The sequence below is a fragment of the Methylobacterium sp. 174MFSha1.1 genome, assembly GCF_900116815.1.
Taxonomy (GTDB): Bacteria; Pseudomonadota; Alphaproteobacteria; order Rhizobiales; family Beijerinckiaceae; genus Methylobacterium.
In genome coordinates, this window is sequence record NZ_FPCB01000023.1 from 1 (window position 1) to 114,503 (window position 114,503).

General features: G+C 71.0%; 103 protein-coding genes and 2 tRNA genes (1 of these 105 running past the window's edge). 53 read left to right on the forward strand and 52 right to left on the reverse strand.

Annotated features, from left to right (window positions below; genetic code table 11):
• The coding region (locus BM430_RS20185; protein WP_143132065.1) for an IS66 family transposase at positions 1–299 on the forward strand (299 nt) is incomplete at its 5' end.
• Positions 300–364: 65 nt separating this feature from the next.
• Here the strand turns inward: BM430_RS20185 and mmsB are convergent.
• Positions 365–1,252: a 3-hydroxyisobutyrate dehydrogenase gene (gene mmsB / locus BM430_RS20190; protein WP_093569052.1), complete on the reverse strand. Its 888-nt coding sequence runs from the start codon at positions 1,250–1,252 to the stop codon at positions 365–367.
• 59 nt (positions 1,253–1,311) lie between these two features.
• On the opposite strand from mmsB, the gene BM430_RS20195 reads away from it, so the two are divergent.
• Both BM430_RS20195 and BM430_RS20200 read left to right on the forward strand, forming a co-directional pair.
• Positions 1,312–1,596, forward strand: coding sequence for a BrnT family toxin (locus tag BM430_RS20195; protein WP_093569053.1), 285 nt, complete (start codon positions 1,312–1,314; stop codon positions 1,594–1,596).
• A complete protein-coding gene (locus BM430_RS20200; RefSeq protein ID WP_348273085.1) occupies positions 1,559–1,951 on the forward strand; it encodes a helix-turn-helix domain-containing protein in 393 nt (130 codons plus the stop codon). The genes BM430_RS20195 and BM430_RS20200 overlap by 38 nt, the downstream gene beginning before the upstream one ends.
• 12 nt (positions 1,952–1,963) lie before the next feature.
• On the opposite strand, the gene BM430_RS20205 is transcribed toward BM430_RS20200, so the two are convergent.
• Positions 1,964–3,106: an acyl-CoA dehydrogenase family protein gene (locus BM430_RS20205; protein WP_093569055.1), complete on the reverse strand. Its 1,143-nt coding sequence runs from the start codon at positions 3,104–3,106 to the stop codon at positions 1,964–1,966.
• 265 nt (positions 3,107–3,371) lie between these two features.
• Positions 3,372–4,868, reverse strand: coding sequence for a CoA-acylating methylmalonate-semialdehyde dehydrogenase (locus BM430_RS20210; protein WP_093569154.1), 1,497 nt, complete (start codon positions 4,866–4,868; stop codon positions 3,372–3,374).
• Positions 4,869–4,967: 99 nt separating this feature from the next.
• On the opposite strand from BM430_RS20210, the gene BM430_RS20215 reads away from it, so the two are divergent.
• A complete protein-coding gene (locus tag BM430_RS20215; protein WP_093569056.1) occupies positions 4,968–5,918 on the forward strand; it encodes a LysR family transcriptional regulator in 951 nt (316 codons plus the stop codon).
• Positions 5,919–6,123: 205 nt separating this feature from the next.
• Here BM430_RS20215 and BM430_RS20220 read toward each other — a convergent pair whose 3' ends face one another.
• The 6 genes from BM430_RS20220 to BM430_RS20245 form a co-directional block, all read right to left on the reverse strand.
• The gene (locus tag BM430_RS20220) at positions 6,124–7,266 is read right to left on the reverse strand and encodes an amidohydrolase/deacetylase family metallohydrolase (RefSeq protein WP_093569057.1); all 1,143 of its coding nucleotides are present in this window, start codon (positions 7,264–7,266) and stop codon (positions 6,124–6,126) included.
• A gap of 35 nt (positions 7,267–7,301) precedes the next feature.
• Complete coding sequence (locus BM430_RS20225; RefSeq protein WP_093569058.1) at positions 7,302–8,300, reverse strand: ABC transporter ATP-binding protein; 999 nt, start codon at positions 8,298–8,300, stop codon at positions 7,302–7,304.
• Positions 8,297–9,289 (reverse strand): ABC transporter ATP-binding protein, encoded by a 993-nt coding sequence (locus BM430_RS20230; RefSeq protein ID WP_093569059.1) that lies wholly within the window; start codon positions 9,287–9,289, stop codon positions 8,297–8,299. Before BM430_RS20230 ends, BM430_RS20225 begins: the two co-directional genes overlap by 4 nt.
• Positions 9,290–9,538: 249 nt before the next feature.
• Positions 9,539–10,477, reverse strand: coding sequence for an ABC transporter permease (locus BM430_RS20235; protein WP_093569060.1), 939 nt, complete (start codon positions 10,475–10,477; stop codon positions 9,539–9,541).
• Positions 10,474–11,415: an ABC transporter permease gene (locus tag BM430_RS20240; RefSeq protein WP_093569061.1), complete on the reverse strand. Its 942-nt coding sequence runs from the start codon at positions 11,413–11,415 to the stop codon at positions 10,474–10,476. The genes BM430_RS20235 and BM430_RS20240 overlap by 4 nt, the downstream gene beginning before the upstream one ends.
• A gap of 12 nt (positions 11,416–11,427) precedes the next feature.
• Positions 11,428–13,035, reverse strand: coding sequence for an ABC transporter substrate-binding protein (locus BM430_RS20245; RefSeq protein WP_093569062.1), 1,608 nt, complete (start codon positions 13,033–13,035; stop codon positions 11,428–11,430).
• A 338-nt stretch (positions 13,036–13,373) separates the two neighbouring features.
• On the opposite strand from BM430_RS20245, the gene BM430_RS20250 reads away from it, so the two are divergent.
• Positions 13,374–13,595, forward strand: a complete 222-nt coding sequence (locus BM430_RS20250) for a hypothetical protein (protein WP_093569063.1) — start codon at positions 13,374–13,376, stop codon at positions 13,593–13,595.
• Positions 13,596–13,923: 328 nt separating this feature from the next.
• Here BM430_RS20250 and BM430_RS34810 read toward each other — a convergent pair whose 3' ends face one another.
• From BM430_RS34810 to BM430_RS20260, 3 genes are all read right to left on the reverse strand, one after another.
• Positions 13,924–14,097, reverse strand: coding sequence for a hypothetical protein (locus BM430_RS34810; RefSeq protein ID WP_177303112.1), 174 nt, complete (start codon positions 14,095–14,097; stop codon positions 13,924–13,926).
• 74 nt (positions 14,098–14,171) lie between these two features.
• On the reverse strand, positions 14,172–15,320 hold the full coding sequence (locus BM430_RS35695) for a L,D-transpeptidase (RefSeq protein ID WP_348273086.1): 1,149 nt from the start codon (positions 15,318–15,320) through the stop codon (positions 14,172–14,174).
• 50 nt (positions 15,321–15,370) lie between these two features.
• On the reverse strand, positions 15,371–16,495 hold the full coding sequence (locus BM430_RS20260) for a polysaccharide deacetylase family protein (RefSeq protein ID WP_177303113.1): 1,125 nt from the start codon (positions 16,493–16,495) through the stop codon (positions 15,371–15,373).
• Between the two features lie 380 nt (positions 16,496–16,875).
• Here BM430_RS20260 and BM430_RS20265 point away from each other — a divergent pair, with 380 nt between their 5' ends.
• From BM430_RS20265 to BM430_RS20285, 5 genes are all read left to right on the forward strand, one after another.
• On the forward strand, positions 16,876–17,763 hold the full coding sequence (locus BM430_RS20265; RefSeq protein ID WP_244539576.1) for a thiamine pyrophosphate-dependent enzyme: 888 nt from the start codon (positions 16,876–16,878) through the stop codon (positions 17,761–17,763).
• Complete coding sequence (locus BM430_RS20270; protein WP_093569065.1) at positions 17,763–18,662, forward strand: transketolase family protein; 900 nt, start codon at positions 17,763–17,765, stop codon at positions 18,660–18,662. The genes BM430_RS20265 and BM430_RS20270 overlap by 1 nt, the downstream gene beginning before the upstream one ends.
• Positions 18,659–20,626: an NAD-dependent epimerase/dehydratase family protein gene (locus BM430_RS20275; RefSeq protein WP_093569066.1), complete on the forward strand. Its 1,968-nt coding sequence runs from the start codon at positions 18,659–18,661 to the stop codon at positions 20,624–20,626. Before BM430_RS20270 ends, BM430_RS20275 begins: the two co-directional genes overlap by 4 nt.
• Entirely contained in the window at positions 20,623–22,239 is a 1,617-nt protein-coding gene (locus BM430_RS20280; RefSeq protein ID WP_093569067.1) for a hypothetical protein, read from the forward strand. Before BM430_RS20275 ends, BM430_RS20280 begins: the two co-directional genes overlap by 4 nt.
• Positions 22,240–22,358: 119 nt before the next feature.
• On the forward strand, positions 22,359–23,369 hold the full coding sequence (locus BM430_RS20285; RefSeq protein ID WP_244539577.1) for a class I SAM-dependent methyltransferase: 1,011 nt from the start codon (positions 22,359–22,361) through the stop codon (positions 23,367–23,369).
• A 353-nt stretch (positions 23,370–23,722) separates the two neighbouring features.
• Here BM430_RS20285 and BM430_RS20290 read toward each other — a convergent pair.
• From BM430_RS20290 to BM430_RS20310, 5 genes are all read right to left on the reverse strand, one after another.
• Positions 23,723–23,799, reverse strand: a tRNA-Arg gene (locus tag BM430_RS20290).
• An 81-nt stretch (positions 23,800–23,880) separates the two neighbouring features.
• Positions 23,881–23,957: transfer RNA gene (locus BM430_RS20295), tRNA-Arg, on the reverse strand.
• 162 nt (positions 23,958–24,119) lie between these two features.
• On the reverse strand, positions 24,120–25,553 hold the full coding sequence (locus BM430_RS20300; protein ID WP_093569068.1) for an NAD-dependent succinate-semialdehyde dehydrogenase: 1,434 nt from the start codon (positions 25,551–25,553) through the stop codon (positions 24,120–24,122).
• A 178-nt stretch (positions 25,554–25,731) separates the two neighbouring features.
• Positions 25,732–26,070 carry a hypothetical protein gene (locus BM430_RS20305; protein ID WP_093569069.1) on the reverse strand — a complete coding sequence of 113 codons (339 nt, stop codon included), beginning with the start codon at positions 26,068–26,070 and terminating at the stop codon, positions 25,732–25,734.
• 255 nt (positions 26,071–26,325) lie between these two features.
• Complete coding sequence (locus BM430_RS20310) at positions 26,326–26,916, reverse strand: PilZ domain-containing protein (protein WP_244539578.1); 591 nt, start codon at positions 26,914–26,916, stop codon at positions 26,326–26,328.
• Positions 26,917–27,231: 315 nt separating this feature from the next.
• On the opposite strand from BM430_RS20310, the gene BM430_RS20315 reads away from it, so the two are divergent.
• The gene (locus BM430_RS20315; RefSeq protein ID WP_093569070.1) at positions 27,232–27,624 is read left to right on the forward strand and encodes a DoxX family protein; all 393 of its coding nucleotides are present in this window, start codon (positions 27,232–27,234) and stop codon (positions 27,622–27,624) included.
• A gap of 3 nt (positions 27,625–27,627) precedes the next feature.
• Here the strand turns inward: BM430_RS20315 and BM430_RS20320 are convergent, their stop codons facing one another.
• A complete protein-coding gene (locus BM430_RS20320) occupies positions 27,628–29,133 on the reverse strand; it encodes an ATP-binding protein (RefSeq protein WP_093569071.1) in 1,506 nt (501 codons plus the stop codon).
• A gap of 174 nt (positions 29,134–29,307) precedes the next feature.
• On the reverse strand, positions 29,308–29,997 hold the full coding sequence (locus BM430_RS20325) for a glutathione S-transferase family protein (protein WP_093569072.1): 690 nt from the start codon (positions 29,995–29,997) through the stop codon (positions 29,308–29,310).
• Positions 29,998–30,255: 258 nt separating this feature from the next.
• On the opposite strand from BM430_RS20325, the gene BM430_RS20330 reads away from it, so the two are divergent.
• The 6 genes from BM430_RS20330 to BM430_RS20355 all read left to right on the forward strand — a co-directional run bounded on the left by BM430_RS20330 (position 30,256) and on the right by BM430_RS20355 (position 36,293).
• On the forward strand, positions 30,256–31,086 hold the full coding sequence (locus tag BM430_RS20330; RefSeq protein WP_093569073.1) for a transporter substrate-binding domain-containing protein: 831 nt from the start codon (positions 30,256–30,258) through the stop codon (positions 31,084–31,086).
• Positions 31,087–31,331: 245 nt separating this feature from the next.
• Complete coding sequence (locus BM430_RS20335; protein WP_093569074.1) at positions 31,332–32,072, forward strand: amino acid ABC transporter permease; 741 nt, start codon at positions 31,332–31,334, stop codon at positions 32,070–32,072.
• 29 nt (positions 32,073–32,101) lie between these two features.
• On the forward strand, positions 32,102–32,839 hold the full coding sequence (locus tag BM430_RS20340) for an amino acid ABC transporter permease (protein WP_244539587.1): 738 nt from the start codon (positions 32,102–32,104) through the stop codon (positions 32,837–32,839).
• An 11-nt stretch (positions 32,840–32,850) separates the two neighbouring features.
• Entirely contained in the window at positions 32,851–33,633 is a 783-nt protein-coding gene (locus BM430_RS20345; RefSeq protein WP_093569076.1) for an amino acid ABC transporter ATP-binding protein, read from the forward strand.
• Between the two features lie 4 nt (positions 33,634–33,637).
• A complete protein-coding gene (locus tag BM430_RS20350; protein WP_093569077.1) occupies positions 33,638–34,969 on the forward strand; it encodes an MmgE/PrpD family protein in 1,332 nt (443 codons plus the stop codon).
• A 19-nt stretch (positions 34,970–34,988) separates the two neighbouring features.
• A complete protein-coding gene (locus BM430_RS20355; protein ID WP_093569078.1) occupies positions 34,989–36,293 on the forward strand; it encodes an LLM class flavin-dependent oxidoreductase in 1,305 nt (434 codons plus the stop codon).
• A 480-nt stretch (positions 36,294–36,773) separates the two neighbouring features.
• On the opposite strand, the gene BM430_RS20360 is transcribed toward BM430_RS20355, so the two are convergent.
• Together BM430_RS20360 and BM430_RS20365 are read right to left on the reverse strand one after the other, a co-directional pair.
• Entirely contained in the window at positions 36,774–37,238 is a 465-nt protein-coding gene (locus BM430_RS20360; protein ID WP_244539579.1) for a GtrA family protein, read from the reverse strand.
• Positions 37,239–37,335: 97 nt separating this feature from the next.
• On the reverse strand, positions 37,336–38,121 hold the full coding sequence (locus tag BM430_RS20365) for an SDR family NAD(P)-dependent oxidoreductase (protein WP_244539580.1): 786 nt from the start codon (positions 38,119–38,121) through the stop codon (positions 37,336–37,338).
• 155 nt (positions 38,122–38,276) lie between these two features.
• On the opposite strand from BM430_RS20365, the gene carB reads away from it, so the two are divergent.
• The 6 genes from carB to BM430_RS20395 all read left to right on the forward strand — a co-directional run bounded on the left by carB (position 38,277) and on the right by BM430_RS20395 (position 44,743).
• Complete coding sequence (gene carB, locus BM430_RS20370; protein WP_093569079.1) at positions 38,277–41,750, forward strand: carbamoyl-phosphate synthase large subunit; 3,474 nt, start codon at positions 38,277–38,279, stop codon at positions 41,748–41,750.
• Between the two features lie 124 nt (positions 41,751–41,874).
• Positions 41,875–42,351, forward strand: coding sequence for a transcription elongation factor GreA (gene greA / locus BM430_RS20375; RefSeq protein WP_093569080.1), 477 nt, complete (start codon positions 41,875–41,877; stop codon positions 42,349–42,351).
• Positions 42,352–42,387: 36 nt separating this feature from the next.
• Positions 42,388–42,960: a hypothetical protein gene (locus BM430_RS20380; RefSeq protein ID WP_348273087.1), complete on the forward strand. Its 573-nt coding sequence runs from the start codon at positions 42,388–42,390 to the stop codon at positions 42,958–42,960.
• A gap of 566 nt (positions 42,961–43,526) precedes the next feature.
• The gene (locus BM430_RS20385; protein WP_093569082.1) at positions 43,527–43,769 is read left to right on the forward strand and encodes a type II toxin-antitoxin system RelE family toxin; all 243 of its coding nucleotides are present in this window, start codon (positions 43,527–43,529) and stop codon (positions 43,767–43,769) included.
• A 13-nt stretch (positions 43,770–43,782) separates the two neighbouring features.
• Complete coding sequence (locus tag BM430_RS20390) at positions 43,783–44,151, forward strand: helix-turn-helix domain-containing protein (RefSeq protein WP_093569083.1); 369 nt, start codon at positions 43,783–43,785, stop codon at positions 44,149–44,151.
• 112 nt (positions 44,152–44,263) lie between these two features.
• Positions 44,264–44,743 carry a P-loop nucleotide/nucleoside kinase family protein gene (locus BM430_RS20395; protein ID WP_093569084.1) on the forward strand — a complete coding sequence of 160 codons (480 nt, stop codon included), beginning with the start codon at positions 44,264–44,266 and terminating at the stop codon, positions 44,741–44,743.
• A gap of 74 nt (positions 44,744–44,817) precedes the next feature.
• On the opposite strand, the gene BM430_RS20400 is transcribed toward BM430_RS20395, so the two are convergent.
• From BM430_RS20400 to BM430_RS20410, 3 genes are all read right to left on the reverse strand, one after another.
• Complete coding sequence (locus tag BM430_RS20400) at positions 44,818–45,684, reverse strand: peptidoglycan-binding domain-containing protein (protein ID WP_093569085.1); 867 nt, start codon at positions 45,682–45,684, stop codon at positions 44,818–44,820.
• A gap of 121 nt (positions 45,685–45,805) precedes the next feature.
• Positions 45,806–47,647, reverse strand: coding sequence for a sensor histidine kinase (locus BM430_RS20405; protein ID WP_093569086.1), 1,842 nt, complete (start codon positions 47,645–47,647; stop codon positions 45,806–45,808).
• A 177-nt stretch (positions 47,648–47,824) separates the two neighbouring features.
• Complete coding sequence (locus tag BM430_RS20410) at positions 47,825–48,055, reverse strand: heavy-metal-associated domain-containing protein (protein ID WP_244539581.1); 231 nt, start codon at positions 48,053–48,055, stop codon at positions 47,825–47,827.
• A gap of 199 nt (positions 48,056–48,254) precedes the next feature.
• On the opposite strand from BM430_RS20410, the gene BM430_RS20415 reads away from it, so the two are divergent.
• From BM430_RS20415 to BM430_RS20425, 3 genes are all read left to right on the forward strand, one after another.
• On the forward strand, positions 48,255–49,847 hold the full coding sequence (locus tag BM430_RS20415; RefSeq protein ID WP_093569087.1) for an EAL domain-containing protein: 1,593 nt from the start codon (positions 48,255–48,257) through the stop codon (positions 49,845–49,847).
• A 73-nt stretch (positions 49,848–49,920) separates the two neighbouring features.
• Entirely contained in the window at positions 49,921–51,597 is a 1,677-nt protein-coding gene (gene ade / locus BM430_RS20420) for an adenine deaminase (protein ID WP_093569088.1), read from the forward strand.
• A gap of 132 nt (positions 51,598–51,729) precedes the next feature.
• Positions 51,730–52,626 carry a TIGR01459 family HAD-type hydrolase gene (locus tag BM430_RS20425; RefSeq protein ID WP_093569089.1) on the forward strand — a complete coding sequence of 299 codons (897 nt, stop codon included), beginning with the start codon at positions 51,730–51,732 and terminating at the stop codon, positions 52,624–52,626.
• A 60-nt stretch (positions 52,627–52,686) separates the two neighbouring features.
• Here BM430_RS20425 and BM430_RS20430 read toward each other — a convergent pair whose 3' ends face one another.
• The gene (locus BM430_RS20430) at positions 52,687–53,286 is read right to left on the reverse strand and encodes a protein phosphatase CheZ (RefSeq protein ID WP_244539582.1); all 600 of its coding nucleotides are present in this window, start codon (positions 53,284–53,286) and stop codon (positions 52,687–52,689) included.
• Between the two features lie 210 nt (positions 53,287–53,496).
• Complete coding sequence (locus BM430_RS20435) at positions 53,497–53,880, reverse strand: response regulator (protein WP_048452414.1); 384 nt, start codon at positions 53,878–53,880, stop codon at positions 53,497–53,499.
• A 266-nt stretch (positions 53,881–54,146) separates the two neighbouring features.
• On the opposite strand from BM430_RS20435, the gene BM430_RS20440 reads away from it, so the two are divergent.
• Positions 54,147–55,142 (forward strand): bifunctional riboflavin kinase/FAD synthetase, encoded by a 996-nt coding sequence (locus tag BM430_RS20440; protein WP_093569091.1) that lies wholly within the window; start codon positions 54,147–54,149, stop codon positions 55,140–55,142.
• Positions 55,143–55,190: 48 nt separating this feature from the next.
• Here BM430_RS20440 and BM430_RS20445 read toward each other — a convergent pair whose 3' ends face one another.
• Positions 55,191–55,430 carry a hypothetical protein gene (locus BM430_RS20445; protein WP_093569092.1) on the reverse strand — a complete coding sequence of 80 codons (240 nt, stop codon included), beginning with the start codon at positions 55,428–55,430 and terminating at the stop codon, positions 55,191–55,193.
• Positions 55,431–55,494: 64 nt separating this feature from the next.
• Between BM430_RS20445 and BM430_RS20450 the strand changes: the two genes are divergently transcribed.
• Positions 55,495–56,109, forward strand: a complete 615-nt coding sequence (locus tag BM430_RS20450; protein ID WP_093569093.1) for a cadmium resistance transporter — start codon at positions 55,495–55,497, stop codon at positions 56,107–56,109.
• On the opposite strand, the gene BM430_RS20455 is transcribed toward BM430_RS20450, so the two are convergent.
• The gene (locus tag BM430_RS20455) at positions 56,084–56,566 is read right to left on the reverse strand and encodes a GNAT family N-acetyltransferase (protein ID WP_177303114.1); all 483 of its coding nucleotides are present in this window, start codon (positions 56,564–56,566) and stop codon (positions 56,084–56,086) included. The genes BM430_RS20450 and BM430_RS20455 overlap by 26 nt on opposite strands.
• Positions 56,566–56,808 carry a type II toxin-antitoxin system Phd/YefM family antitoxin gene (locus tag BM430_RS20460; protein ID WP_348273088.1) on the reverse strand — a complete coding sequence of 81 codons (243 nt, stop codon included), beginning with the start codon at positions 56,806–56,808 and terminating at the stop codon, positions 56,566–56,568. The genes BM430_RS20455 and BM430_RS20460 overlap by 1 nt, the downstream gene beginning before the upstream one ends.
• 560 nt (positions 56,809–57,368) lie before the next feature.
• On the opposite strand from BM430_RS20460, the gene BM430_RS20470 reads away from it, so the two are divergent.
• From BM430_RS20470 to BM430_RS20495, 6 genes are all read left to right on the forward strand, one after another.
• Complete coding sequence (locus BM430_RS20470; protein ID WP_093569096.1) at positions 57,369–57,890, forward strand: helix-turn-helix transcriptional regulator; 522 nt, start codon at positions 57,369–57,371, stop codon at positions 57,888–57,890.
• Between the two features lie 287 nt (positions 57,891–58,177).
• Positions 58,178–61,162 carry an isoleucine--tRNA ligase gene (ileS, locus tag BM430_RS20475; protein ID WP_093569097.1) on the forward strand — a complete coding sequence of 995 codons (2,985 nt, stop codon included), beginning with the start codon at positions 58,178–58,180 and terminating at the stop codon, positions 61,160–61,162.
• A gap of 7 nt (positions 61,163–61,169) precedes the next feature.
• Complete coding sequence (gene lspA, locus BM430_RS20480) at positions 61,170–61,667, forward strand: signal peptidase II (protein ID WP_093569098.1); 498 nt, start codon at positions 61,170–61,172, stop codon at positions 61,665–61,667.
• A 132-nt stretch (positions 61,668–61,799) separates the two neighbouring features.
• A complete protein-coding gene (locus BM430_RS20485) occupies positions 61,800–62,459 on the forward strand; it encodes a hypothetical protein (RefSeq protein ID WP_093569099.1) in 660 nt (219 codons plus the stop codon).
• Positions 62,460–62,881: 422 nt separating this feature from the next.
• The gene (locus BM430_RS20490) at positions 62,882–64,258 is read left to right on the forward strand and encodes a M16 family metallopeptidase (RefSeq protein ID WP_177303115.1); all 1,377 of its coding nucleotides are present in this window, start codon (positions 62,882–62,884) and stop codon (positions 64,256–64,258) included.
• A gap of 97 nt (positions 64,259–64,355) precedes the next feature.
• Positions 64,356–65,657, forward strand: coding sequence for a M16 family metallopeptidase (locus BM430_RS20495; RefSeq protein WP_093569101.1), 1,302 nt, complete (start codon positions 64,356–64,358; stop codon positions 65,655–65,657).
• A gap of 477 nt (positions 65,658–66,134) precedes the next feature.
• Here the strand turns inward: BM430_RS20495 and BM430_RS20500 are convergent, their stop codons facing one another.
• From BM430_RS20500 to lepA, 13 genes are all read right to left on the reverse strand, one after another.
• Positions 66,135–66,398 carry a BQ00720 family protein gene (locus tag BM430_RS20500; protein ID WP_093569102.1) on the reverse strand — a complete coding sequence of 88 codons (264 nt, stop codon included), beginning with the start codon at positions 66,396–66,398 and terminating at the stop codon, positions 66,135–66,137.
• A gap of 90 nt (positions 66,399–66,488) precedes the next feature.
• Positions 66,489–66,923 carry an Hsp20 family protein gene (locus tag BM430_RS20505; protein WP_093569103.1) on the reverse strand — a complete coding sequence of 145 codons (435 nt, stop codon included), beginning with the start codon at positions 66,921–66,923 and terminating at the stop codon, positions 66,489–66,491.
• A 152-nt stretch (positions 66,924–67,075) separates the two neighbouring features.
• The gene (locus BM430_RS20510; RefSeq protein WP_093569104.1) at positions 67,076–67,732 is read right to left on the reverse strand and encodes a DUF2939 domain-containing protein; all 657 of its coding nucleotides are present in this window, start codon (positions 67,730–67,732) and stop codon (positions 67,076–67,078) included.
• Positions 67,733–67,766: 34 nt separating this feature from the next.
• Positions 67,767–68,300, reverse strand: a complete 534-nt coding sequence (locus BM430_RS20515) for an RNA pyrophosphohydrolase (RefSeq protein ID WP_093569105.1) — start codon at positions 68,298–68,300, stop codon at positions 67,767–67,769.
• Positions 68,301–68,381: 81 nt separating this feature from the next.
• Positions 68,382–69,572, reverse strand: coding sequence for a divergent polysaccharide deacetylase family protein (locus tag BM430_RS20520; RefSeq protein WP_093569106.1), 1,191 nt, complete (start codon positions 69,570–69,572; stop codon positions 68,382–68,384).
• Positions 69,573–69,706: 134 nt separating this feature from the next.
• Positions 69,707–71,035, reverse strand: a complete 1,329-nt coding sequence (locus BM430_RS20525; RefSeq protein WP_093569107.1) for a S41 family peptidase — start codon at positions 71,033–71,035, stop codon at positions 69,707–69,709.
• A complete protein-coding gene (locus BM430_RS20530; protein WP_244539588.1) occupies positions 71,035–72,315 on the reverse strand; it encodes a murein hydrolase activator EnvC family protein in 1,281 nt (426 codons plus the stop codon). Before BM430_RS20530 ends, BM430_RS20525 begins: the two co-directional genes overlap by 1 nt.
• Before the next feature lie 44 nt (positions 72,316–72,359).
• Entirely contained in the window at positions 72,360–72,848 is a 489-nt protein-coding gene (gene rlmH / locus BM430_RS20535; RefSeq protein WP_093569109.1) for a 23S rRNA (pseudouridine(1915)-N(3))-methyltransferase RlmH, read from the reverse strand.
• A gap of 132 nt (positions 72,849–72,980) precedes the next feature.
• On the reverse strand, positions 72,981–73,313 hold the full coding sequence (gene rsfS / locus BM430_RS20540; RefSeq protein ID WP_093569110.1) for a ribosome silencing factor: 333 nt from the start codon (positions 73,311–73,313) through the stop codon (positions 72,981–72,983).
• 249 nt (positions 73,314–73,562) lie between these two features.
• Positions 73,563–74,198, reverse strand: coding sequence for a nicotinate-nucleotide adenylyltransferase (locus BM430_RS20545; protein WP_093569111.1), 636 nt, complete (start codon positions 74,196–74,198; stop codon positions 73,563–73,565).
• Between the two features lie 32 nt (positions 74,199–74,230).
• Entirely contained in the window at positions 74,231–75,520 is a 1,290-nt protein-coding gene (locus BM430_RS20550; RefSeq protein WP_093569163.1) for a glutamate-5-semialdehyde dehydrogenase, read from the reverse strand.
• 143 nt (positions 75,521–75,663) lie between these two features.
• Positions 75,664–77,061, reverse strand: a complete 1,398-nt coding sequence (locus BM430_RS20555) for a TadE/TadG family type IV pilus assembly protein (protein WP_244539583.1) — start codon at positions 77,059–77,061, stop codon at positions 75,664–75,666.
• A 513-nt stretch (positions 77,062–77,574) separates the two neighbouring features.
• Positions 77,575–79,380, reverse strand: a complete 1,806-nt coding sequence (gene lepA / locus BM430_RS20560; protein WP_093569113.1) for a translation elongation factor 4 — start codon at positions 79,378–79,380, stop codon at positions 77,575–77,577.
• A 403-nt stretch (positions 79,381–79,783) separates the two neighbouring features.
• Between lepA and BM430_RS20565 the strand changes: the two genes are divergently transcribed.
• Positions 79,784–80,596 carry an FTR1 family iron permease gene (locus BM430_RS20565; RefSeq protein ID WP_093569114.1) on the forward strand — a complete coding sequence of 271 codons (813 nt, stop codon included), beginning with the start codon at positions 79,784–79,786 and terminating at the stop codon, positions 80,594–80,596.
• 119 nt (positions 80,597–80,715) lie between these two features.
• Positions 80,716–81,363, forward strand: a complete 648-nt coding sequence (locus tag BM430_RS20570) for a glutathione S-transferase family protein (RefSeq protein ID WP_093569115.1) — start codon at positions 80,716–80,718, stop codon at positions 81,361–81,363.
• A 241-nt stretch (positions 81,364–81,604) separates the two neighbouring features.
• Here the strand turns inward: BM430_RS20570 and BM430_RS20575 are convergent, their stop codons facing one another.
• Positions 81,605–82,153: a DUF924 family protein gene (locus tag BM430_RS20575; RefSeq protein ID WP_093569116.1), complete on the reverse strand. Its 549-nt coding sequence runs from the start codon at positions 82,151–82,153 to the stop codon at positions 81,605–81,607.
• A 182-nt stretch (positions 82,154–82,335) separates the two neighbouring features.
• Here BM430_RS20575 and ilvC point away from each other — a divergent pair, with 182 nt between their 5' ends.
• The 6 genes from ilvC (at position 82,336) to BM430_RS34815 (ending at position 89,060) form a co-directional block, all read left to right on the forward strand.
• A complete protein-coding gene (gene ilvC / locus BM430_RS20580) occupies positions 82,336–83,355 on the forward strand; it encodes a ketol-acid reductoisomerase (protein WP_093569117.1) in 1,020 nt (339 codons plus the stop codon).
• 531 nt (positions 83,356–83,886) lie between these two features.
• Entirely contained in the window at positions 83,887–85,290 is a 1,404-nt protein-coding gene (locus tag BM430_RS20585; protein ID WP_093569118.1) for an alpha/beta hydrolase, read from the forward strand.
• Positions 85,287–86,840: a GMC family oxidoreductase gene (locus BM430_RS20590; RefSeq protein WP_093569119.1), complete on the forward strand. Its 1,554-nt coding sequence runs from the start codon at positions 85,287–85,289 to the stop codon at positions 86,838–86,840. The genes BM430_RS20585 and BM430_RS20590 overlap by 4 nt, the downstream gene beginning before the upstream one ends.
• Positions 86,837–87,715, forward strand: coding sequence for an SDR family oxidoreductase (locus BM430_RS20595; protein ID WP_093569120.1), 879 nt, complete (start codon positions 86,837–86,839; stop codon positions 87,713–87,715). The genes BM430_RS20590 and BM430_RS20595 overlap by 4 nt, the downstream gene beginning before the upstream one ends.
• A gap of 186 nt (positions 87,716–87,901) precedes the next feature.
• Positions 87,902–88,456, forward strand: coding sequence for a DNA starvation/stationary phase protection protein Dps (gene dps, locus BM430_RS20600; RefSeq protein ID WP_093569121.1), 555 nt, complete (start codon positions 87,902–87,904; stop codon positions 88,454–88,456).
• Positions 88,457–88,916: 460 nt separating this feature from the next.
• On the forward strand, positions 88,917–89,060 hold the full coding sequence (locus tag BM430_RS34815; RefSeq protein WP_177303116.1) for a hypothetical protein: 144 nt from the start codon (positions 88,917–88,919) through the stop codon (positions 89,058–89,060).
• A gap of 9 nt (positions 89,061–89,069) precedes the next feature.
• On the opposite strand, the gene ilvN is transcribed toward BM430_RS34815, so the two are convergent.
• The 5 genes from ilvN to BM430_RS20630 form a co-directional block, all read right to left on the reverse strand.
• Positions 89,070–89,612: an acetolactate synthase small subunit gene (gene ilvN / locus BM430_RS20610; protein ID WP_093569123.1), complete on the reverse strand. Its 543-nt coding sequence runs from the start codon at positions 89,610–89,612 to the stop codon at positions 89,070–89,072.
• 20 nt (positions 89,613–89,632) lie between these two features.
• Positions 89,633–91,411 carry an acetolactate synthase 3 large subunit gene (locus tag BM430_RS20615; RefSeq protein ID WP_093569124.1) on the reverse strand — a complete coding sequence of 593 codons (1,779 nt, stop codon included), beginning with the start codon at positions 91,409–91,411 and terminating at the stop codon, positions 89,633–89,635.
• Between the two features lie 253 nt (positions 91,412–91,664).
• A complete protein-coding gene (locus BM430_RS20620; RefSeq protein WP_093569125.1) occupies positions 91,665–92,210 on the reverse strand; it encodes a biotin transporter BioY in 546 nt (181 codons plus the stop codon).
• 275 nt (positions 92,211–92,485) lie between these two features.
• Positions 92,486–93,094 carry an energy-coupling factor transporter transmembrane component T family protein gene (locus tag BM430_RS20625; protein WP_244539584.1) on the reverse strand — a complete coding sequence of 203 codons (609 nt, stop codon included), beginning with the start codon at positions 93,092–93,094 and terminating at the stop codon, positions 92,486–92,488.
• Positions 93,091–93,765 (reverse strand): energy-coupling factor ABC transporter ATP-binding protein, encoded by a 675-nt coding sequence (locus BM430_RS20630; protein ID WP_093569126.1) that lies wholly within the window; start codon positions 93,763–93,765, stop codon positions 93,091–93,093. The genes BM430_RS20625 and BM430_RS20630 overlap by 4 nt, the downstream gene beginning before the upstream one ends.
• Before the next feature lie 131 nt (positions 93,766–93,896).
• Between BM430_RS20630 and BM430_RS20635 the strand changes: the two genes are divergently transcribed.
• The 11 genes from BM430_RS20635 (at position 93,897) to BM430_RS20685 (ending at position 111,232) form a co-directional block, all read left to right on the forward strand.
• Complete coding sequence (locus BM430_RS20635) at positions 93,897–94,403, forward strand: chemotaxis protein CheW (RefSeq protein ID WP_093569127.1); 507 nt, start codon at positions 93,897–93,899, stop codon at positions 94,401–94,403.
• Positions 94,404–94,410: 7 nt separating this feature from the next.
• Complete coding sequence (locus BM430_RS20640) at positions 94,411–95,868, forward strand: CheR family methyltransferase (protein ID WP_093569128.1); 1,458 nt, start codon at positions 94,411–94,413, stop codon at positions 95,866–95,868.
• On the forward strand, positions 95,868–96,482 hold the full coding sequence (locus BM430_RS20645) for a chemotaxis protein CheW (RefSeq protein ID WP_093569129.1): 615 nt from the start codon (positions 95,868–95,870) through the stop codon (positions 96,480–96,482). The genes BM430_RS20640 and BM430_RS20645 overlap by 1 nt, the downstream gene beginning before the upstream one ends.
• 133 nt (positions 96,483–96,615) lie before the next feature.
• Positions 96,616–98,292, forward strand: a complete 1,677-nt coding sequence (locus tag BM430_RS20650; RefSeq protein ID WP_093569130.1) for a methyl-accepting chemotaxis protein — start codon at positions 96,616–96,618, stop codon at positions 98,290–98,292.
• 27 nt (positions 98,293–98,319) lie between these two features.
• Positions 98,320–100,611 carry a hybrid sensor histidine kinase/response regulator gene (locus BM430_RS20655; RefSeq protein ID WP_093569131.1) on the forward strand — a complete coding sequence of 764 codons (2,292 nt, stop codon included), beginning with the start codon at positions 98,320–98,322 and terminating at the stop codon, positions 100,609–100,611.
• Between the two features lie 17 nt (positions 100,612–100,628).
• Positions 100,629–101,681: a chemotaxis-specific protein-glutamate methyltransferase CheB gene (gene cheB / locus BM430_RS20660; protein ID WP_177303119.1), complete on the forward strand. Its 1,053-nt coding sequence runs from the start codon at positions 100,629–100,631 to the stop codon at positions 101,679–101,681.
• On the forward strand, positions 101,678–103,396 hold the full coding sequence (locus BM430_RS20665; protein WP_093569133.1) for a response regulator: 1,719 nt from the start codon (positions 101,678–101,680) through the stop codon (positions 103,394–103,396). The genes cheB and BM430_RS20665 overlap by 4 nt, the downstream gene beginning before the upstream one ends.
• 23 nt (positions 103,397–103,419) lie before the next feature.
• Entirely contained in the window at positions 103,420–105,297 is a 1,878-nt protein-coding gene (locus BM430_RS20670; RefSeq protein ID WP_244539585.1) for a response regulator, read from the forward strand.
• Positions 105,298–105,738: 441 nt separating this feature from the next.
• The gene (locus BM430_RS20675; protein WP_093569135.1) at positions 105,739–106,965 is read left to right on the forward strand and encodes an efflux RND transporter periplasmic adaptor subunit; all 1,227 of its coding nucleotides are present in this window, start codon (positions 105,739–105,741) and stop codon (positions 106,963–106,965) included.
• 60 nt (positions 106,966–107,025) lie between these two features.
• Positions 107,026–110,199, forward strand: a complete 3,174-nt coding sequence (locus BM430_RS20680) for an efflux RND transporter permease subunit (protein WP_093569136.1) — start codon at positions 107,026–107,028, stop codon at positions 110,197–110,199.
• A gap of 97 nt (positions 110,200–110,296) precedes the next feature.
• Entirely contained in the window at positions 110,297–111,232 is a 936-nt protein-coding gene (locus BM430_RS20685) for a helix-turn-helix domain-containing protein (protein WP_093569137.1), read from the forward strand.
• Between the two features lie 172 nt (positions 111,233–111,404).
• On the opposite strand, the gene BM430_RS20690 is transcribed toward BM430_RS20685, so the two are convergent.
• The 4 genes from BM430_RS20690 to BM430_RS20705 all read right to left on the reverse strand — a co-directional run.
• Positions 111,405–112,676: an aspartate aminotransferase type Ic gene (locus BM430_RS20690; protein ID WP_093569138.1), complete on the reverse strand. Its 1,272-nt coding sequence runs from the start codon at positions 112,674–112,676 to the stop codon at positions 111,405–111,407.
• 79 nt (positions 112,677–112,755) lie between these two features.
• Positions 112,756–113,016, reverse strand: a complete 261-nt coding sequence (locus BM430_RS20695) for a PepSY domain-containing protein (RefSeq protein WP_093569139.1) — start codon at positions 113,014–113,016, stop codon at positions 112,756–112,758.
• Between the two features lie 129 nt (positions 113,017–113,145).
• Positions 113,146–113,568 (reverse strand): 50S ribosomal protein L17, encoded by a 423-nt coding sequence (gene rplQ, locus BM430_RS20700; RefSeq protein WP_093569140.1) that lies wholly within the window; start codon positions 113,566–113,568, stop codon positions 113,146–113,148.
• Positions 113,569–113,714: 146 nt separating this feature from the next.
• Positions 113,715–114,503, reverse strand: partial view of a DNA-directed RNA polymerase subunit alpha gene (locus BM430_RS20705; RefSeq protein WP_093569141.1) — the 3' portion only. The gene runs 231 nt beyond the window's last position; the window shows 789 of its 1,020 coding nt (coding positions 232–1,020); its start codon lies off the right edge, out of view; the stop codon is at positions 113,715–113,717.

Sequence of the window (114,503 nt, forward strand, 5' to 3'; positions counted from 1 at the left end):
CGCGGCTGCGCCGCAACAAGGCAGAGCTTCTGCGGGTGCTGGACCGGCCGGACATCCCGCTGCACACCAATGGATCGGAGAACGACATCCGGGCCTGCGTGACCAAGCGGCGGATCTCGGGCGGCACGATGAGTGTGGCTGGGCGGGCCGCCCGCGATGCGCTGCTGGGTCTCATGAAGACCTGCACCAAGCTCGGAATCTCGTTCTTCCGCTACCTCGGCGACCGCCTCGGCATCCCCGATCACGGGCCACCCATCCCACCTCTCGCAGACTTGGTCAGGCAGACCTCACCAGCCTGACCGCCCGCGATTTTGCCCCGGTTACGCTTCGCGATTGCAACGCAATCGTGAAGCGCTCTAGCGGCTCACTCCCGCCCCGCCTCCCGCAGGTGGCGGATGATGCCGGAGAAGTCGGTGCCGCCCTGCCCCGCCGCCTCGAAGGCCGCGTAGATCGCCTCGGCATGCGCGCCGAGCGGCGTCGCGGCCCCGGCGCCCGTGGCGGCCTCCTGGGCGAGGCGCAGGTCCTTCAGCATCAGGGCGGCGGCGAAACCCGGCTTGTAGTCGTTGTTGGCGGGCGAGGCCGGGACCGGGCCGGGGACCGGGCAGTAGGTGGTGAGCGACCAGCACTGGCCCGAGGAGGTCGAGGCGACGTCGAACAGGGCCTGGTGCGACAGGCCGAGCTTTTCCGCCAGCACGAAGGCCTCGGCGACGCCGATCATCGAGATGCCGAGGATCATGTTGTTGCAGATCTTGGCCGCCTGGCCGGCACCGGCCTCGCCGCAATGAACCACCTTGCGGCCCATCTTCGCGAGGACCGGCTCAGCCCGGGCGAAGGCGTCCGGCGTGCCGCCCGCCATGAAGGTCAGGGTCGCGGCCTTGGCGCCGCCGACGCCGCCGGAGACGGGCGCGTCGAGGCTGGCAAGGCCGCGTCCTTGCGCCTTCTCGTGCGCCGCCCGGGCGCTGGCGACGTCGATGGTCGAGCAGTCGATCAGCAGAGCGCCGTGTGCCACGTGCGGCAGCACCGCGTCGTAGACCGCCAGCACGTGACGCCCGGCCGGCAGCATGGTGACGACGATCTCGGCCCCCACCACCGCGGCTTCGGCGCTCTCGGCGACCGACACGCCGGCGGCGCGGGCGGCGTCGAGCGCCTCCGGCATCAGGTCGAAGCCCGTCACCGCATGCCCCGCCGCCACGAGGTTGGCGGCCATCGGGCCGCCCATGTTGCCGAGGCCCAGGAAGGCGATCTGCGTCATCGTTGTGTTCCCTCTTGCCCTATGGTTGGTTGAACCGCCTTCGGAGAATCCGTACATCCATGGCAGAGCGCTTCAGCTGGGATGCGCGGAAAGCGGCGTCGAATCTGCGCCGTCACGGCATCACTTTCGAAACCGCCCTGAAAGTGTTTCGTGACCCCTTCGCCGTCGAGCAGATCGACGAGAGGGAAGCGTACGGAGAGGAGCGCATCAACATGCTCGGCATGTGCGACGGCGTCATCCTGTTCGTGACCTATACTGAGCGAGGTGAGGAGATCCGCCTGATCTCCGCGCGACGGGCAGAGCGACATGAGCGAGACCGTTATTTCCGCGAGAATTCACCCTGACGGCACCGTCGTACAGTGCCATCCGGATGGAAGCGAGACGCCGTTCGCGACGATACCACCACGGCCCATGACCGACGCGGAGGTCGCAAAGGCGGCGGCAGCCGACCCGGATGCGCAGCCGACCACCCCGGACGACTTGGCCGGTGCCCGACGCCTGCCCCGCGTCCGGACATTGCGGCGGGCGCTCGCCCTGACCCAGGACGAGTTCGCCGCGCGCTACCACATCCCGCTCGACATTCTGCAGGACTGGGAGCTGGGCCGCACCGTTCCCGACCAACCCGCCGAGGCTTATCTCACGGTCATCGCGCATGATCCCGAGGGGGTTCGCCGGGCTCTCGCGACGCGTCCGGCGTGACGCAGCCACCTTTCAATTTCCAACCAGTCCCCGCGCCACGATCACCCGCATGATCTCGTTGGTACCCTCGAGGATCTGGTGCACCCGCAGGTCGCGGACGATCTTCTCCACCCCGTATTCCGAGAGGTAGCCGTAGCCGCCGTGGAGCTGCAGCGCCTCGTTGGCGACCCGGAAGCCGGTATCCGTGGCGAAGCGCTTGGCCATCGCCGAGCGCTGGGTGGCGTCCGGGTCCTTGCGGTCGAGGGCGGCGGCCGCGCCGTAGAGCAGCGCCCGGGCGGCCTCGAGTTCGGTCGCCATGTCGGCGAGGCGGAATTGCAGCGCCTGGAACGCGTCAAGGCGCTGCCCGAAGGCCTTGCGCTCGGCCATGTAGGCGAGGCTCTTCTCGAGCGCGGCCTGCGCGCCGCCCAGCGAGCAGGCGCCGATGTTGAGCCGGCCGCCGTCGAGCCCCGCCATGGCGATGCGAAAGCCGATCCCCTCGTCGCCGAGGCGGTTCTCGACCGGGACCCGGCATTCCTCGAAGATCACCGCGCGGGTCGGCTGGGCGTTCCAGCCCATCTTGCGCTCGTTCGGCCCGAAGGACAGGCCGGGCGCGTCGGAGGGCACCACCAGGGTCGAGATGCCTTTCGGGCCAGCCTCGCCGGTGCGCACCATGGTGACGTAGACGTCGGCGGCGCCGGCGCCTGAGATGAACTGCTTGGCGCCGTTGAGGACGTAATGGTCGCCCTCCCGCCGGGCGGTGGTGCGGAGCGCGGCGGCGTCCGACCCCGAGCCCGGCTCGGTCAGGCAATAGGCGGCGACATTGTCCATCCGGCAGAGCGCGGGCAGGAAGCGCTCGCGCTGGGCCGCGGAGCCGAACCTGTCGATCATCCAGGCGGCCATGTTGTGGATCGACAGGAAGGCCGCGACGGTCGGGCAGCCGAGGCTCAGCGCCTCGAAGATCAGGGCGGCATCGAGCCGGGTCAGCCCCGATCCGCCATGCTCCTCCGCGATATAGATCCCGCCCATGCCGAGGCTTGCTGCCTCGCGCAGCACGTCGAGGGGGAAATGCTTGCGCTCATCCCAGTCGAGGGCGTGCGGCGCGATCCGCTCGGCCGCGAAGCTGCGCGCCATGTCGCGGATGGCGATCTGGTCCTCGGGCAGGGTGAACAGGGTCATGGCGGAGGTTCCTCCTGTTCTGTATTGATTGTCATCTCTGCCCGGCGCCGAAAAAGGCACCGATTTCCCCTCCCCCCTCTGCGGGGGAGGGTGGCGAGCAGAGCGAGCCGGGAGAGGGGACGCCGCTTCCGAATATGGCGGCGCCGTCGTGAAGGGCGCCGACTGGAACAGCGTCGCGCTGCCCCTCTCGGCGGGACTGCGTCCCGCGGCCCCGGCTCCGCCGGGCACCCTCCCCCGCAGAGGGGGGAGGGGGAGACCCGCGTACTTACTGCATCACCGGCATCGAGAACTGCGCGCCTTCCTTCACCCCCGACGGCCAGCGCTGGGTGACCGTCTTGGTCTTGGTGTAGAAGCGCACGGCGTCCGGCCCGTGCTGGTTGAGGTCGCCGAAGCCCGAGCGCTTCCAGCCGCCGAAGGTGTAATAGGCCAGCGGCACCGGGATCGGCACGTTGATGCCGACCATGCCGACCTGCACCTTGGCGGCGAAGTCGCGGGCCGCGTCGCCGTCGCGGGTGAAGATCGCGACGCCGTTGCCGTATTCGTGCTCGTTGGGCAGCCGCAGCGCCTCGGCGTAGTCCTTGGCCCGCACCACCGACAGCACGGGGCCAAAAATCTCTTCCTTGTAGATCCGCATCTCCGGCGTCACATGGTCGAACAGGCAGCCGCCCATGTAGAAGCCGTTCTCGTAGCCCTGCATCTTGAAGGGCCGGCCGTCGACCGCGAGCTTGGCACCCTCCTTGAGGCCGATCTCGACGTAGTTGCGCACCCGCTCCAGGGCGGCCTTCGTCACCAGCGGACCGTAATCGGCGCTCGGATCGGTCGAGGGACCGATCTTCAGGCTCTCGACCCGCGGGATCAGCTTGCTCATCAGGGCGTCGGCGGTCTTCTCGCCGACCGGCACCGCCACCGAGACCGCCATGCAGCGCTCGCCGGCCGAACCGAAGCCGGCGCCCATCAGGGCGTCGACGGCCTGGTCCATGTCGGCGTCGGGCATGATGATCATGTGGTTCTTGGCGCCGCCGAAGCACTGGGCGCGCTTCCCCGTGGCGGTCGCCCTTGCATAGACGTACTGGGCGATGTCGGAGGAGCCGACGAAGCCGACCGCCTGGATCAGGTCGTCGTCGAGGATCGCGTCGACCGCCTCCTTGTCGCCGTTGACGACGTTGAGGATGCCGGCCGGGAGCCCGGCCTCGATCATCAGCTCGGCAAGCCGCATCGGCACGCCCGGATCGCGCTCCGAGGGCTTGAGGATGAAGGCGTTGCCGCAGGCGATGGCCGGGGCGAACTTCCACATCGGGATCATCGCCGGGAAGTTGAACGGCGTGATGCCGGCGACGACGCCGAGGGGCTGGCGCATCGAGTAGATGTCGATGCCGGGGCCGGCGCCTTCGGTGTACTCGCCCTTCTGCAGGTGCGGGATGCCGCAGGCGAACTCCACCACCTCGACGCCGCGCTGGATGTCGCCCTTGGCGTCGGGGATGGTCTTGCCGTGCTCGCGGGCGAGCAGGTCGGCGAGGCTGTCCATCTCGCGCGCGACGAGGTCGAGGAAGCGCATCATCACCCGCGCGCGGCGCTGCGGGTTGGTGGCGGCCCAGGCCACTTGCGCCTTGGCGGCGTTCTCGATCGCGGCGCGCATCTCGGCCTGGCTCGCCAGCGCCAGGCGCCCGACCACCTCGCCGGTCATCGGCTGGTAGATGTCAGAATACCGGCCCGACCGGCCGGGAACATGCTCGCCGCCGATGAAGTGCCCGACTTCGCGCACCATGAGGGATCCTCCCTGGATCGACTATGTTGTGGGGGCCACCTTGCCCTGGCGATCCCCATAGCGGAAGGGGCGTGAGAGCGGAACGGGTGTGCGCGGATGCGGGAACCGGATGGCCCCAAGGGAGACGTGTGGGACGATTACCGCTTCGTGCTCGCGGTGCACCGGGCCGGCACGGTCTCGGCGGCGGCCCGCCGGCTCGGAGTCGATCACGCCACGGTGATCCGGCGGATCGACCGGCTGGAGCGGCGCCTCTCCGAAAAACTCTTCCACCGCCGCGCCTCCGGCTACACCGCCACGCAGGCGGGTCTCGCGCTGGTCGCGACCGCCGACGCGATCGAATCGGCGATCATCCACGGCGAGGCGGCGATCGGCCGCGCCGGCTCGCAGCTCGTCGGCACGGTGCGGATCGGCGCGCCGGACGGCTTCGGCAGCGCCTTCCTGGCCGCCCGCCTCACCGCGCTGATCGAGCGCCATCCCGAGCTCGACATCGAGCTCGTCGCCACCGCCCGGCTGTTCAGCCTGTCGAAGCGCGAGGCCGACATCGCCATCGGGTTGAGCCTGCCGCCGGAGGGCCGCATCGTCGGGCGCAAGCTCACCGACTACACGCTCAAGCTCTACGCCGCCCCGGCCTATCTCGACCGCCACCCGCCGATCGCCGAGCGTCGCGACCTCGAAGGGCACCGCTTCATCGGCTACATCGACGAATTGCTCTACTCGCCGGAGCTCGACTACCTGCACCAGGTCGCGCCGGGGGCCGGCGCGCGGCTGCGCAGCGCCAACCTGAACGCCCAGCTGCAGGCGGCGGTGGCGGGATTGGGGCTCGCGGTCCTGCCCTGCTTCATGGCCTCCGGGCGCCCGGATCTGGCCTGCGTGCTGCCGGACGCGGTGTCGCTCACCCGCAGCTTCTGGCTGATGATGCACGCCGACAGCCGCGACCTCGCCCGCATCCGGGCGGTCGCGGAGCATATTTATGCGGTGGTGGAGGCGGAGCGGGAGGTGTTCTTGTCTGGGAAACAATTCGATTCCCGTCTGAACCTGTTTGAATAAGAACAAAGCACGTCTCCCCTCTCCCGTGTGGGAGAGGGGCCGGGGGTGAGGGTGACACGCTTCCGTGTAAAGCACGAACCATTGTGCTGGCAGCTAAACGGTCGAGTTCTATTTTGAAACCGAGCCACCCTCACCCCTACCCCTCTCCCACACGGGAGAGGGGATCCCGCGCTTTACTGGTTCCAGGACAGATCAATCCGAGATCTTATTCGACCGGATGCCACCACCGCCCGCGCAGCACGACGCCCTCCGACGTGATCCGCCGGTCCCCCGTCATGTGCTCGCCCAGCACGTCGACGTAGTCGAACGCACCCTCCCGCACGGCCAGCACCGTCGCGTCGCCGAGCGATCCGACCCTCAGGCTGCCGTATTCCATGCGCTGGAGCGCGACCGCGGCATTCACCGTCGAGGCGGCGATCACCTCGGTGAGGCTCATGCCGAGGCAGAGCATCTTCGACATCGTGGTGACCTGGTCGAAGGCCGGGCCGTCGATGCAGAGCGCGTGGACGTCGGACGAGATCGTGTCGGGCAGGAAGCCGCCGGCGAGCATGGCGCGGGCGGTCTTGAAGGCGAAGGAGCCCTTGCCGTGGCCGATATCGAACAGGATGCCGCGCGCCCGCGCCTCGCGCACCGCCAGCTTGACCGCTCCTTGAGCCGTCACCGGCGAGTTCGGGAACGGCCGGAAGGCGTGGGTGAGCACGTCGCCGGGGCGCAGCATCGCCAGCACCGCCTCGTAGCTCGGCGGCGGCTCGTCGATATGGGCCATCAGCGGCAGGCCGGTCTCCTCGGCGACTTGAAGGGCGATCTCGAGGGGCGCCGTGCCTTGCGTGCCCGAGGCGTGGGCGCCGACCCGGACCTTGATGCCGATGATCACGTCGCGGTTGGCCTCGGCCACCGCGACCGCCTCGCGGGGGGCCATCAGGCGCATGTCCTGGCTCTCGCCGACCATCACGGTCTTGGAGAAGCCGTAGATGCCGGCGAACGAGACGTGCAGGTAGGCGAGGATGCGGGCCTCGGCGCGCTCGATCACGTGCTTGCGGAAGCCCGGGAAGTTGCCGGGCCCGGCGCTGCCGGTATCGACCGAGGTGGTGACGCCGGACAGCCGGCAGAACTCGTCGGCGTCGATGCCGAGCGAGGTGCCGCCCCAGTAGACGTGGGTGTGCAGGTCGATGAGGCCCGGGGTGACGATCGCCCCGTTCATCTCCCGCACCTCCGTCCCCTCCCCCGCCGGCAGGTTCCGGCCGAAGCCCGAGACGAGGCCATTGCTGAAGGCGACGTCGGCGAGGCCGTCGTGGTTCTGCGACGGATCGATGATGCGGGCGCCCCGCAGGATCAGCTCGTGCTGCACGGTTCTTCCCCTGATGATGTGACAGGACGGGGCGGTCACGCGGCCCGCGCCGGCAGGGCGGCGCCGTCGAGGTGGCAGGCGGCGAAATGATGGTCGGCGCCGACCGGATCGAGCCGCGGCTCCTCGGTGCGGCAGCGCTCGAAGGCGTGCGGGCAGCGGGTGTGGAAGCGGCAGCCGCTCGGCGGGTCGATCGGGCTCGGCACGTCGCCGCGCAGGACGATGCGGGTGCGCCCGGCATCGGGCTCCGGCACCGGCACGGCGGAGAGCAGCGCCTGGGTGTAGGGGTGTTTCGGTGCCAGGAAGATCTCCCGGCGCGGGCCGATCTCGACGATTTTGCCGAGATACATCACCGCGACGCGATGCGTCATGTGCTCGACGATGGCGAGATCGTGCGAGATGAACAGGAGCGCCAGGTCCAGCTCCTTCTGCAGGTCCTGGAGCAGGTTGACGATCTGCGCCTTGACCGAGACGTCGAGCGCCGAGACCGCCTCGTCGCAGATGATGAGGTCCGGCTCCGCGGCGAGCGCCCGGGCGATGCCGATGCGCTGGCGCTGGCCGCCGGAGAATTCGTGTGGGAACCGCGACAGGGCCTCACGCGGCAGGCCGACCCGCTCCATCAGGGCGGACAGGCGCCCGTCGAGATCGGCGCGGGACTTGGCGAGGCCGAAATTGCGGATCGGCTCGGCCAGGATGTCGCGCACCCGCATCCGCGGGTTGAGCGAGGAGAACGGGTCCTGGAACACCATCTGGATCCGCCGGCGCAGGGGGCGCAGGGCGCCTGCCGAGAGATCGTCGATGCGCGTGCCGCCGAGCACCACCTGGCCGGAGGTCGGCGGAAACAGCCGCATCAGGCTGCGGGCGACCGTCGACTTGCCGCAGCCGGATTCACCGACGAGGGAGAGGGTCTCGCCCTTCTCCAGGGTGAACGAGACGCCGTCCACCGCCTTGAGGCTGCGAGCATGGCGGCCGAGCAGGCCGCCGCCGAGGGTGAAGTGCTTGCGCAGGTCGTTGACCGCGAGAAGAGGCTGGCTCACGCGGCGAGCGCGTCCTTCGGCGCGTAGTGGCAGGCGGCGAGGTGACCCGGTGCCTTCGGCTCCAGGGCCGGGGCGTGGGTCCGGCAGAGGTCGGTCACGGAGGGGCAGCGGCCGGCGAAGACGCAGCCGTCGATGCGGGTCTTCAGGCTCGGCACCATGCCGGGGATCTCGGCGAGGCGCTGGGCGGCGCCCGGCAGCTCGGCGGCGCCGAGGCGCGGCACCGCGCCCATCAGGCCGCGCGTGTAGGGGTGGCGCGGGCTGCGGAAGAGGTCGCGCACCGCCGCCTCCTCGACCTTGCGGCCGGCATACATGACGACCACCCGGTCGGCGACCTCCGCCACGACGCCGAGATCGTGGGTGATCAGCATGATCGCGGCACCGACCCGGCGCTTCAGGTCGCGCATCAGGTCGAGGATCTGGGCCTGGATCGTCACGTCGAGGGCCGTCGTCGGCTCGTCGGCGATGAGGAGCTTCGGCGAGCAGGCGAGTGCGATGGCGATCATCACCCGCTGGCGCATGCCGCCGGAGAGCTGGTGCGGATACTCCCGCACCCGGCGCCGCGGTTCCGGAATGCCGACGAGGGCCAGCATCTCGACCGCCCGCTCCTCGGCCTCCTTGCGCGACAGGCCCTGGTGCAGCCGCAGGGTCTCGCCGATCTGGCGGCCGACGCTGAGCACGGGGTTCAGCGAGGTCATCGGCTCCTGGAAGATCACGCTGATGGCGTTGCCGCGGATGCGGCGCATCTCGCGCTCGGGGAGTTCGAGGAGGTCGCGCCCCTCGAACCGGATCGCGCCGGCGAGCCGCGCCGGCGGCTCGGGCAGGAGCCGCAGGATCGACATCGAGGTCACCGACTTGCCGCAGCCGGATTCGCCGACGACCGCCAGGGTCTCGCCGGACTGGATCGCGAAGGAGACGCCGTCGACCGCGCGGTTGACCCCGTCGGGGGTGCGGAAATGGACCTGGAGGTTCTCGACGGAGAGGAGCGTCATGGGCGTCGTCTCCGGGGGAGTTTCTCGGACAGGAACAAGATCTGGCAATCCCCAGACCTGCCACCCTCCGCGTCATCCCGGGGCTCGGCGCAGCCGAGAACCCGGGATCCATGACCGCTGACGGCGCAGGATGAGGTGGGCCGCGTCCCGATCTCTTCGGGGACCTCGGCGGTTATGGATCCCGGGTTCCGCTGCGCGGCCCCGGGACGACGTCGGAGGGGAGGAGAGCCGTCGGAGACAGGCTGGCTCTCACGCATCCTTCGCCATCCGCGGGTCGAGGGCATCGCGTAACCCGTCGCCGACGAGGTTCACGGCGAGCACGGTGAGCGACAAAAAAATCGCCGGGAAGAGGATGATATAGAACTTCACCTGCCAGAGCGCCCGGCCCTCGGCCATGATGTTGCCCCAGGACGGGGTCGCGGGCGGCACGCCGGCGCCGATGAAGGACAGGATCGACTCGGCGATCATCGCGGAAGCGCAGATATAGGTCGCCTGCACGGTCATCGGCGCGAGCGTGTTCGGCAGGATGTGGCGCCAGATGATCATCGGCATGCGGGTGCCGGTGGTCACCGCCGCCTCGACATAGGGCTGCTCGCGCAGGGACAGCACCACGCCGCGCACGAGCCGCGCGACGCGGGGGATCTCCGCCACCGTGATCGCCAGGATTACGTTCTCGACCGAGCCGCGGGTCAGCGCCATCAGCGCGATGGCGAGCAGGATCGGCGGGATCGACATCAGCCCGTCGACGATCCGCATGATGATCCCGTCGGCCCAGCGCACCATGCCGGAGATGAGACCGATCGCCAGGCCGGCGAGCGAGGCGAGCAAAGCCACCGCGAAGCCGACGAGGAGCGAGACCCGGGCGCCGTAGACGACGCGAGAATAGATGTCGCGCCCGAGCATGTCGGTGCCGAACCAGTAGAGCGCCGACGGCACCCGGGTGCGGCGCGACGGGCTGATCGCCGTCGGGTCGACGGTCCAGAGAAAGGGCGCGAGGATCGCCATCAGGGCGACGAGCAGCAGGATCGCGCCGCCGATTACGATGGTCGGGTGGCGCTTCCAGGTCCGGCGGACCGGCCCGAGGGCCTTGCGCGGCGGGTAGAGGTCGGGCAGCGGCGGGGCGACCGCGAGGCCGGGGGGCGCCTCGGGTGCCGGCGGCGCGGCAGCCAGCGGGTGGGCGGCGCTCAATAGCGGATCCTCGGGTCGATGAGGGTGTAGAGGAGGTCGATCGCCAGGTTGATCAGCACGTAGGTGAAGCTGAACAGCAGCACGACGCCCTGGATCACCGGATAGTCGCGCCGCAGGATCGCATCGACGGTGAGCCGGCCGAGGCCCGGAATCGCGAACACCGTCTCGGTGACGACGGCGCCGCCGATGAGGAGCGCGATGCCGATGCCGATCACCGTGACGATCGGCACCGCGGCGTTCTTCAGCGCGTGGACGAAGAGCACGCCGCCCTGCGCCACGCCCTTCGCCCGCGCCGTGCGGACGTAGTCCTGCTGCAGCACGTCGAGCATCGTCGCTCGCGTCACCCGGGCGATGAGCGCGATGTAGACGAGGCCGAGCGTCAGCGCCGGCAGGACGAGGTTGGCGAGCCACGGCCCCACCCCCTGCTCGATCGGCGTATAGCCTTGCGCCGGCAGCCAGCCGAGCTCGAGGGCGAAGACGTAGGCCAAAAGGTAGCCGACGACGAAGACCGGCACCGAGAAGCCGAGCACCGCCGCCCCCATCACCAGCCGGTCGACGAGGCGCCCCGCCTTCCAGGCCGCGACGACGCCGAGCGGCACCGCGACGAGGACGGCGAAGACCAGCGTGACCAGCATCAACGACACGGTCGGCTGCACCCGCTGGCCGATCATGGTGGTGACCGGCAGGTTGGTGAAGATCGAGGTGCCGAGATCCCCGTGCAGGATGCGCCAGGCCCACTCGCCGAAGCGGACCAGGAAGGGCCGGTCGAGGCCGAGCGAGGCGCGGATGCGCTCGATATCGGCCGGCGAGGCCTGGTCGCCGGCGATCAAGGCCGCCGGATCGCCCGGCGCCAGCGACAGCAGGCTGAACACGAACAATCCGACCACCGCCATCACCGGGATGACGGCGAGGACGCGCCTGACGAGGAAGCCGAACACGGGATGCGTTCCTCAGGCCTTGGACACGCCCCAGGTGAAGGGCAACGGGCCCTTGCCCACGCCGGTGACATTCTTGCGCCACGCCTGGTAGCCGAGGAAGTAGCCGGTCGGCACGTAGACGCCCCCGCTCACCGCCGCCGCGTTCACCTTGTCGATCGCCGCCTTCTCGGCCGCCGGGTCGGCGGCGTCGAACCACTCGGTGATGCCGGCCTCGACCGGCGGCAGGTCGGGCCAGCCGAACCAGGCCTTGTCGCCGTTGGCGCGGATCGCCGGGTAGACCGCCGGGTTGATGCAGTCGGCGCCGGCGTGCCAGGTGTGGAACATGTTCCAGCCGCCCTGCGACGGCGGCGTCTTCGAGGCGCGGCGGGTGCCGACGGTGCCCCAGTCGGTCGCGACGAAATCGACCTTCATGCCCATCTGCTTGAGCAGGTCGGCGGTGACGTCGCCCATGTTCTTGGTGATCGGCTGGTCCTGCGCCACCACGCAGACCACCGGCTCGCCCTTGTAGCCGGCCTCCGCCAGCAGCTTCTTCGCCGCCGCGATGTCGCCCTTGCCGATCTTGGCGCCACCGGCCTCGCTGTAGAGCGGGGTGCCCGGCGTGAAGAAGCCGGGCAGCGGCTTCCACAGCTTGTCGTCGTCGCCGATCAGCGCCCGCATGTAATCCTCCTGGTTCATGCCCATGAGGACGGCCTGGCGCACCTTCGGGTTGTCGAAGGGCGGGTGCAGGTGGTTCATCCGGAACGCGCCGATATTGCCGAGCGGATCGGCGATGTCGACGTTGATGTTGGCATTCTTGCGCAGGAGCGGGACGAGGTCGGGAATGGGATTCTCCCACCAGTCGACCTCGCCGTTCTGGAGCGCCGCCGAGGCGGTAGCGGGATCGGGCATGATCACCCACTCGACCCGGTCGAGCAGCATGCGCTTGCCGCCGGCGAGCCACGAGGACGGCTCGTCGCGCGGCTTGTAGTCCGAGAATTTCTCGAAGACCGCGCGGGCGCCCGGCACCCATTCGGAGCGGGCGAACTTCATCGGGCCGGAGCCGACATACTCGGTGATCTGGGTGAACGGGTCGGTCTTGGCGATCCGCTCCGGCATGATGAAGGCGCAAGGGGCGTTGTTCTTGCCAAGCGCCAGCAGGAGTTTGGGGAACGGCTTCTTGAGCTGCCAGCGGAAGGTGCGGTCGTCGATTGGCACCAGTTCGGCCTGGATCGCCCGGATCATGATGCCCATCGGGTCGCGGGCCATCCAGCGGGTCAGGCTCGCCACCACGTCCTTCGACAGCACCGGCTCGCCGTCGTGGAACTTGAGGCCGGGCCGCAGGCGGAAGGTCCAGGTCAGGCCGTCGACCGAGACCTCTTCGGATTCCACCATCTGGCGCTGGGGCTTCAGCTGCGCGTCGACGCCGTAGAGCATATCCCAGACGAGGGCGGCGGCGTTGCGGACGACGTATTGCGTCCCCCAGATCGGGTCGAAGTTGGCGAGGTTGGCTTGCGGCACGAAGCGCAGCACCTTGGCCGGCTGGGCGAGCGCCGGGGCGGCAAGCTGGGGCGCCATGCCGGCAACGCCAAGGGTCGCCGAGCCGAGGGCGGCCGAGCCTTTCAGAAACGTCCTGCGGTCCATGGCGTGTCCTGCCTGCGGGGCCTGTGGTCGTGAGCCGTGCCCGAGCCCCGAGAGGGCCGGCCCTCCCGCGAGGTTCGCCCCGGTCCGATCCCTCGGTCAAGGCGGTACGCGGAGTTACAAACGGTCACGCTCGGCCGGAGAGCAAGCTTCGCGCCACAGGCGGCGCGGGAGGTCCACGGGGGGCGACCGGGCCGGAGCCATGCGCCCTAATCCCTCGTGCCTATCGCCTTCGGTCGATTGCAGGCGAGAACAATCGATCATGTTGAGCGATAATCGCTCTTGCTGCCAATATCCGGAACCTGATTATGAACGTGTCTTCGGCATCGGGGGACGAGCCGATGGGATCCACCGGTGAGATCATCTTCGACGCGCCGTCGCCGGCCGTCGATTGTCGCGTCTCGAACCTGACGGTCTTCGCCGCGACACTGACGGTTCCGGCCGGGCTCGCGGTGCCGGACGGGTTCACCCTGGCGATCGCCGGCGAGTTCGTGATGCGCCGCTGCCGCGTGGTGTGGCGCCGGCGCGGCCGCGTCGGCGTGGCGTTCGAGCTGCCGGTGTGATGGGGCGGCGGTCGGAGTGGGGATGCGCGCCGCGGCGTTGCCATCGTGACGAAGAGAGATGCAGGCCCCGAATGAGGGTGGGACACGCCAGAGCCTGCTCTTCTTGCGCAACGCTATGAAAACCCTCCGCGTCATCCCGGGGCCGCGCAGCGGAACCCGGGATCCATAACCGCAGACGGTTCAGGAAGAAGCAGAACGCGTGCAGATCGGTCTTGCACCCTCGGCGGTTATGGATCCCGGGTTCTCGCCTGCGGCGAGCCCCGGGATGACGAAGCGAGTTGTTTGATGTGTATACCGGATCAACCGGCGCAACAGATCAAGCAGAATCTCAGATCGACCGGATCTTCTCCTCGATACGCTTCGCCTCGTCCTCGTCGACCGCGACCGGGGGGCTGCTGTCGTCGGGCAGGCCGGGGCCGGTCTGGGCGATCGTCTCGTCCTTGGGACGGGCGTTGGGGCCGTTCGAGATCGGCGCCGGCCGCTCGTCGTCATCCTGGACCATCGATGCCTCCTCGTCGGCGCCTGTGCCGTCACAGGAGGCAATCGGGCCGACGAGCCATCGTTCCGGCGAGGCGGTCAGATCACCTCGACCTTGGTGCCGACCGGTACGAAGCGGTAGAGCTCGATCACGTCCTCGTTCAGCATCCGGAAGCAGCCGGCCGAGGCGGCGCGGCCGATCGAGCCTGGATCGGTGGTGCCGTGGATGCGGTAGAGCGTCGAGCCCAGATAGAGCGCCCGGGCCCCGAGCGGGTTGCGCGGGCCGCCGGCGACTTTGCGCGGCAGGCCGGGCCGGCTGCGCCGCATCTCCGGCGTCGGCGTCCATTGCGGCCATTCCTGCTTGGCGGTGACCGTCTGCACGCCCTTCCAGGTCGTGCCGGGTCGCCCGACCGCCACCCGGTAGCGCACGGCCGTGCCGTCGCCGCGCACGAGGTAGAGCAGGCGCGCCGCCGTATCGACCACGATGGTACCGGGTCCTTGCGCGCCGAGGTAGCCGACTACCTTGCCGCGCCGCAGGGCCGGCAGGGCGACGGGCGGCGCGGGCGTGAGGCGCGGCGCCGGGGGCGCCGGCAGCGGCTCGATGGGCAGGGCGGCCAGGCGCGCGGGCGCGTCCGGTGCCGGAGCGGGCGTAGCGAGGGGCGCGACGGCGGGGACCGGCGGAGCGGGAAGCGGCGCGGCGGCGGGACCTGTCGCGGATAGCGGTGCGGCGCCAAGGGGATGGAATGGCGCCGGCTCGGGAGCGAGCGCGGAGAGGCGCATGGGGGCGTCCGGCAGCGGCAGGCTCGGCACGGTGGCCGGCCCCTCCCCCGCCGCGACGGGGCTGCGCGTGGCCTCGTTCGCGGCGGCCGGGCGGGAGCGGCAGCGATAGACGCGCTGCCCGTCCGCCCGCATCGTCACCGGGCCGATCGCGTCGACGACGATCTGCCGGGGCTCGGCCCTCGCCTCCGCCCGCAGGTCCTCGGCCGAGCGGAAGCAGCGCATGTGGAGGCGGTAGCCGATCGCCGTGTCGGAGACCTTGTCGATCCGGCAGCGCAGGTCGTGCGCGTCGAGCCGCGCCTCGGCGGCGGGCTTGAGCCGGATCTCGAACGCCCGCGGGCTCGCTGGGTCGGCGCAGTCGCGCAGGGTCGGCGCCCACCAGCCCGCCGGCGACTCGTCGGCGCCCATCGCCTGGGCGGCGCCGGCGCTGCAGAGAAGGAGGGCGGGCAGGAGCCGGCCGAGACGTCGCATCGTGGTGGCTTTCGGAAGAGGGACTCGGCGGGCGGGGGACGGGCGGGAGCTCAGCGGGCGGGCGGCTGTCCGGCCTCGGCGACGGCGCGGAAGCCCGCGGCGTGCGGGGCGGTGCCGATCACCACGAAGCCGCTCCAGCCGTCCTGGGGCGCGGGCCCGGCGGCCGGGCCGCCATCGGCGACGAGGGCGACGCGGACCTCCTCGCCGGACCGGCTCTGGTCGCGGGGCGCCGGCGGGACGTCGGCCTCCTCGAACAGGCCCGCCCGCAGCAGCGGCGGCGCCTCCTCGGCGACCTGTCTCGGGGGGCCCTCCGCCGGACGGGCGGCCACGCGCAAAGACGCCATGCGGGCGCCGAGCCGGTCGAGGGCGAGGCGGATCGGCCGGCCCTGCGGGGCATCGAGGGCTGCGAGCGCCGCCTTCGTGTCGTCGCGCGCCGGCACGACGTGGACGACGCGGTAGCGGCGCGCCTTCAGCTCGCGCAGGAGCGCGGGGAGGATCGCGACGGTGCGGGGCTGGATGTCGTGGAGCAGGATGATCCCCCGCCCCGCCGCGTCGAGGCGCCGGAGCACCCGGTCCATCACCGCCTGCGGCGAGATCTTCTTCCAGTCGTCGCCGTCGACGTCGATGCTGAACGGCACCAGCTTCTGCCCGGTGGCGTAGCGGTCGAGGGCGGGGCTGTGCCCGAGGCCGGGGAAGCGGAAGAACGGCGACAGGGCCGGCGCGTCGTCGGTGAGCACGGTGCGGACGGCCTCCAGGCCGCCGTTGATCTGGTCGCGCCGCACTTCGGGGCTGCGCACCCGGTCGAGGTAGCGGTGCGACCAGGTGTGGCTCGCGATGGTGTGGCCCGCGGCGGCGGTCCGGCGCAGGGTGTCGGGGAACTGCGCCACCATGCTGCCGACGACGAAGAACGTCGCCTTCACGCATTCCGCCTTCAGCGCGTCGAGCACGGCCTGCGTGCGCCGGGGCAGCGGGCCGTCATCGAAGGTCAGCACCACCTCGCCGCGCTCGAGCGGCAGGGTGCGGCCGTAGCTCGCCTTGCCGACCGGCCCTTGCGTGAACGGCACTTCGAGGGTGCGCGCCGTGCCGAGCGCCTCCGGTCCGCATTCCGCGGCCGCGGCCAGGGCCGGCGGCAGGCACAAGACGGCGGACAGCAGCAGGAGCTTGAAGCAACGCACGAACAAACCCCGCCACGCCAACGACCTTGCCGCCAATTTCACACGCAAACCTGAGTCGCAGGTAAACGCGCCACGGTCTCGCCGCAGTTGCTCGAGGCTCGCGTGCAGGACTATCCACTCACACGATGCCGCGCTGCCGCATGATCAACGTGGTTAATCGTGATTAATGCAGCGATGGTTGCCCTGCGTCAGCGAGCAAGACCTGCAACGCCCTAGCAAAGCCGGATCGTCCGGCGGCCTCGCGCCGACCCCTCCCGCCCGCGACCGCGCCAGTCGAGGGAGCCGGAAGGACGGCGGTGCCGCGGGCCGTCCGCACCCCTTAACCGGGCGCTAACCATGGCCGTCGTTCCGTGGCCGGAGGGCAGCGGAATCTCGGGCGGATGGCACGGCGCGGACACACCCTTCGGGCGGAGACCCCGCCGCACGGCGCCCTCCCGGCGGGGCCGGCTTCCCTCGCGCCCGGCCTGCTGACGCTCGCGCGCTGGCGGCTGCTGGCCATGCACCGGAGGGCGGGCGTCGGCCATGTCGGCGGCAACCTCTCGGCGCTGGACGCGATGATGCTGGTGCATCACGAGATGCTGTCCGAGGCGGACCGCTTCGTGCTCTCGAAGGGCCACGCGGCGGGCGCGCTCTACGTCACCCTGTGGAGCCGGGGCCTCCTCACCGAGGCCGAGCTCGACACGTTCCACGCCGACGGCACCCGGCTGCCGGGTCATCCGCCGGCCGGGCATCCGCCCGGACGCGGCCTTCCCGGAATCCGCTTCGGCACCGGCAGCCTCGGGCACGGCCTCTCGCTCGCCGCCGGGCTCGCCCTCGCGGCCCGGCTGCAGGGCCGGCCGGGCCGGGTGTTCTGCCTGACCTCGGACGGCGAGTGGCAGGAGGGCTCGACCCTCGAGGCGCTGATCTTCTGCGCCCACCGGCGCCTGTCCAACCTGACGATCCTGATCGACCACAACCGTCTCCAGGGCTTCGGCACGACCGGCGAGGTCGCCTCCCTGGATCCGATCGGGCGGGCGCTGAGCGGCTTTTCCGTCGAGACCCGCGAGGCGGACGGGCACGACCTCGCGCAGATGCGCCGCGCGCTCACGCCCGGCACCGACCGGCCGGTGGTCGTCGTCCTGCACACCGTGAAGGGCCATGGCGTGCCGGCCATCGCCGGCCGCCTCGACAGCCACTACCTGCCGCTCACCGAGGAGCAGGTGCAGGAAGCGATCCTCGGCGGGGCGATCCCCGGCGACGCGATCCCCGGCCATGGGGAGACGGCCTGATGCGGCGCGAATTGTGCGAGGCGCTGGTCGCCCGGGCGGCGCGCCCCGGCCTCGTCTTCCTCACCGGCGATCTCGGCTTCGGCGCCCTCGAGCCCCTGCGCGACGCGCTGGGCGAGCGCTTCCTCAATGCCGGCATCGCCGAGCAGAACATGATCGGGGTGGCCGCCGCGCTCGCCAGCGAGGGGCTGGAGCCCTGGACCTACACCATCGCGCCGTTCTGCTACGCCCGCGCCTTCGAGCAGATCCGCAACGACGTCTGCCTCCACCGCCTGCCGGTGCGGATGCTCGCCAATGGCGGCGGCTACGCCTACGGGGTGATGGGCCCGACCCATCACGCGCTGGAGGATTACGGGGTCCTCTCGACCCTGCCGGGCTTGCGCATCTTCGTGCCTGCCTTCGACAGCGACGTCGCCGCTGTGGTCGAGGCGGCCGGGGGCGATCCAGGCCCCACTTACGTCCGGCTCGGGCGCGGCGAGGTGCCGGCGGGCCGCACCGCGCCGGCCTACGCGCCCTGGCGCCGCCTGCGCGCCGGGCGCGGGGCGGTGGTGGTCGCGGTCGGGCCGGTGGCCGGCCTCGCCTGGTCGGCCTTCGCGGAGGACGGCGAGGACGGGCCGGAGGTCTGGGCGGTGAGCGAGCTGCCCTTGAGCGTGAGCCCGCCGCCGCCGGCCCTCGTCGAGGCGTTGCCCGGCCGCGTCCTCTGCGTCGTCGAGGAGCACGTCGCGCAAGGGGGGCTCGGCCAGGGCCTCGCCGCCTGGTGCCTGGAGCGCGGCATCGCGATCGCGGGCTTCCGCCCGGTCGCGGCGGCCGGCTACCCGTCGGGCACCTACGGCTCGCAGGGCTTCCACCGGCGCGAGAGCGGCCTCGATCCGGATTCGCTCCGCGCGAGGCTTCGCGCATGAACGGCTCGCCGGCCGACTGGATCGACACCCTCAAGGGCCCCATCGCCGTGCTCGGCGCGGGCGGCTTCGTCGGGTGCAACCTGTTTCGCCACATCCTGGCGCGGCGCCGCGACGTCACCGCCGTCGCCCGCACCCTGCCCGCACCGCGCCTGCGCGACGTCGATCCCCAGCACCTCGTCGCGGTCGACTTCACCGACAAGGCGGCGACCGCGAGCTTCGTCGAGGCGATTCGCCCGGCGACGGTGTTCGACTGCATCGCCTACGGCGCCTACTCGTTCGAGACCGACGCCGACCTGATCTACGCCACCAACTTCACCGCCCTCGTCTCCCGCGTCGAGCGCCTGGCCGGGAGCGGCGCGCTCGCGGCCTACATCCATGCCGGCTCCTCGTCCGAGTACGGCCTGAACTCCGCCGCGCCGGCTGAGGACGCGGCCCTCGTGCCCAACAGCGCCTACGCGGTCTCGAAGGCGGCGGCCGCCCAGTTCCTCGCCTATGCGGGCAAGACCCGGCGCTGGCCGGTGGTGAACCTGCGGCTCTACTCGGTCTACGGTCCCTACGAGGACGCGAACCGCCTGATCCCGGCCGTGGTGTCCCGCGGGCTGGCGGGCGGCTATCCCGATCTCGTCGATCCGACGATCGCGCGCGACTTCGTCTATGTCGAGGACGCCTGCGAGGCCTTCGTGCGGGCCGCCGCCAAGATGTCGCTCGACCTCTACGGCGAGTCGCTCAACATCGGCACGGGACAGCAGACCACCATCGGCGACCTGGCGCTGACGGCGAAGGACGTGTTCGGCCTCGCCGAGGCGCCGCGTTTCGGCGCGATGGCGCCCCGCGCCTGGGACCTCGCGCGCTGGCAGGCGAATCCCGACAAGGCCGCGCGCCTGCTCGGCTGGGAGGCGAAGACCCCGCTTAACCAGGGGCTTGAGCGCACCGCCGCCTGGACGCGCGAGGCCGGGGCCGAATTGTCCGGCCTCACCAAGGCCGGCGCGACCCGGCGCCGGAGCATCGCGGCGATCATCGCCTGCTACAAGGACGAGGAGGCGGTGCCGATCATGCATGCCCGCCTGACCGCGGTGTTCCGCAAGATCGACGTCGATTACGAGATCATCTTCGTCAACGATGCGAGCCCGGACGGGTGCGGCGAGCGGATCCGAGAGTTGTCGGTGTCCGATCCGCACGTGCTCGGCATCACGCATTCGCGCAATTTCGGTTCGCAGATGGCCTTCCGCAGCGGCATGGAGCTGGCGACCGCCCAGGCCGTCGTGCTCCTCGACGGCGACCTGCAGGACCCGCCCGAGCTGATCGAGCCGTTCTACGCGCAATGGATCGCCGGCCACGACGTGGTCTACGGCCGGCGCGTCGAGCGCGAGATGCCGTTCGTCTGGGGCCTGCTCTACAAGGCGTTCTACCGCGTCTTCGCCGCCTTCAGCTACGTGCGCATCCCGCACGATGCCGGCGACTTCTCGCTGATGGACCGGCGCGTCGTCGGCTGGCTCCTGAACTGCCCGGAGCGCGACCTCTTCATGCGGGGCCTGCGCGCCTATGTCGGCTTCCGCCAGACCGGCGTCGATTACGTGCGCCCGAAGCGGATGTTCGGCACGAGCACGAACAACCTGTTGTCCAACCTCGAATGGGCCAAGCGCGGCATCTTCTCGTTCAGCAACACGCCGCTGAAGATGCTCACCGCCGCCGGCATCGGGTTGCTCGGCCTCTCGGGCCTGATCGGCCTCGCGATGATCGTGCTTCGCCTCGCCGTCCCCGACATCGCCCCGCGCGGCGCGGTCTCGACCCAGCTGGCGATCCTGTTCTTCGGCGCCCTCAACCTGTTCGCGATCGGGCTCATCGGCGAGTACGTCGCGAAGATCATGGAGGAGGTGAAGGGGCGCCCGCGCCTCATCCGGGCGGCCCTGATCCGCGGCGGCGTCGCCACCGACCTGCCGCCCGAGGGAAGGACCCGCCCGTGACCGGCACGCTCGCGCAGCAAGGCATCGTGGCGCGCCGGGACCGCGCGGGTCCGGACGCCTCCCCGCGCGCCGCCGGCTCCGACCGAAGCGCCACGCGCGTCGCGGGCGAGGGCCATGGCCACCTGCCCTTCACGATCGTGGTGGTGCTGGCGGCCGCCCCCAACCTGATCTTCCTCGCCACCCATCTCCGGAGCGCGGCTCTGGCCGCTTCCTGCCTCGCCCTCCTGTCGGCGGCGCTCGCCCTGGTCCTGCGGGATCTCGGTCGGACTCGCGCGCCGATCGACGCGCCGCTCCTCACCGCCGCCCTCGCGGCCGGGATCGGGCTCTGCCTGCTCGGCGGCGAGGGGCACCTGTTCTTCGCCAACGACGACTGGCTGCTGCGCGACGCCGTCCTGCGCGACCTCGTCGCCGAGCCCTGGCCGGTCGGGTACCTCTATGCCGGCGACCCGACGATGCTGCGCGCGCCGCTCGGGATGTACCTGCTGCCGGCGGCAGTGGGTAAGGGTCTCGGCCTGTCCGGCGCGCACGGCGCATTGCTCGCCCAGAACGCGCTCCTGTTCGGCTGCCTGTTCTACGGCTTCGCCCGCCTCGCCCCCACGCACCGGCAGGGCCTCGCCCTGATGGCGATCTTCGTCGCGTTCAGCGGCTGGGACGTCGTCGGCGCCTGGACGCTCGGCCGCCCGCTCACGCCGGGCATCCATCTCGAGCAGTGGCTCGGCAACCTGCAATTCTCCTCCCACGTGACCCAGCTGTTCTGGGTGCCGAACCACGCGGCCTCGGGCTGGATCTTCGTCGGAGCCTATTGCCTGTGGCGCGCCGCCGCCCTGCGGGCCTCCTCGCTGGCGGTGGTGTTCGGGCTCTGCGTGTTCTGGTCGCCGCTCAGCACGATCGGCGCCCTGCCCTTCCTGCTCCTGGCCCTCGCCGGCGACGCGCGCGCGGGCCGGCTCACGCCCGGCGCCGTCGCGACCGTCGCCCTCGCGGGGCTCGGCCTCGTGCCGGTCGCGCTCTATCTCGGCGCCGATGCCGGCCGCGTCCCGCACGGGCTGCAGGACCTGACCGGCGAGTTCTTCGCCCGCTCCGTCCTCCTGCTGACCGTCGAGATCGTCCCGATCCTGGTCGTCCTCGGCCTCGGGCCGGGATCGCTCCTCGGCAGCGAGCGCCGGACGCGGCGGGAGACCGGGCTCGTCCTCGTCCTGCTGCTGCTCGCGCCGCTCTACCGGCTCGGAGGGGCGGATTTCGTGATGCGCGCCTCGATCCCGGCCCTCGCCCTGCTGGCCCTGCGGCTCGGCGCGGTCGTCCCGGCGCTGGGCGGGCGGCGGGCCGCGATCGCCCTGGCGATCCTCGCCGTCGGCGCGGTCACGCCGCTCTACGAGGTGATCCGCGCCGTGGTCCTCCCGTCCTTCTCGATCAGCGCCTGCAACGTCCTGGCCGCAGCCCGGACCCCGCCGAACAACGGGCCGCTCTTCCACTACGTCGCCCGGATCGACGCGCTTCCGGGGCATCTCGCCGACAGCGTCCTCGCCAAGCCCGACAGGCTGGTGCGGCTCGTGCCGCAGGGCCAGTGCTGGCCCGATCACCCGGCGCATCAGGAGCATGCCGGGGAAGTGTTCTAGGACCACCTGGGGAACCGGAGGCGATGTGGGCCCACTCGAGCCCTTAAGCCTCCGCTAACCAAGAATGCCGTTCCATCCCGTCGCCATGCGGGCGAGAGGCACGGAATCCGAGGGTACAGGTGGCCGGCCGCCGCGTCCCGGCCCGAAGCCGCGCCACGATCGTCGAGGACGCCCCCGTGACCCCGGACAGCCCAACCATCTCCGCCCCGGCCGCGATCCTGGACGGGCTCCAGGGCCGCGACTGCCCGGTCTGCGGCGCGCCCGAGCGCGGGGCGCGGCCGTTCCTGTCGGCCTCGGTCGATCCCGAGCGGATCGGCGCCCTCAGCTTCGCCTCCCGCAAGCCGCCCGAATACATGTCGTTCCGCCTGGTCCGCTGCGAGACCTGCGAGACGGTCTTCGCCGCCGAGGCGCCGGGCGCCGAGGCCCTGGCCCGCGCCTACCGCGATGCGGGCTACGACAGCGCGGAGGAGGCGCTCTACGCGGCGCGCACCTACGCGCAGGCCCTCGCCCCCCGCCTCGGCCCGGAGCATCGCCGGGGCACCGCCCTCGAGATCGGCGCGGGCAGCGGCGTCTTCCTGCAGGAATTGCTGGATCTCGGATTCGCCGAGGTGGTGGGGGTCGAGCCCTCGCACGAGGCCGTCGCGGCGGCCCCGGCGGCCTTGCGCCCGCACCTGCGGATCGGCGTGTTCGAGCCCGGCGCGCACCGGCCCGGCAGCCTCTCGCTCGTGTGCTGCTTCATGACCCTGGAGCACGTCCGCGATCCGCGTCCGCTGACGCGGGCCGCCTACGACCTGCTCGAACCCGGCGGGCTGCTCGCCTTCGTCACGCACGATTACCGGGCGCCGATCAACCGGCTGCTGGGCCGCCGCTCGCCGATCATCGACATCGAGCACATGCAGCTGTTCTGCCCGGCGAGCCTGCGCCGCCTCCTCGGCGAGGCGGGATTCGGGGAGATCGACATCGGGGCGATCCGCAACCGCTATCCCCTGCGCTACTGGCTGCGCCTGCTGCCTCTGCCCGGACCGCTCAAGCCGGCCGGCCTCGCGGCGGTCGAGGCCTTAGGCGTGGGCCAGCGCAGCGTCGGGCTGAATGTCGGCAACCTCCTCAGCGTCGCGCGCAAGCCGCTCTGAGAAGCCTGTTCGACTGACCAGCACAGTGTATCCCACCCACGCCCTCATCCTGAGGTGTCAGTCGATAGAAAATCGACTGACCTCGAAGGAGGCCTCCTCGAGGCTGCTGCAAGCAGCAGCACCTCAGGATGATGTCGCGGGTAGGATCGAAGAAATTTCTCGCGGTACTGTCCTCGGACGTCGAACAGGTTGTGAGCGAGCCCGGGACTGGGGAGCTTGCCCCGCGCCCTCCTGCCACTGTCGTGTACAAGGGAAGAGCGGCATCGAGTGCAGGCGTGTAACGACACGAACTTGCCGATCGAGACCAAGGCCGCCTCGGCGTCATGCGTCAATTTTCAAAATGATAAGACGAGTGGCGCGCCCGAAAGGATTCGAACCTCTGACCCCCAGATTCGTAGTCTGGTGCTCTATCCAGCTGAGCTACGGGCGCCCGATCGAAGGGTGAACCTTCGACTATGATGCGGTGGAGAGGGGAAGGACCCCGTCACACCGTGACATCTCAAGTGTAAAATGGCGCGCCCGAAAGGATTCGAACCTCTGACCCCCAGATTCGTAGTCTGGTGCTCTATCCAGCTGAGCTACGGGCGCCTGACCGGGGGGAGCGGTGCGCCCCGCCGGTGGAGGTGGGATCTAAGGGGTTCGCTCCGGCTTGGCAACCCCTATTTCGCCGGCGGACAGAGGGGGCCGCGCGCGCGGCCCCCCCTTCCCGCTCAGACGCTGTCTTGCCCGCTCAGAGGCCGGCTTGCCCGCTCAGAAGCCCGCCTGCGTGACGAACTTGGTGTTGAGGTAGGCCTCGATCGCCTCAGAGCCGCCCTCGCTGCCGTAGCCCGAATCCTTCACGCCGCCGAAGGGCGTCTCCGGCAGGGCGATGCCGTGGTGGTTGATCGACATCATGCCGCTCTCCACCCGCGTGGCGAGCTTGGTGGCGGTCTCGGCCGAGCGGGTATAGGCGTAGGCCGCCAGGCCGTAGGGCAGGCGGTTGGCCTCCGTGAAGGCCTCCTCGTCGTCCGAGAAGCGCTGGATCGCGGCGATCGGCCCGAAGGGCTCCTCGTTCATGATCCGGGCGTCGAGCGGCACGTCGGTGAAGACCGTCGGCTCGAAGAAGTTGCCCTGGTTGCCGATGCGCTTGCCGCCGGTGCGCAGCCGAGCGCCCTTCTGCTCGGCATCGGCGACGAAGCCCTCCATGGCCTCGATGCGGCGGCCATGGGCGAGCGGGCCCATCTTCACGCCGTCCTCCAGGCCGGGGCCGACCTTGAGGTCGCGGGAGAGGCCGACGAAGCCGTCGACGAAGGCGTCGAACACCGAATCGTGGACGAGGAACCGGGTCGGCGCGACGCAGACCTGGCCGGCATTGCGGAACTTGTTGGCGCCGAGCACCTGCACCGCCTTGGTCACGTCGGCATCGCGAAAAACGATCGCCGGGGCGTGGCCGCCGAGCTCCATCGTGGCGCGCTTCATGTGCTTGCCGGCGAGCGCGGCGAGCTCCTTGCCGATCGCGGTCGAGCCCGTGAAGGTGATCTTGCGGATCACCGGATGCGGGATCAGGTACGACGAAATCTCCGCCGGATCGCCGTAGACGAGGCCGAGCACGTCGCCCGGCACGCCGGCATCGAGCAGGGCCTGGATCAGGGCCGTGCAGCTCGCCGGAGTATCCTCGGGGCCCTTCAGGATCACCGAGCAGCCGGTGCAGAGCGCCGCCGAGACCTTGCGCACCGCCTGGTTGATCGGGAAGTTCCACGGCGTGAAGGCCGCCACGGGTCCGACCGGCTCGCGGATCACGAGCTGCATCACAGCCTCGGCGCGGGGCGGGATCACCCGGCCGTAGGCGCGCCGGCCTTCCTCGGCGAACCAGTCCATGGTGTCGGCGCCGCCGAGCACCTCCATCTTGGCTTCCGCCACCGGCTTGCCCTGCTCCAGGGTCATGATCCGGGCGATCTCGTCGGCGCGCTCGCGCATCAGGTTGGCGGCCTTGCGCAGGACCTTGCTGCGCTCGAAGGCCGAGACCTTGCGCCAGGCCTTGAAGCCGCGGTCGGCCGCCGCGAGGGCCTCGTCGAGGTCCTGGCGGGTCGCGACGGCGAGCTGGCTCAGGGTCTCGCCGGTGGCCGGGTTGAGGATCGGCAGCGTCTGGCCGGCGCTGCCGGCGCGCCACTCGCCGGCGATGTGGAGCTTAACGTCAGGAAACATCGGGAGCTCATCCTCGTTCCGGAGGGGACGAGCCCTAACTAAGGCAGTCGCCTCCGGCGCGACAGGCGCCATCGCGCAAAGCGGCCCGTGCCCGGTGCGCCTTGTGCGTCCGTGCACGACCTGACAGACTTCCCGGCCTCACACCGTCCCCGGCCTCACACCGTCCCCGGCATCCGCCTCACCGGCCCGCGACCGCGCGGGCGATGGCCTCGAACCGCGTCTGGGTCGCGTCGATCTGGCCGTAGACGGTCTGGCGCGTGCAGGCCGAGACCGTCATGCCGTGGAAGAACCGGCCGGAATCGTGCCGGCTGCGGCAATCGAGGTAGTTCGGCAGCACGACGATCGCGAGCAGCACGAGGACGGGGAGCCCGAACTTCACCAGGATCCGGACCGGCCAGGGCAGGTAGGCGAAGGCGCGCTCCTTCCGCTGGGGCGGCGGGGCCGACACGACGATCCGGATGTCGCCGTGATCGCCGTCGAGGCGCCCGATCCCGCTGCTCCGGTGATGGCCGCGCATCCCGCTCCCCAAATCCAGTGCGTCACGATCATCGATCGTGCGGGAGCGATCCTGACGCAGCGGAATTAAAATTCCGTGCGCCGCGACGATCGCAATCGTCGGGATCGCTCGGAGAAGGCCGCACCGGTCATGTGCGCCCGCGCACGCCGCCGATGTCCCGCCGGTGCCACAAGGATTCAGCCCTGACGGGCGTTCCTCCAAGACTTCGGGCCGCCCGTGAGGGCGGCTTTTCTTTGTGCCCGGACCCGGCCCCGGTCAGAGCACGACGTGCAGGCCGAAGGTCTCGGGCCGGAACGGCAGCAGGAAGGTGACGGCGAAGCCGTTCTCGAGGTGGCGGACCACCTTGGCGCGGCGCTTGCCGACGGTCACCGTCTCGCCCACCGACGGAAGGTCGGTCACCGCGACGGCGACGCCGCTCATCGACAAGTCGATGATCGTCCCGGGGATGACCCGGCCGTCGGCGCGGCGCACTTCGACGGAGCGGGTATGGGGCACGATGCGCGGATCGCTGCGCTGGTCGGCCTTGCCGTTGGCCTGGGCGGCGAGCCAGTCGAGGCGGGCGGCGAAGCGGGCGCGGCGTTCGGGACCGACCTCCACCGCGACCGTGAAGCCGTCCGGCGCGATCGTCTGGATCACCCCCGTCACCGGGCCGACATTGTCGAGGTAGAGCGTGACGGGGTCGCCCCGCAGGCCGCTCTCCGGCGCCCGCACCTCGATGGTCGAGAGGGAGAGGCTGCGGGTCTCGCAGACATGCTCCGCCCCGCCCGGCAGCAGGTAGCGGCCGCCGACCCGGATCTGGATCGCCCGGAGACCTGGTTCGGGTTCGGGCTGGAGATGCAACTTCAAGGGACCCGCCAAGATCTTACAAACGCGCGGGAGTAGCATCGCGCGAGGTCCGGCCGGCCGCAAGGCCGCCCGCTTGTCGTCCTTCACAATCCACCATGAGCCTTAATGCAGGGTGCATGGGCTCGACACGACCTTCGGCGCCGGTCCGGGCGGGCCGCCGGACGACGGCGCCTCACGCCGGATTCCACCAGTTCCCAGACAGAAGAGGCCGGATGCGACGACACACGGCACGCAATCACGACGCAATCCCGCATCGCTAATCCGGCGTCGCGGCCGCCGAACCGGTCCGACGACGATCAAGCGGGATTTTCGACCATGACATCGACATCAAAGGGACCGCGCTTCGGCGGGCTGCTGCTGCGCGGGATTCTCACCGCCGTCTTCGTGGCCGCGGCCGGCATGAAGTTCGCCGCCGTGCCGTTCGAGGTCGCGGGCTTCGCGCGCTTCGGCTACCCGCTGTGGTTCATGTACGCGGTCGGCGCGGCGCAGCTGCTCGGCGCCGCCCTGCTGTGGCGCCGCGGCACCGTCGCCTACGGCGCGCTCCTGCTCGCCGCCGTGATGGTCGGCGCGGCCGTCAGCCACCTGCGCGCCGGCGACCCGGTGGCGATGGCCCTGCCCGCCCTGGTGCTTCTCGGGCTGCTCGCCGGCCTCGCCGTCGCGCGCCGGGGCGAGCTGACGCTTCCGGGCCTCCAGGCCTCGCGGGCCTGATCTCTACTCCGCGGCGAACAGGCCGGCGGGCTCCTCCGCGCCGCCCTTGGGGTTGCCCGGCGCGGTCTCGCAGCCGAGCGCCGGCAGGGCGACGACGCGGTTGCCGCGGAAATCGGTGCGGCAGACCGCGGCGCCGCGGCTCTCGACATAGGCGAGGAGCCGCCGCGCCCGGCCCGGCGAGCGCGAGCCGATGGCGCGGGCGAGCGCGTCGTCGGAGGGGCACGGCGCCCCGGCGCGGGCGGCCCGCGCCAGCAGCAGGAACAGGCCCTGTACCTCCTCGGGCAGGCCGGCGCAGGCCGCCATCACCGCCTCGGCCTCGTCGCCCTCCGCCGCCTCGCCCTCGACGCCGGCCCGCGCGATGGCGAGCCGCCGGCGGAAGCGGCCGAGATCGAGGGGCTCGCCCGGCAGCCGGCGCATCCGGCAGCGCACGAGAAAGTCCTGGTAGAGCACCGCGATCGGGTGGTGGGCGGCGTCCGGATCGGCGGCGATCTCGCGCAGGATGTCCGCCAGGGCGGCGTCCCGCTCCGCCTCGCTCATGCTCGGGCCGGCCTCGACCGGCTCCGGCGGGCGGTACTGGGCGAGCTGCTGCAGCAGGTCGGCCGGGCTCGCCCGCGGGGTCGGCGCCGGGCGGGGGGCGGGCGTCCAGACCGGCTCGTTCTCGGACGGCGTCAGGATCAGCTCGCGCAGATCGTCGCCGGCGGCCGGGCTCGGCAGCGGGACGAGCTTGGGGCTCGACGAGCGGGCCGAGGTCGCGACCGGCCCGATGGCGATCGGCAGCGGCCGCTTCGACAGGGCGGGTCCGAGGGCGATGAAGTGGCCGCGCTCGAGATCGCGAAAGCTCTCGGCCTGGCGCCGCTCGAGGCCGAGGAGGTCGGCGGCGCGCGCCATGTCGATGTCGAGGAAGGTGCGGCCCATCAGGAAGTTCGACGCTTCCGCCGCGACGTTCTTGGCGAGCTTGGCGAGGCGCTGCGTCGCGATGATGCCGGCCAAGCCCCGCTTGCGGCCGCGGCACATCAGGTTGGTCATCGCGCCCAGCGACGCCTTGCGGGCCTCGTCCGAGACCTCGCCGGCGGCGGCCGGGGCGAAGAGCTGCGCCTCGTCGACCACCACCAGCACCGGGTACCAATGGTCGCGCTCGGCCTCGAACAGGCCGCCCAGGAAGGCCGCGGCGGCGCGCATCTGCGCCTCGACGTCGAGGCTCTCCAGCGTCAGCACCACGGAGACGCGGTGCGCCCGCACCCGGGCGGCGATGCGCTGCAGGTCGGCCTCGCCGTGATCGCCCTCGACGACCACGTGGCCATGCGCATCCGCCAGGGTGACGAAATCGCCCTCGGGGTCGATCACCACCTGCTGCACGTGCGGCGCGCTCTGCTCCAGCAGGCGGCGCAGGAGGTGCGACTTGCCCGAGCCGGAATTGCCCTGGACCAGGAGGCGCGTCGCCAGCAACTCCTCCAGGTCGAGGCCGGCCGGCCGGCCGCCCGCCACCCCCATCTCGACGCTGATCGTCATCTCGGCTCCCCAGCATCATTCGCCGAAGTGGCTACCGGTTCGGCGAAACAATGATGCGCAACAAAAGGCCAGGCAGGATCGCGCTTGCGATCCTGCCTGGCGATGCCGAGACTCGTAACACGGCCGGAGGTCCCCCGATCCGCGCCCCGGGCCGGGGTCCACAGGCAGTTCGCCTCAGCCGAACACCAGCGCCCGCGAGCCCTCCCCCATCCGCTCCAGCATGCGCCGGCGCCACGCCTCGACCGGATCGTCGGGTTCGAGGAGCGTCAGCGTGCTGACGCCCCGGGCCCACAGGAAGGCGCCCATCACCGCGTGGTCGGCGTAGAGCGGGGTGTCACCGCCGAGGAAGGGCTGGTGGCGCAACACCGCGCGGACCGGCGAGAGCGTGCGCCGCAAGGTCGCGAGCTGCGCCTCCGGATCAGGGCAGACCGCCTCCAGGGGCTTGCCGAACCGGGCCTCGCGGCTAGTGCGGAAATAGCCCTTGTCGGCTTCGGCGAGGTGGCGGTGGATGTCGAGGAGGAGGAGAGGCACCACGGCCGGGTGCAGCACCTGATCGGTCCAGGCGAGGTGAAACCGGGTCAGCGCCGCCCCCACCGGGCCGCCGAACAGCGACGGCCGGTCGGGATAGGCCGTCTCCAGATGCGCGGCGATGACCGAAGAATCGGCGATCGGCCGCCCGTCCTCGACCAGCACCGGCACCTTGTCCGAGCCCGAGAAGGACAGCGCAACCTTCTCCGTGAACCGCCACGGCCGGCCCTCGAAGGCGAGGCCCTTATGCTCCAGGGCGAGGCGGATGCGCCAGCAGAACGGGCTGAAGCGCCGGTCCGGATCGGCGGCGGCGAGTTCGTAGAGCACGCGGGGCACGGGGCGGTTCCTCCGGCGGCGCCCGAGTCGAGCCGGGCGGTCTGGCGGGGCGGATCATGGCGGGTGCCCGGGCGGGCGGCAACGCGGGAGCGTCCTCTCCCCCCGGGCCGGCCGGCCGCGACAGGGGATAACAGGCCGGAGTCTCGCGGCACTCTACAAACCCGATCGGCATTCGGGTATGCCGCGGCGGACCAAGCCCGGGCCGTCACGGCCCGACGGCGCCCCCCGGCGCCGAGACGCTGCGAGAGGCCGACCGCCATGATCAGAAAGACCCCTCTGCGCGCCGCTGCCCTCCTCGCCGCCCTGCTCGCCGGGGTCTCGGGGGCCAGCGCCGATTCCACGCTCGACCGCATCAAGGCCAAGGGCAAGTTCACCGTCGGGGTGATCCTGTCGGGCGCGCCGTTCGGCTACATCGACCCGAAGACCCAGGAGCAGAAGGGCTTCAACATCGACCTCGCCCGGGCGCTGGCCGAGAAGCTGGGCGTGGCGCTCGACACCGTCACAGTGACGCCGCCGAACCGGGTGCAGTTCCTGCAGCAGGGCAAGGTCGACGCGCTGCTCGCCAACATGCAGGTCACCGAGGATCGGGCGAAGATCATGGATTTTCCCCCCACCGTGTTCGACCGGGCCGGTGGCGCCGCGATCGGCCGCAAGGACAGCGGGATCAAGGACTGGACCGACCTGAAGGGCAAGCCGGTCTGCGTCTCGCAGGGCTCGAACTTCACCCAGCCCCTGATCGAGCAGTACGGCGCGGTGGTGAAGGGCCTGCCGAGCCAGCCGGAATCGCTCCTGGCGCTCAAGGGCGGCACCTGCGTGATCGCGGTCCATACCGGCGCGACGCTGGGCCTGATGCTCGAGGACCGGGCCGACGAGTGGAAGGATTACGGCATCCTGATCCCCACGGAGATCGTGCCGGCCGATTCGGTGGTGTGGATCCGCAAGGGCGAGAAGGACACCTCCGCCGCCCTCGACAAGGCCCTGCGCGAGCTGATTGCCTCCGGCAAGCTCCTGGAGATCGCCAAGGCCAACCGGCTCCTCAACACGGCCTTCATCGAGGAGCAGCAGAAGCGGCTCGCGGCGGGGAAGTGAGAAGCGTGGACGACGTGTCTGCTCGACGGACTTGATTATCCACGGTGTCATCCCGGGGCTCGCCGAAGGCGAGAACCCGGGATCCATAACCGCTGGCGGTGCAGAACAAGGCGCTCGGCGTTCCGCTTTATCCTGATCTGTCGGCAGTTATGGATCCCGGGTTCCGCTTTCGCGGCCCCGGGATGACAAGGAGGGTGGACGATCGGGCGTGGGATCGAGCGGGCCCTGAGGAAGGCGACGACACGATGCAGGACGCGGTCCGGGGCTTCATCGCCCTGGCGGCCCAGATCGGGCTCAACTTCGACTTCCTGACAAGCCCGTTCGAGGTGCGGATGTGGCTCGACGGGATGGCGACGACGCTCGTCCTCGTCGCCCTCACCATCCCGCTCAGCCTCGCGGGCGGCGTCGTGCTGGCGGCGGCGCTGACCTCGGACCGGCCCTGGCTCGCCGGGCCGGCGCGGGCCTATGTCGAACTCACCCGCAACACGCCGACGCTGGTCCAGCTGATGTTCACGGTGCTCGTGGTCAACATGCTGATCTCGCAGGCGCTGGGCGGCGCGCAGAACAACCCGCTCGGGGCGTATTTCTGGCTCGTCGCAGTGGTGAGCCTGCACGTGGCGGCGCTCCACGCCGAGGCCCTGCGCGGCGGCATCGAGGCGGTGCCCTCGACCACGATCGAGGCGGCCAGGGGCCTCGGCTTCTCGCGCCTGGAGGTGCTGCGGGTGGTGGAGCTGCCGCTGGCGCTCCGCACGGCCTTGCCGGCGATCGTCAACAACCTCGTCAACCTCGTGAAGCTGACGACGATCGGCTACGCCGTCGCCGTCAACGAGATCACCTACGCCTCGCTGATGATCTGGACCCAGCGCGACAACGTCGTCGAGCTCATGATCGTGCTCCTGGTGTTCTTCAGCGCCATCAACCTCGCCGTGGCGCGGATCGGCGCGATCGTCGAGCGGCGCCTGGCCCTGCCGGGATTCGGGCAGTGACGGCGGGCGCCCTCCCCGCGCGGCCCTCGATCGCGCCGCTCGTGCTCGCCGGCCTCGTCGGCGCCGCGGTCGCGCTCTGGCTCGTCCTCGACCCGTCGCTGGCGCGCCTCCTCGTCGAATGGCTGCCCTACCTCGCCCGCGGATTCGCGATGAACATCCTCATCAGCGTGCTCGCCATGGCGCTCGGCACGCTGGCCGGCATCACCCTCGGGGCGATGGAGCTCGCCCAGGCACGGCTCGTGCGGGCGCCGGCCGTCGCCTACGTGCAGGTCTTCCGCAACGCGCCGCACCTCGTGCTGATCTTCGCCACCACCTACATCTTCCCGTTTGAGATCGTCGCGTTGGGCCACTACATCCCGTTCCCCGACTGGGTGAAGGCGGTGATCGGGCTCGCGATCCCGGCGAGCGCCCACACCGCCGAGATCACTCGCGGCGCCCTGCAATCGATCCCGACGCCGCAATGGGACGCCGCCAAGGGCCTCGGCTTCTCGCGAATCGAGGCCCTGCGCTTCATCATCCTGCCCCAGTGCCTGCGCCGGGCGCTGCCGCCGTGGATGAACCTCTACGCCTCGATCTGCATGGGCACGGCGCTCGCCTCCCTCGTCGGCGTGCACGAGCTCCTCCACGCCGCCACCGACGCCAGCACGGCGGTGAGCCGCACCGACTTCACGGTGCTCACCTACGTGACGGTGCTCTTCGCCTTCTTCCTGTTCTGCTACCCGGTCTCGCGCCTCACGCAGCGGCTCGAGCGGCGCCTCGCCCGATGAGGTCGGACATCATGACCGCAACCTCCACTCCCCTCGTCGCCCTTGAGGACGTGCATCTGAGCTTCGGCTCGACCGAGGTGCTGAAGGGCATCGACATGCAGGTCGCCCGCGGCGAGGCGGTGTCGATCATCGGCCCGTCGGGCTCGGGCAAGTCGACGATCCTGCGCTGCATCAACGCGCTGCTCGCGCCGAGTTCGGGAAAGATCACCGTCAACGGCATCAGGGTCGACGCCCTGCGGACGGAAGCCGAGCGCATCGGCCTCCGCAAGCGCATCGGCATCGTGTTCCAGCAATACAACCTGTTCCCGCACCTCACGGTGCTCGACAACATCACCATCGCGCCGGTCCGCATCCTCAAGGAGAAGCGGGCGGAGGCCGAGCGTCACGCCCGCGAATTGCTCGACCGGGTGCGGCTCTCCGACAAGGTCGCGTCCTATCCGGGCCAGCTCTCGGGCGGGCAGCAGCAGCGGGTCGCCATCGCCCGCGCGCTCGCCATGCGGCCGGACCTGGTGCTGTTCGACGAGGTGACCTCGGCCCTCGACCCCGAGACGGTGGGCGAGGTGCTGGCGGTGATCCGCGGGCTGGTGCGCGAGGGCATGACCAGCCTCCTCGTCACCCACGAGATGCGCTTCGCCGAGGAGATCAGCGACCGGATCGTCTTCACCGAGAACGGCCGCATCGTCGAGGACGGCCCGCCCGACCAGATCTTCCACCGCTCGCAGAACCCGCGCATCCGCCAGTTCGTGCGCGGCCTCGGCGCCCGCGAGGCGGTGCAGCCCGGCGAAGGAATCTGATCCGATGACGATCTCGCTCACCCACCGTTTCGCCGCGGCGATCGTCGCCTCCGTCCCCTCCGACGAGGCGGTGGAGGCGGCGCGGCTCGCGATCCTCGATCTCCTCGCCTGCACGCTGGGCGGTGCCGACGACCGCTCGACCGGGATCCTGGTCGAAACACTCGGCGCCGGCACCGGCCCCTCGGCGCTGATCGGCCGGGCTGAGCGCGCCGACCCGTTCACCGCCGCCCTGATCAACGGCCATGCCGGCCACGTCCTCGACTACGACGACGTGCATGCCAGCGTGCGCGGCCACCCGACGGTGGTGATCCTGCCCGCGCTGCTGGCGCTCGCCGGCACCCGCCCGGTCGCCGCCCGCGACCTGATCGCGGCCTACATTGTCGGCCTGGAGGCGATGGCGCGCCTCGGCCTGGCACTCGGCTCGCGCCACTACGAGACCGGCTTCCACGCCACCGCGACCCTCGGCACGGTCGGCGCCGCGGCCGCCATCGCGCACCTGCTGCGCTTCTCCCCCGACACGACCGCCGTGGCCCTCGGCCTCGCGGCGACGCAATCGGCGGGCCTCAGGCTGCAATTCGGCTACGACGCCAAGCCGCTCCATGCCGGCCTCGCCGCCCGCGCCGGGCTCACGGCCGCCCTCCTCGCCGAGTCGGGTCTCTCCGGCGCGCCCGATTTCCTCGGCGGCCCGATCGGATTCTTCGAGGCCTTCGGCTTCGCCGCGACGGCGCCCGAGCGCCTGCTCGCCGGCTGGGGCGCGCCGTGGCAGATCCTGACGCCCGGCCTCACCCTCAAGGCGTTCCCGTGCTGCACGGCGGCCCACCCGGTCGCGGTCGGGGCGCTCGCTCTGCACGATGCCGACGGCCTGCGCCCGGAGACGGTCGAGGCCGTCGCGCTCACCTTCCCGCCCGGGGGCGACGCGGCGCTCGTCGTTTCGCGCCCCGGCACCGGCATCGAGGCGCGGTTCAGCCCGGAATACATCTTCGCCGCCGCGCTGACCGACGGCGCCCTCGGCGTCGGTCATTTCGACGAGCGGCCGGTGCGGCCGGACCTCGCCGCGCTCGCCGCCCGGGTGTCGCGCCGCCACGACGAGGCCGCGCCGCGCCTGTCCTCCGACCCGGCGACGCGGTTCGTCGTCCTCGACGTCACCCTGACGGACGGCCGCACCGTGAGCCGGCGGATCGAGGGCCTGCCCGGCCTGAGCGATGCCGGGCCGAAATTCCGCGACGCGACCGGGGATGCGGAGATCTTCGCCGGGATCCCGGACCTCGTCGCCCGGATGAGCGACGCGGCCGACCTCGCCCGCCTCCTCGCCCTCCTCGGCCAGAGCCGTTCCTGATCTCCTCAAAGGCGCCATCATGACCGCCAAGCGATCCATCCATCTCGGGCTCTTCCTCCAGGGCGCCGGCCACCACGTCTCCGGCTGGCGCCACGCCGACGCCGAATCGGGCAGCGAGAATTTCGACCTGCTGCGTCGGGTGGTGCGGAAAGCCGAGGCCGCGAAGTTCGACATGGTGTTCCTCGCCGACGGCCTGACCAGCGGCGTCGACGCCCACCCGTCGATGATCGCCCGGTTCGAGCCCCTGACCCTGCTCGGCGCGCTCGCGATGGTGACCGAGCGGATCGGCCTCGCCGCCACCGCCTCGACCACCTACGGCGAGCCCTACCACCTCGCCCGCGCCTTCGCGTCGGTCGATCACCTGAGCCACGGCCGCGCGGCCTGGAACATCGTGACGACGTCCTACGCCCGCACCGCCAACAATTTTTCCAAGAGCCACCCCGAGCACGATGCCCGCTACGCCATCGCGGAAGAATTCGTCGACGTGGTGCGCGGCCTGTGGGACAGCTGGGCCGACGACGCCTTCCCGAAGGACAAGGAGCGCGGCGTCTATGCCGACCCGGCCAAGGTGCGGCTGCTCGACCACGCGGGCACATACTATTCCGTGAAGGGCCCGCTCAACATCCCGCGCTCGCCGCAAGGTCACCCGGTGCTGATCCAGGCCGGCTCCTCGGGCCCGGGCCAGGACCTCGCGGCGCGGGCCGCCGACATCGTGTTCACCGCCCAGGCGAGCCTGCCCGAGGCGCAGGCGTTCTACCGCAGCCTGAAGGCCCGCGTCGCCAGCTTCGGCCGCGATCCGAACTCGGTCGCGGTGATGCCGGGCTTCCTGCCGGTGGTCGGGCGCAGCCTCAAGGAGGCGAGCGAGAAGCTGAGCGAGCTCGACCGCTGGACCCCGATCGCGAGCGCGATGCCACTCCTGGAAGAGCGAATCGGCCACTCGCTCGCGGCTTACGACCTCGACGGGCCGCTGCCGGACCTGCCGCTCTCCGACCAGCTGAGGAGCCGCGCCGAGCTCCTGACCGAGCTCGCCCGCCGCGAGGGCCTGACGATCCGCCAGCTGGCGCTCCGGGTCGCCGCGGGGCGCGGCCACCACATCGTGCTCGGCACCGCCACCGACATCGCCGACCGGATGCAGGAATGGTTCGACGGGGAGGCGGCCGACGGCTTCAACGTGATGCCGCCCTTCTTCCCGGGCGGCCTCGACGAGTTCGTGGCCGAGGTGGTGCCGATCCTGCAGGAGCGCGGCCTGTTCCGCACCGAGTACGAGGGCACGACCCTGCGCGACCATCTGGGCATCGCGCGGCCGGCCTGGCCGGGGGTGTGATACGATTTCCGCCTGATCCGGTCATCTAAAGATCGAGCACGTCTCCCCTCTCCCGTGTGGGAGAGGGGCCGGGGGTGAGGGTGGCTCGGATACAGAATAAACCTCCGACCGTTGGGCTGCGCAGCTCGACGCTCAGTGCTTAATCCTGAACCCGAGCCACCCTCACCCCTACCCCTCTCCCACACGAGAGAGGGGATCCCGCGCTCTACTTGCTTCGGAACAGATCAAACGGAGACGACATGAGGCCCGGCGCGGTGGCGGAGCCGCTCGGTCGAAGACGAGGTGGGGGTCTTCTTTCGAGGCTCCCCCTTTCCCGGACGATTGCGGCGTGAACCGCCCAGGGATTTCCGGAAGGCTCCCTCGCTCTGAAAGGATGAGGCCGGGGCGAAGCGAATGGCCCCGTTTCCACCTAGATGCGCGAGCATGCGGTGCGCGCGCCCGCGGGCGAGAGCCACGCCCGGCCAACGAAGAACCGCCGCCTCACCGCGCTCCGGACACCTCCTCCGACAATCCCGGCGCCGGCCTCACCGCGAAGGTCCACACCCGGTGGCCGAGGAAGTTCCAGAACACCACCACCCCGGTCGCCAGCACTTGCGCGGCGAGGTAGGGCAGGCCCAGGCCCCGGGTGAGCCCGGCCATGATCAGCCAGGTCAGCCCGAAGCCGATGGCCGCCACGATGCCGAAGCGCCAGGTCGCCTCGGCATGGGGCCGCGCGCTGGCATAGGTCAGGCGACGGTTGAGCCCATAGGACACGACGGCGCCGGCGAGGTAGCCGGCGAGCGCCGCCCGCACCGGATCGGCGCGGCCGGTCTCGACCAGGGCGGCGAGCAGGGCGTAGTGGACGGCGAGCGCCGCGAGGCTCACCCCGACGTAAGACAGGAACTGCCGCGCCAGGGCCGCCAGCGCGGCGGCCTCCCACGGATCGGCTCTCGGTTCTCTCGCCACGACGCCACTCGACCAGACCGGACGGCCGATGCCGCCTCGCTTCTCCGTCTAGCGCCCGGCACTGAACCGAAGATGACCTGAAAGCGGCGGATTCCGTTCATCCTTGCAGGCGAGCCGCCACCTTTCGGCTGAGCCAGCGCGGCATCAGCCGGGCGCCGATCACCGCCGCCCGGTTGGCCGCCCCCGGGATCACCACCGCCCGGCCGGCGAGGTGGCCGGCGACCGCCGCCTCGGCCACCGCCGCCGGCGCCATCACGTTGCCGGTGAAGCGCTTCGCGCCGCCGATATCGGCCCGCTCCGAAAACTCCGTCGCGGTCGCGCCGGGACAGACCGCCGTGACGGTCACCCCGAACGGCCGCGCCTCCTCGTAGAGGGCTTCCGACAGGGACAGGAGGTAGGCCTTGCTGGCGTAGTAGGCCGCCATGTTCGGGCCCGGCAGGTAGGCGACCACGGAGGCCACGTTGAGGATGCCGCCGGCCCGCCGGGCGATCAGGCCGGGCAGCACCAGGCGGCTGAGGATCGTGGGTGCCGCCACGTTCACCGCCACCATCTCGGCCTGGTCCCGCGCCGGCAGCTCGCCGAGGCGGCCGCGCAGGCCGAAGCCGGCATTGTTGACGAGGGTATGGAGGACGATGCCCCGCGCCTCGACCGCGGCGGCCAGCGCCTCGGCGGCGCCCGGAACCGCGAGATCCGCCGGGACTACGACGGCCGGCACGGGCAGCTCGGCGGCGAGCGCCTCCAGCCGCTCCGCCCGCCGGGCGCTCAGCACCAGCGGTCGCCCGCGGGCCGCGAAAGCCCGGGCGATCTCGACGCCGATTCCGCTCGATGCGCCGGTGACCAGCGTCCAGCGCGCATCTCCCCTGGTGTTCACGTCGTCGGCCACGCCCTTCCCCTGATCTGTACGCCTATGCTAAGGGCGCCCAACGCAATCCCCGCCGCTCCCGCACGTTCCGCTCCCGCCTCGACGCCCGCCAGGGCCTCGGGGACGCCGGATCCGAGGAACGAGGCAGCGCGCGCCGCACGAGTCTGAAGCGTCCGATGCCCAAGCGCACCGATCTCTCCTCCATCCTCATCATCGGCGCGGGCCCGATCGTCATCGGCCAGGCATGCGAGTTCGACTATTCCGGCACGCAGGCCTGCAAGGCCCTGCGCGAGGAAGGCTACCGGATCATCCTGGTCAACTCGAATCCGGCGACGATCATGACCGATCCGGATCTCGCCGACGCGACCTATGTCGAGCCGATCACCCCGGAGATCGTCGCCCGCATCATCGAGAAGGAGCGGCCCGACGCCCTCCTGCCGACCATGGGCGGCCAGACCGCGCTGAACTGCGCCCTCTCGCTCAAGCGGATGGGCGTGCTGGAGAAGTTCGGCGTGCAGATGATCGGCGCCACGGCGGAAGCGATCGACAAGGCGGAGGACCGCAGCCTCTTCCGCGACGCGATGACCAAGATCGGGCTCGAGACCCCGAAATCGGCGCTCGCCAACGCCTCGGCCGCCAAGAAGGCGGACCGGGAGAAGTACCTCGCCGAGGTGGCCCGGATCGAGGCCGCCGAGAGCGATCCGGAAGCCCGCAAGACCGCGCTCGCCGCCTTCGAGAAGAAGTGGGCCTCGGCCGAGAACGACCGGCGCAAGCGCTACGGCGAGCATGCCATCGGCCAGGCGCTCATCGCGCTGGCCGAGGTCGGCCTGCCGGCGATCATCCGGCCCTCCTTCACCATGGGCGGCACCGGCGGCGGCATCGCCTATAACCGGGAAGAATTCCTCGACATCGTCGAGCGCGGCATCGACGCCTCGCCGACCAACGAGGTCCTGATCGAGGAATCGGTGCTCGGCTGGAAGGAGTACGAGATGGAGGTCGTCCGCGATCGCGCGGATAACTGCATCATCGTCTGCTCGATCGAGAACGTCGACCCGATGGGGGTCCATACCGGCGACTCGATCACCGTGGCGCCGGCGCTGACGCTGACCGACAAGGAATATCAGCGCATGCGCGACGCCTCGCTCGCGGTCCTGCGCGAGATCGGCGTCGAGACCGGCGGCTCGAACGTGCAGTTCGCCGTCGACCCGGCCACCGGCCGGATGATCGTGATCGAGATGAACCCGCGCGTCTCGCGCTCCTCGGCGCTCGCCTCGAAGGCGACCGGCTTCCCGATCGCCAAGGTCGCGGCCAAGCTCGCCGTCGGCTACACCCTCGACGAGATCGCCAACGACATCACCGGCGGGGCGACCCCGGCCTCGTTCGAGCCGACGATCGACTACGTCGTCACCAAGATCCCGCGCTTCGCCTTCGAAAAATTCCCGGGCGCCGAGCCGACCCTGACCACCGCGATGAAGTCGGTCGGCGAGGCGATGGCGATCGGCCGGACCTTCGCCGAGTCGCTCCAGAAGGCCCTGCGCTCGCTGGAGACCGGGCTCACCGGCCTCGACGACATCGAGATCGAGGGGCTGGGCAAGGGCGACGACCGCAACGCCATCAAGGCGGCGATCGGCACGCCGACCCCGGACCGGCTCCTCAAGGTGGCGCAGGCGCTTCGCCTCGGCGTCAGCCACGAGGAGGTTCACGCTTCCTGCAAGATCGACCCGTGGTTCCTGGAGCAGCTCCAGGGCATCATCGATCTCGAGACCAAGGTGAAGCGCTTCGGCCTGCCGAAGACCGAGGGCGCCTTCCGCCAGCTCAAGGCGGCGGGCTTCTCGGATGCGCGCCTGTCCGTGCTCGCCGGCATCGACGAGGGGGCGGTGCGCGCCGCCCGCCGGGCGCTGTCGGTGCGGCCGGTCTTCAAGCGGATCGACACCTGCGCGGCCGAGTTCAAGTCGCCGACCGCCTACATGTACTCGACCTACGTCGCCCCCTTCGCCGGCAGCGTGGCCGACGAGGCCCAGCCCACGGACGCCAAGAAGGTCATCATCCTCGGCGGCGGCCCGAACCGGATCGGCCAGGGCATCGAGTTCGACTATTGCTGCTGCCACGCCTGCTTCGCGCTGACCGATGCGGGCTACGAGACCATCATGGTCAACTGCAACCCGGAGACGGTGTCGACCGACTACGACACCTCGGACCGGCTCTACTTCGAGCCGCTGACCGCCGAGGACGTGCTGGAGATCATCGAGACCGAGCGCCAGGCCGGCACGTTGCACGGTGTGATCGTGCAGTTCGGCGGCCAGACCCCGCTGAAACTGGCCCGCGCGCTGGAGGAGGCCGGCGTGCCGATCCTCGGCACCTCGCCGGACGCGATCGACCTCGCCGAGGACCGCGACCGCTTCAAGCGCCTGCTCGACAAGCTGCACCTCAAGCAGCCGAAGAACGGCATCGCCTACTCGGTGGAGCAGAGCCGGCTGATCGCCGCCGATCTCGGCCTGCCCTTCGTGGTGCGCCCCTCCTACGTCCTCGGCGGGCGCGCGATGGCGATCATCCGCGACGAGACCCAGTTCGCCGACTACCTGCTCGACACCCTGCCGAGCCTGATCCCGTCGGACGTCAAGGCGCGCTACCCCAACGACAAGACCGGCCAGATCAACACGGTGCTGGGCAAGAACCCGCTCCTGTTCGACCGCTACCTGTCGGACGCGATCGAGGTCGACGTCGACGCGGTCTCCGACGGCAAGGACGTGTTCATCGCCGGCATCATGGAGCACATCGAGGAGGCGGGCATCCATTCGGGTGATTCCGCCTGCTCGCTGCCGCCGCGCTCGCTCTCGGCCGAGACCATCGCCGAGCTGGAGCGCCAGACCCGCGGGCTCGCGCTGGCGCTGGAAGTCGGCGGCCTGATGAACGTGCAATACGCGATCAAGGACGGGGTGATCTACGTCCTGGAGGTGAACCCGCGGGCCTCGCGCACCGTGCCGTTCGTCGCCAAGGTGATCGGCGAGCCGATCGCCAAGATCGCCGCCCGGGTGATGGCCGGCGAGCCCCTCGCCTCCTTCGGCCTCAAGCCCAAGACCTTAGCCCACATCGCCGTCAAGGAAGCGGTCTTCCCCTTCGCCCGCTTCCCCGGGGTCGACGTGCTGCTCGGGCCGGAGATGCGCTCGACCGGCGAGGTGATCGGCCTCGACCGCGGCTTCGGCGTCGCCTTCGCCAAGAGCCAGCTCGGCTCGGGCACGCAGGTGCCGAAGGCCGGCACGGTCTTCGTCTCGGTGCGCGACGACGACAAGGCCCGCATCCTGCCGGCGATGAAGCTGCTGTCCGACCTCGGCTTCACGGTGCTCGCCACCACCGGCACCCAGCGCTACCTCGTCGAGAACGGCGTTCCGTGCGCCCGCATCAACAAGGTGCTGGAGGGCCGGCCGCACGTGGTCGACGCGATCAAGAACGGCGAGATCCACCTGGTGTTCAACACCACGGAAGGCGCCGGTGCCCTGTCCGACTCGCGGTCGCTGCGCCGGGCCGCCCTCTTGCATAAAGTGCCGTACTACACCACTCTCGCGGGAGCGATGGCAGCCGCAGAGGGGATCAAGGCCTATCTCGGGGGTGATCTCGAGGTCCGGGCCCTGCAGGAATATTTCGCGGCTTAAGTCGAAAGACTGCGGACGCGCCCTATCTCATCCCCTCGCGCCCGCGCGAGACAATCGGAAACAGGCCCGGTCGGGAGGCGCACCCTCTCGCCGGGCCGATTATTTGTGACGCGAGACGACGACGATGGACAAGGTTCCGATCACGGTACGGGGATTCGCGGCTCTCGAGGCGGAGCTGAAGCGCCGCCAGCAGGAGGAGCGTCCGCGGATCATCCAGGCGATCGCGGAGGCCCGCGCGCTCGGCGACCTGTCGGAGAATGCCGAGTACCACGCCGCCAAGGAGGCGCAGTCGCACAACGAGGGCCGGGTCCTGGAGCTGGAGAGCCTGATCTCCCGCGCCGAAGTCATCGACGTGGCGAAGCTCTCGGGCACGAAGGTCAAGTTCGGCGCCACCGTCAAGCTGATCGACGAGGACACCGAGGAGGAGAAGACCTACCAGATCGTCGGCGAGCCCGAGGCCGACGTGCATGCCGGCCGGGTCTCGATCACCTCGCCGATCGCCCGCGCGCTGATCGGCAAGGGCGTCGGCGACACCGTCGAGGTCGTCACCCCGGGCGGCGGCAAGTCCTACGAGATCGTCGGCATCCAGTTCGGCGCGTAAGGCACCGCCGGTCGGCTCACGGGCCGAAGCGTTGCCGTGGCGGGTTCCCGAGGCTATCTCGGCTGTCACGAGGTGGCGCGATCGGGCGCCGTGGAGACGACGCCGATGCTGCGCTGGAGCCAATCCCTGATCGCGGCCGCCCTGCTGGCGGTCGCGCTGCCCGCGAGCGCCCAGGACGCGACCCTGCCGCCGGGCACGCGCTTCTCCGCCATCCGGGTCGATGTCGGCCCCCTCCTCGCCCGCGGCCTCGGCCCCTACGCCGAGAACGTCCGGGGCGAGCTGCAGGCGGCGCTCGCCAAGACCTTCGCCGACCGGGTCGGCGGCCCGGGCCCGACCCTCGTCGTGCGGGTGACCGGCGTGTCGTTCAATCCCTATGCCGGGAGCGAGACCCGCTTCGGCGGCGGCAACGCCACCAACAGCGACTACCTCGAGGGCGAGGCCCTGGTGGTCGACCGCGCCGGCACCGTGCTGCTGCGCCATCCCCAGCTCTCGGCCACCAATGCCAGCGCCGGCGGCGCCTGGTACGACCCGGCCTCGGAGAACCGGCGCGTAACCTACATCGCCGGGCATTACGCGGCGTGGCTCAAGCGGGGGTTGGGGCTGGAGTGAGGGGTGGGCCTAGCAACGTCATCCATGAATCGCGGCCGAGGAGGCCGACGCTCGATGGGGCGATGCTGTGAGCAGTGACCCGCCTCTCGCGGTGTCCTGCTTGCGGGATATCGGCTGGAGAGAGTGGGACCCCATCGGTCTCCTGGCCACGGGTGAGGCGTGGAGCCACAAACCATTTGCCGACGAGTATGACTCTTATCTGCTCACGGCGGCGAGAGATCTTCGTCAGGGCGCATCACTTCGTCAAACAATCGACTATCTTTTGATGATCGAGAGGGACTTCATTGGTCTAGGCCTTCGTCTTGGTCAAGAAGAGCGGGCCGAGGCGACAGTCCGCGCGCTCAAGACATACACAACCGGACTCGACGGAACGGAGGGATAATCCACCACGATTCTGGGCTGACCTCGTCCAGCACCGACATCTCGTCACAACCCCTGAATTTTGGGTGTTTCGGGCATGCCCCGCGAACAAGACAGCGATCACCGCAACGGTCCAGGCGGCACGATGCACCAATTTCCCGTTCAGGCCGATTGCAAATATCGCATCTACGTGCGATATTATCGCGGTGAAGCCGATCACCTACACTCCCAGCGCGGTTCGCGCCTTGACAAAACTCCAGAAGTCGATGCGGCTCGCGATCGTGGAGAAGCTCGGCCGCTATGCAGAGACGGGGGCGGGCGACGTTCGGGCGCTCACCGGCCGTCCTGGTGCGCGCCTGCGCGTAGGAGATTACCGGATCGTGTTCATCGAGACGGATGATGCGATCCAAGTCCACGCCATCGGCCACCGCCGCGACATCTACGACTGACGAGAGGCACACGATGACCGCACAGATCATCACCACCCCGGCTGGCGAAGAGTTGGTCATTCTCCCGCGCCGTGACTACGATGCACTGCTCGCGCGCCTTGGCGACGAGTCGGCCGAGGACCGCGCGACCGCCCGCATCATCGACGAGGCGACCGAGGAGGCCAGCGTGCCGCATTGGTTCGTCATGCTCCTGGCCGAGCACGGCTCTCCGGTGACGGCGGCGCGCAAGCACCACGGCTGCACCCAAGCCGAGCTGGCGGCGGTGCTCGGAATCTCCCAGGGTCATCTCTCCGATATTGAACGGGGCCGCCGCACCCTGACGCAGGCGCAGGCGCATCAGGCCGCCAGCCACACCGGCGTCATGGCCGAATGGCTGGTCTGACGTGCGGCATTACCTGCGCCGAACCGCCATCCACTCGCCGAAAACCTCACCGGGCATCCTGTGTTCCGAGACGACCCCGGAGTTCTGTTTCGAGCGCAGCGAGGCTTGAACGATGGCGACGGCTCATCTCCTGTTCGGCTTCCTGGGCTCCGGCAAGACGACCCTGGCGCGCGACCTCGAACACCGGCACCGCGCCCTGCGGTTCACGCCCGACGAGTGGATGGCGCGCCTGTTCGGCGAGGACCCACCGGCCGAGACATTCCCGCTTTACGCCGCGGCGATCCTCGACCTGATGGAGCCGATCTGGACCCGCTGCCTGCGCCTCGGCGTCGATGTCGTGCTGGACTACGGCTTCTGGCGGCGCGCCGAGCGCGACCACGCCCGCCGCCTCGCCGAGGGATGCGGGGCCCGCACGCTCCTCTACAAGATCGAATGTCCGGACGAGGAGGCACGGCGGCGGGTGGCGGCGCGCAACGGGCGAGCGGAGCGCAGTCTCTTCATCGCGCCGGAGACGTTCGACGTACTGAAGGAGCGGCTTGAGCCCCTGCAAGCGGATGAGATCTGTCTTACGGTCGGGACGGCCCAGACCTGATCGGGCGAGGGATCGGAGCCGCTCCGTCCCCTGCACCTCGCAGAAACACGCGGGCGGCAGCACGCCCCCTCCCCTTATTCCGGCTTGAGCCCCGAGCGCGCCTCGAGTTCCTGAAGCGTCCGGCGCGCCACGCTGGCGCCGGGCAGGCGGCGCTCGCGCTCGAAGCGTGCGAGCGCCGCGCGGGTGGTCGGACCGGCGATGCCGTCGACGGTGAGCGGGCCGTAGCCGAGCTTGATCAGGGCGCGCTGCGCGTAGGCGACCGCCTTGTCGGGTTTGGCGCCGGGAGCCGGCGCGGCATGGAGCGCCGAGGCCTTGACCGGCTCCGCCGCCTTCGCCTCCCGGACCGGCGCGTGGGCGACCGACGCGGCTTTCCCGGCGGCGTCCTTGCCGGCAACGTCCCTGGCAGGAGCCTCCTTCACCGGCGCCGCCTTGACGGCCACAGCCTTGGCCGGCGCGGCCTTCGCGGTGACCGAGGCGGTCCCGTGATCCTCGCCCCGGATCAGCGCACCGATCCCGTCCGGTTTCGCAGGCCGCGTCGCGACCTCGCCCGAGCCGCGCGGCGCCTCGGCCTTCGCCGTCGCGGTGGGTGCGGCCTCGCCGGTGGGCGCGGGACCCGTCGGCGCTTTGGCCGGCCCATTGGCGAAGAGGGGTGCGGGGTGGCGGCCGGTCTGGAAGCTGAGGGCGTTGGTCGCCACCGCCGCCACCGCCCCGATGGCGAGGAGGCCGCCGACGATGCCGGCGGGATGGCGCAGGATCCGGTCGGCCCGGACCCGCAGGCGGTCGAGGGGACCGGCGGGGCGCGGGGCGGCGCGCGGCGCACGCGGCGGGCGGGGAGCCGGCCGCGGGCGCGGGGCCGGCCGCGCCTCGGCGGTCAGCGCCACCTCGGGATCGTGTCGCCGGGCTGTCGCCTCGACGGGTTTCCGGGCCGGCGCCTCGGACATCGCCTCTCCTTCCGGCGTCGAACGATCCGGGCCGGATCGGTCGGCCTTGGATCGTTCCGTTCGGGATCGGTCCGCCTTGGCGCGGACCAGGGGTGGATGGACCGGGCCTGGGTCGCTCACGTCAGCCCGTCAGCCGCATCGTGGCGGGCCGCTCCTCGACGAAGGTCCGCGCGAGGGACCCGGTGCGGATCGGCACCGGACCGCCCGGCACGGCGCGGGCGCCGCGGCAATCGAGCGGCAGGGCGACCACCACCTTCGTGCCGCAGGACGGGCTGCTCTCGACGATCAGCTCGCCGTGGTGGAGCCCGACGAGGCCGCGCACCACCGAGAGCCCGAGCCCCGTGCCCTCGTGCGGGCGGCCGTAGCCGGTGCCGGCGCCGAGGCCGGCCTGGAAGAACGGGTCGCCGAGGCGCGGCAGGTCGGCCTCGGCGATGCCGATCCCGGTATCGACCACCGCCATCTCGATCCGGTCGAACACCCGGCGCACCGAGAGCACCACGTCGCCGCCGCGGGGCGTGAACTTCACCGCGTTCGACAGGAGGTTGATCAGCATCTGCCGGCAGGCGCGGGCATCTGCCGCGACCTCCGGCAGGTCGGCGGCGATCTCGCGCCGCAGGCGCACGCCGCCCTGGTCGGCGCGGATCTGCATCAGGTCGCAGACGCCGCGGGCGAGGCCGCCGAGATCGAACGGCTCGGGCGCGTAATCGAAGTTGCCGCTCTGGATCCGCGACATGTCGAGCAGCGCGTTGACCACCTCCAGCAGGTGCTGGCCCGAGGAATGGATGATGCCGGCATATTCCCGCCGCCGCTCGGGACCGAGCGCCAGGGTCGATTCGGCCTCCAGCATCTCCGAGAAGCCGATGATGGCGTTGAGCGGCGTGCGCAGCTCGTGGCTCACGGTCGCGAGGAAGCGGCTCTTGACCTCGTCGGCGCGCTCGGCCGCGGCCCGGGCCTGGTCGAGCTCCTCGGCCCGGCGCTTGTGCTCCGACACGTCCCGGGTCACCGCCACCACGGCGGCCTCGCCGGGGAGCGCCGGCATCGCCGCGCCCGGGACGCGGTGGGCCCGCATCTCGGCCCAGATCACCCGGCCGGTCCCGCCCGCCTCGCCGGCGGCGTGCAGGCGGAACTGCACCGTCACCGGCTGGGCCTGGCCGGCGGCGTCGCTGAGCGCGGTCAGGAAGGCCGGCCGGTCGGAGACGTGGACGCGGTTGAACAGGCCGCGGCCCTCGAGCGCGTCCGGCGTCGTCCCGGCGAGCGACCGGGCCGCCGGGCTCGCCTGGAGCACGCTGCCGTTGCGGTCGTGCCAGGTGACGAGGTCGTCGATGGCGTCGAGGAGCAGGGCGTCGCGGACCGTCGCGGCGGTCAGCCGGTCGCTCCAGCGGCCCTCCCGGCGGCAATGCTCCACGGACAGGGCCAGAACGTGGCAGATCGCCGTGATGGCGAAGACCGGCATCGCCAGGGCCGCCGGCCAGGCGAAGAAGGCGAGGCCCGGCGCGGGCTCGATCACCGCGACCGCCACCGCCCCCAGGATCGCGAATGCGGCCGCCACCAGGGCGGCCCGGTACGAGCCGGCGAGCAGGGCCTCGACGGGGATCATCACCAGCCAGATCGCCGCCGCCGAGGTCGGACCGCCGGTGAGGCTCGCCAGGCAGACGACGAGCCCGGTCAGCGACGCCGAGGACAGGCCGTGGGCGAGCGTGAGGTTGCCGGTGCGCGCCAGCAGCAGGGCCGCGATCACCGGGAGCATCAGGCAGGCCGCCGCCGCCGCCTCGACCAGCGTCGGAACGCCGCGCCAGAGCAGGTAGGGCGGCAGCATCGCCATCAGCACCGCGCCGGTGGCGAGCCGCGAGATCAGGAACCGCTCGTGGCGGGCCCGCTCGGCCGGGTCGCCCGCCGCGGAATCATGGACGAGACCCGTCAGACGGGCATCGATCAGGGACGCAAAGGCACTGTTGATACGCACACCGCCACGCCAGCGCGGGAGACCTCGCGGCCCCGGCGCCCCTACACTGCGAACTGTCGAAACCCTCGCAGAGCCGGCTTAAACGAACGTTAGAGTGCGCCGAGACCGGGATTCTTGTCCCCCGGTCGCTCGGTGCGGGCGCGATCTTACCGAGCCGTCACCTCACCCGGTGGTCCCTCAGCCGGTCATGGCCTCGGCCTCGTACCCGGCGCGGCCGAGGGCCTGGGCCACGTCGAGGGCCTGGGCGTCGGTCACGACCGCGACCCGGCCGGCCTCGAGGTCCACGCTCACCTGCGCCGCCGGGTCGAGGCGCTGGACCGCCTTCGTCACCGCCGCGACGCAGCCCTGGCAGGTCATGCCCTCGACCTTCATCAGGAGTTCCATCCGTTCGCCCGACCGGTCCGTCATCGTCACGCGCTCCTTTGCCGCTGCGGCACGCCAGGGCCGCGCAAGCCATCTCGGGTATTGCGGCATTCCGGACAAGGGTGCCGTGAAATCCGTGGGCAGCCCGAGGCGGCGTCTTGCGGGTCCACGGCGCCTCGGCGACAACCGGGAAGGCCGGGATTTGCGGAACCCGTCCTGTCCTCGATGCGTAAGAGGTATCGCGATGGCCCTCATCACCGGCCGGCGCGCCGGCGGGTCGTCGGTGAGCCGGATCGCCCTCAGCCTCTGCTTCCTCGCGGCCGGCGGGCTCTGCCTCGCGGTCGCGTTCCTGTCCGCGCCGCTCCTCGGGGCCGTGGCCGGAGGAGCCCTGGCGGCCGCCCTCCTCGGCGGGGTGGCCACCACGCTCGCCCTGCGCCGCGCCGGACGCCTCGCCCGTCAGGTCGAGAAGATGTCGGGCGAGATCGACCTGCTCTCGCGCCGCCTGGTGACGCTGGAGCAGCGGGAGGCGCCGGCCGCCCCGACGACGGACCTGGAGAGCGGCCTGTCCGAGGTCACGGCCGAGATCGGCCTGCTCGGCGGCATCGTGCGCGAGCTCGCCATGGCGGTGGCGGTGCAGGACGAGGACCTGACCCGCCTGAAGGCCGGGCCGGCCGCCGCGGTCCAGCCTGCCGCTCCGGCCTTCGTTCAGCCGCCGCAGGCCCCTTTCCCGCAGGCCCCTGCCCCGCTCGCGCCGGCTCAGGCGGCGCCGCCCGTCTACGCTGCGGCGCCCGCGCCCCGGCAGGCCGCCCGGTCCGAGACGCAGGCCTACGCCGCTCCCTCCGCCGGATTCGCACCGGCCCCGCCGACCGCCCAACCGGCCGCACCGTCCTGGCTGGCCGAGCTCGCGGCCACGCCGGTCGCACCCGCCCCCATATCCGCCGCCTCGGTGCCCGCCGACCCGATCCTGCCGCGGGAGGCCGCCCCGGCGCCGCGCCGCGCCTTCGTGCCCGAGCCCGCCGCCGAGACCCATTCCGAGGCCGAGATCCTCGCCGCCCTCGCGCAGGGGCTCGAAGTCCACCTGCAGCCGGTCGTCAGCCTGCCGCAGCGCAAGGTGGCGTTCTACGAGGCCCTGGCCCGCCTGCGCGTCGGCGAGACCCTGCTGTCCCCGGCGGAGTTCCTCCGGGTGCTGGAGCGGCACGGCCGCACCACCGAGCTCGACCGGCTGATGCTCGCCCGCGTGACGGCGATCGGCCAGCACCTCGCCTCCCGCGGCAGCGAGACGCCGGTGGCCTACGCCCTGTCGCCGGGCTCGCTGTTCGAGCCGGGCTTCCTGCGGGCGGTCGGCCGCCTGATCGACCTCCACCCGGAACTCGCCGGCCGGATGATCCTGGCGCTGCCGCAGCGCAGCTGGCGCAGCCTCGACGCCGAGCAGGCGAGCGCGCTGCGCTCCTTGCGCGAGCGGATCGGCCTCGCGGTCGACCGGGTGGCCGATCCGCGCCTCGACGCCGCCGCGCTCGCGTCCCTCGGCGCGAGCTACGCCAAGGTCGGCCTCGACACGCTGCTCGGCGAGCACGGCGCGGCGCTCGCCGTGTCCCTCGCCCGGTCCGGGATCCGGCTGGTGGCGGAGGGCGTCGAGCGCGAGACCGACGTGCCCGACCTGATCGACCTCGACCTGCCGCTCGCGCAAGGCGCGGTGTTCTCGCCCCCCCGGGTGGTGCGGCCCGAGGTGCTCTCGCCCCCCGCCCCGGAGCCGGCCCCCGAGCCGCAGCCGCCGGCGGACGACCCGCCGCCGCCGGTGCGGCGCGCCTTCCGGGACACGCTGCGCCGGGCAGTGTGACGGGTGACGAAGCGGTAGCGGCGCCCGTTCCTTCCGCCTAGCATCGAGGCTCTTCGCAGCAGAAAGGCCCCCGATGTCGGACCTCATCGCCCGCCGGATCGCGCAAGGAGCAGGCCGCGAACCCGCCGATCTGGTGATCCGCGGCGCCCGCCTCCTCGACCTCGTCACGGCTGAGCTGGTGGAGACCGACATCGCGGTCTGCGGCGACACGGTGGTGGGGACCTACGGCCGCTACGAGGGCGCCCGGGTGATCGAGGCCGGGGGGCGCATCGCCGTCCCGGGCTTCATCGACACCCATCTCCACGTCGAATCCTCGCTCATCACCCCGCACGAATTCGATCGCTGCGTGCTGCCGCACGGCGTCACCACGGCGATCTGGGACCCGCACGAGCTCGCCAACGTGCTCGGCACCGCCGCCTTCGACTACGCCCTCGCGGCCTCGGCCGAGACGGTGATGGACATCCGGGTCCAGCTCTCCTCCTGCGTGCCGGCGACCGATCTCGAGAGCGCCGGCGCCCGGATCGAGGCCGCGGACCTGGCGCGCTACCGCGACCACCCCCGTTCGCTCGGGCTGGCCGAGTTCATGAACTTCCCCGGCGTGGTCGCGGCCGATCCGGGGTGCCTCGCCAAGCTCGCGGCCTTCGAGGGCCGCCACGTCGACGGCCACGCGCCGCTCCTGTCGGGGCGCGCCCTCAACGCCTACGCGGCCGCCGGCATCCGCACCGACCACGAGGCGACGGGGGCCGGGGAGGCGCTGGAGAAGATCCGCAAGGGCATGACCGTGCTGATCCGCGAGGGCTCGGTCTCGAAGGACCTGCACGCGCTGGCCCCGCTCCTCACCGAGCGCACGGCGCCGTTCCTCGCCTTCTGCACCGACGACCGCAATCCCCTCGACATCGCCGAGGAGGGCCATCTCGATTACCTGATCCGCACGGCGATCGCGCTGGGGGTGCCGCCGCTCGCCGCCTACCGCGCCGCCTCGCTCAGCGCCGCCACAGCCTTCGGGCTCACCGACCGCGGGATGATCGCGCCCGGCAAGCGAGCCGACATCGTGCTCCTCGACGACCTCGCATCCTGCGCCGTCGCGTCGGTCTTCTGCGCCGGCCGCCTCGTCGAGGAGGCCGTGTTCGGCGCCCGGTCCGTGACCCCGCCGCCGGGCCGCGGCAGCGTGCGGGCCGAGCCGGTCTCGGCCGCCGACCTCGCCGTGCCGGTGCCGGTGGGCGAGACCTCGGTGATCGGCGTGGTGCCGGGCCGGATCATCACCGAGCACCGGCGCCTGACGCTGTCGGCGGTGCCGGATCTGGGCCAGGACGTGGCGATGGTGGCCGTCGTCGCCCGCCATGGCACCCGCAGCATCGGCCGCGGCCTCGTCCAGGGTTTCGGGCTCAAGCGCGGTGCCATCGCCTCCTCGGTCGGACACGACAGCCACAACCTCTGCGTCGTCGGCACCGATCCCGAAGCCATGGCGCGGGCGGTCGAACGGCTGATCGCACTGCAGGGCGGCTTCGTCGTCGCCGACGAGACCGGCATCCTGGCGGAATTGGCGCTGCCGATCGCCGGCCTGATGAGCGACCTGCCCTTCGAGGCGGTGCGCGATGCCCTGCCCCCCTTGCGCGAGGCCGCCCGCGGGCTCGGCTGCACCCTGCCCGAGCCGTTCCTCCAGGTCGCCTTCCTGCCGCTGCCGGTGATCCCGCACCTCAAGATCACCGATCGCGGCCTCGTCGACGTCGACCGGATGGTGATCCTGTGATCCGCACGCTCTCATGGTTTGGGATTGTAAACGATTTCAGCCCGGGCGTTGCCTTCGGGGCGAACCGCCTTTAAGCCCGGTGCGACCTCCTGCTGCGATGCAGCGAGGACGAGGCGGGCAGGAGTGGCAGAGATGATCCGCGCGAGCCATCCGGGCGAGGTCGCGATCCTGAACGGGATCGCCGGCATCGCGTCGAGCGTCGACCTGATCCTGTGCGACGTCTGGGGCGTGCTGCATGACGGCGTCCACGCCCACCGGGGCGCGAGCGACGCGCTGACGCGCTTTCGCGCCCTGCCGGGCGAGCGGCCGCGCCGGGTGGTGCTGGTCTCGAACGCGCCGCGGCCGGGCAGCGCCGTGCTGGCGCAGCTCGACTCCTTCGGCGTGCCGCGCACCGCCTACGACACCATCGTCACCTCGGGCGACCTCACCCGCCGGCTGCTCGCCGAGCGGGCGGACGCCCCGATGCACCATCTCGGACCCGACCGCGACCTGCCGATCTTCGAGGGCCTCGACCTCGCCCGCGGCGGGCCGAACGAGGCCGCCCACGTGGTCGTCACCGGCCTCCTCGACGACGAGGTCGAGACGGCGGCGGATTACCGCGCCGTGCTGGAGCCCTGGGCCGCCCGCGGCGTGACCCTGATCTGCGCCAATCCCGACCTCGTGGTCGAGCGCGGCGAGCGGCTGATCCCCTGCGCCGGCGCGATCGCGGCGCTCTACGAGGAGATGGGCGGCGCGGTGGTCTATGCCGGCAAGCCGCACGTCCCGGTCTACGAGGCGGCGCTGGCGACGGCGGAGGCGCTCGACGGCGGCGCTCCCCTCCCCCGCGACCGGGTGCTCGCCATCGGCGACGCGATCCGCACCGACGTCGCCGGCGCGCGGGCCTTCGGCATCGCGTCCCTGCTGGTGGCGCGCGGCATCCATGCCGAGGAGCTGGGCGTCGCGGCGGGCGCCCCGCTCGGCGACATCGCCCATTGGCTCGAGTCCCAGGCCGTGCATCCGGACGGCGTGATCGATCTGCTGCGCTGGTAGCAACGACGAGGACCCGGGATACGGCTCGCCGCATTCCGGGTTCTTCCGTCACTCCAAAGATCAGGAGAACAGGGCGTCGATCGCGTCCTGCGGGGTCGCCGGCCCCTTGAGCTGCGGGCCGTTGAGCAGCAGCGTCTCGGCGCGGGCCTTGCGGCGGGCTTCTTCCGGGTCGTGGTCGGCCTCACCATCGCGCACGTTCACCACGGTAGAGAACTGCGACAGGCGCTTCTCGAGCTGGCCTAAGGCCTCCACCACCTTGGAGATGCGCTGGCCGGTAATGTCCTGGAAGGTGCAGGCCTCGAAGATGTCGCCGATATGCGCCTCGACCTGGCTGCGGTACTCGTCAAGGGTCTTGGCCTTGATGGCCATCATCGCCTCGGCCGATTCCATGATCCGGTTGGTGGCGCTGGCAGTGGCGGCGACGACGCTGCCGAGCTCGTCATGCGCCATCGGAATGCGGTCGCGGGTGAGCTCCTGGGCCCGCAAGGCCGCGATGCCCCGCTTGAGCTTGGTGATGTAGTCGGCGATCTCGCGCAGCTCGTTCACCGCGGCGGCTTGGTTCGCCGGATCGGCCTGGGTCGCGCGGGCCACCGGCGCCTCCTGGCCGCCCAGCAGCCGGTTGAGGGCGGAGCGCGGTCCCGCCGTCATCTGCCTGAGCACGTGGTCGCTCCCCGCGAATGGGTTGTTCTCGGATCGGATGTCCGCGGATCGTCGATCCCGGGACCGGGCATCTCGGGCGCGGGTCTCATGCGCCGGCGATCACGGCGCCGGTGCGGCCGGGTGGTCCGGCGCGGGGGAGCGGCCGGCCTCTCGGCCCTGGCCGCCCGATCCCGCGCCCGGGAGACGCCGCCCGTCACCGCGCCGGCGCGATCACGCGCCGCAGACCGCCTCGATCTTGGTCTTCAGCGTCTGGGCGTTGAACGGCTTCACGATGTAGTTGTTCACGCCGGCCTTCTTCGCCGCGATGACGTTCTCGGTCTTCGACTCGGCGGTGACCATGATGAACGGCGTGGTGCGCAGGGCATCGTCGGCCCGGACGTGGCGCAGCAGCTCGTAACCGGTCATCGGCTCCATGTTCCAGTCGGAGATGACGAGGCCGTACTTCTTGGTCTTCAGCTTCGCCAGGGCGCCGGTGCCGTCCGAGGCGTCGTCGACATCTTCGAAGCCGAGCTGCTTCAGCAGGTTGCGGATGATGCGGACCATCGTCTGGTAGTCGTCCACGACGAGGATCGGCATGCCGAGGTCAAGGGCCATGGCTTACGGCTCCGGTGGCGGGCGCGACGCATCCCCGTGCGCGACGAACCCCGCTTGGATCATCAGGGGAAGCACCGGACGGCGCTTCTGGTCTGAGCTTGTACTTCCACCCCCCTTGAGAAGGGGTTAATCCGGCCGGGCACCCCCGCCGCCCTCCCCCTGCCCCACTCCCGCCGCCCGCTTGCGGCTTGACCCCACGAGCGGATTTCGACAGGGTCCGGCCGCCTTCGAGACAGCCCCCGCTTCCGTCAAGCCAAGGACCGTTGATGCCGCGCGACGAGACTGCCCCGCGCCCCGTCGCGTCGCCCTTTCCCGTCCACCGCGACGGCGAGCCGGTGCCGGGGGGCCTCGGGGGGGGGGTCGCGGCGCTCGGCAATTTCGACGGCATCCACCAGGGTCACCGCGCCCTGATCGCGGCGGTGCGGGAGATGGCGGCGGAGCTCGGCCGGCCGAGCGCCGTCCTCACCTTCGAGCCGCATCCCCGCGCCTTCTTCTCGCCCGACACGGCGATGTTCCGCCTCACCGGCGAGGGCGAGAAGCTCGCAGTGCTGCGGCGGCTCGGCATCGACGGCGCCTTCGTCCGCCGCTTCGACGCCGGACTCGCCGGCACGAGCGCGGCGGATTTCGTCGCCGGGACCCTCAAGGGCGAGCTCGGCCTGTCGGGCGTGGTGATCGGGCACGACTTCCATTTCGGCCGCGGCCGCGAGGGGACGCCGGCGATGCTGGAGGCCCTCTGCGCCGAGAACGGCCTCGCCTGCCGGATCGTGCCGGCGGTGGCCGCCGGCGGCGGCGAGGCACCGGTCTCGTCGAGCGCGATTCGCGCGGCGCTCGAGGCCGGCGACGTCGCGACGGCCAACCACCTCCTCGGCTACCGCTGGTTCGTCGAGGGCGAGGTGCGCCACGGTGACAAGCGCGGCCGCACGCTCGGTTTCCCGACCGCCAACGTCGCGCTCGACGCCTGCGCGCTCGCCCACGGCATCTACGCGGTGCGCGCCCGCCTGAGTGACGGCGGCGTGCGCGACGGCGTGGCGAGCTACGGGCGCCGCCCGACCTTCGACGACGGCGCGCCGCTCCTCGAAACCTACCTGTTCGACTTTTCCGGCGATCTCTACGGCCAGCGCATCGCGGTCGAGTTCGCCGGCTTCATCCGCGGCGAGGCGCGCTTCGACAGCGCCGAAGCCCTTGTCGCCCGCATGCACGAGGACGCGGCCGAGGCGAAGCGGATGCTGAACGCGGACCGCACGCCCTCGATGCTCGGGTGACCTTGGCTCGGGTGATCCGCCTGAGGTGAGGTGCCGGTTATCCGGGCGCTATTCCGGGATGAATTCGCGGATCGGCGCGTCGGTGTCGGCGTCCCGCCCCCGCGGGCGCTTGGCCCGGCGCATCGTGCCGGGATCCTCGTCGGGGATCAGCAGCGGATCGGTCGGCGTCACCGAACCGGTGGCGTCGACATCCGCCGGGATCGGCCGCTGCGGCGCATGCCGATCCAGAGCGACGGCCGGGACGGTCGACAGCGCGGCGAGCGCGAGGACGGAGAGCAGGATCTTCATGACGAAGCTCCGGAACGACTGAGCCTGTCCGTCAACCGTGCGACGGCGCGCCTCGTTCCTCCGGATGATCACGCCCCTGCTGACCGATCTCGGCGTCGCCATCGTCCTGTTCGCCTCGACCAATCTCGACGACATCGTCGTGCTGCTCGGCTTCTTCTCGGATCCGCGCTACCGCCCGGCCCAGATCGTCGTCGGGCAGTGCCTCGGCATCGCCGCCCTGGTGCTGGCGGCGCTCGCCGGCGCGCTCCTGTCCCTGGCGGTGCCGCCGGCCTGGCTCGGCCTCCTCGGCCTCGTCCCGATCGGGCTCGGCTTGCGCCGCCTCCTCGCCCTGCAGGACGACGCGGAGGACGAGCCCGCGCGCGGCGCGTCCTCTCTCGGCAACACGCTCGCGGTCGCCGGGGTCACGATCGCCAATGGCGGCGACAATCTCGGCATCACCACGCCGGTCTTCGCCACCGCGCCGGCCTCCCGGCTGATCCTGTTCGTGGCCGTCTTCGCCGTCATGACCGCGCTCTGGCTCGCCCTTGCCCGCGGGCTCGTGCGGCATCCGGCCTTGAGCGCCCCGATCCGCCGGTTCGGCCGGGTCGCGACGCCGTTCGTGCTGATCGCGCTCGGCGTGATGGTGCTGGTCGAGGCGGGGACTGTGTCGTGGATCACCGTAGCGGCGTCACGGGGATGAGATGCGTGGCATTCGGCTCGGCAGACTCCTGGAAGCCGAGGCGCCGGTAGAACGCGGCCGCTTCCGCCGACGCCGCGCGCAGGCGGACGACCCGGAAGTGACCCTCGGCCTCCCGGAGCAGGGCTCGCACGAGCACGGCACCGATGCCGAGGCGTCGGTGCGTCGCCAGGACGTAGACGTGCCGCAGCCGGCCAATCCCGTCGTCCGCGACGTAAGGATCGCGGTTCAGCCCACCCACGCCGACGAGGCGGGCGCCGTGCCAGGCTCCGAGCAGCCTTTCCCCGGGTCGGTCGAAGCGGTTGGCGCCGGTCGCATGGTCCTCGAACAGGCGGCGCACGAAATCGACGCGCCACATCTCGGCCTCCGCGCGAAGCGGCTCGGCGAAGGGGCCTAGCGTGACGAGGGGGGTAATCCTGAGATCGGCCGAAGCGGCGCCATCGGTGGCGGAATGCGGCATCAGAACTCGATCTCCCGCATTCCACCATCGCGCGGGGGCAGATCGTCCGCATCCAGCGGCGCGGACATGAGTAACCGACCGAACGACAGAGGCCGTGCCAAGCGCTGCCATACCTCGTCGCCCGGCTGAACGCCCTCGGGGCGGCCGTCCCGGGTGGTGGCCGAGGGCTCGCCCCGGCGGGCATGATCGATAAGGGTTGAGAGTGTTGCGATCGCCTCTCGTAACTGACTTTCGTACATCATGCGCTCGCGATCCTCATGGCGATCATGATGATCGTACTTACGGAAGTAAAGGTCTGGATCGGAGCGCGAGGGCTCACATCGAACGGCGCGGTAAACGCTCGGGCACCGACCGGTACCGGACCGTCATGTCCGTCGATTCGACTGGGTGGAGCGCCGTTCGTACCGTTGGGATCGACGTGATAGTGTTGGCCAAGACCGGGACGCTGTCGCCGTTCGCAGACCGCGTGCGCCGCGATGATGCCCGATAGGCCGTCCGTTCTCGCTCGCAGCCCGGGAGATCGGCAGGCGTTGACACCTGTTAACGGGCGCACGATATCAGGGGCCTGTGATGGTGAGACCGCGCCACCCCAACAAGGAGGTCGAGGCGGCCGTGGCCTACGCCGAGTCGAAAGGCTGGAGATTCCGGAGTCAGGGACATTGGGGGCGCATGTATTGCGCACAGTCGGATCGCGACGGATGCCAGTTCGGCGTGAATGGAACCCCGAGGGACGGGGATGCCCATGCCCGGCAGATCAGGCGCGCCGTCGACCGGTGCCCCCATATCGAGGAAAGGGCGGACGATGAAGATCTATGAGTTCAGCATCATCGCGTCCGGTCCCGATCCGCACGCCGACGATTTCGAGACGCGGTTCTACGATTCCGGTTGCGACGATGCGCTGGTGGCCTTCCAGAAGGGGCACATCATCCTCGACTTCGCCCGGGAAGCAGCTTCGATCGAGGAGGCGCTCTCGACGGCGGTCGAGGCCGTGCAGCGCGCCGGAGCGCGCGTGGACCGGGTCGAGCCCGATCCCCTCGTCACCCTCTCGGAGATCGCCGCGCGCGCAGGGTTGTCGCGCGCCGCGGTGACCCACTATGCCAAGGGGGAGCGCGGCTCGGGCTTTCCGGCTCCGGTCGCGTGCGTCACCACCAAGTCCCCGCTCTGGGAATGGTCCCAGGTCGCCGAGTGGCTCGCCGCACGCGGCGTCCTGTCCGGTGACGTGTCGCAGCAGGCGGCATCCATCAGCAGGATGAATGCGGCGCTGACGGCCCGGCAGGCGGTAGGTCGGGCCGAGTCGCGCGACCGTGAGCGGCATCCGGCCTGACCCGGTACGGCATCGGCGAGGCGTCGCACGCGTGTCCGCCCGCAGATGCTCCGGAGCGGCGCGAAGCCCTCCCCGCAACACCCCGCTTCCCCCGCCCGCCCGCCGCTGCTAGAAGCGCCGGATGATCGAATCGCACCCGCGCCGCGTCGCCATCCGGCGAATTACGAGCCCGGCTTCCGCCTGAGGGCCGCTCGCGGCCGCGCGGAAGGCCGGGTTGCTGCCGTTTCGCCGCTGCGATTCCCTCAAGAGGGCTGCGCCTTTCGCGCCCCAGACGAGCCTTGATGTCCATGACCGAGCACAAGCCCGAGCCTAAGCCCGCCGCCGGGCGTGACTATTCCGAGACCCTGTTCCTGCCGGTCACCGAGTTCCCGATGCGGGCCGGCCTGCCGCAGCGCGAGCCGGAGATCCTGGCGCGCTGGGCGAAGACCGATCTCTACGCCCGCATCCGCGAGGCCGCCGCCGGCCGGCCGAAATTCGTGCTGCATGATGGCCCGCCCTACGCCAACGGCCACATCCACATCGGCACGGCGCTCAACAAGATCCTGAAGGACATCGTCGTCCGCACGCAAGGAGCGCTCGGGCACGACGCCAACTACGTCCCGGGCTGGGATTGCCACGGCCTGCCGATCGAGTGGAAGATCGAGGAGCAGTACCGCGCCGCCGGCCGCAACAAGGACGAGGTGCCGGTGGTCGAGTTCCGGCGCGAGTGCCGGACCTTCGCCGAGCACTGGCTCTCGGTGCAGCGGGAGGAGTTCAAGCGCCTCGGCGTCACCGGCGACTGGGATCATCCCTACCTGACCATGGCCTACCCGGCCGAGGCGGCGATCGCCCGCGAGCTGATGACCTTCGCCACCACCGGCCAGCTCTATCGCGGCTCGAAGCCGGTGATGTGGTCGGTGGTCGAGAAGACCGCGCTCGCCGAGGCCGAGGTCGAGTACGAGGACCACGTCAGCGACACCATCTGGGCCGCCTTCCCGGTCGTCGCCTCGAAGACGGCACCGGACTTGCAGGACGCCCGCGTGGTCATCTGGACCACCACCCCATGGACGATCCCGGCCAACCGGGCCGTCGCCTATTCCAAAAAAGTATCCTACGGACTGTATCGTGTCGTTGCTGCGCCTCAAGAGAACTGGTCTCAACCTGGTGTTCGTTACGTTGTTGCTGACAAACTGGCGGGCGACGTCTTCAAGGCAGCGCGGGTCGAGTCCTTCGAGCGACTGAGCGACGTCTCGGCCGACGACCTCGCCGGCCTGACCCTGGCGCATCCGCTCGCCGCCTGGAACGACGGCTACGGCCACGCCGTGCCGATGCTGGAGGGCGAGCACGTCACCGACGAGGCCGGCACCGGCTTCGTCCACACCGCACCCAGCCACGGCCGCGAGGATTTCGAGGTCTGGATGGCGAACGGCCGCGGCTTACGCGAGCGCGGCATCGAGACGGCGATCCCCTACACGGTCGATGCCGACGGCGTGCTGACCGAGGCGGCGCCCGGCCTCACCGGCAAGCGCGTCCTCGACGAGAAGGGCCAGAAGGGTGACGCCAACAAGGCGGTGATCGCCGCGCTGACCGCCGCCGGGACGCTGGTCGGCCGCGGCACGCTCAAGCACAGCTACCCGCATTCCTGGCGCTCGAAGAAGCCGGTCATCTTCCGCAATACTCCGCAATGGTTCATCGCCCTCGACAAGCCGGTGGCGACGCTCCACGACGCGACGCTGCGCGACGTGGCCCTGCGCGAGATCGCCGTTACCCAGTGGGTGCCGCCGCAGGGGCAGAACCGCATCACCGGCATGATCGCCAACCGCCCGGACTGGGTGGTGTCGCGCCAGCGCGCCTGGGGCGTGCCGATCACGGTGTTCGTGCATCGCGAGACCGGCGAGATCCTGCGCGACGACAAGGTCAATGAGCGCATCCACGCCGCCTTCGCGGCGGAGGGGGCGGATGCCTGGTTCACCGATGCCGACGGCGCCCGCTTCCTCACGCCGGACTACGACCCGGCCGCCTACGAGAAGGTGACCGACGTCCTCGACGTCTGGTTCGATTCGGGCTCGACCCACGCCTTCACGCTCGACGACCCCGAGGCCTTCCCGGGCCTCGCCGGCATCCGCCGCCGCCGCGACGGCGGTGAGGATACGGTGATGTATCTCGAGGGCTCGGACCAGCACCGCGGCTGGTTCCACTCCTCGCTGCTCGAATCCTGCGGCACCCGCGACCGCGCGCCCTACGACGTGGTGCTGACCCACGGCTTCGTCCTCGACCCCAAGGGGGAGAAGATGTCGAAGTCGAAGGGCAACACCGTCGCGCCGCAGGACGTGATCAAGAGCTCGGGCGCCGACATCCTGCGCCTGTGGGTGGCGGCCTCGGACTACACCGACGACCTGCGCATCGGCCCGGAGATCATCAAGACCTTCTCCGAGACCTACCGCAAGCTGCGCAACTCGCTGCGCTGGATGCTGGGCACGCTGGCCCATCACCGGCCGGAGGACCGCGTCGCCCCCGAGGCGATGCCGGAGCTGGAGCGCTTCATCCTGCACCGCCTCGCCGAACTCGACGGCGAGATCCGCGACGCCTTCCGCACCTTCGACACCAAGCGGGTGGTGGCGCTGCTGAACGGCTTCATGACCGGCGACCTGTCGTCGTTCTACTTCGACGTGCGCAAGGACGCGCTCTACTGCGATCCGATCTCGTCGGAGACCCGGCGGGCCGCGCTCACCGTCGTCGACGAGGTCTTCCGGCGCGTCACGGTCTGGCTCGCCCCGGTCCTCGCCTTCACGGCGGAAGAGGCCTGGCTCGCGCGCACCCCGTCCGAGACGGCTTCGGTCCACACCGAGACCCTGCCGGAGACCCCGGCCGCGTGGCGCGACGAGGCCCTGGCCAGGCGCTGGGCCAAGATCCGCCGGGTGCGCCGGGTGGTGACGGGGGCGCTCGAGATCGAGCGCGCCGCAAAGCGCATCGGCGCGAGCCTCGAGGCGGCCCCGACAGTCTTCGTCGCCGATTCCGATCTGCTGGCGAGCCTCGACGGCATCGATTTCGCGGAAGTCTGCATCACGTCGGATATCGCGGTCGAGGCCGGCGAGGGTCCGGCGGACGCCTTCCGACTCGACGAGGTCAAGGGCGTCGCGGTGGTGCCGGCCCTGGCGCAAGGCCGCAAATGCGCCCGCTCGTGGAAGGTTCTGGGAAGTGTCGGCAGCGATCCGGACTATCCGGACGTGACGCCCCGCGACGCGCAGGCCCTGCGCGAGTGGGACGCGCTCCACGCCAAGGCCGCCGAGTAGGGCGGGGATGCGTCCCCTCCCCTTCGGTCTCCTGGTCGCGCTCGTCACCCTGGTCCTCGACCAGGGGACGAAGCTCGGCCTGCTGTTCCTCGCCGACCTGCCCCTGCGCGAGCCGGTGGTGCTCGCGCCCTTCGCGCAGCTGATCGTGGTGTGGAACCGCGGCGTCTCCTACGGGCTGTTCCAGCAGGATTCGGCGCTCGGGCGCTGGCTGCTCGTGGGGGTGTCGCTGGCGGCGACGGTCGCGCTCTCGGTGTGGATGGCCCGGGCCGGCAGCCGCTGGCTCGCCGGCTCGCTCGGCCTCATCGTCGGCGGGGCGGTCGGCAACGCCATCGACCGCGCCGCCTACGGCGCGGTGTTCGACTTCGTCCACCTCCATGCCGGCGGCTGGTCCTGGTACGTGTTCAACGTCGCGGATGCCGGCATCGTCTTCGGCGTGGTCGGGCTCCTCTACGACGGGCTGGTGCTGGAGCGCCGCCGGGCCCCGGCAACCGGCGGACAGACCTGAAGACTCGTGTGTGTCGCGGGCGCCACGCCGGCTCCGGGCGTTGCGCCCGCTGACGGCCACGCCATACCTTCGCCCGAAACCGCCCCCACCCAAGCTCGCAAGCAGGGGAGCGGGACAGGCAAGGGGGCCAGCATGCTCGACAAGCGCACGATATTCGCCGCGGTGACGGTCGCGGGCCTCGCGGTCTCGTCTGGCGCGCACGCCCAGGAGGGCGTCGCGATGAAGAACGCCCTGTCGTCGATCGGCCTGATCGAGCCCCAGCGGCCGACCATCACCTATCGCGAGCGCGCGCCGCTGGTGCTGCCGCCGCACATGGACAAGGCCGCCCTGCCGCCGCCGGTCGACCGCCGCGCCGTGCGCGAGGCCAACCCGCAATGGCCGACCGATCCCGAGGCCGTCGCCCGCGACCGCCGCGCCGCCGAGGACCGCAAGCCGATCACCCGCGGCTATAGCGGCCGGATGAGCGACAATAACGCGACGATCTCGGTCCAGGAGATGCGGGCCGGCCGGCGCGAGGGCGCCAACATGACGACGGAGCCGACCTACAAGCCGGGCGACAACGTCAAGGAGTCGTTCTGGCTCAACCCGATGCAGCTGCTGGCCGGCAAGAAGGCGGACGAGGATCCGAACCTTCCCGACGTCGAGCCGTCCCGCGACGCGCTGACCGAGCCGCCGACCGGTTACCGCAAGCCGCCGAACGGCAAGATCGCCCGCACCGAGAAGGGCCCGAACGCGATGATCAGCGACCGCGAGCAGGCCGATCCCGGCGCCTATCTGCGCTCGCGCCAGTAACGTTTCCGAGACCGTCTTCGAGTTCCAGCCCCGGGCCGCACCAGCGACCCGGGGTTTTCGTTGGTCGAGACCCGCTCGCCGTGCAGAGCTCCGAGCCGGATTGCCCCAAGGGCCGCTCCGGCGGCACGAAGGTCAAGCTTCCGATGAATGTCCGTTCACGCTTCAACTAAGCCATAACGGGTCGGATCTGCGTCGAGTGCATTTCTCCGCAGTTCTCGGGTCCCCCCTGCCACAAAATGCTCTAGAACAGGGTCTCTAACGGCCAGCGACCCCGGTGGCCGGCCCGCCGGCCGGCTCGGACGCCCCGCTGGCCCGTGACTCGCATGAGCCGCAAGCCTCTCTTAAGTGAGCCGGTTCACGATCCAACACGGGTGGCCCGTCCGGCCGCCCGGCTAAGGTAGATCAGGATGCCCCCATACAGGATGCGCCCCGCCCCCGGCCTCGTCTGCCCCGTCAGCGCCACCCTGCGCACCGACGCGGCGCCCTTCGGCCGAGCGGAGGCGGGCGGTCCCGACGTGGCGTCCTTCGTGCTCGACAACGGCCTCGACGTCGTGGTGGTGCCCGACCACCGCGCCCCGGTCGTCACCCACATGGTCTGGTACCGCAACGGCTCGGCGGATGATCCGCTCGGCCAGTCCGGCATCGCCCACTTCCTCGAGCACCTGATGTTCAAGGGCACCGAGACCCACCCGGTCGGCGCCTTCTCGAAGGCGGTGTCGAGCTTAGGGGGACAGGAGAACGCCTTCACATCGTTCGACTACACCGCCTACTTCCAGCGCGTCGCCCGCGAGAACCTGAAGACCATGATGAGCTTCGAGGCGGACCGGATGACCGGCCTGATCCTCGACGACGCCGTGGTGGCGCCCGAGCGCGACGTGGTGCTGGAGGAGCGCCGCATGCGGGTCGAGACCGATCCGGCGGCCCAGCTCTCCGAGGCGATGGCGGCCTCGCTGTTCGTGCACCACCCCTACGGCATTCCGATCATCGGCTGGATGCACGAGATCGAGGAGCTGAACCGCACCCACGCCCTCGACTATTACCGCCGCTTCTACACCCCGGAGAACGCGATCCTGGTGGTCGCCGGCGACGTCACCGCCGACGAGGTCCGGCGGCTGGCCGACGACACCTACGGCGTGGTGGCGCCGCGGGGCGCCCGGCCGCAGCGGGTGCGGCCGCGGGAGCCGGAGCCGCGGGCGGCGCGCCGCCTCAGCGTCGCCGATCCGAAGGTCGAGCAGCCGACGCTGCAGCGGCTCTACCTCACCCCCTCCTGCATCACCGCCCGCGACGGCGAGAGCCACGCCCTGGAGCTGCTGGCCGAGGTTCTGGGCGGCGGGCCGACCTCCTACCTCTACCGCAGCCTGGTGCTGGACCAGGGCGTCGCGGTGAATGCCGGCGCCTGGTACATGGGCTCGGCGATCGACGACACCCGCTTCTCGGTCTACGCCGTGCCGGCGGAGGGCGTGAGCCTGGAGAAGCTCGAGGAGGCCCTCGACCGGGCGCTCGCCCGCGCCCCCTCCGAGGCGCTCTCGGCCACCGCGATCGAGCGGGCGAAGACCCGCCTCGTCGCCGAGACGGTGTACTCCTCCGACAGCCAGTCGTCGCTCGCCCGCATCTTCGGCTCGGCGCTCGCCATCGGCGAGAGCATCGAGGAAGTCCGGCGCTGGCCGGCGGAGATCGAGGCGGTGCAGGCCGCCCACCTCGCGGCCGTCGCCGAGCGCTACCTGGTGCCGGCCCGCTCGGTCACCGGCTACCTGACCAAGGGTCAAGCGGCGGGTCAAGCGGCCGCGGCGGCCGCCTGATCGCGACAGTCCGGATACCGCCCGGCGCCGTCTCGCGTCGCCGGGCGGACTCCTCTCTTCCAAGACATACTCTTCCAAGACACAACAAGAGGTCCTCATGACCCCGGCCGACGCCGTCTCCCGCACTGCCGCCGCCTCGTCCTCCTCCTCCCCGACCCAGGCGCGCCCCGTCCTCTCGGCCCGCGGCATCGAGGCCTGGCACGTCGCGTCGCCGATCGTCCCGCTGATCGCGCTCGCCTTCACCTTCGAGGGCGGCGCCGCGCAGGATCCCGAGGGCAAGGCCGGTACCGCCCAGATGCTGGCCCGCCTCCTCGACGAGGGCGCCGGCCCGCACGATTCCGACGCCTTCCAGGAGCGCCTCGCCGCCCGCGCCATCGAGCTGAGCTTCCATGCCGGGCCGGACGCGATCGGCGGCTCGCTCAAGATGCTGGTGAAGCACGCCGACGAGGCGATCGAGCTCCTGGCGCTCGCGCTGGCCCAGCCGCGCTTCGACCAGCTGGCGATCGAGCGGGTGCGGGCGCAGATGCTGGCCGGCCTGCGCTACCAGCAGAACGATCCCGGCGTCATGGCCTCGCGCCGCTTCTTCGCCGAGGCCTATCCGGGCCATCCCTACGGCCGGCCCTCCTCGGGCACGATCGAGACCGTGTCGTCGATCACCCGCGACGACCTCGTGGCGATGCATCGCCGGCTGCTCGCCCGCGGCCGGGTCAAGGTCGCGGCGGTCGGCGCCATCGACGAGGAGACGCTGGTGCGCGCCCTCGACGCCGCCTTCGGCGCCCTGCCGGAGGGCGGGGAGCTGAATGCGGTGCCGGCGACCGCGATCACGGGCCTGGGGCGGCGCATCGTCGTCGATCTCGACGTGCCGCAATCGGTCCTGCGCTTCGGCACCGACGGCGTGGCGTGGCGCGACCCCGACTTCATCCCGGCCTACGTGCTCAACCACATCCTGGGCGGCGGCGCCTTCACCTCCCGGCTGTTCCAGGAGGTGCGCGAGAAGCGCGGCCTCGCCTACTCGGTCGGCACCTCGCTGGTCAGCCACCGCGCCGCCTCGATGACCTGGGGCTACACCGCGACCAAGAACGAGCGCGTCGCCGAGTGCCTGACGGTGATCGCCGACGAGATCGCGCGGCTCACCAGCGACGGCCCCTCCGACGACGAGCTGCAGAAGGCCAAGGACTACCTCACCGGCTCCTACGCGCTGGGCTTCGACACCTCGACCAAGATCGCCCACCAGCTGGTGCAGATCGCCTTCGAGGGGCTGGGCATCGACTACATCTCCCGCCGCAACGGGCTGATCGGCGCGGTGACGCAGGCCGACATCCGCCGCGCGGCGGCCCGCACCCTCGGGGACGGCAAGCTGCTGGTGGTGGCGGCCGGGCGGCCGACGGCGATGGAATGAGGACAGGGGGCGGTCTGACCGCCCCCTTTGTACCCTCCTCCCCGGCTCGCAGGGCATTGCGACGGGGGATACGTGCCGCCGAGCAAACCGGATCGCCGACGAGGTCATCGCGGCAAATCGAAGAGTACGAACGCCCGTGAGGGCGTACAATCAATCGTAAGCCGCTCCCTTTTCCCGGACGACTGCAGCGTCAGCGGAAGGAGATCCGGGATCCAGCACAAAAAGCCGCGAAGCGTCTGCTTGACTGCAAGGGTGCAGTATACAGAGCCGCCTCGCGGCACGTCTTGCGCTGGATCCCGGATCTCCTTCCGCTATCGCTTCAGTCGTCCGGGAAAGGGGAGAATTTTGACGACGGGCGGTGTTCTCAAGCTGCGACGCCCGAATGGCCGCGCGGTCATCAGCAGACCATCACGAGGACCGCCGCGTCGGCCCGGGAGCGACGCCGCCGCCGTCCCGAGCCGCCAAGATCCGCCAAGATCAATGCACGCTGAGCGCCTGCAGGTCGTGCGCCCACGCATTGGCGAAGGCCGCGTCGCGGCTGTCGGTCAGCAGGATCGGGGCGCCGCTCGCCGAGAGCAGGGCGAACACGTCGAGGCCGGGGGTGAGGTCCGGAGCCTGCGGGAAGAGGCGCTTGACCTCCTCCGAGCGCATGGCGCGGACATAGGCCACGTGGCCCTCGCCGAGGGCGGCGAGCGCGCCGGCGTCGATGGTGGAGTCGAGGTTCAGGGTGGTGTCGGACATGATGCGCCCTCCTCTGAAAGGCAGCAGGACGGTGGATCGAGCGGACCCCGAAGCGGCCCGTCGACCGGTGTGACCCCGATATGGGGATGGTCAGGCGTCGTCGCGCGACCCGATGTCGATCCGTCGCACGATGCGCTCCGGCTCGGGCCGGGCGAGGTCGATCGAGAGCAGGCCGTTCGACAGGTCGGCGCCCAGCACCTCCATGCCGTCGGCGAGCAGGAAGGCGCGCTGGAACTGCCGGGCGGCGATGCCCCGGTGCAGGAAGGTCCGGCTCTTGTCGTCGGCCTGGCGGCCGCGGACGATGAGCTGGCTCTCCTCCAGGGTCACGTCGAGCTGATCGCGGGTGAAGCCGGCCACCGCCAGCGTGATGCGCAGCCGCTCCGGCTCCCGCTCGGTGCGAGGCAGCCGCTCGATGTTGTAGGGCGGATAGCCGTCATTGGCGGCCTTGGCGACGCGGTCGAGCGCCTGCTCGATCTCGTCGAAGCCCAGCAGGAACGGATGCCCGAACGGCGAAGGACGCGTCATGATGTCGGCGAAGCCCTGTTGCGAGAGGCACTTCGGTCAGGTCCGGGCCCGCTCGGCGCAGCGCCCGTCGGGGCCGACCGCAACTCCGCCGGCCCATGCCGAGATATGAGGGGCGCGGGGCAGCGCATCAAGGGGACGGGGCCCCTCGGGCCTCAGCGCTGCATCGCCCCGGTGAGCCGCTGGCTGATGCGCTCGCGCAGTGCGCCCGGCAGTTCCAGGTCGACGAGGCGCCAGGTCCAGCCGCGCAGGCGCAGGCGCAGGCGGAACCGGTTCTCGATCGGCCGGTCGGGCGGGTAGCTCACCACCATGCCGCGAAACCCCCGCGGCTCGGCCGAGCGGAAGAGGGCGAAGAGCTGGCTGAACGTCGAGGCGTGCAGGCCCAGCGCGTTCCTGTCCTTCGGGGCTGCGGGGGACGCGGCCGTGGTGTCGCCGGGCGCGGCCTCGCGGGCGCCGCCGTCGCGGGCGAGGCCGGCGCGCACCGGCCAGCCGTCGTCGAGGAGGTCGATCAGGGTCTCGGGGGTGACGAGGGACTCGACCAGCGGCTCGGCCAGCGCCCCGCTCGCCTCGGTCAGGATGGTACGCTCGCGGGGCGACAGGTCGCGGCGCGCCGCGATGCCGTCGACCGCCGCGGCGAGCGCCTGCTTGGTCAGGGACAGCCGCAGGGTCCGGAAGTTCACCCTTTGCGCCACGGCCGCCGCGTCGTGCGCCTGCACCGCCTGCGACAGGCGGTAGAGCGCGACATAGGGCGAGATCCCGTAGGCGACCCACAGGAGCACGACGACGAGGCCGGCGAGCCAGCAGCGGGTCATGGGACGGTGCCGGCGGGCGGGCGCAGGGGACCGGTCACGCCGGGCGCGCGAGGTGGGCGAAGGCGGCGATCACCTGCTCGTAGACCGGGCGCTTGAACGGGATGACGAGGTCGGCGAGGTTCGCCAGCGGCTCCCAGCGCCAGCCGTCGAACTCCGCCTTGTGGGCGCCGCCGCCCGGCCGCAGGATGTCGATCTCGCGCTCGTCGCCGTCGAAGGCGAAGGCGAACCACTTCTGGGTCTGGCCGCGGTAGCGCCCCTTCCAGGGCTTGCCCGCCGCGAAGGTCGGCAGGTCGTAGGAGTACCAGCCCGGCGCCTCGGCGAGCAGGCGCACCGATGTCGGGGCGACGTTGGTCTCCTCGTAGAGCTCGCGCAGGGCGGCGTCCCGCGGCGCCTCGCCCTCGTCGATGCCGCCCTGCGGCATCTGCCAGGCATGGGCGCCGAGATCGGCCGATTCATGCCGCCGGTGGCCGGCGAAGACCAGCCCGTCGCGGTTGAACAGGGCGATGCCGACGCAGGGCCGGTACGGAAGGCTTGCCAGGGCGGAGCCGGGGCGGTGAAGCGATGCCATGGGGCGACCTTAGAGCAATTTCCCTGCCTGTGGACCGACCATCCGGCGAAAATGCGGGGGGAGCGTGGCCGTGGCGACGATTCAGGGTCCGGAACGCATGGCTCGGCTCGCCGGCACCAGCAGGATGCCCCGGGATTCGAGATCGCGCGCCCAGCGGGCGATGCGGTCGATCGTGAGGGGCTGGCCGGTGGCCGAGCCGAGCACGAAGCCGGACTTGCGCGCCGCCTCCTCCAGGCGGGCGAGCTCACGGTCGATCGCGTCCGGGCGCGGCACCGCGTCGACGACGATCTCGGCCCGGGCCGCCGGCACCTTGGCCTTGCGGGCGAGGTCGCGGGCGAGCGAGCGCGGCGAGGTGCCGTCGTCGAGGAAGCCGAGGCCGCGCCCGCCGACCTCGCGCAGCACCGGCTCCAGGGCGGCGGCTTCGCCGGTGAGGCGCGCACCCATGAAGTTCATCACCCCGACCGCGCCCTGCACCCGGGCGAGCACGAAGGCGAGACGGTCGAGGTTCTCCGCGGGCTTGGCGCCCGCCAGCAGGGTCTGGGGGCCGGGATCGTTGTCGGGATAGTCGAACGGCTCCATCGGCACCTGCACCAGCACCTCGTGCCCGGCCTCGCGGGCGCGGGCGGCGCTGCGGGGGACGTCGGCGCCGTAGGGCGCGAAGGCCAGGCTGACCGCCGGCGGCAGGCGCTGGATCGCGTCCTGGGTCGCGGCCTGGCCGATGCCGAGGCCCGACACCACGAGGGCGATGCGGCCCGCGACCGCCCCGCCCCGCTCCAGGCCCGCGGCCTCGGGACGGGCATAGACGTCGAGAGGCCGGGCGCCGTCCGGGCCGACCTTCGGCAACGGCCCGTAGCGGCCGCGCTCGGCGAGGCGCGGGTCGGGGGCGGGGTTCAGGCGGATCGGACCGCCCGGCACCCGGATCACCACCGAATCCGGCGCGCTCGTGCCGTCCGGCCGGTTCACCGCGACCCCGGAGGCCCGCTCGACCTCGACGGCGCTGCGGCTCGCCGGATCGGCAGGGGCCGGGACCGCCGGCTCCGGCACCGGGGCGACCGGGGCCCGGACCTCGATCGCCGCGACGGCGTAGGGCTCGCCGGCGAGGGGATCGTCGCCGAGGACCAGGAATGCGGCGAGGCCGAGGGCGCCCGCGCCGAGAGCGATCGCCGCGAGCGCCTTCGGCCGCAGGACGGCGCGCCAGTGCTTGACGCGGGCGGTCGCCTCGTCCCTCAGCCCGAGGGGACGGGTCAGGATGGTGTCGGACGCGAGCGGCACAGGCGTGAGGTCCCGCGACCGTGTCGCTGCCAAGAAAGCGGAAGGCCCGCAGCGCCGGTCGTTCGACCGGTATTGCGGGCCTTCGTGGTAAATGCCGGGTTAAAAACGGGGCCTGAGCGGCACCCGCCTCACCGTCAGTTCGGCTTCGGCTCCGTGGTCTTCGCCGTGTTGGCGGCGCCCTTCTGCACGCCGTGCAGGAAGTCGACCGCGGCGATCAGCTGCTTGTCCTTGGCCGGGTCCGGCGGGACGTAGGCCGACGAGCCGCCGCGCTCCTCGGCGTCCTTCTGCTTGAGGTGGCCCTTCAGGCCGGCCTCGCCCTTGGTCTCGTCCTTGCCCTTCAGCTCGTCGGGCACGTCCTGCAGCACCTCCTGGTCCGGCTCGATGCCCTTGGCCTGGATCGATCGGCCGGACGGGGTGTAGTAGCGCGCGGTGGTGAGCCGCAGAGCGCCGTTGCCGCCGAGCGGGATGATTGACTGCACCGAGCCCTTGCCGAAGGAGCGGGTGCCGAGCACCGTCGCCCGCTTGTGGTCCTGGAGCGCGCCGGCGACGATCTCGGAGGCCGAGGCCGAGCCGCCGTTGACCAGCACCACCACCGGCTTGCCCTTGGTCAGGTCGCCGGACTTGGCCGAGAAGCGCTGGGTCTCGTCGGGGTTGCGGCCGCGGGTCGAGACGATCTCGCCGCGGTCGAGGAAGGCGTCGGAGACCATCACCGCCTGGTCGAGCAGGCCGCCCGGGTTGTTGCGCAGGTCGATGATGAAGCCCTTGAGCTTGTCGCCCGGCAGGTCGGTCGAGAGCTTGTCGACGGCGGCCTTCAGGCCGTCATAGGTCTGCTCGTTGAACTGGGTCAGGCGGATGTAGCCGATGTCGCCGCCCTCGGTGCGCGAGCGCACCGGCTTGATCCGGATCAGGTCGCGGTTGAGCGTGACCTCGAGCGGATCCTTGGCCTCCTTGCGGGTGATCTTGAGCTTCACCGGCGAGTTGACCGGCCCGCGCATCTTGTCGACGGCCTGGTTGAGGGTCAGGCCCTGGACCTGGTCGCCGTCGATCTGGGTGATGATGTCGTTGGCGAGCAGGCCGGCGCGGGCGGCGGGCGTGTCGTCGATCGGGGTGACGACCTTGATCAGGCCGTCCTCCATCGTGACCTCGATGCCGAGGCCGCCGAACTCGCCCTTGGTCTGCACCTGCATGTCACGGAAGCTCTTGGCGTCCATGTAGCTCGAATGCGGGTCGAGCGAGGTCAGCATGCCGTTGACGGCCGCCTCGATCAGCTTCCCCTCGTCGGGCTTCTCGACGTAGTCGGTGCGGATCTTCTCGAACACGTCGCCGAACAGGCTGAGCTGGCGATAGGTCTCGGCCGAGGCGGCGACGGCGCTCGTGCTCGAGAGCAGGTGGGTCTGGGTCGCTACCGTGGCCGTCCCGGCGCCCAGGACGGCTCCGAACAGGACGAGGGAAACTTTGCGCATTATCCGCGAACCTTCTCGCTTGACCCTCTGGCCCACCAAGGATCCGGGTCGATGGAGCCACCGTCTTTCTTGAACTCGACGTACAGGACGGGATCGTTCCGCCCACCGGCTCCTGCCGAAGGTGCGGAGCCCGTGTCTCCCATCACGGCGACCGGCTCCCCCGCTAGCACGAACTGACCCACCTCGACGTTGATCTGGTCCATGCCCGCCAGGAGCAGATAGTAGCCGTCGCCCGCGTTGATGATCAAGAGACGACCGTAGGAGCGGAACGCCCCCGCATAGGCCACCCAGCCGTCGGCCGGAGAGGAGACGACGCCGCGCGGGCGCGTCATGAGCGATATGCCGCGGGTCGTCCCCCCGGCGCCGTCGGGGCTGCCGAAGGTCCGCACCACCTCGCCGCTCGCCGGGCGCGGCACCAGGCCGCGCACCTGGGGGAACGGCACCTTGGGGGCGAGGCGCGCCGGATCGCGCAGGGCGGCGGCCGCGAAGCGCTCGCGGGTCTCGCGGCTCTCGGCCTCCGCCGCCTCCTTCGCCGCGCCCGCGGCGCGGCGGGCATTGGCGAGGTCGCCGTCGAGGCGGTCGACCAGGTCCTTGAGCGAGCGGGCCTGGCCGGCGAGGCCCGTCGCGCGGTCGCGCTCGGCGGTGAGACCGCTCTCCGCCTCGCCGAGGCGGGCCTGGCGGGCGGCGATGAGGGCGGTGAGGCGCTGGCGCTCGGCGGCCCAGCCCTTGATGTCGCCGCCCAGGGTCTCCTGGTCGGCGGCGATGAGGCCGCGCAGGCGCACCAGCTCGGCGAGGTCGCCGGCCAGGGTCTCGGCCTCGCCCTGCAGCTCGGGCACCACGGCGCCGAGCAGCATCGAGGTGCGGATCGCCGCGAGCACGTCCTCGGGCCGCACCAGCACTGCTGGCGGCGGCCGCCGTCCCATGCGCTGGAGCGCGGCGAGCACCTCGGCGATGACGCCGCGGCGGCTCTCCAGCGAGCGGCGGAGCGCCGTCTCGCTGCCGGCCATGGTCTGGAGCCGGGCTTCGAGGTCGGAGATGCGCCCCTCCGCTTCCTGCGCCTTGCGGGCGGCGTCGATCAGGGCCTGGTTGAGCCGGGCGCCGTCGCCCTTGATCTCGGCCACCTCGCGCTCGAGCTTGGCCTTCGACTCATTGCTGGCCTGGAGCGCGCTCTCGATCGCCCGCAGGCTCTCGGCGCGCCGGTCCTTCTCGGCCTGCGCCTTCGCCACCGGATCGAGGTCCGGCGCCGTCTGGGCGCGCGCCGGCAAATCCAGGATCGGCACGGCGAGGGCCGCGGCCAGCAGAAGGGCGGGAAGGAGCGCTCGGGTCACGGGGCGCCGCGGTGATAGGGGTGGCCGGAGAGGATCGTCATGGCCCGGTAGAGCTGCTCGAGGGCCAGGACCCGGACGAGGCCGTGCGGCAGGGTGGCGGCCCCGAAGGCGAAGACGAGGTCCGCCCTGGCCCTGACACTAGGATCGAGGCCGTCGGCGCCGCCAATCACGATGGTGAGACCGGGCCGACCGCCGTCGCGCCAAGCACCGAGCTGGTCGGCGAAGCCGAGGCTCGTCACCGCCTTGCCGCCCTCGTCGAGGACCACCAGGGCAGCGCCGGGCGGGACCGCCGCCAGGATCGCGCCGGCTTCCTCGGCGCAGCGGTCCGGCGCGCGCCGGGCCCGGCTTTCCGGGATCTCGGTCGCCTGTACGGCGGAGAAGCCGAGGCTCCGACCGAGCACGTCGGCGCGGCCACGATATTCCTCGGCGAGGTCGCGCTCGGGGCCGCGCTTGAGGCGGCCCACCGCGACGAGGGCGAGCCGCATGGCGGCGTGTCCGTCCCAAGAGCATTTTCCGACGAAGCGGAAACCGATTCGTCGTAGAAAATGCGGAAAAATCAAAGACCTAGAGAGCCCCACGATCGCAACGCGATCGTGGGGTTCTTTAGCGTTGCGGGTTCAGCCGGCGAGGCGGTCGGCCGGACGGTCGGCGCCCCAGATCTTCTCGAGGTTGTAGAAGTGCCGCACCTCGGGCCGGAAGATGTGGATCAGGATGTCGCCCGCATCGATCAGCACCCAGTCGCAGGCCGGCATGCCCTCGACCCGGGGATTGCCGAAGCCGCGGGACTTGAACTCCTGGATCACCTTGTCGGCGATGGAGCCGACATGGCGCTGGGAGCGGCCGGAGGAGATGATCATGGCGTCGGCGATGGAGGTCCTGCCGACGAGGTCGATCTCGACGGTGTCCTCGGCCTTCATGTCCTTGAGGCAGGCGAGGGCAACCGACCTCATGTCCGCGGCCTCGGGCGCGCCGGTCGTGGCATCCTGCGCCTGGGCTTCAGCGGGAAGCTCGGTGTCCTGAGCTTCGTGAGAGATTGCGTCGTTCAGTGCCGGCCCCTGTCGATGATAAGCGCCCGGTGGCGCCACGAGACGAACTTGCCCGCGGCCTACGCGGTGCCGATGCCATTAGACACCGACAGTGGCGAACGAAAGGCGGATTTTCAAGCTGGCGCGGCACAAATCCCGCGCAAACGCCCGCGATCAGCGCGCGGGCCGGGCGGACTGACCGGAACCGGCGGCGCGGAGCGCCGTGGAGGACAGGCTGTTGCGCGGCCCGTGCAGGAAGACCCAGGCCGGCGGCGACCGGCCGGCGAGGGTCGGGGCGTCGGTCTCGTCGAGGCGCGACGCCGCGAGCAGGCGCGCGGCGGGCGAAGCCATCGCCTTCAGGGTGTAGCCCGGCCGGTCGATCACCGCGAAGGGCATCATGGCGGCGATCTCGCGAAACCCCTTCCAGCGGTGGAAGGTGGCCAGGCTGTCGGCGCCCATGATCCAGACGAACCGGACCTCCGGCTGCCGCTCCGTCAGCCAGCGCAGGGTGTCGACGGTGTAGCGGACCCCCAAGCGCCCCTCCCCCAGCCCGGCCTCGAAATCGGTGACGGCGATCTTCGGGTCGGATGCGACGGCCCGGGCGCCCTCGGCGCGGGCCGCCGCCTCGGGCAGGTGCCGACGGTCCTTCAGCGGGTTGCCGGGGCTCACCAGCCACCAGACCCGGTCGAGGGCGAGGCGCCGCAGGGCCAGCCGGCTGACATGCCGGTGGCCGGCATGGGCCGGGTTGAACGAGCCGCCGTAGAGGCCGACCCGCAAACCCGGCGCGAGGGGCGGCAGGCGCACGATCACCGGACGATCCCGCCGCCCTCCTCGTCAGACGATCACGGGCGGATCTGCCCGGTGCCGCGCACCCGGTACTTGAAGGTGGTGAGCTGCTCGACGCCGACCGGCCCGCGGGCATGCATCCGCCCGGTGGCGATGCCGATCTCGGCGCCGAAGCCGAACTCGCCGCCGTCGGCGAACTGGGTCGAGGCGTTGTGGACGACGATCGCCGAATCGACCTCCGCGAGGAAGCGCCCGGCCGCCGCCGCGTCCTCGGTCAGGATCGAGTCGGTGTGGTGCGAGCCGTATCCCTCGATGTGGTCGATGGCGGCCTCCAGCCCGTCGACCACCCGCACCGAGATGATCGCGTCGAGGTACTCGGTGCGCCAATCCTCCTCGGTCGCCGGGGTCACCCGGGGATCGACGGCGCGGGCCGCCGCGTCGCCGCGCACGGCGCAGCCGGCCTCGAGCAGATCGGTCACCATGGGCGCGAGATGGGTGGCCGCGCAGGCGCGGTCGACCAGCAGGGTCTCGGCGGCGCCGCAGATGCCGGTGCGGCGCATCTTGCTGTTCCGCACGACCGAGCGGGCCATGGCGAGGTCGGCCGCCGCGTGGACGAAGACGTGGCAGATTCCCTCCAGATGGGCGAAGACCGGCACCCGCGCTTCGTCCTGCACCCGGGCCACCAGGCCCTTGCCGCCGCGGGGCACGATCACGTCGATGGCGCCGTCGAGGCCGGTGAGCATGGCGCCGACGGCGGCGCGGTCGCGGGTCGGCACGAGTTGGATCGCGTCGGCCGGCAAGCCGCACCGGGTCAGGCCCGCGCTCATCGCCTCGGCGATGGCGGTGGCGCTGCGGAGGCTCTCCGAGCCGGCGCGCAGGATCGCGGCGTTGCCGGCCTTGAGGCAGAGCGCGCCGGCATCCGCCGTGACGTTGGGGCGGCTCTCGAAGATCACCCCGACGACGCCGAGCGGCGTCGCCACCCGCTCGATCGTCAGGCCGTTCGGCCGCTCGAAGGTGGCGAGCGTGCGTCCGACGGGATCGGGCAGGCCGGCGACGCTCTCCAGGCCCTGCGCGATCGCCTCGATCCGGGCGGGGTTCAGCGCCAGGCGGTCGAGGGTGGCGGCGGGAAGACCCTTGGCGCGCGCCTCCGCCATGTCGGCGGCGTTGGCGTCGAGGATCGCCGCTCCCGCCGCGCGCAAAGCGCGCGCCGCTTCGCGCAGGGCTTCGTCCTTGGCCGGGCCTGGGACCAAAGCCATCCGGCGGGCGGCGGCGCGGGCGCGGCCGCCGATCTCGCGCATCAGCGCGTCGACATCCTCGGGACGGGGCTTCAGGCTCAGAACGGACACGGTCGTCATCCTGGCCGCCATCGCGGCGGCGTTCAGCCGCCATGTGTCGGGCGGCGCGTCGGTCGAGCGCTCCTCATGCCATGCGCGGGCGCGCGGCGACAAGCGCCGGACGCAGGCGGTGCGCATGAAGCGGGCGGGCGCGTTCAGTCCGCCAGGCCGACCGTGCCGCTCTTCGGCCCGAGTCCCCTCGGCACCGGCACGTCGGTGGCGCTGTAGCGGGTGTTGATGACGAGGCGCGGGCTGTTCGCCAGGAAGATCTGGTTGGCGACGATCGCCGTATACTCGGATTGATCGGCCACCACCTGGTTGGTCTGCACCGAGAACGTCCCGCGCGGCAGGTAGATCGTGCCGACGAGGCGCCTGGCGCTGTCGCTCAGGATGTCGAACGATCGACCGGCCGGCGCCTTGCGATCCTCGAAGAAGAGCAGGCCTGCCATGTCCCCGTCCCGCGGGGCCGTGAGTTCGACGACGGAATTCGGAAGCAGCAGCAACGGCTGATTGACCCTCACCTTAGCCCGACCGATATCACCAGTAAAATAGATACCGACCCCGTTTCCCTTCATGTAGCCAGTTGTCTTGACCGTCAAGGCCAGTCGGCATATTTCTAGAGATTGTTTCTTTGGATTTAATCCTGATGAAATGGGTATAATTTTGCATTTTTTCTCGATGGCTTGCCGCTGTTCCGCCGGACCGACGATCAGTGGACCGTCCTTCATGACGTAGATACCCGGCCTCATCGTGACCTCGGCACCCCCATCGATCGAGAGACCGCCACAATACGTTCCGGGCGAGAGCGTGTGGGTGCCGCCCGTGAGCGACAGGTCGGTGGCGACGCAGCTTCCGACCGAGGGCGGCGGCAGGCTGGCCAGGGGGTCCTTGAGGGCGGGACAGCCGGTCACCGGAAGCGGCTTGAAATTCTCCCGCCCCCCGTGAAAGCCACCGACCGTACATGTCCTCGTCGCCGTGATCGTGCTCTGCTCGCTGGCCGTGAGCCCTCCGGCATGGGCGGACAGGGCATAGACCACGCAGCTGTCGGCATCGATCCTCGCGAAGTCCTTGAGGTGGATGGCACTGCCTCCTCGCGAGGCCAGCCCCAGGACGCAGAGCTTGGAAGACCCCATCGCCTCGGCGGTGGCCGAGACGGTGATGTCGGTGAGGTGCGGCGTCACCAGACGGCTCATGATCGCGTGCTTGCGCTGCGTCAGCGTCACCTTGACTCCGGTTGGCGTCCGCGCGCCGGAGGTCCAGCCCGCCGGCACGAACGACCCGCCCGAGCGCTCGCGGGCCACCGCCAGGGTCACGACCGAGACCGGCCCGTCGCCGCGCGCCAGCTTCACGGTACTGTCGACGTAGGAGCGCGCCAGCGACTGCATCCGCTGTTCGCTCGCACCGACCACCTGGAGATCGGACATGACCGCGAGGGCCGCGGCATCGGCCGTCTGCTGCAGCGTCGACCGTTGCAGCGCCCAGGAGGCGTAATCGACCGCGACGCCGACGATGCCGAGCAGAACCGGGGCGATCAGGGCGAAGATGACCACCACGCTCGCCGATGGATCCGCCGTAAAACGACCCCAACGCGCGTACCCGCACCGCATCATCGCACCAGCCTGCCCGCTCCGGTATCGCAAGATCATGCGCAGAGCGAGTTAAGGCGACGTTGGGTCACTTGACGCAGTGCATACAAGTAAAATACAGATTATTGCGCACAATACAATCTTGAATTGTAAGGATGATTTGATACCGAACTGCAAATTTATTTTATCAACGGCACGGCGCACCCATGGGAACGCCGCTGGAACGGCCGGCGCCGCCCGGTCGCTCACCATCCGATCGGATGACGATCGGACGCTTCCTTGGAGCCTTGCTTGGATCCTTGTTTTTGCCGCATGTCCTTCGGCGAACAGGCGATCACCTCGTCGGACGATGCTCTAGAGCGGCGCCCGATCACGTTGCAATCGGGCTCCGCTCTAAGTTTTCGATTTTGCCGCATTTCCTTCCCAGCCGATATCCGCCTGGTCGGAAAATCCCTGGAGGGCTCGGCCCCGTGTCGGACGTCAGCTGTCCATCTTGAGGGCGGCGATGAACGCCTCCTGGGGGATCTCGACCTTGCCGAACTGGCGCATGCGCTTCTTGCCCTCCTTCTGCTTGTCGAGGAGCTTGCGCTTGCGGGAGATGTCGCCGCCGTAGCACTTGGCGGTGACGTCCTTCGACAGGGCCCGGATGGTCTCGCGGGCGATGATCTTGCCGCCGATCGCCGCCTGGACCGGGATCTGGAACAGGTGGCGCGGGATCAGGTCCTTCAGCTTCTCGCACATCGCCCGGCCGCGGCTCTCGGCGCGGGTGCGGTGGACCAGCATCGAGAGCGCGTCGACCGGCTCGGCATTGACCAGGATCGACATCTTCACGAGGTCGCCCTCGCGGTAATCCGAGATATGGTAGTCGAACGAGGCGTAGCCCTTCGAAATCGACTTCAGCCGGTCGTAGAAGTCGAACACCACCTCGTTGAGCGGCAGGTCGTAGACGACCATGGCGCGCTTGCCGACGTAGTTGAGGTCGATCTGCGCGCCGCGCCGGTCCTGGCACAGCTTGAGCACGCCGCCGAGATACTCGTCCGGCGTCATGATGGTGGCGCGGATCCAGGGCTCCTCGATCGTGTCGATCTTCATCACGTCGGGCATGTCGGCCGGGTTGTGAAGCTCCTTCTTCTCCCCGTCGGACATGTTGAGGTGATAGACCACGCTCGGTGCGGTCGAGATCAGGTCGAGGTTGAACTCGCGCTCCAGCCGCTCCTGGATGATCTCGAGGTGCAGGAGGCCGAGGAAGCCGCAGCGAAAGCCGAAGCCGAGCGCGGCGGAGGTCTCCATCTCGTAGGAGAACGAGGCGTCGTTGAGGCGCAGCTTGCCCATCGCGCCGCGCAGGTTCTCGAAGTCGGCGGCGTCGACCGGGAACAGGCCGCAGAACACCACCGGCTGCACCGGCTTGAAGCCCGGCATCGCCTCCTTGGTCTTGCGCTTGTCCTCGGTGATGGTGTCGCCGACGCGGGTGTCGGCGACCTCCTTGATCGAGCCGGTGAAGAAGCCGACCTCGCCGGGGCCGAGCTCGGCCATGTCCTGCATCTTGGGCCGGAACACGCCGAGGCGCTCGACGCCGTAGGCCGCGTCCGCCCCCATCATGCGGATCGTCATGCCCTTCTTGAGCACGCCGTCGACGATGCGCACCAGCACCACGACGCCGAGATAGACGTCGTACCAGGAATCGACCAGCAGGGCCTTCAGCGGCGCCGCCCGGTCGCCCTTCGGCGGCGGCAGGCGGGTGACGATCGCCTCCAGCACCGCCTCGATGTTGAGGCCGGTCTTGGCCGAGATCGGCACCGCGTCCTTCGCGTCGATGCCGATCACCTCCTCGATCTGCTCCTTGACCCGGTCGGGCTCGGCCGCCGGCAGGTCGATCTTGTTGAGGACCGGGACGATCTCGTGGTTGGCGTCGAGCGCCTGGTAGACGTTGGCGAGCGTCTGCGCCTCGACGCCCTGGGAGGCGTCGACGACCAGCAGCGAGCCCTCGCAGGCGGCCAGCGAGCGCGAGACCTCGTAGGCGAAGTCGACGTGGCCGGGCGTGTCCATCAGGTTGAGGACGTAGTCGCGCCCGTCCTGCGCCTTGTAGTCCAGGCGCACGGTCTGCGCCTTGATGGTGATGCCGCGCTCCTTCTCGATGTCCATCGAGTCGAGCATCTGCTCGCTCATGTCGCGGGCCGCGACCGCGCCGGTGATCTGGATGAGCCGGTCGGCGAGCGTCGACTTGCCGTGGTCGATATGCGCGACGATCGAGAAGTTGCGGATGTTGTCGATGGGGGACGCGGTCATCGTGTGGCTGTCTCCGGCGCACGGGCGCGGCGATGCGCGGGGCGCACGGCGTAAGGGAAAAGTCGCCCGGAGATAGCAGCGGCACCCCGCCGCGCCAAGACGGCGGCCGGACGCACGCGAATCTCGGCAGGGGCAGCGAGGGCGTGGCTGAATGGCCGCAACCTCCGTCGCGCCACGGGGAGCGGTAAGCATCCAGTTCGTATTTCCTGGACCGTTTCGACATTGTATCCGGACTTGTCAGCCCATGTAGCCAGGATACAACGTCATTTTATCTGATAAAAAGCAGTTTAGAATTATACAAAACAAGCAACCAGGATTTGAAAGCCGGATCGTCCTCGCCTAAGAGGGCGCCGACGGGTCGCGACGGCGCCCGACCGGACTACGTTTGAGCGAGGAGCCCCCCATGGCCGACGGATCCACCTTCGTGCAGGCCTTCACCATCCTGTTCCGCGAGGGGCTGGAGGCGCTGCTGGTGGTGGCGGCGCTCGCGGCGTTCCTGCGCCGGGCCGGGGCGGCGGAGCGCATCCGCCCGGTCTATGCCGGCGCCGGCCTCGCGGTGCTGGCGAGCTTCGGCATGGCCTGGGTGTTCGAGGCCTTCTTCGACGGCAACCACAACGACCTGATCGAGGCCGGCGTGATCCTGCTCGCCGCCGGGCTGATGTTCACGATGAGCGGCTGGCTGTTCCTGCGCCAGGATCCGGCGGCCTGGAAGGCCGAGATCAACCGCATGGCCGAGCGGGCGATGGGCGCCGGCACGCTCCTGTCGCTCGCCGGCATCGCCTTCCTGGCGGTGTTCCGCGAGGGCGCCGAGACGGTCTTGTTCCTGCACGCGCTCGCCCGCACCGCCGGCGGCTTCGACGCCTCGCTCCTGAGCGGGCTCGCGGTCGCGGCCGCCGCCCTCGCGGTGGTGTTCGTGGCGATGCAGTGGCTGGCGCTGCGGCTGCCGCTGCGGCCGGTCTTCCTGCTCACCTCGGCCTTCCTGTTCGTGATGGGCCTGCGGATGGTCGGCGCGGCGATCCAGGAATTCCAGGAGCAGGTGCTCGTGCCGGTGCACAATGACGGCGTGCCGGACCTCGTCACCGAGCTCGGCTTCAACGGCAGCTGGGAGGCCTTGAGCGTGCAGGGCGCGATCGTGCTCTGCGCCCTCGTGTGGCTGGTGATGAAGCGCTCCCGCCCGGCGGCCGGCGCGGCGGCGCGCCCGCCTGTGTCCGCCTGAGGCGTCCCCGGCCGAGGATCGGGGTCCGGGCGGTACCGCCCCGACCCGGCTTGGCGTAAGGGACGGGGAGCGCCGCCCCGCATGGCTGAAGGCGCGGCGGCCCGCGCCGGGAGGCTTCCTTGTCCGACACCCTCACGCTCTACTACTCGCCGGGCGCCTGCTCGCTCGCGCCCCACATCGCCCTGGAGGAGACCGGTGCGCCGTTCGAGGCGGTGAAGGTCGATTTCGCCACCGCCGAGCAGCGCGGCGGGCGCTACCTCGCGATCAACCAGAAGGGCCGGGTGCCGGCGCTCGCCGAGGGCGAGTGGGTGCTGACCGAGAATCCGGCGATCCTGCGCTACATCGCCAGGCAGCACCCCGAGGCGGGGTTGTGGCCCGAGGACCCGCGCGAGGAGGCGCGGTGCGCCGAGTGGCTGGCCTGGATCTCCTCCACCATCCACCCGGCCTACGCCCATATCCGCCGGGCCGAGCGCTACGCCACCGATCCGGCGGCGATCGAGGACGTGAAGGCCAAGGGCCACGAGACCTGCGCCGACCTCTGGACGATGATCGAGGTCGGGCTGTCGCGCGGCGGCTGGGCCCTGGGCGAGCGTTACAGCGTCGCCGATCCCTACCTCCTGGTGTTCTGGCACTGGGGCCGCGGCCAGGTGCTCGGCTACGACATGGCCCGCCAGTTCCCCTACTGGACCGACCACGCCCGCCGCATGGCCGAGCGCCCCGCCGTGCAGCGCGCCTTCGCCCGCGAGGGGCTTCCGCTGCCGGCGTGAGGGCCTGTTTGAGCGGTTGCGTCGATCAATCTGTGAAGTCCGCCTTCAACTCTCGACGTCAGCCCGGGGCTCGACGAAGTCGAGAACCCGGGATCCATAACCGCCGGCGTTGCCGAACGAGGCGGAGCGCATTCCGCATTGTCCTGGACCGTTGGCGGTTATGGATCCCGGGTTCCGCTGCGCGGCCCCGGGATGACGTGGAGGGTGGCAATTCCGCCGGCCAACTCGAAGAGGCTTCAGATCAGCCGCGAAACGCGTCCTCGCCCGCCAGGTATTCCCGCTCGGCCGCCGTCTCGGGGCGGCCGAGCACCGCGTTGCGGTGGGGGAAGCGGCCGAAGCGGCGGATCAGGTCGCGGTGCTCGATCGCGGCTTCCAAGTGCACGGGCAAGCCGAGCGCGGTGAACAGCGCGACGCTGCGCTCCTGCAAGCCCGGATCCTCGGCATGGGTCAGCGGCATGTAGAGGAAGATGCGCAAGGTGGGCTCGATCGCCCGGTCGTGGCCGCGGGCGAGCGCGCGCCCGGCCGCCGCCAGCGCGAGCGCATCGGTCGCGAAGGCCCGGGACGTGCCGCGAAACAGGTTGCGCGGGATCTGGTCGAGGAGCAGCACCAGGGCGAGCGCGCCCTCCGGCGTCTCCTCCCAGGATGCGAGGTCGCCGCGCGCCGCCGCCTCGTGGAGCGGCCCAAAATCCCGGCAGGCGGCGTCGAAGACCGGATCGGCGGTGAACCAGCGGTCGAACCCGGCCTCGCGCCAGAATTCGACCAGTTCGGCGGGCGTCGCCCCTTGCGTCATGGCGGATTCCTTTGGCGCCGAAGCGGCGCCGTTCCGCGCATCGTGCCGGCCAGCCATGTGCGCTTCCGCGCGCATAGCCTATTCCCTGACGCGAATCACGCCGCTACAAGCCGCCCGTCGCACGGCCGCTCCAGCGCCCGGAGCGTTCGAGTTTCTCGCCATCTGCACAAGGGGGAGCCGCCATGCGGGTCTATTACGATCGTGACGCCGACATCAATCTGATCAAGGGCAAGAAGGTCGTCATCGTCGGCTACGGCAGCCAGGGCCACGCCCACGCGCTGAACCTGCGCGATTCGGGCGTCAAGGACGTGGTGATCGCGCTCCGCAAGGGCTCGGCCAGCGCCAAGAAGGCCGAGGCCGAGGGCTTCACGGTCAAGGAAGTCGCCGACGCCGCCAAGGACGCGGACGTCGTCATGATGCTGACCCCGGACGAGCTCCAGGGCGAGATCTACCGCGACTCGCTCCAGGCCAACATGAAGCAGGGCGCCGCCCTGCTGTTCGCCCACGGCCTCAACGTCCACTTCAACCTGATCGAGCCGCGCGCCGACCTCGACGTGCTGATGGTCGCCCCGAAGGGCCCCGGCCACACGGTGCGCTCGGAGTACCTGCGCGGCGGCGGCGTGCCGACCCTGATCGCCGTCGCACAGGACGCCTCGGGCAACGCCCACGACCTCGGCCTGTCCTACGCCTCGGCCAATGGCGGCGGCCGCGCCGGCATCATCGAGACCACCTTCAAGGAAGAGTGCGAGACCGACCTGTTCGGCGAGCAGGTCGTGCTCTGCGGCGGCCTCGTCGAGCTGATCAAGGCCGGCTTCGAGACCCTGGTCGAGGGCGGCTACGCCCCCGAGATGGCCTATTTCGAGTGCCTCCACGAGGTGAAGCTGATCGTCGACCTCATCTACGAGGGCGGCATCGCCAACATGAACTACTCGATCTCGAACACCGCCGAGTACGGCGAGTACGTGACCGGCCCGCGCATCATCACGCCCGAGACCAAGGCCGAGATGAAGCGGGTGCTCACCGACATCCAGTCGGGCACCTTCACCCGCAACTGGATGCTCGAGAACAAGGTCAACCAGACCTCGTTCAAGGCCACCCGCGCCCGCAACGCCGCCCACCCGATCGAGGAGGTCGGCGAGCGTCTCCGCGGCATGATGCCGTGGATCAAGGAGAAGGCCCTGGTCGACAAGGCCAAGAACTAAGCGCGATGCACTAAGCGCGACGCGCCGCGGCCGCCCCCGGGGCAGGCCGCGGCCCCTGGTGCGAACGCCGCGCGGCAGCCCCTGCCGCGCGGCGTTTCGCGTTTCGGGAGCTGTGGGGAGGCCGAGTCGACCCGGCCGGTTGGCACAGATCCGAGGCCCGTGCCCACAGACTCGGCGAGCTCGATCGATCGCCCGCGAAGCTCTCGCGGCCCGCCGCTCAGGATACGGCTGCGGCCCCTACTTCGTCGTTAGACAAATTTAACATAGGTCAAATTCCCCGTCGGCTCCGCCGATGCTGCCAGCACCGGCTGCTCGACGACACACCGGGACCAGATATCATCACCGGTCCGGAATGATGATTGTCTATTAACGCAAGCCTTCGCGCCGGTCGCGATCTCCCCAACACCGTCCAGGGGGCCGTCCACCGGCCCGTTCGGTGCGTCGACGACTCGACACATCATCCCGGGGTGCTGCAAGGCGCCGCGGGGACGCCGCCGTTGACGCAGCGCAGCACCGCGCGATCTCGCGGGCATGATTGACCACCCCGTCCTCTTCTGCCTGCACTTCCTCGGAGGCAGCGCCCGCACGTGGCGCCCCCTCGCCGAGCAGCTCGGGCCCACCCTGCGATGCGTCGCCCTCGACCTGCCGGGCTTCGGCGACGAAGCCCACCGGCCGGGCGGCGACGTCGCCGCCATGGCCGACCACGTCGCGGCCCGCATCCGGGCCGAGGCCCCGACCGGGCCCTGGCTGATCGCCGGCAACAGCATGGGGGCGAAGGTCGCCCTGGCGCTGGCGCGACGCGTTGAGGACGGCGACGAAGGCCTGAAGGGCCTCGCCGGTCTCGTGCTGCTGGCCGGCTCGCCGCCCTCGCCCGAGCCGATGGCGGAGGAGCGCCGGCAGGCGATGGTCGCCTGGATCGACGCCGACCCGGAGACGAGGCGGCGGGAGGCCGAGGCCTTCGTCACGGCCAATGCCGGGGCGCCGCTGGACCCCGAGGATCACGCCCGGACGGTCGAGGACGTGCTGCGGGCCAACCCGCAAGCCTGGAAGGCTTGGCTGACCGGCGGCGCCAACGAGGATTGGCGCGGGCGCATCGGCACGCTGTCCACCCCGGCGCTCGTGGTGAGCGGGGCGGAGGACGGCGATCTCGGGCCGGAGGCGCAGGCCGCCCTGACCCTGCCCCACCTCGCCCGCCACCGTCACGCGGTCGCGCTCGGTACCGGCCACCTGCTGCCGCTCGAGCGGCCGGAGGACCTCGCAGCGCTGATCCGCGACTTCCTCGCGGCGCCGCCGCAAACCGCCGAGACCCCGGCGCTGCCGCCGGCCTTCGCGGCGCTGATGGGATCGGACCGGGTCAATTCCCGCCTGCGCGCGACCTTGCGCGAGCGGATGCGCGAGCCGGACGGCCCGTTCTGCCTGAGCCCGGAGGCGCGCGCGACGCTGTCCGCCTGCCTCGACCGGGTGCTGCCGCAGGACGGATCCGGAAAGATCGACCTTGCCCGCCGCATCGACGCGCGGCTCGCCAGTGGCACCGGCGACGGCTGGCGCTACGCCTCCCTGCCGCCGGACCCGCAGGCCTATGAAAGGGCGCTACGCACCCTCGACGCCGCCGCCCGCGCGACGCACGGAAGCGCCTTTCCCGCCCTCGACGGCGCGGACCAGGACGCGCTCCTCGACCGCGCCGCCTCAGGCCGCCTGCCGGCGCTCCCCGACGGCATCGCACCCGAGCTGATGACCTGCTGGTTCGAGGAGTTGCGGGGCGAGGCGGTGCGCACCTGGCTCGCGCACCCGGCCGGCCTCGCGGCGATCGGCTTCACCGGGATCGGGGCAGGTGGCGACGACGCCGAGTCCCTGCCGGGTTACCGCCAGACCGGCCTGAACGCGCGCGAACCCTGGGAAGCCCCGATCCTCGAGAGCACTGGAGACGCCCGATGAACCTCTCGGGGCAGAAGCGTTACGGCACCGACGAGGTCGTCGACGTCGTGGTGGTCGGGACCGGAGCGGGGGGCGCGCCGCTCCTCGCCGAGCTCGCAGCGGCCGGCTTGAAGGTCGTCGCCCTCGAGGCCGGGCCGAACTTCGATCCGGCCGGTTACGGCTTCGACGAGACCTTGGCGGATGAGATCTACTGGACCGAGGAGCGCCTGAGCGGCGGCTCGACCCCGGAGGCGTTCGGGGGCAACAACAGCGGCACCGGCATCGGCGGCTCGACCCTGCACTGGGGCGCCTTCGTGCCCCGGGCCGACCCGCGCGACTTCCGCCTCAACACCGAGACCGGTGAGGGCTGCGACTGGCCGATCGACCATTCCGAGCTGGTACCGTTCTACGACCGCGTCGAGCGATTCATCGGCACGTCGGGCCCGACGCCCTATCCGTGGGACGAAGCCCGCCGCTTCCCGCTGCCGCCGGTCCTGCGCAACGGCCCGGCCGAGCTGATGGCCAAAGCCTGCGACCGGCTCGGCATCACCGCGACCGACGCCCCGGCGGCGGTGGTCTCGCGCGACTTCACGCCCGGGGCGGACGTGCCCGAGCGCAAGGCCTGCATCAATTGCGGCTATTGCCACCAGGGCTGCCGCACCCGCGCCAAGGCCAGCATGGACGTGACCTACCTGCCGCTGGCCGTCGCCAAGGGAGCCGAGATCCGTGCCGAGGCCCGGATGCACGGCGTCGAGCGCGACAAGGCCGGGCGGATCACGGCGGTGCTCTACCGCCGGGGCGGGCGGGACCACCGGCAGCGTTGCGCCCACCTGATCCTGTGCGCCGGCGCCGTCGAGACGCCGCGGCTGCTGCTCCATCTCGACCTCGCCACCGGCAGCGGCCAGGTCGGGCGCAACTACATCGGCCACGTCGCCACGCAGGTCTGGGGCACCTTCGCCGACGAGGTCGGCATGAACCGCGGGTACCCGTCCTCGCTCATCACCGAGGATTACACCCGGCCGAAGGGCGCCGACTTCGCCGGCGGCTACCTGGTGCAGAGCCTCGGCGTCGAGCCGCTCACCTGGGCCAATTCCGTCGCCCGCGGCCGCGGCCTGTGGGGCAAGGCGCTCACCGACTACCTGAAGCAGTACAACCGCGTCGCCGGGATCGGCATCAACGGCGAGACCCTGCCCTGCGACGCGAACGTCCTAACCCTGTCGGACGAGACCGACGCCCTCGGGATGCGCAAGGCGCATATCAGCTTCGGCTACGGCTCGAACGAGGACAAGCTCAACGTCCACGCCACGACGTTGATGCGCCAGATCTGGGAGGCAGCGGGCGCCAGCGACATCTGGGTGCTGGAGCGCGTCGCACACACGCTCGGCACCTGCCGGATGGGGCGGAACCCGGACAGCTCCGTGGTCGATGCCTACGGGCGGAGCCACGAGGTCGAGAACCTGTGGATCTGCGACGGGTCGGTCTTCCCGAGCTCGCTCGCGGCGAATCCGGCCCTGACCATCATGGCGTTGTCCCTGCGCACCGCCGGCGCGTTCCTGAAGGGTACTCGATGAGCGACGATCCCCGCGAGGCCTATCCCCGGCCCCCCTTCCCCGGCGCGCAGCAGCAGCCGCGCCCCGGCCTCACCGGACCGATGGATCCAGCCCCCGACCACGGCGAGGAGAGTTACGTCGGCAAGGGTCTGCTGACCGACAAGGTCGCGATCGTGACAGGCGGCGATTCCGGCATCGGCCGGGCGGTCGCCATCGCCTATGCCCGCGAGGGAGCGGACCTCGCGATCTCCTACCTCGACTCCGAGGAGGAGGACGCGCAAGGAACGAAGGCCTGGGTCGAGAAGGCGGGGCGGCGCTGCCTCCTGATCCCGGGAGACCTGCGCGACGAGGCCCATTGCCGGGCGGTGGTGGAGAGAACCGCGGCCGCGTTCGGACGGATCGACATCCTGGTTAACAACGCCGCCGCGCAGGTGGTGAACGAAGGCCTCGATGACGTCACCGCCCACGACGTCGAGGGGTCGTTCCGCGCCAACGTCTTCGCGATGATCTACCTGGCGCAGGCGGCAGTGCCGCACATGAAGCCCGGCTCGGCGATCGTGAACTCGACGAGCCAGCAGGCCAAGGTCGCGGATGCCAGCATGCTGGTCTACGCCGCCACCAAGGGGGCGATCAGCACCCTCACGGTCGGGCTGTCGAACCTGCTGGCGCCGAAGGGCATCCGGGTCAACTGCGTCGCCCCCGGCCCGGTCTGGACGCCGATCCAGCCGATCGTGAAGTCGCCGGAACAGATCGAGCAGCTGGGATCCGACACGCCGCTCGGCCGCGCCGGCCAGCCGGCGGAGCTGGCCCCGGCCTACGTGCTGCTCGCCTCGCGGGAGGGCAGCTACATGACGGGCGCGCTGGTGCCGGTCACCGGCGGCCAGCCGATGCTCTGACGGAAGGGCAGGATTTCGGCAGGCGGGGTGTCCGCCCGGGTACCCTGCCCTAGCCCCTTCGCCTGCGGACGAAACGATCCCCCTCTCCGACCGGAAGGCCGGGTATGGGGACCAAAACCCCACCGCAGCATCGGAACGGCCGCCCCTCGGCCTCGTTGTTGCGGCAAATCCACGGAGTTGACCGACATGACGGATTCTAAAGGTAAGGCCGGCGAGCCGCGCCAGCACCGCACCCGCAACGCCACCGACTCGAACGCCAAGCGCGTCTCGATCGAGGCCCTGAACGCGCGGCTCGCTGACGGCATCGACCTCGCGCTCAACATCAAGCAGGCGCACTGGAACCTGAAGGGCCCGCAATTCATCGGCATCCACGAGATGCTCGACGGCTTCCGCACCGAGATCGACGATCTCAACGACAAGGTCGCGGAGCGGGCCGTGCAGCTCGGCGCCACGGCACTCGGCACCGCCACGGTGGTCACCGCCTCCTCGAAGCTGGCGCCCTACCCGACCGACATCTACGCCGTCGGAGACCACGTCGCGGCCCTGATCGACCGCTACGCCGCCTACGCCAACGCGGTGCGCGAGAACATCGACCAGACCGACGAGGCCGGCGACCCCGGCACGGCGGACCTGTTCACCGAGGTCTCCCGCGCGGTCGACAAGCAGCTGTGGTTCCTCGAGGCCCACGTACAGGAGCCGACCGGCGCGATGCGCGACGGGGATGGCAAGGGCGCGCGCTGACGACAGGGATTCGGGAGCCGGGGCTCGCGATCGAGCGGGCCCTTGGGTCTGAAGTCAAAGCCGTTTCGCCCACACTGAAGAACGGACGCGTGATCCGCCTCCCCCGCCTCGGGGGAGGCATTTTTGTCCGTGGGAATAAATATCGACGACGGAGGATTATTCGGTTACGCTGGGTCATAAGCGATGAGGCTCCCTGCGTGACCGAGGCAACGCCCAATGCAGCGGAGATTGCTGCGCGCCGTAAGCACGTGGCGAAGCGCCTGAATGAGCACCTCAAGCTGTTGGCGGCTTACATGAACGCCATGGCAATCGCCGTCGCCGGCGCGGCCATTATCGTACCCTTGGTCAGTAGCCCGAATGCGACCTTAGGCCGAACGCACCTCTCTTGGCTCGCGGCCTCCCTCGCCTTACATTGCGTCGGTCACGCTGTGATCCGATGTCTGCGCCGGGAGGAGTGACGATGCCCTGGGACGCCACCGTCACAATGCTCGGCTTCGCCCTGTTCATCTCGGTGACAGGCCTCACGGGCGCCTGGTACGCCGTCTACCGCTTCGAGCGGAAATACGGGAAGGCGGGGCAGATCGGCACCCCGCCCGCCAAGTAACTAAGAGCGCTACATCGCCTCCGGCCCGCGCCCCATCGCGGCGACGCCGGTGCGCGACACCTCGACCAGCCCCACCGACGCCATCAGCTTGACGAAGCGGTCGATCTCGTCGGTCGTGCCGGTGAGCTCGAACACGAACGAGGTCAGGGTCGCGTCGACGGTGCGGGCGCCGAAGGCGGCGGCGAGGCGCATCGCCTCGACCCGGTGCTCGCCCTTGCCGGCCACCTTCACCAGCGCCAGCTCCCGCTCCAGCGAATCGCCCTGCAGCGTCAGGTCGACCACCCGGTGCACCGGCACCAGCCGGTCGAGCTGCGCCTTGATCTGGTCGATCACCGCGTTGGTGCCCGTCGTCACGATGGTGATGCGGGAGATGTGCCGGGCGTGCTCGGTCTCCGAGACGGTCAGGCTCTCGATGTTGTAGCCGCGGCCGGAGAACAGCCCGGCGATGCGCGCGAGCACGCCGGGCTCGTTGTCGACGATGACCGCGAGCGTGTGGCGGTTCACCGGCTCGACGCGGACCGGATCGGGGTAATGGGTGTTCATGGCGTTCATCGTCCTCAAACCCTCGCCCGTCAGACCAGCATCTTGCCTTCGTCGGAGATCACGTCCCCCAGATCCGCCCCGGTCTCGCCGAGGTAGTCCGAGAGCAGCATCTCGTTATGCGCCTTGCCCGACGGGATCATCGGGAAGCAGTTCTCGGTCTTGTCGACGATGCAGTCGAAGACCACCGGGCCGTCATGGTCCAGCATCTCGGCGATGGCGGCGTCGAGGCTGCCGGGATCGGAGCAGCGGATGCCCTTGGCGCCGTAGGCCTCGGCCAGCTTGACGAAGTCGGGCAGGCTCTCGGAATAGCTCTCGGAGTAGCGCGAGCCGTGCAGCAGCTGCTGCCACTGGCGCACCATGCCCATATACTCGTTGTTCAGGATGAAGATCTTGACCGGCAGGCGGTACTGCGCGGCGGTCGACAGCTCCTGGATGTTCATCTGGATCGAGGCCTCGCCGGCGATGTCGATCACCAGGGCGCCGCGGTGCGCCAGCTGGGCGCCGATCGCCGCCGGCAGGCCGTAGCCCATGGTGCCCAAGCCCCCCGAGGTCATCCAGCGGTTCGGCTCGTCGAACTTGTAGTACTGCGCCGCCCACATCTGGTGCTGGCCGACCTCCGTCGTGACGTAGGTCTCGCGGTCCTTGGTCGCCTCATAGAGGCGCTGGACCGCGTATTGCGGCTTGATGGTGGTGCCCGACGGCCAGTAGCCCAGGCATTCGCGCGCCTTCCAGCCGCGGATTTTCGACAGCCACTCGGTCAGGCGGCCCTTGTCGGGCTCCGGCGTCACCGCCCGCCACTCGCGCAGCATGTCGCCGAGCACCGAGGCGCAATCGCCGACGATGCCGATATCGGCCTTGACGGTCTTGTTGATCGAGGAGGCGTCGATGTCGACGTGGATCTTCTTGGAGAACGGCGAGAAGGCGTCGAGCCGGCCGGTGATGCGATCGTCGAAGCGCGCGCCGATGCAGACCATGACGTCGCATTCGTGCATCGCCAGGTTCGCCTCGTAGGTCCCGTGCATGCCGAGCATGCCGAGGAACTGCGGGTCCGAACCCGGGAAGGCGCCGAGGCCCATCAGCGTCGAGGTGACCGGGAAGCCGGTCGCGCGGGCAAGGTCGCGCAGCAGGGCGGAAGCCTCCGGCCCCGCATTGATGACGCCGCCGCCGGTATAGAAGACGGGCCGGCGCGCCCCCGCCATCAGCGCCACCGCGGCGCGGATTTTTTCCGGATCGCCTTGCGTCTGCGGGTTGTAGGTCTTGTGGCTGTTGTCGACCGGGCGGCGGTAGAGCCCGCTGGCGAACTGGATGTCCTTCGGCAGGTCGATGACCACCGGGCCGGGCCGGCCGTGCGAGGCGACGTAGAACGCCTCGTGCAGGATGCGCGGCAGGTCCTCGATCGATTTGACGAGGTAGTTGTGCTTGGTGCAGCTGCGGGTGATGCCGACCGTGTCGCATTCCTGGAACGCGTCGGAGCCGATCAGGTGGGTCGGCACCTGGCCGGTGATGCAGACGAGCGGGATCGAATCGAGCAGCGCGTCGGTCAGCCCCGTGACGATGTTGGTGGCGCCCGGCCCCGAGGTGACTAGCACGCAGCCGACCTTGCCCGACGAGCGGGCATAGCCCTCGGCCGCGTGGACCGCGCCCTGCTCGTGCCGGACCAGGATGTGCTTCACCGTGTCCTGGTGGAAGAGCGCGTCGTAGATCGGCAGCACCGCGCCGCCCGGATAGCCGAACAGGGTGTCGACCCCCTGATCCTGAAACGCCCGGATCACCATCTCGGCGCCCGTCATGACCTCGCCCGCACTCATCGCCGCGCTCCGTTCCTTGGTCTCGTCCGCGCTCTCAGATCCGTTTTACGCAACAAAAAAGGGCCCCGAAGGACCCTTGCATGCGCCACCCTTGGGATGCCGAGCTGTCAAGCCCGCCCCGTCGGTGGCGCCTCCGCTACAATAAGGACCGCACGCATGCTGTGATAAGCCTGCCCTTGAGAGAGTGGCGCGGACCCTACGCCCCCGGCCCGGCAGGGTCAACCGGTTTCGGCGCGCGTGTTAAGCATTCGGGTCAGCGCGGTGTCAGCGTCGGATAGGCCCGCCGCACGGCGCGGGCGATCAGCACGACCAGGACGACCTTCACGGCGTCGCCGGGCAGGAACCAGGCCGAGCCGATCGCCGCCTTCGCGAGATCGACCCGGGCGATTGCGGCGATCCACGGGATGCCGACCGCGTAGGTGAGCACCACCCCGCCGAGGACGAGGATCAGCGCCTCCTTCCAGACCGTGAGGCTCTTGAGGCTGCGCTCGTAGAGGAACCCGATGACGAAGGCGGCAACCGGCCACATCAGCACGAAGCCGCCGCCCGGCCCCATGACGATGCCGAGCCCGCCCCGCCCGCCGGCCATCAGCGGCAGCCCGGCGCAGACGAGGAGCACGAACAACCCCAAGGCCGCGCCGCCGCGCTTCGATCCGGCGACGGCGCCGGCGAGCATCACCCCCATCGACTGGGCGGTGATCGGCACGCCGATCACCGGCAGGGTCACGGGCGGGAACAGGCCGAGGGCAGCGGTGAGGGCGGCGAAGAGCGCGACGACGACGATGTCACGGGTCGACATGGGTATCCTTGAAAGAGGGGAAAATTGGCGGGTGCCGAACATCCCGACGGCTATGCTCTGTCGGTACTGACATCCTCCTGGTCATTCCGGGGCCGCGAAAGCGGAGCCCGGAATCCAGACGCTCAGGTCGTGCAGAAAGTAGCGGAACGCTCTCCGCCTCATCCTGAACGATCCGCGGTTCTGGATTCCGGGCTCCGCTGCGCGGCCCCGGAATGACCCGGAGGGTGTGGAATCTGCCAGCTGGACTTCTCGCGCCGGAACGGGCGAGCGACCGTTCAACCATCTGCCCCGTCCGGGTCATACGACCGCGCGTCGATCGCCGCCGCGATGTCGTCGCTCATCTTGAGCATCCGCACGACGACCGGCACCGTCAGCGCCACGAGGCTGCGCTCAAGGCCGCGCGCCCGCTGCGCCTCGCGCACCTCGGCGGTGATGGCGGCGAGAACCGGGATGAAGCGTAAGGTCAGCGCGATGGCGAGGCCCGCCTTGGCGGGATTGATACCCACGGGCTTGAGCCAGCGAAGGCCGCGTTGCAGCGCCTCGATCAGGTCGGCGCTGCGGGTCGTGAGCGTCACGAGGCCGGCGAGCAGCACCAGGCTCGCCAGGCGGGCGGCCACCAGCAGGCCGGCGAGCCAGCCGTCGAGGGCGAGCTGGACCAGGACCAGCACGGCGAGGATCCAGGCGAGCGACCCCAGCTGCGCCAGCACCAGGGCGCCCGAGATCCCCGCAAGCCGGTAGAGCAGACCCGTGACGCTCAGCGCCGCGAGGGCGAGATCGAGCCGCGGCAGCGCGAACAGGATCGTGCCGGCCACGATCATCGCGACGATCTTCGCCCCCGCCGGGCAGCGGTGGAGGAGGCTCTGCCCCGGAACGTAGGGCGTCACGACATCATCGCGACGTAGGCCGGAAGCGCCACGGAGGGAACGTCGTCGACGACGACCCGGCCGTCCTCGAACACCAGCACCCGGTCGAAATGCTCCAGGAAGGCGAGGTCGTGCGAGATCACGACCGCGCGTTGCGCCAGCCCGTCGACGGCCTCGGCGATCCGGCGCTTGTTGCGCAGGTCGAGCAGGGTGGTCGGCTCGTCGAACACGATGACGTCGGGCGCCATCGCCAGCACGCCCGCGATGGCGAGCAATTGCTTCTGGCCGCCGCTGAGCAGGTGGGCCGGGTGATCGCGAAAATCCTGCAGGTCGTAGCGGCGCAGGGCCTCGTCGGTGCGCCGGGCGATCTCGTCCTTGGGCAGCCCGAGATTCTTCAGCCCGAAGGCGAGGTCCTCGGAGACCACGGGCAGCACGATCTGGTTGTCGGGATTCTGGAACACGAAGCCGACCTTGCGGCGCACCGCCTTGCCGTCGCGGCGCGTGTCGAGCCCGTCGACCCGCACCGTGCCGTGGCTCGGCACCAGGAGGCCGTTGAGCAGGCGCGCGAAGGTGCTCTTGCCGCTGCCGTTGCCGCCCACCACCGCGATCCGCCGTTCCGCCAGATCGAGGCTGAGGTCGCGCAGGACCGTGCGCTCCCCGAAGGCATGGCCGACATGCCGGATCTCGATCATCGACGGGTCCGCTCCTCTCGCCTCGGCGGCGCCTCATAGCACCTCCAGCCGGGGCCGACAGGGCGGTTTGGAAACTTCCCCCGCCTCCCCTATCTCAAGCGCGGGCGGACGGGCCCGCGGGGGTGCACGGGATGACGACCGGGACGGCCTACCTCTTGGTCGATGTCGCCGGAACCGGCTGCGCCCTGCCGCAGCGGGCGGTGCGCGAGATCCTGCCCCTGCCCCGCCTGTGGCGCCCGCCGGGGGCGCCGGGGGCGCTCGCGGGCTTCCTCAACCTCGCCGGCAGCGCCGTGCCGGTCCTCGACCTCGCGGTCCTGTTCGGCCTCGGGCGGCACGTCACGACCCAACAAGTCACGGCGCAGGCGGCGCTCTACCGCCACCTCGTCCTCCTCCACGGCGAGGCCCCGCTCGCCCTGCTCGTCGACCGGGTGGCGGATGTCGTGCGGGTCGAGGCGGGCCAAGTCCGGCCGGTCGACGACGCGGCCACCCTGAACGGCTGCGTCGCCGCCGAGATCCGCCTCGGCGACACGCTGGTGCACGGCCTCGCCATCGACCGGATCCTGCTGGCCGAGGAGCGCGACCGGCTGGCGGCGCGGACCTGGGACGCGCAGGCGCGGCTCGCCGAGTGGGCGGCCTGAGTCGGAGATGCGCAGCGTGCGGGGCGCGGCTCCCCTCGGCGATCCGGCCTTCGCGGCCCTGAAGGCGCGCCTCGTCGCCCGCACCGGACATCATTACTATTCCGACAAGGACGATCTCCTGTGGGAACGGGTCGGCCGGCGCATGCGCGCCCGGGGCGTGCCCGATCCCGCCGGCTACCTGGTGCTCTTGGAGGAGTCGGAGGCCGAGTGGGCGGCGCTCGAATCCGAGATCACCATCGGGGAGACGTTCTTCTTCCGCTACGCCGAGCAGTTCGCGGCCCTGCGCGGCACCATCTTGCCTGAGCGCATCGCCGCGCGGGGCGAGGAGCGGCGCCTGCGGATCTGGAGCGCCGGCTGCTCCACCGGTCCCGAGACCTACTCGGTCGGGATCGTGCTGCACGAACTGCTCGGCGAGCGATTGCCCGACTGGCGGATCGGGCTGACCGGAACCGACATCAACCGCGACGTGCTGGCGGTGGCACGGCGCGCGGTCTACGGCCCCTGGGCCCTGCGCACCCTCGGGGCGGAGGAGCGCGCGCGCTACTTCCGGCCCGGCCCGCGGGAGGGCACCTTCGCGCTGCGCCCCGAATTCCGCGGGCTCGCCCGGTTCGAGCCGCAGAACCTGATGAGCCTGCTCGACGGCACCGCCTCCCTGGCGCTGACCGATTACGACCTCATCCTGTGCCGCAACGTCCTGATCTACTTCCACCCCGACGTGGTCCAGGCCCTGGTGCGGGCGCTGGCACAGCGCCTGCGGCCCGGCGGCTGGCTGCTGCTGGGACATGCCGAGCCGAACCCGGCCTTCGCGGAATTCCTGGAGCCCGTCTCCCTGCCGGGCACCGCCGCCTATCGCCGACCGGAGGACGGCGAGAGGCCGGACTTCGTCCCGGTCATGGTGCCGGCCCAAGCGGGAGCTCACGTGCTGCCGGAATCGACGCCCGACTGGGTGCCGCTCCTGCCCCCGGCCCTGCCGGCCCCGGAAGCGCCGCTTGTCTCCGAGACGTCCGTTGTCTGCGAGGCGCCCCCTCCCCGACCCGTGGCGGCCGGGTTTGCGCCGGCGGCAGCGGCCGAGAGCCCGCTCGCCACCGTCCGGGCGCTCGCCGATGCGGGTGACCTCGAAGCGAGCTGGCGGGCCTGCCGGGCGGCACTGGGGCAGGACCCGACCGACCCGCGCCTGCGCTACTACGAGGGCCTGCTCGCCCGCGCCCGCGCCCGGCCGGACGAGGCGGAGCGCGCCTTTCGCGGCGCGCTGTACCTCGATAAAGGTTTCGTCATGGCGCATTACCACCTCGGGTTGACCCTGATCGCCGCCGGCCGGCCTGAGGCCGGCCGCCGCGCCGTGGCCAACGCCCTGCGGCTCGCAGCAGCCCTGCCGGCCGGCGCGGAGCTGCCGGAGGGCGACGGGCTCACGGCCGCGGACCTCTCCGGCGCCGCCCGGCCGTTCCTCGGTGGCGAGGCCGCCTGATGCCGCAATCCACGACGTCCGCCGCCCAAGCCGGGCCGGTCCTGCGCGGCGAGGCTGCGCTCGGTACCGCCCGGATCGAGGAGATCCTGGAGGCCCGCACCCGCAACCTCGCCGCCCGCGGCACGGCACCGGAGGCGCGGCCGACGCGCGCTCTGCTCGTCTGCCGCGCCGGTCCCGAGACGGTCGGCCTGCCGCTCGAGAGCGTCGCCGAGGTGTTTCCGTTCCGGCCCTGCACGCCGGTGCCGGGGGCGCCCGCCGCGCTCGTCGGCCTCACCGGGCGGGGCGGAACCCTCGTCAGCGTGGTCGATCTCGCGGTGGCGCTCGGCGCCGCGCCGGCGCCCCCGGAGGGGATCGCCGGCCACGTCGTCGCCTTGCGCCGCGACGGGCCGCGGATCGGCCTCAGGGTCGAGCGCGTCCTGTCCGTGGCCGAGGCCGTGGTCGAGAGCGTGGCGGAGACCGGGGGCCTGGGCAGGCGGGCGGTGGCGGGCTATGCCCGCGCCGCGTCGCAGGCGTCCCGTCCGGGACCGGACGAGTCCGGGTCCGGTTTCGCGGTGATCGATCTGCCGTCTCTCCTGGCGCCGCTCCTCGCGGCCGGCCGTCCCGGGCCAGCCTGACCATCGGGCACCATCCGATCGCGCCGCGATCGAATGGTGCCCGAAATCCTTGTATTTGCCGCATTTTCTTCGACGAACCGGTATCCACTTCGTCGGAAAATGCTCCGGCCTCCAGCCAAAGAGAACCCCACGCGTGTCGCTCTCGATCGGGAACCGCATCCTCCTCGGCTTCGCCGCCGTCGTCCTGGTGATCGTGGCGCTCGGCGTCTACGCGGTCGGGCAGATCGGCGAGGTGCGCAACGCCACCGACATCATCGTCACCCGCGACCTGACGGTGATGCACCAGCTGGAGAACATCCGCGAGGCGCAGCGCCGGATGAGCGACCTGCGCGACGAGGCGACCACCCGCTACTACCTGCGCACGCTCGGCCGCGAGCCCTCGGCGAAGGAGGAGCCGACGGTGACCTGGCGGCGCAACGCCGCCGCCGCCGAGACGGCGCTCGCCGGCGCCATCACCACCGCCAACGACTACCGCGCCCAGTCGCTCTCGCCCGACCGCGCCGCCGCCTGGCAGCGCATCGCCGAGTTGCTGGTCGGCGCCGGGGCCGAGCTGCGCACCACCCGCACCGCCACCGAACGCCAGTTCGAGGCGATCGCCGCCAACGACGTGCCGGGCATCCAGGCCGCCGAGACCGCCCTCGACCAGTCGGGCGACAACTTCGTGCGCACCATGGGGGCGGCGCGCGACGCCCTCGACGGCGCCATCGCGGCGGGCCAGCGCCGGGTGGGGGCGATCTACGAGGAGAGCCGGCTCTCGACCATCGCGGCGCTCGTGGTCTGCGTCGTGATGGCGCTCGTCATCACGGTGCTGATCCGCCGCTCGGTGGTGCAGCCCCTCGACGCGGTGATGGCCTTCGTCGGCAAGGTCGGGGCCGGCGACCTCACCGGGCGCATCGCCGACACCCGCCGCGACGAGCTCGGCCGTCTCGGCGGCGTGCTCAACCAGATGGTCGAGGGCCTGCGCCAGCTGGCGAGCCAGAACCGCGCCTCGACCTCGAACCTCAACGCGGCGGCGGCCGAGATCCGCGCTTCGGCCCAGGAGCAGGCCGCGAGCGTCGAGGAGCAGTTCGCCGCCGTGCAGGAAACCGCCGCCACCGTCGACGAGATCACCCATGCCGGCGCTCAGATCGGCAAGCGCGCGCAGGAAGTCATCGCCACGGCCCAGGCCACCGCCCAGACCTCGAGCGCCGGGTTGCGCGCCGTCGACGAGACCGCGCGCGCCATGGACGCGATCCGCGAGCAGAGCGAGGCGGTGGCGGAGAACATCGTGGCGCTCAGCGAGAAGACGCAGGCGATCGGCGAGATCATCGCCACGGTCAACGACGTCTCCGAGCGCACGCATCTGCTCGCCCTCAACGCCGCCATCGAGGCGGCGGCGGCGGGCGAGAGCGGGCGCAGCTTCGCGGTGGTGGCCTCCGAGATGAAGGCGCTCGCCGACCAGGCCAAGGAGGCGACCGCCCAGGTGCGGGCGATCCTCGGCGACATCCAGCGCGGCATCAACGCCTCGGTGATGCTGACGGAGGAGGCGGTCAAGCGCGTGGCGGTCGGCAAGGAGCGCACCGACACCACCCACGCGACGATCGAGGAGATCACCGCCCGGGTGCAGGAGAGCGTGCAGACCTTCCAGCAGATCGTCGCCTCGACCAACCAGCAGCAGCTCGGCATCGAGCAGGTGATGGGCGCGCTCCAGAACATCCGCCAGGCGAGCCAGCAGACCGCCGCCGGCACCCGCCAGGTCGAGGCCGCCGCCGCCAACCTGAGCGAGCTCGCCAGCGCCCTCCTGGCGCTGGCCGAGCGCTACCGGCTCTGACGGACTCGAGAGCGCGCACAAGCCCCGATGGACGACATCCGCCAGCTCCTCCTCGCGGCCTTCGACGCCGAGCATCGCGAGCACCTCGCGGCGATCCGGGCGGCGCTCGCCGAGGCCGAGGCGGGCCGGCCGGCCGACTGGAACGACGTGTTTCGCCGCGCCCACAGCCTGAAAGGGGCGGCCCGCGCCGTCGACCTGCCGGCGGTGGAGGAGGTCGCCCACCGGCTGGAAGCCCTGTTCGACCGGGTGGTGCAGGGCCGCACCGGCCTCGACCGGAGGACCGCCGGCGTGGTCGACCTCGCCCTCGACCGGATCGAGGGGCTGGTCGCGGGCCTCGCCGAGACGCCCGAGCCGGCGGCGCCGGCCGACGCCATCGCGGCCCTAGATGCCTGCCTGTCCGGCGCGCCGATCCCGGACGCCAAACCCGACATCACGCCGGAGATCAGGCCGGAATCCGGACCCGCACCAGCGCCCGAACGGCTCCCCGACCCCGCGCCGCCGGCGCATCAGGACCACGCCGTCGCCTACCTGCGCATCGCCAGCGACCAGGTCGAGAGCCTGTCGAAGGCGGTGCACGACCTCACCGCCGTGCTCCAGGGACAGGAGGCGATCGGGGGCGCGGTGGCGGGCCTCGAATCCGGGGCGCGCGGCCTGCGCCGCAGCGTCGATTCGGTGCAGGGCCGCACCGGCGAGATGGTGGCGCTCGCCCGCCGCCTGCGCGAGGCCGGCGATCCGGCCGGCATCGCCCTGGACGGCTTCGTCGACCGGGTGCGGCGCCTCGACGGCGACCTGCGGGCCGTGATCCGCGGCATCTCGGGCCTCGCCCGAGTGCAGAGCCGCAGCACCGGCGCGATCGACGGCGCCCTGCGGCGCCTGCGCGACGATGCCGACCGGTTGCTGCTGGTCCCGGCCGAGACGGTGTTCGGCGGCTACGGCCGGATGGTGCGGGAGATCGCCCGCGAGGCCGGATTGGCCGTGGAGGTGCGGCTCCACGGCCTCGACCTCCAGGTCGATCGCGGCCTGCTCCAGGCCCTCAAGGATCCGGTGCTGCACGCCCTGCGCAACACGATCAGCCACGGCGCCGAGAGCCCCGAGGTGCGCCGGGAGGCGGGCAAACCCGAAGCCCTGTCGGTCACCCTCTCGGTCGCCTCGAAGGGCTCCCAGCTCGTCGTGACGATCCGCGACGACGGCCGCGGCCCGGACCTCGCCCGCATTCTTGAGACCGGACGGCGCCAAGGCCTGGTGTCGCCGGGATCCGAGCCCGGCCGGGACGAGATCCTCGACCTCGTCTTCGCCCCGGGCTTCTCGACCGCGGCCGCCATCGATCGGATCGCCGGGCGCGGCATGGGCCTGTCGGTGGTGGCGGAGGCCGCGCGGTCCTTGCGCGGCCGGGCCACCTTACGGCCGGCCGAGCCCCATGGCACCGAGGTGACCATCACGGTGCCGCTTTCCGCCGCCCGCCAGCCGGTGCTGCTCGTCGAGGCGGCGTTGCGGCCGGGCGAGGCGCCGCAGACCTTCGGCCTGCCGAGCGGCGCGATCGCCGGGCTCCTGCGCCTCTCCGAGCGCGACCTCGCGTCCGTGGCGGGCGAGCCGGCGGCACGGATCAAGCAGGGGGGACGGGACGTTGTCGTGCCGCTCGTTCCCCTCGCGTCGCTCCTCGGATCCGGTGTTGCCCCCCTTCCCCTCCGCGACGGCCTCGTCCGCGCCGTCCTCCTGCGCTGCGGCCCCGCGTCTTGCGCGGTCGCCGTCGACCGGCTGCTCGATGTGCGCGTCCTCCTCGTCGGCCCGGCCCCGCCCTTCGGCGGCGACCCCGCCCTGATGTCCGGCACCGTCATGCTCGCCGACGAGACCCCGGCCCTGGTGCTCGACCCCGAGGGCCTGTGCGTCCGCGCCCGCACCGGCGGGCTCGTGGCGGCTCCGGTGGCAACGCCCGAGCGCCGGGCGACACGCGTGCCGACCGTGCTGGTGGTCGACGATTCGATCACCACCCGGACGCTGGAGAAGAGCATCCTCGAGGCGCACGGCTACCGGGTCTTCGTCTGCGTCGACGGCCAGGACGCCCTCGACCGCCTGCGCCGGGACGGGGCCGACGTCGACCTCGTGGTCGCCGACGTCGAGATGCCGCGCCTCGACGGGTTCGGCCTGCTCCAGGCGGTGAAGGCCGATCCGGGCTTGACGCGGCTGCCGGTGATCCTGATGACCTCCCGCGGCGATCCCGCCGACATCCGCCGGGGCCTCGATCTCGGGGCCGACGCCTACATCACCAAGCAGAAGTTCGACCAGCGCGAGCTTCTCGACACGATCGGTCAGCTGCTGTGAGCACCCCCGTCCGCGTCATGCTGGTGGAGGATTCGCTGGTGGTGCGCCAGCTCCTCGCCCACATCGTCAGCCGCGATCCGCGGCTCGCCCTCGTCGCGGCGGTCGCCTCCGGCGAGGAGGCCCTGCGGGAGATCCACCGGGTCCAGCCCGACGTGATCTCGATGGATATCCGCCTGCCGGGAATCGACGGGCTGGAGACCACCCGGCGGATCATGGCCGAGCGCCCGACCCCGATCGTGGTCGTGGCCGACGCAGTCGAGGACTCCTCGCTGAAAATCTCGATGAACGCCCTGCGGGCCGGAGCGCTCAGCGTGGTCGAGAAGCCGGTCGGCACCGGCCACCGCGCCTACGAGGCGATCTCGGACCAGATCTGCACCCAGCTGCGCATCATGAGCCAGGTGCCGGTGATCCGGCGCCGGCCGATCGGGGCCGAGCGCCTCGCGCCGGCGCGGGACGAGGCGCGCAGTCAAGCGTTGCAGATCCCGGCGACGCAGGCGCCGAGTGTGCTGGCGGTCGCCGCCTCGACCGGCGGGCCGCCGGCCTTCGCCAAGCTGCTCGGCGCCCTGCCGGCGGATTTTCCGCTCCCCGTGCTCCTCGTCCAGCACATGGGCGCGGCCTTCATGGAGGGCTTCGCCGACTGGCTGAACGGCGTCGTGCCGCTCACCGTCGTCGTCGCCGCCGACGGCGTGCGGCCGCTGCCCGGCCACGTCTACGTCGCCCCCGGCGACCGCCACCTGACGCTCGGCCCCGGCGGGCTCCTGACGCTCGTCGACGAGCCGCCGGTCGGGGGCCAGCGCCCTTCCGCCACGCTGCTGTTCCGCTCGGTCGCCCGCTCGGCCGGCCCGCGGGGCCTCGGCGTGCTCCTCACCGGCATGGGCGAGGACGGCGCCGCCGGCCTCCTCGACATGCACCTCGCGGGAGCCGCCACCATCGCCGAGCACGAGAGCTCGGCGGTCGTCTACGGCATGCCGGCGGCCGCCGTGCGCCTGAAGGCCGCCGGCAGCGTGCTCCCCCTCGACCTGATCGCGCCGCGGATCCTGCGGACAGCGCAGCCGAGCCTCCCGGCGTGACGGCAGCGACCCAGCCCCGCATCCTCCTGGTCGAGGATTCCGAGACCCAGGCGCTGCAGCTGCGCCTGTTCCTCGAGCGCGCCGGCTTCTCGGTCGCGCGGTACGCCACGGCGGAAGCCGCGCTCGAGGCGATGAATCACGGCCTGCCCGACCTCGTCGTGGCCGATTACCACCTGCCGGGGATGAACGGCGACGAGCTGACCCGGCAGATGCGCCTCGCCCTGCGCACCCGGGCGACGCCGGTCCTGATGCTCACCGAGGCGAGCGGGCGCGACTTCGAGCGCCAGGGTCTGGAGAGCGGCGCCGACGCCTACGTGCCGAAATCCGCCGACCGCGACCTGCTGCTCCTGCGCATCCGCGCGCTGCTGCGCGAGCGCGCCGCCGTGCCGGAGGACGAGCCCGGCCGCCCGGCGAGCTTCCGCCGCGCCCGCATCCTCGTCGTCGACGGATCGGCCACCTTCCGGGCCTATCTCGCGGCTCTCCTCGCCCAGGAGGGCCACGAGGTCGTCGCCGCCGACGGGCCCGACCCGGCGATGGCGGCCTTGGAGGCGCCGGGCGAGGGGTTCGACTGCGTCACGGTCGATCTCCTCGGCACCGGCTTCGACGCCATCGCGCTCTGCCGCCGGATCGACGCGTTCCGGGGGGCCGCCACGGGTGCGGGGGCGCCGGGCTTCTACCTCGTCGGCATCGGCTCGGCGGCCTCCTCCAGCAAGGACATGCTCGTCGAGGCGTTCTCGGCCGGGGCCGACGACGTGGTGGCGAAAGGGGCCGACGCCGACCTGCTGGCGATCCGGGTGCGCACCCTGGTGCGCCGCAAGCTCCTGGAGGAGGACGACCGCCGCGTCGCCGACGAGGTGCGCCGCCACGCGCTCGCCGCCGAGCGCGCCAAGGCCGAGGCCACCGCGGCGGAAGCCAAGGCGGCGCTCGCCGGCGCCCTCGCCCAGGCCAACCACGACCTCGAACAGGCCAACCACCGCCTCAAGGACACGCAGGCCAAGCTCGTCCAGGCCGCCAAGATGGCGTCGCTGGGCGAGCTGGTCGCCGGCATCGCCCACGAGATCAACAACCCGCTCGCCTTCATCCTCGCCCATCAGGGCACCGTCGAGCGGCTGGTCGGCGAGGTGGCGGAGGCGGTGCCGGAGGGCACGCCGGCGAGGCGCGCCCTCGACAAGGCCCGCGACCGGGTCGGCTCGATGCGCCTCGGCCTGTCGCGGATCCAGGACCTCGTCGTCAACCTGCGCAAGTTCTCGCGCCTCGACGAGGGCGAGATGCAGACCGTCCACGTGCCGGACGCGATCGAGAACGTGCTGGCGCTGCTCCAGCACAAGCTCGGCACCCGCATCACGGTGCACAAGGAGTTCGCCGGCGCGGCCGAGATGCGCTGCTCGCCGGCCCTGCTCAACCAGGTGGTGATGAACATCCTCGGCAACGCCGCCGACGCGATTCCCGGCGACGGCACGATCACGATCGAGACCGCGATCCGCGACGACCACGACGTGATCCGGATCTGCGACAGCGGCCCGGGCGTGCCGGAGGACTTGCGCGAACGGATCTTCGAGCCGTTCTTCACCACGAAGCCGGTCGGTTCCGGCACCGGGCTCGGCCTCGCCATTGCCTACAGCGTCGTGCAGGCGCATAGCGGACAATTATCCGTGGAATCGGCGCCGGAGGGAGGGGCCTGCTTCGTGATCAGCATTCCGAGGCGGGCCGCATGACCATGGGTGCGACGGACCGATCGATGAACCCGGCCCCGCGCGGCACGATCCTGGCGGTCGACGACGAGCCGGACATCCTGGTCGCCCTCGAGGACCTGTTCGAGGACGAGTACCGGGTGCTCACCACCAGCCGGCCGGCCGAGGCCCTGGCGCTGATCGCCGCCGAGCCCGACATCGACGTGATCCTCTCCGACCAGCGCATGCCGGGCCTCACCGGCGACGCGCTGCTCGCCCAGGCGCGGGAGATCTCGGACGCGCAGGCGATCCTGCTCACCGGCTACGCCGACATCTCGGCGGTGGTCTCGGCGCTCAACCGCGGCGGCATCACCGGCTACATCACCAAGCCCTGGGACCCGGCGCTCCTGCGCAACGCGGTGCGGAGCGCCTACGACCGCCACCGCCTCGCCCGGGAGCTCGCCACCGAGCGCGCCCTCCTGCGCGGCCTCCTCGACCATTCGGGCGACGCGATCGCCTTCAAGGACACCGAGGGGCGCTTCCTGCGCCTCAACGCCCGCATGGCGGAGCGCCTCGGGGCGCCCTCGCCGGACGCCTGCCTCGGCCGCACCGAGGCCGAGATCCTCGGGGCCGAGGCCGGCGAGGCGGAGGCCGCCGACCGGGCGGCGATCGAGTCCGGCGCACCGACCGAGATGGCGGCGGCGAGCGGACCGGAGGCGGCCCCGACCTGGAGCCAGGTCACCCGCGTGCCGATCCGCGATCCGGCCGGGGCGATCGTCCACCTCGCGGTGATCGCGCGCGACATCACCGAGCAGCGCCTGCTCGAGACCCGCCTGCGTCAGGCCGACAAGATGCAGGCGCTCGGCACGCTGGCCGGCGGCGTCGCGCACGACTTCAACAACCTGCTCACCGCGATCCTCGGCAGCCTGGAGCTCGCCCTGCCGAAGGTGGCGGGCGACGCGCGCCTGTCGCGGCTGATGACCAACGCCACCCAGGCGGCGCAGCGCGGCGCGGCGCTCACGAAGCGCCTCCTCACCTTCAGCCACCGCCGCGACCTCCAGGCGCGCACCGTCGACCTCAACGCGGTGATCCGCGGCATGGACGACCTGCTCGGGCGGAGCCTCGGGGGCTTCGTCCAGGTCGAGCGCGACTTGAGCGACGACCTGTGGCCGGCCAGGGTCGATCCCGACCAGCTCGAACTCGCGATTCTCAACCTCTGCATCAACGGCCGCGACGCGATGCCGGAGGGCGGCGTCGTCGCGCTCTCGACCCGCAACGAGACGATCCGGGACAGCACCGACCCGAACCTCAAGGACGGCGACTACGCGGTGATCGCGATCCGCGACACCGGCACCGGCATCCCGCCGGAGATCTTAGGCCGGGTGTTCGAGCCGTTCTTCACCACCAAGGGCGTCGGCCAGGGCACGGGCCTCGGCCTCGCCATGGTGTTCGGCCTCGTCCAGCAATCGGGCGGCACGATCCGCATCGACAGCGCGGTCGGGCACGGCACCACCGTGCTGCTCTACCTGCCGCGCTCGCGCGAGGCGGTCGAGGCGGCCCCCGCCGCGCAGGCCGCCCCGGCCCCGGCGCCGCGCCGGGCCCGGGTCCTGGTGGTCGACGACGATCCCCAGGTGCGCCACGTCACCGCCTCGTTCCTCAACGGCTTCGGCTACGACGAGGCCGAGGTGCCGAGCGGCGAGGCGGCCTTGGAACGGCTCGCGGCGGAGCGGTTCGACATCGTCGTCGCCGACCTGGCGATGCCAGGCATGAGCGGCCTCGACCTCGCCGGAGCGGTGCGGCAGCGTTTTCCGGCCCTGCCCTTCCTGCTCGTCACCGGCCACGCCGAGGCGGCGCACATCCCGGCCGACTTTTCGGTGCTCGAGAAGCCGTTCCTGTCCGCCGATCTCGCGGCGCGGGTGGCGTCCCTGCTCGATCCGATAACCTGATCGGCATCCGCGCGGGTCTCAAACCACCTGCGAAATATAAAACACGGGTCTCCCCTCTCCCGTGTGGGAGAGGGGCCGGGGGTGAGGGTGACACGCTTCAGTCTAGGGCACTGAGCGTGGTGCTAGCAGCTCAACGTTCGGAGATTTGTCCGGAGTCGTGTCACCCTCACCCCTACCCCTCTCCCACACGGGAGAGGGGATCCCGCGTCATATCATTCAAAGATTACTATCTCAGCATTTTCGTGCGATCATGATCCCGTCCCCTCCGCGACCTCCGCACCCAAGTGTATCGCCGACGGCACAGCCAGCCCGGAACCGGCCGGACGCGAAAGTCATTCACGCTTGCGTCAGCAAGATTGGCTAAGTGTTGCCCGCGCGTTGCCGATCGGTCATCCCCGTCGCGCCGCAGCGGCACGCCTGCCGACGAAGAGTGTGACGAACATGCCCCGGACGCTGAGACCGATCAGCCAAGTCGTCGTCCTGGCCGTCGTGGCCGCAGGCGCGGTCGTCGCCTACACAACGGTGCGCCCGAGCCACCGCCAGGAGCCGATCACGGCCTTCGCGGACGTGCCGGCCCGGCCGCAGGCGGCCAAGGGCTTCACCCTCACCGCGTCGCAGCTCGCCACGGTGTCGAGCGAGCCGGTGGTCAAGCGCCGGTTCTTCGAGGAGATCGCCACCGAGGGCAAGATCGGGGTCGACGAGTACCAGGCGACGCCGGTCTTCTCGCCCTATCCCGGCCGCGTCATCGCGATCTTCGCCCGCACCGGCGAGCAGGTGAAGCGCGGCGATCCGCTGTTCTCGGTCCAGGCCAACGAGATGGTCCAGGCCCAGAACGACTATCTCGCCGCCCTGAACGTGCTGAACAAGAGCCGCTCGCAGCTCAACTTCGCACAGGCCGCCGAGAAGCGGCAGCGCGACCTGTTCGAGACCCGCGCCACCACCCTGCGCGACCTCCAGGCCGCCCAGAACGACCTCACCACGGCCACCAACGACAACCGCACCGCCGAGGTCGGGCTGGAGGCGGTGCGCAACCGCCTGCGCATCTTAGGCTTGCGCGACGAGGAGATGGCGGCCCTCTCGCGAGGCTCGGCGATCAACCCCAACACCCCGATCAACGCGCCGCTCAGCGGCACCATCATCCAGCGCAAGATCGGCCCGGGCCAGTATGTCGGCTCGAGCGGCGACCCGTCCTACATCATCGGCGACCTGTCGAAGGTCTGGCTGGTGGCGCAACTGCGCGAGACCGACGCCGCCAAGGTCGAGATGGACGAGAAGATCACCTTCCGCGTGCCGGCCCATCCGGAGCGCGAATTCGTCGGCCGGATCAACTTCATCGGCACCTCCGTCGATCCGACCACCCGGCGCATCACCGTGCGGGCCGAGATCGACAACCGCCAAGGCCTGCTCAAGCCCGAGATGTACGCGAGCGTGCGCATCATCAACGAGCGCGAGAGCGTGTCCCATGCCGTGCCCCGCGCCGCCGTGATCCTGGAGGGCAACAAGGCCAGCGTCTGGGTGCTGCGGGCCGACAACTCGGTCGAGAACCGGCCGATCCGGGCCGGCATCGTCGACGGCTCCACCGTCGAGATCCTCGACGGGTTGAAGGAGGGCGAGCGGGTGATCTCCCGCGGCTCGCTCTTCATCGACCGGATGTCGACCCAGAGCTGACGCCCGCCCCCTCCCGTTCTTCGCTCCTCTTCGCGACCCCGCACCTTCGGATCCTCGGCCATGACCGGCATCGTCGGCCTCGCCCTGCGCCAGCGCGCCCTCGTCGTCCTGGCCTTCGTGGCCCTGATCCTCGGCGGGCTCGCGGCGTTCCAGAGCCTCAACATCGAGGCCTATCCCGACCCGACGCCGCCGATGGTGAACGTCATCACCCAGGCGCCGGGCCTCTCGGGCGAGGAGATCGAGCGCTACATCACGGTGCCGATCGAGGTGATCACCTCGGGGCTGCCCGACCTGAAGCAGGTCCGCACCGTCTCGCTCTACGGCCTGTCCGACGTGAAGCTGCAATTCGGCTTCGCCAACAGCTACCGCGAGGCCGAGCAGCAGGTGCTCAATCGCCTCGCCCAGCTCGACACCCTGCCGAACGGCGCCAAGCCCGCCATCTCGCCGGTGAGCCCGATCGGCGAGATCTTCCGCTACAAGCTCGTCGCGCCGGAGGGCTACAGCGTCCTCGACCTGAAGACCCTGCAGGACTGGGTCCTGCGCAAGCGCTTCCGCGCCGTGCCGGGGGTCATCGACGTCATCGGCTGGGGCGGCAAGACCAAGACCTTCGAGATCGGCGTCGACCTCGACCGGCTGATGGCGCATGGGCTGACCCTGTCCGGCGTGGTCAAGACCCTCAACGACAGCAACCTCAATGTCGGCGGCAACCGCATCACCCTGGGCAGCCAGTCGGCGGTGGTGCGCGGCGTCGGCCTGATCCGCTCGGTCGACGACATCGGCGAGACGGTGCTGACCCAGTCCGGCGGCGCCCCGGTCCTGGTGAAGGATGTCGCCACCATCACCATCGGCCACCAGCCGCGGCTCGGCATCGCCGGCATGAACGAGGACGACGACATCGTCCAGGGCATCGTGCTCATGCGCCGCGGCGAGCGCTCGACCCCGTCGATCGAGGCGGTGAAGGCGGAGGTCGCGCGGATCGAGGCCGCCGGCATCCTGCCGCCGGGGGTACGCATCGAGCGCATCTACGACCGCGCCGACCTCATCGCCGTCACCACCCACACCGTCCTGCACAACATGATGGTCGGCATCCTGCTGATCCTGGTGGTGCAGTGGCTCTTCCTCGGCAACCTGCGGAGCGCGCTCATCGTCGTCGCGACGATTCCCTTCGCGCTGTTCTTCGCCGTCATCATCCTGGTGGCGCGGGGCGAATCGGCGAACCTCCTGTCGGTCGGCGCGCTCGATTTCGGCCTGATCGTCGACGGCACGGTCATCATGGTCGAGGCGATCTTCCGGCGCCTCTCGGGCCACGGGCCGCCGCTGCCTCCCGGCCTCGTCGGCGCTAGGGGAATGCCGAGGAAGCTCGGGCTGATCTCGCTCGCCTCCTCCGACGTCAGCCGCTCGATCGTCTTTGCCGCGGTCATCATCGTCACCGGCTTCCTGCCGCTCTTCACGCTGTCGGGCGTCGAGGGCAACATCTTCGGGCCGATGGCCCAGACCTACGCCTACGCGCTCGCCGGCGGCCTCATCGCCACCTTCACGGTGACGCCGGTGCTGTCGGCCTACCTGCTGCCGGAGCACATCCACGAGGTCGAGACGATCCTGGTCCGGAGCCTCGACCGGGCGTACCGGCCGGTGATCCGGGCGGCGCTGGCCCACCGCACCCTGACGCTGGGCTTTGCCGCCCTCATCGGCCTCGGCGTGGCGGTGGAGGGGCGCAATCTCGGCCTCGAATTCCTGCCGAAGCTCGAGGAGGGCAACCTCTGGATCCGCGCCACCATGCCGGCGACGATCTCGCTCGAAGAAGGCAACCTCTACGTCAACCGGATCCGCCGGGTGATCGCCGAGGTGCCGGAGGTCGAGCGGGTGGTCTCGCAGCACGGCCGGCCCGACGACGGCACCGACGCCGCCGGCTTCTTCAACGGCGAGTTCTTCGCTCCCCTGAGGCCCGCCGATCAGTGGCGCGAGGGCGTCACCAAGGACGCGATGACCGGCACGCTGCTGGAGCGGCTGCGCACCGAGTTCCCGGGCGTCGAGTTCAACCTGTCGCAGTACCTGCAGGACAACGTCGCCGAGGCGGTGTCGGGCATCAAGGGCGAGAACTCGTTCAAGGTGTTCGGGCCCGACCTGCAGACCCTCACCGACGTGGCGCGCCAGGTCGAGGCGACCCTGAAGCGCGTGCCCGGCGTCACCGATCTCGGCGTCTTCACCTCCCTCGGCCAGCCGACGGTGCAGATCAACGTCGACCGCACCCGGGCCGCCCGCTACGGCCTGACCCCCGGCGACATCAACACCACGGTGCGCACCGCGATCGGCGGCGATTCGGCGGGCGAGCTCTACGACACCGGCTCCGAGCGCCACTACCCGATCATCGTGCGGCTCGCCTCGCAGTACCGCCAGAGCGTCCGCGCGATCCGCGAATTGCGCATCGCCGGCCAGACCCAGGGCGGCGCGATGGTCCAGATCCCCTTGAGCGCCGTCGCCGATGTCGAGCTGGTGTCGGGCCCGGCCTACATCTACCGCGAGGGCCAGGAGCGCTACCTGCCGGTCAAGTTCAGCGTGCGCGACCGCGACCTCGGCAGCACCATCATCGAGGCCCGCGAGCGGGTGGCGCAGGAGGTGAAGCTGCCGCCGGATTACCGGCTGGAGCTGGTCGGCGAGTTCAACAACATGCAGGGCGCACTGGCCCGTCTCTCGGTCACGGTGCCGCTGGCGATCCTGCTGATCGCCGTGCTGCTGTTCGTGAATTTCGGCTCCCTCGTCGACACGCTCCTCGCGCTCAGCGTGATCCCGATGGCGGTGGCCGGCGGCGTCGTGGCGCTCGCCGTCACCGAGACGCCGTTCTCGGTCTCGGCGGCGATCGGCTTCATCGCGCTGCTCGGCATCGCGGTGATGGACGGCATCATCGTGCTCACCCACTACAACGGGCTGATCGCCCGCGGCGAGGAGCGGGCCGAGGCGATGCTGAAGACCTGCTACACCCAGATGCGCCCGGTGGTGATGACCTGCGTCGTCGCCGGCGTCGGCCTCCTGCCCGCCGCCTTCTCGCAGGGCGTCGGCTCGCAGGTGCAGAAGCCCCTGGCGCTGGTGGTGGTCGGCGGGATGAGCCTGGCGCCGATCCTGATCCTGATCATCCTGCCGGTGCTGATCCTGCTGTTCTCGCGGCGGCGACCGGCGGTCGTGCACGCGCCCGCGGAGCCCGGAGCGCCCGCCCCGGCCGGGGCGGCGATGCACTGACGGGGCGCGGGCGATGATCGCCCTTATGCCGAATAGGACTGGTCAGCCGCGCGGCAGGAGCTAACATCGTCTGCCTTATCGATGAGCGGACCTGCCCGTGAGTCTCGTATCCCGGTCCCTCTTCACGACGGACGCCCTGCCGGAGCGCGACCGCTTCGATGCGTGGCGGACGCTGTTCTCCGCCCACGCCCTCGACGCCGACCCGGCCGGGTTCGCGGGCCGCATCGAGACGACCCTGGTCGGCCCGATGGCGTTGCGCGTCATGAATGCCGCCCCCCAGGGGCCCGCCCGGTCGCGGTCCCAGATCCGCCGCGACGGCCAGGACGGCTTCATCCTGCATCTGAGCCGGCACGCCTACAGCGTGGAGACCGAGCACGGCGTCGCGGAGGTTCCGGCCGGGGCCGTCAGCCTCAACGACCTGTCGCAGCCCTATCGCCGCAGCCGGGTCCCGGAGACGGACTCCCTGATCCTCGCCCTGCCGCGCGCGTCCGTCGCCGCCCTGATGCCCGACGAGGAGGCCCTGCACGGGCTGATCCTGACCGGCGGCGCCGGCCGCCTCCTGGCCGACCACCTGCGGAGCCTGTCCGCGCACAGCCACGCAATCACGACGCTTGACGCGGCCCACATCGCCCAGGCCACGCTCCACATGGTCGCGGCCTGCACGCGCCCGAGCCTGGAGGCGGCCGAGCGCGCCAGCCTGCCCCTCGACGCCGCCCGGCTGAGGACGGCAAAACAGTTCCTGCGCGGTCATCTCTGCACGCCCTTGCGGGTCGACGCGATGGCGAAGGCGCTCGGCATGTCGCGCTCGCAGCTCTACCGCCTGTTCGAGCCGGAAGGCGGGATCGCCCGCTACCTCGCGCGCCAGCGCCTCGCGGCGATCCGGATGGCGCTCGACGATCCGCTCGAACGGCGCTCCATCGGCGAGATCGGGGAGGCCTACGGCTTCGGCACCGGCGCGCTCCTCAGCCGGGCGTTCCGGCAGGCCTACGGCGTCAGCCCGCGCGAATACCGCGCGTCGATCGGGCGGGGCTGAGATCCTGTTTCATCTGCCCGACAGTATCGACATCCTCCGCGTCATTCCGGGCTCCGCTACGCGGCCCCGGAATGACGCGGAGGGTGAGAAAATCGATGGAGGCCGATCGAGCAAGGCTCCGAGAGTGCGAGAGGGTGCCGGGAGCGTCGACGACACGCCCCCGGATGTCGGTTCAGGCCGCGACTCGCCCGCTCCCGCCGGCCTCCCGGCTCTCGGCCGCCGCCAGAAGCACGCAGGTCGCCACCACTTCCGCCGCCGCCTCCACCTCGGCGGGCTTCGGGTAGGACGGGGCGAGGCGCAGCAGCCGGTCCTGCGGGTCGCGGCCGTAGGGATGAGTGGCGCCGGCCGGCGTCAGCGCGAGGCCGCAGGCGGCGGCGAGCGTGACGACGCGGGTGGCGCAGCCCTCCGGCACTTCGAGCAGGATGAAGTAGCCGCCCTCCGGCTCGCTCCAGCGCGCGACCCCGGTGCCGCCGAGGTGGCGGGCCAGGGTATCGGTCACGGCGCGGAACTTCGGCGCCAGCAGGCGGCGGTGGCCGTCCATCAGGGCGTCGAGCCCGGCCTGGTCGCGCAGGAAGCGGATGTGGCGCAGCTGGTTGAGCTTGTCCGGCCCGATGGTGCGCTTGCCGGCATTGCCGAGGTACCAGCGGATGTTGGCCTCGGAGGAGGCGAGCATCGCGAGGCCGGCGCCCGCCAGCGTCACCTTCGAGGTCGAGGCGAAGACGATCGCCCGGTCCGGATGGCCGGCATCAGTGCAGGCGTCCAGGATATTGCGGAGCTGCGGCCGCCGCTCGGTGAGGTGGTGGAGCGCGTAGGCATTGTCCCAAAACAGCCGGAAGTCCGGCGCGCCGGTCTCCATCCGGGCGAGCCGCTCGACCGTGGCGTCGGAATAGGTCTCCCCGCCGGGGTTGGAATATTGCGGGACTGCCCACATCCCCTTCACCCGGGGATCGCGGGCCTCGCGCTCGACCACATCCATGTCGGGGCCGTCGGCGGTCATCGGCACGGGCACCATGCCGATGCCGTAGGTCTCGCACAGGGCGAAGTGACGGTCGTAGCCCGGCACCGGGCAGAGGAAGCGGATCTCCTCCTCCTTCGACCACGGCCGCTGCCCTCCCGGCACGCCCTTGAGCAGCGCGTAGACGATGCAATCGTGCATCAGGGCGAGGCTCGAATTGTTGCCGACGACGATCCGCTCGGGCGCCGCACCGAGCACCGGGGCGAACAGCGCCCGCACCTCGGCGAGACCCTGCACGCCGCCGTAGTTGCGGGCATCCTCGCCGGCCTCGGTGCGGTGGTCGCGGTTGCCCGGCAGGGCCGCCAGCCCCTCCGACAGGTCGAGCTGCTCGGGCGCGGGCTTGCCGCGCGTCATGTCGAGCTTGAGGCCGCGCCCTTGCAGCGCGGCGTAGCGGGCCTGGAGATCGGCGAGGGAGGGAATCGTGGTCATGGTCGAATTCGCTGGTGGAACGGAAGGCGCGTCACCTTTGCGCCTCCCGCGCCGCGGAATCCAGCGTTTCGCCCGCGTCCTACTTCGCCTTTTCCGACAGGATGGCGCCGGTGCGCGGATCGGCCCGGAACTTCATCGCCTTGCCGTCCTTCATCCCCTCCCCTTCCCAATGCCCGTCATCGGCCTCGATCTCGGAGATCAGGGTGTAGCCGGCGGCCTCGGCCTTCTGGATCACCTGGCCGATCGGCATCCAGTCGGCCCCGACCTTGTCGGCGAGAGCGGCCGTGCCCGTACCGGCGAGGATCAGCGCGGCGAGAGCCGGGATGGTCAGCTTGGTCATCGATCGAATCTCCCTTGGTCGGCGGCAACTGCCGTAGGAAGATCGTCGGCCCTGCCGGACGGTTCCGGCCGAGACGAAAAAGGCGGCCCTCGCGGGCCGCCTTCAAGGACAGTCGAGCCGGGTGACGGCTTACTCGGCGGGGGTCTCGTCGGAGACCTGGACCGGGCCGGAATCCTTGCCGCGGGCGTCGACGTCGCGATCGACGAACTCGATCACCGCCATCGGGGCGTTGTCGCCGTAGCGGAAGCCCGCCTTCATGATGCGGCAATAGCCGCCGGGGCGGCTCTCGTAGCGGGGGCCGAGCACGTCGAACAGCTTCTTGACCATCACCTCGTCGCCGCGAAGCGCCGCGATCGCCTGACGGCGGGCGTGCAGGTCGCCGCGCTTGCCGAGGGTGATCAGCTTCTCGACCACGGGACGCAGGTCCTTGGCCTTCGGCAGGGTGGTGATGATCTGCTCGTGCTTGATGAGCGCGGCCGACATGTTCGAGAACATCGCCTTGCGATGCTCGACGGTGCGGTTGAAGCGACGACCCCGGAAACCGTGACGCATGGCTCTCTCCTTTGGTTCTCGGCCGCCGTGCCACGGGTCGGCCGTCCTTTGTGATGAGTGCGGATTCCCGCCACTCCCGATGCGTCCACGCGCGAGGACGCATCGGGAGTGGCGGCGCAGGGCTTCCCCGCGCCGCCGAGAGCGGCCTAGTAGTGCTCCTCGAAGCGCTTGGCCAGGTCCTCGATGTTCTCCGGCGGCCAGCCGGGCACGTCCATGCCGAGGTGCAGGCCCATCGCGGCCAGCACTTCCTTGATCTCGTTGAGCGACTTGCGGCCGAAGTTCGGCGTACGTAGCATCTCGGCTTCGGTCTTCTGGATGAGATCGCCGATATAGACGATGTTGTCGTTCTTGAGGCAGTTGGCCGAGCGGACCGAGAGCTCGAGCTCGTCGACCTTCTTGAGCAGGGCCGGGTTGAAGGGCAGCTGCGGCGCGAGCGGCGCGGCCTCCTCCTTGCGGGGCTCCTCGAAGTTGACGAAGATCTGGAGCTGGTCCTGGATGATGCGGGCAGCGTAGGCCAGCGCATCCTCGGGCGAGACCGCACCGTTGGTCTCGACCGTCATGGTCAGCTTGTCCTTGTCGAGATCCTGGCCCTCGCGGGTGTTCTCGATGCGGTAGGACACCTTGGTGACCGGCGAGAACAGGGCGTCGACCGGGATCAGGCCGATCGGCGCATCCTCGGGCCGGTTGCGCTCGGCCGGGACGTAGCCCTTGCCGGCCGACACGGTGAACTCCATGCGGATCTCGGCCCCGTCGTCCAGGGTGCAGAGCACCAGGTCGGGGTTGAGGATCTGCACGTCGCCGACCGTCGCGATGTCGCCCGCGGTGACCAGGCCCGGGCCGGTCTTGCGCAGGGTCATGCGCTTCGGGGTGTCGCTCGACGAACGGATGGCGATCGTCTTGATGTTGAGGACGATGTCGGTGACGTCCTCGCGCAC

Excerpts from the sequence above, each read along its gene's own strand:
- BM430_RS20390 (WP_093569083.1), top strand. The coding sequence starts at position 43,783 with ATGACCGCACAGATCATCACCACCCCGGCTGGCGAAGAGTTGGTCATT.
- BM430_RS20345 (WP_093569076.1), top strand. The coding sequence starts at position 32,851 with ATGACCGCAACCTCCACTCCCCTCGTCGCCCTTGAGGACGTGCATCTG.
- BM430_RS20195 (WP_093569053.1), top strand. The coding sequence starts at position 1,312 with ATGGCAGAGCGCTTCAGCTGGGATGCGCGGAAAGCGGCGTCGAATCTG.
- BM430_RS20305 (WP_093569069.1), bottom strand. The coding sequence starts at position 26,070 with ATGCGCGGCCATCACCGGAGCAGCGGGATCGGGCGCCTCGACGGCGAT.
- BM430_RS20595 (WP_093569120.1), top strand. The coding sequence starts at position 86,837 with ATGAGCGACGATCCCCGCGAGGCCTATCCCCGGCCCCCCTTCCCCGGC.
- BM430_RS20330 (WP_093569073.1), top strand. The coding sequence starts at position 30,256 with ATGATCAGAAAGACCCCTCTGCGCGCCGCTGCCCTCCTCGCCGCCCTG.
- BM430_RS20200 (WP_348273085.1), top strand. The coding sequence starts at position 1,559 with ATGAGCGAGACCGTTATTTCCGCGAGAATTCACCCTGACGGCACCGTC.
- BM430_RS35695 (WP_348273086.1), bottom strand. The coding sequence starts at position 15,320 with ATGCGACGTCTCGGCCGGCTCCTGCCCGCCCTCCTTCTCTGCAGCGCC.
- rplQ (WP_093569140.1), bottom strand. The coding sequence starts at position 113,568 with ATGCGTCACGGTTTCCGGGGTCGTCGCTTCAACCGCACCGTCGAGCAT.
- BM430_RS20630 (WP_093569126.1), bottom strand. The coding sequence starts at position 93,765 with ATGATCGAGATCCGGCATGTCGGCCATGCCTTCGGGGAGCGCACGGTC.
- BM430_RS20645 (WP_093569129.1), top strand. The coding sequence starts at position 95,868 with ATGCCGCAATCCACGACGTCCGCCGCCCAAGCCGGGCCGGTCCTGCGC.
- rsfS (WP_093569110.1), bottom strand. The coding sequence starts at position 73,313 with ATGAGGTCGGTTGCCCTCGCCTGCCTCAAGGACATGAAGGCCGAGGAC.
- BM430_RS20515 (WP_093569105.1), bottom strand. The coding sequence starts at position 68,300 with ATGGCATCGCTTCACCGCCCCGGCTCCGCCCTGGCAAGCCTTCCGTAC.
- BM430_RS20320 (WP_093569071.1), bottom strand. The coding sequence starts at position 29,133 with ATGACGATCAGCGTCGAGATGGGGGTGGCGGGCGGCCGGCCGGCCGGC.
- BM430_RS20215 (WP_093569056.1), top strand. The coding sequence starts at position 4,968 with ATGCGGGAACCGGATGGCCCCAAGGGAGACGTGTGGGACGATTACCGC.
- BM430_RS20300 (WP_093569068.1), bottom strand. The coding sequence starts at position 25,553 with ATGTTTCCTGACGTTAAGCTCCACATCGCCGGCGAGTGGCGCGCCGGC.
- BM430_RS20415 (WP_093569087.1), top strand. The coding sequence starts at position 48,255 with ATGGCCCTCATCACCGGCCGGCGCGCCGGCGGGTCGTCGGTGAGCCGG.
- BM430_RS20250 (WP_093569063.1), top strand. The coding sequence starts at position 13,374 with ATGGGATCCACCGGTGAGATCATCTTCGACGCGCCGTCGCCGGCCGTC.
- BM430_RS20485 (WP_093569099.1), top strand. The coding sequence starts at position 61,800 with ATGCTCGACAAGCGCACGATATTCGCCGCGGTGACGGTCGCGGGCCTC.
- BM430_RS20590 (WP_093569119.1), top strand. The coding sequence starts at position 85,287 with ATGAACCTCTCGGGGCAGAAGCGTTACGGCACCGACGAGGTCGTCGAC.
- rlmH (WP_093569109.1), bottom strand. The coding sequence starts at position 72,848 with ATGCGGCTCGCCCTCGTCGCGGTGGGCCGCCTCAAGCGCGGCCCCGAG.
- BM430_RS20675 (WP_093569135.1), top strand. The coding sequence starts at position 105,739 with ATGCCCCGGACGCTGAGACCGATCAGCCAAGTCGTCGTCCTGGCCGTC.
- BM430_RS20435 (WP_048452414.1), bottom strand. The coding sequence starts at position 53,880 with ATGGCCCTTGACCTCGGCATGCCGATCCTCGTCGTGGACGACTACCAG.
- BM430_RS20525 (WP_093569107.1), bottom strand. The coding sequence starts at position 71,035 with ATGCGCAAAGTTTCCCTCGTCCTGTTCGGAGCCGTCCTGGGCGCCGGG.
- dps (WP_093569121.1), top strand. The coding sequence starts at position 87,902 with ATGACGGATTCTAAAGGTAAGGCCGGCGAGCCGCGCCAGCACCGCACC.
- BM430_RS20440 (WP_093569091.1), top strand. The coding sequence starts at position 54,147 with ATGCCGCGCGACGAGACTGCCCCGCGCCCCGTCGCGTCGCCCTTTCCC.
- BM430_RS20695 (WP_093569139.1), bottom strand. The coding sequence starts at position 113,016 with ATGACCAAGCTGACCATCCCGGCTCTCGCCGCGCTGATCCTCGCCGGT.
- carB (WP_093569079.1), top strand. The coding sequence starts at position 38,277 with ATGCCCAAGCGCACCGATCTCTCCTCCATCCTCATCATCGGCGCGGGC.
- BM430_RS20315 (WP_093569070.1), top strand. The coding sequence starts at position 27,232 with ATGACATCGACATCAAAGGGACCGCGCTTCGGCGGGCTGCTGCTGCGC.
- BM430_RS20395 (WP_093569084.1), top strand. The coding sequence starts at position 44,264 with ATGGCGACGGCTCATCTCCTGTTCGGCTTCCTGGGCTCCGGCAAGACG.
- BM430_RS20585 (WP_093569118.1), top strand. The coding sequence starts at position 83,887 with ATGATTGACCACCCCGTCCTCTTCTGCCTGCACTTCCTCGGAGGCAGC.
- BM430_RS20615 (WP_093569124.1), bottom strand. The coding sequence starts at position 91,411 with ATGAGTGCGGGCGAGGTCATGACGGGCGCCGAGATGGTGATCCGGGCG.
- cheB (WP_177303119.1), top strand. The coding sequence starts at position 100,629 with ATGCTGGTGGAGGATTCGCTGGTGGTGCGCCAGCTCCTCGCCCACATC.
- BM430_RS20425 (WP_093569089.1), top strand. The coding sequence starts at position 51,730 with ATGATCCGCGCGAGCCATCCGGGCGAGGTCGCGATCCTGAACGGGATC.
- BM430_RS20640 (WP_093569128.1), top strand. The coding sequence starts at position 94,411 with ATGCGCAGCGTGCGGGGCGCGGCTCCCCTCGGCGATCCGGCCTTCGCG.
- BM430_RS20655 (WP_093569131.1), top strand. The coding sequence starts at position 98,320 with ATGGACGACATCCGCCAGCTCCTCCTCGCGGCCTTCGACGCCGAGCAT.
- BM430_RS34815 (WP_177303116.1), top strand. The coding sequence starts at position 88,917 with ATGCCCTGGGACGCCACCGTCACAATGCTCGGCTTCGCCCTGTTCATC.
- BM430_RS20230 (WP_093569059.1), bottom strand. The coding sequence starts at position 9,289 with ATGACGCTCCTCTCCGTCGAGAACCTCCAGGTCCATTTCCGCACCCCC.
- BM430_RS20350 (WP_093569077.1), top strand. The coding sequence starts at position 33,638 with ATGACGATCTCGCTCACCCACCGTTTCGCCGCGGCGATCGTCGCCTCC.
- greA (WP_093569080.1), top strand. The coding sequence starts at position 41,875 with ATGGACAAGGTTCCGATCACGGTACGGGGATTCGCGGCTCTCGAGGCG.
- ileS (WP_093569097.1), top strand. The coding sequence starts at position 58,178 with ATGACCGAGCACAAGCCCGAGCCTAAGCCCGCCGCCGGGCGTGACTAT.
- BM430_RS20335 (WP_093569074.1), top strand. The coding sequence starts at position 31,332 with ATGCAGGACGCGGTCCGGGGCTTCATCGCCCTGGCGGCCCAGATCGGG.
- BM430_RS20635 (WP_093569127.1), top strand. The coding sequence starts at position 93,897 with ATGACGACCGGGACGGCCTACCTCTTGGTCGATGTCGCCGGAACCGGC.
- BM430_RS20270 (WP_093569065.1), top strand. The coding sequence starts at position 17,763 with ATGCGGCGCGAATTGTGCGAGGCGCTGGTCGCCCGGGCGGCGCGCCCC.
- BM430_RS20265 (WP_244539576.1), top strand. The coding sequence starts at position 16,876 with ATGGCACGGCGCGGACACACCCTTCGGGCGGAGACCCCGCCGCACGGC.
- BM430_RS20505 (WP_093569103.1), bottom strand. The coding sequence starts at position 66,923 with ATGACGCGTCCTTCGCCGTTCGGGCATCCGTTCCTGCTGGGCTTCGAC.
- BM430_RS34810 (WP_177303112.1), bottom strand. The coding sequence starts at position 14,097 with ATGGTCCAGGATGACGACGAGCGGCCGGCGCCGATCTCGAACGGCCCC.
- BM430_RS20245 (WP_093569062.1), bottom strand. The coding sequence starts at position 13,035 with ATGGACCGCAGGACGTTTCTGAAAGGCTCGGCCGCCCTCGGCTCGGCG.
- ade (WP_093569088.1), top strand. The coding sequence starts at position 49,921 with ATGTCGGACCTCATCGCCCGCCGGATCGCGCAAGGAGCAGGCCGCGAA.
- mmsB (WP_093569052.1), bottom strand. The coding sequence starts at position 1,252 with ATGACGCAGATCGCCTTCCTGGGCCTCGGCAACATGGGCGGCCCGATG.
- BM430_RS20455 (WP_177303114.1), bottom strand. The coding sequence starts at position 56,566 with ATGCCGCATTCCGCCACCGATGGCGCCGCTTCGGCCGATCTCAGGATT.
- BM430_RS20460 (WP_348273088.1), bottom strand. The coding sequence starts at position 56,808 with ATGATGTACGAAAGTCAGTTACGAGAGGCGATCGCAACACTCTCAACC.
- BM430_RS20565 (WP_093569114.1), top strand. The coding sequence starts at position 79,784 with ATGGCCGACGGATCCACCTTCGTGCAGGCCTTCACCATCCTGTTCCGC.
- BM430_RS20510 (WP_093569104.1), bottom strand. The coding sequence starts at position 67,732 with ATGACCCGCTGCTGGCTCGCCGGCCTCGTCGTCGTGCTCCTGTGGGTC.
- lepA (WP_093569113.1), bottom strand. The coding sequence starts at position 79,380 with ATGACCGCGTCCCCCATCGACAACATCCGCAACTTCTCGATCGTCGCG.
- BM430_RS20275 (WP_093569066.1), top strand. The coding sequence starts at position 18,659 with ATGAACGGCTCGCCGGCCGACTGGATCGACACCCTCAAGGGCCCCATC.
- BM430_RS20680 (WP_093569136.1), top strand. The coding sequence starts at position 107,026 with ATGACCGGCATCGTCGGCCTCGCCCTGCGCCAGCGCGCCCTCGTCGTC.
- lspA (WP_093569098.1), top strand. The coding sequence starts at position 61,170 with ATGCGTCCCCTCCCCTTCGGTCTCCTGGTCGCGCTCGTCACCCTGGTC.
- BM430_RS20400 (WP_093569085.1), bottom strand. The coding sequence starts at position 45,684 with ATGTCCGAGGCGCCGGCCCGGAAACCCGTCGAGGCGACAGCCCGGCGA.
- BM430_RS20410 (WP_244539581.1), bottom strand. The coding sequence starts at position 48,055 with ATGACGGACCGGTCGGGCGAACGGATGGAACTCCTGATGAAGGTCGAG.
- BM430_RS20355 (WP_093569078.1), top strand. The coding sequence starts at position 34,989 with ATGACCGCCAAGCGATCCATCCATCTCGGGCTCTTCCTCCAGGGCGCC.
- BM430_RS20205 (WP_093569055.1), bottom strand. The coding sequence starts at position 3,106 with ATGACCCTGTTCACCCTGCCCGAGGACCAGATCGCCATCCGCGACATG.
- BM430_RS20500 (WP_093569102.1), bottom strand. The coding sequence starts at position 66,398 with ATGTCCGACACCACCCTGAACCTCGACTCCACCATCGACGCCGGCGCG.
- BM430_RS20445 (WP_093569092.1), bottom strand. The coding sequence starts at position 55,430 with ATGAAGATCCTGCTCTCCGTCCTCGCGCTCGCCGCGCTGTCGACCGTC.
- BM430_RS20690 (WP_093569138.1), bottom strand. The coding sequence starts at position 112,676 with ATGACCACGATTCCCTCCCTCGCCGATCTCCAGGCCCGCTACGCCGCG.
- BM430_RS20450 (WP_093569093.1), top strand. The coding sequence starts at position 55,495 with ATGATCACGCCCCTGCTGACCGATCTCGGCGTCGCCATCGTCCTGTTC.
- BM430_RS20470 (WP_093569096.1), top strand. The coding sequence starts at position 57,369 with ATGAAGATCTATGAGTTCAGCATCATCGCGTCCGGTCCCGATCCGCAC.
- BM430_RS20620 (WP_093569125.1), bottom strand. The coding sequence starts at position 92,210 with ATGTCGACCCGTGACATCGTCGTCGTCGCGCTCTTCGCCGCCCTCACC.
- BM430_RS20670 (WP_244539585.1), top strand. The coding sequence starts at position 103,420 with ATGAACCCGGCCCCGCGCGGCACGATCCTGGCGGTCGACGACGAGCCG.
- BM430_RS20575 (WP_093569116.1), bottom strand. The coding sequence starts at position 82,153 with ATGACGCAAGGGGCGACGCCCGCCGAACTGGTCGAATTCTGGCGCGAG.
- BM430_RS20490 (WP_177303115.1), top strand. The coding sequence starts at position 62,882 with ATGCGCCCCGCCCCCGGCCTCGTCTGCCCCGTCAGCGCCACCCTGCGC.
- ilvN (WP_093569123.1), bottom strand. The coding sequence starts at position 89,612 with ATGAACGCCATGAACACCCATTACCCCGATCCGGTCCGCGTCGAGCCG.
- ilvC (WP_093569117.1), top strand. The coding sequence starts at position 82,336 with ATGCGGGTCTATTACGATCGTGACGCCGACATCAATCTGATCAAGGGC.
- BM430_RS20495 (WP_093569101.1), top strand. The coding sequence starts at position 64,356 with ATGACCCCGGCCGACGCCGTCTCCCGCACTGCCGCCGCCTCGTCCTCC.